Raw genomic sequence first — 115343 nt, 5'->3', positions numbered from 1 at the left:
GAGTCTAGGCTTAGTTAAAGGTGAAAAGGGCATTACACCGTTAATGCTTGATATGATTGTTAATCATCATGAACGATTAGACGGAAGTGGTTACCCTAGGGGCATTACAGCCGAAAAGCTAAGTCGTCCTGCCAGAATAATGGCAATTGTCGATGTTTATGATGCAATAACTGCTGACAGACCTCACCAAATGGGAGAGGAGCCAATTTCGGCACTGCGTTATTTATTAGCGAATAAACAGTTATTTGACTCAGAACTCGTACAGCGATTTATAAAGTGTTTGGGTGTGCATCCTGTCGGATCAATTGTGAAGTTAAACAATGAACGCTTAGCGTTAGTCATGGAAGGCAATCAGGACAACCCGATAAAGCCAAAAGTGAAAATCTTTTATAATGCGAAGCACAAACACCACATTACAGCGAAAGATGTTCACTTAAGTGAAGAGCATGAGCTAAAAATAATATCGAGTATTAAGCCCCTTGATTATCAACTTAATTTGGCTCGTTTGTTAAAAGAGCATCTTCTTGTTTAGACTTTACACAGCGCTTTTTAGCGTTTCGTTTTGCAGAAATAAATGCACCACTAAAACAACTCGTCATTAATACTAGCCACAGTAATGTGCCTTTCTCTACGTGCAGTGCCACACAGCATAACACCAACGATAATACTGAGCTGAACATGGCACCTAACCAGTAGTGGTTAACAGGGTTATCACAGTCACCAGCCTTAGTGCATGCGCAATAATTTGCCTTACAGAAATAGTGCACGCTTAAACCACATAGAATTAATGCTGCGATTATCAATGCAATAACCATCACTTTTGCCCAAATAATTTCAATTGCGTTTAGTTTAAGGGGCATAAAATAACATGTCAATCTAAATGATAATTACTATCGTTTGGTGTTTTTGTAACTAGACATCGGACGAGTTTTAAAAAGTTGTTATCTTGTTGTTAAAATGTGGTTTTTTTACCTCTTTCTAACGAAAAGTTACAGTTTTTTGATCTTAATTAAGGTAATGTTCGAAAGTTTGTAATTATTAGAATAATACATCTAATACCAACGCACAGCATTGACCTTTATGCTTAAATTATAGGTTGCCTCTGTGTTTGTTGGGTTAGCTAACATACAAGTTTGCAAGAGGACACAGATTATGAAATTCACTAGAACATTGATTGCAGCATCACTTGCTGTTGTTTCTGCTGACAGCTTTGCTGCAGCTTTCCAATTAGCAGAACAAAACGTATCAGGCTTAGGCCGTGCCTATGCTGGTGAAGCAGCGGTTGCTGATGATGCGTCAGTAGTAGCGCGTAACCCTGCACTTATGTCTTTATTTAAAACTAAGCAAATCTCAGTTGCGGGTATTGCTGTTATTCCTGATGTAAGTTTAGAAGGTGAATCTGCTGCATATGGTTTAGATGAGAATGTACTTGATGATAGTAGCATTGCTCCTTCTGCATTTATCCCAGCAGGTTACTTCACAATGCCATTAAACGACAAAGTATCGTTAGGTTTTGGTGCATTTTCTAACTTCGGTCTTTCAACTGAATTTAATGATAACTACGCGGCAGGCTCAATTGCTGGTGAAACTGAAATCGTTACAGTTAACATGAATGCAAGTGCATCATATAAGTTTAACGAACAGTTCAGCTTAGGTCTTGGCTTAAACTATGTATATGCTGATGCGAAAGTAGTGCGTAATGCAGGTGTTAATCCACTTGGTGTACCAGTAGAGACTGAAATTGTTCACCTTGAAGGCGATGATTACGGCTTTGGTTGGAACATTGGTGCCATGTATCAGTTAGACGAAAACAACCGTTTTGGTTTTAACTACCGTAGCGAAACAGACATCGACTTTGAAGGTGAGTACGCAAATGGCTTACCTGCTGCATTTGGTGGCACTGCGGGCGTTAAAGTACCAGGCGCACTTGAGTTAACGCTTCCAGCTATTGCTGAGTTTTCTGGTTCACACCAGTTAGATAAAAAACTAGGCGTACACTACAGCATTCAATGGACGGGTTGGGATAGCTTCCAAAAATTAGAAGCCTATGTACCAGGTAACGAAGCACCAGTATTTAGAAAAGAAGAGAATTTCTCTGATGCAATGCGTTACTCTATCGGTACTGACTATCAGTACAGCGATGCATTACTTCTTCGTGCCGGTATTGCTTACGATGAGTCACCAGTTGATCAATCTCACTTATCAATCTCTATTCCTGATACAGATCGTTTCTGGTTCTCATTTGGTGGTAACTACGCATTTAGTGAAAACTCAAACGTTGACTTAGGTGTGAGTATCCTTCGCGGTAAAACACAGAACTTTACAGAAGAAGATAGCTTTGCAAAAGCATTAGGCCAAGAAGTATCATGGGACTTTGAATCGAAAGGTCACGCAGTGCTCATTGGTGCTCAGTATAACTACACGTTTTAATAGTGACGCGACGTAAAGTCGCTGCTACAGAGCATTAAAAAGCCGCGCTATAACATTGTTATAGCTCGGCTTTTTTGTAAGCGCGAATAAATCGCGCTTTATATATACTTTTATAGACTTTCGATTTTCGCTTTTTGCGCTAATAGTTTGTCTTTTGCATCTGTAAACTCAGCCAGTTTAGCATGCTCTTTAGCAAGCACAGCTTCTGGTGCGTTGTTTACAAACTTCTCGTTAGCCAACTTGTTTTGAACCTGTGCTAAGCCTTTTTCTGCTTTTTCAAGCTGTTTCGCGATACGAGCTAATTCAGCTTCAACATCGATTAAGCCTGCCATTGGGATCATGATCTCAAGGTTACCAACATACGATGTTGCACACGCTGGCGCATCGTCTTTGTTATCAAGTAAGGTAAACTCTTCAAGCTTAGCAAGCGACGCTAAGAAGGCTTCGTTTTCAGTTAAACGTCGCTTGTCTTCATCAGACGCATTAGCAAGTAACACAGATAGTGGCTTACTTGGGCTGATATCCATTTCACCACGGATGTTACGGATCGCAAGAATGAATTGTTTAACCCATTCAAGGTCGTCCATCGCTTGACTATCAACATTTGCTTCATCGTATACAGGGAAGCCTTGTACCATGATGCTGGTGTTGGCTGTTTCGATGCCCGCAAGCGGTGCAACACGTTGCCAAATCGTTTCTGTGATATAAGGCATCATTGGGTGCATTAAGCGTAGTAAGCTTTCTAGTACTGTGATCAAGGTATGACGCGTACCACGTTGCTGTGCTTCGTTACCTTTAAACAATACTGGTTTAGTAAGTTCTAAGTACCAGTCACAAAATTGGTTCCAAGTGAACTCATAAATGGTGTTTGCTGCTAGGTCAAAACGGTAGTTTTCTAGATGCTCAGTATAGGTTTTAACGGTTGCTTCAAATTGGCCTAAAATCCAACGATCAGCGAGTGAGTACTGTTTTTCAGCATCTGTATTGAAGCCACAATCTTGTTCTTCTGTGTTCATTAATACGTAACGGCTGGCGTTCCATAGTTTGTTACAGAAGTTACGGTAACCTTCAAGGCGGTTCATATCCCAATTGATATCACGACCCGTTGACGCCATTGCCGCAAGGGTGAAACGCAGTGCATCTGTACCGTGTGCTTCGATGCCGTTTTCGAATGTTTTACGCGTGTTCTTCTCAATCTTCTTCGCTAGTTGTGGCTGCATCATGTTACCAGTGCGCTTTTCAACTAGGCTCTCAAGGTCGATACCGTCAATCATGTCGATAGGATCAAGTACGTTACCTTTCGATTTAGACATCTTATCGCCATTTTCATCGCGGATAAGACCGGTTACATAAACAGTTTTGAATGGTACCTGTGGCTTGCCGTTATCATCTTTGATGAAGTGCATGGTCATCATGATCATACGTGCAACCCAGAAGAAGATGATGTCGAAACCTGTTACCAATACATCAGACGGGTGGAAAGTTTTTAAATCATCAGTGTTTGCAGGCCAGCCTTGCGTTGAGAAAGTCCAAAGCGCAGATGAGAACCAGGTATCTAAAACGTCTTCGTCTTGCTTAAGTGCAACATCATCAGCAAGGTTATTATTGCGGCGTACTTCAGCTTCGTCACGACCAACGTATACGTTACCTTCGTTGTCGTACCAAGCAGGGATGCGGTGACCCCACCAAAGCTGACGTGAAATACACCAATCTTGTACGTCGTTCATCCACGAGAAGTACATGTTCTCGTATTGTTGAGGTACAAATTTAATGTCGCCATTTTTAACCGCTTCTTTCGCAGGTTCTGCTAGAGGTGCTACGCGCACGTACCACTGATCAGTAAGAAGAGGCTCAATCACTACGCCAGAACGGTCACCGTAAGGTACAGTTAGGCTGTGATCTTCGATTTTTTCTAGTAGGCCAAGTTCTTCAAATTCGCTCACAATCGCTTTACGTGCATCAAAGCGGTCAAGGCCGTGTAGACGCTCAGGAATTGGCGCATCTAATTTAAGCTCTTTACCGTCGAATGTGTAGCTTTCACCTTCGCTTAATACCGCAGCATCTTTGTTGAAGATGTTGATCATTGGTAGTTGGTGACGTTTACCTACTTCGTTATCGTTAAAGTCGTGGGCAGGCGTGATTTTCACACAACCTGTGCCTTTTTCCATGTCTGCATGTTCATCAGCAACAATTGGAATGCGACGGTTAACGATAGGCAGTAAAATGTCTTTACCGATCAGGTCTTGGTAACGTTCATCATCAGGGTTAACTGCAACACCTGTATCACCGAGCATTGTTTCAGGACGTGTTGTGGCAACAATGATGTAGTCTTTGCCCTCTTTGGTTTTTACGCCATCAGCAAGTGGGTAACGTAAGTTCCACATGTGACCTTGTTTGTCTTTGTTTTCAACTTCAAGATCAGAAATCGCCGTGTGAAGTTTAGGGTCCCAGTTAACTAGGCGCTTACCACGGTAGATTAAGTCTTCTTTGTGAAGACGTACGAATACTTCTTTAACCGCTTCAGAAAGACCTTCGTCCATGGTGAAACGCTCACGGTCCCAATCTACTGACGCACCTAAGCGACGTAATTGTTTGGTGATAGTGCCACCAGAGTGGTTTTTCCACTCCCAGATTTTATCGATAAATGCATCGCGGCCTAAGTCGTGACGTGTTTTACCTTCTTCGGCAGCAAGCTTACGTTCAACCAGCATTTGCGTTGCGATACCCGCGTGATCAGTACCTACTTGCCATAAAGTGTTATTGCCTTGCATACGCTTTAAGCGTGTTAGCGTATCCATAATGGTATCTTGGAACGCATGGCCCATGTGTAAGCTACCTGTGACGTTTGGTGGCGGAATCATGATTGAGTAAGCGTCACCTTGGCCAGACGGTTTAAAGTAGCCTTTTTCTTCCCAGTCTTGATATAAAGACTGTTCAATATCTTGCGGATTGTAGGTTTTATCCATTACACAGAACCTTAAATAAATGCTTAAATGTCAATTTCTTGCGTTGCAATATGGGCGCCCAGTTGGCGTAGCTTTTTAAACCGCTCACGGGCAGCTTGTTTAGCGTTAGGCTCAACGGGGACAAAATCAAAAACCTGCTGAAAACGGCGAATAAAATCCGGTAGGTGTTCAGCTAAGTTGATTAATATTTTTCTGTTGCCGACAGGTGGAGTCATACCAATTTCAACCGGAGCGCCCCCTTTGGGGCCTTCACCTTGTAGGTTGTGTGGTATAAAGCTATCTGGCTCAAATGACCAGATGATGTCGTCGATTGTGTGGGCCGTGTCAGTGTTATCGGCGTAAATAAATACGCGATGACCAAGACGATACTGATCTGCTGCTATTTTTGCGGCAAGATCAAAACATGCTTTATCAGCTTGCTGGCTGTTACCATCTTGTTTTAGAACGTAAAATTGTGCGTTCATGCTCATTGTGACTTTCGTCCCCACAGATACACAGATCAAAGCAGAGATTTTGACATAGAACGCGTGTTGCTTCAATTAATAAGGCGCCATTTGGCGCCTTATTTAGGGTTACTGCGTACCTTATTTGTAAGCTTAGTCGTGACTCGCTTCGCTCACACCTGCGCGGTTTAATAAATACTGGGTTAACATAGGGACAGGACGACCCGTAGCACCTTTGTTTTTACCACCACTGCGCCATGCTGTACCAGCGATATCTAAATGCGCCCAATTGTATTTTTTGGTGAATTTAGATAAGAAGCATGCTGCCGTAATTGTTCCTGCTGCGCGGCCACCTAAGTTGGTGAAATCAGCAAATGGGCTTTCAAGTTGCTCTTGATAGTCATCCCAAAGCGGTAGCTGCCATGCACGATCGCCACTTTGCTCAGACGCTTTAAGTAGATCATGAGCAAGTGGGTTATGGTTTGAGAGTAAACCCGTTGCATGTGAACCCAGCGCAATAATACACGCGCCAGTTAGTGTTGCTACGTCAACTACGGTATCTGGTTCAAAGCGCTCAACATAAGTGAGCGCATCACACAGTACTAAACGACCTTCGGCATCGGTATTTAACACTTCAACAGTTTGACCCGACATGGTTGTTAAAATATCACCTGGGCGATAAGCGTTTGAGCCTGGCATATTTTCACACCCCGCTAAAACACCGACAACGTTAATAGGTAACTGCATTTGCACTAATGCGCGCATCGTACCAATAACACCCGCTGCACCACCCATGTCGTATTTCATTTCATCCATGGCTTCGCCTGGCTTGATTGAAATACCGCCTGAGTCAAAGGTTAAGCCCTTACCCACTAACACGATTGGCGCTTGATCTTTGTCGCCACCTTGATAGTTGATCACCGACATAACCGATTCATTCGCGCTGCCACGGCCAACTGCTAGGTATGAATTCATGCCCAGCTCTGCCATTTTTTCTTCGCCGATAATATCAACCGTTACATTATCGAAGTTATCAGCAATTTCTTGTGCTTGTTCACCTAAATACGCTGGATTACAGATATTTGGTGGCATATTGGCAACGTCTTTACATAATTTGCTACCCGCAGCGATGGCTAGGCCATGCTCAATGGCACTTTCGCCAATCGTTAACTCGCGACGTGTTGGTACGTTAAAAACGATTTTACGTAGTGGGCGACGAGGGTCGCTTTTTTTACTTTTCAGTTGATTGAAGGTGTATAAGCAGTCTTGTGTTGTCTCAACTGCTTGGCGCACTTTCCAATAGGTGTCACGACTTTTAACATGTTGCTCTGTTAAAAAGCATACCGCTTCCATCGAACCGGTTTCGTTTAGTGTATTAATTGTTTTAGAGATGATCTGTTTATATTGCTTGTCATCTAACTCACGTTCTTTACCACAGCCAACCAGCAATACACGCTCGCTCAGTACATTAGGTACATGATGTAGTAATAATACTTGCCCTGGCTTTCCTTCAAGATCACCGCGGCGAAGTAAGTTAGAGATATAACCATCGCTAATTTTATCTAGCTGCTCACCAATGGGGGATAAACGACGTGGCTCATAAACGCCAACTACAATACATGCGCTACGTTGCTTTTCTGGACTACCACTTTTTACGCTAAATTCCATTGTCACTCCTAGTGTTGAGTCATTTAACCTTAAAAAATAAGGGCAAGAAATTCATTTTTTAGTCCTTTCTTACATTTTTTAGTTTATTAATACTAATATTAGCTCATAAACTATGACTCTATTTACGTGTTTTTGAACTTTATCTTATTGTGAATATCAATATCACATAATTGAGGCCATCTGTACCATTTATGCAAGATTATATGTTCTTGCTAGGTATGATATTTCACTATGATGGCATATAATAAAGTGAGTAAAATAACTAGTTTACTCAAAATTTCTTACTATTCCAGTGAAACACGATGTTTAACAGGGGCGAGCATTGCTAATTTTTCGTTATTTGACCACTGAAGTCTTAAAGTCGCAGGTCGCCGTATTTCTAACTTTGATGACCATTTTTGTGTCACAAAAGTTTGTTGTTATTTTAGGGGATGCCTCCGAAGGGGGACTTCCTGCAAAACTTGTACTATCCATGATCGCGCTAAAGCTCCCTCAGCTTGCCTCGCTTATTCTACCTCTTAGTATTTTCTTGGGGATTATATTAGCCTATAGCCGCATTTATGCTGACAGTGAAATGACCGTGCTTAAGGCGTGTGGAGTGAGTGAGTGGTATGTGGTACGTGTAACACTTATTTCAAGCGTGGTTCTTGCCATATTAGCGGGTGTACTAACCTTATATGTCGCTCCGTGGGCAAGCGAACAAGAATACCAGTTAAAAGAGCAGGCAAAAGCGGATGCCGGTTTATCAGCTCTAAGGGCTGGACGTTTTCAACAAACGGGTAACGAAAAAGCAGTCGTGTTTATTCATAATATTGAAAACAGCGGGAAAGAGTTACATAAAGTGTTTGTTGCCCAGCTGCCTGAGCGTGAAAAAGGTGATTTAGCACGTTTAGTTTATGCAGAGCGTGGTGTTGTTATTGAGCAAGAAAATGGTGAACAACAGCTGGTACTTAATGATGGTAAGCGCTATGAAACAGATGGCGAGTCAGCTGCTTTAAACCTAACAGAGTTTGATGGTTACAGTGTGCAAATTCAAGATCAAGAAATTGAGCACCAACGCCGTAAGCTAGAAGCGGTTCCTACTTTTGATTTATTTAAAATGAAAACCTCCGAGGCAATAGCGCAATGGCAATGGCGCCTAGCGATCCCTCTTTCGATCCCATTGTTAACCCTATTGGCAGTGCCTTTAAGTGTTGTTAATCCGCGCCAAGGTAAATTTGCTAAACTAGTGCCTGCGATCAGCTTATATTTGGGTTACTTCATTTTATTAAATGCGGCTAAGTTTGCAGTTGAAGATGGCAAAATCCCTCCTTCAATAGGTCTTTGGTGGATTCATTTATCAGCATTATTCATAGGTGGATTATTGATTATTAAAGGTCGCCCGCTAGGCGCTTGGTTAAAGGCTGTTGTGACTAAGCGGGAGTTAAGCGCATGATGAAAACACTCGATTGGTACTTGGGCCGCAGCATTATTCAAACAACAGGTTTTGCATTAATGGTGCTGGTTGGTATCAGTACGTTAATAAAGTTTATTGAGCAGCTTAAATCGGTTGGTCGTGGTAGTTACGATATTGCGACTGCACTTATCTACACCTTGTATAGCATGCCGGGTGATTTAGTTATATTTTTTCCAATGGCTGCGCTCATTGGTGGTTTAACAGGACTGGGTGCACTGGCATCAAATAGTGAGTTAGTTGTTATGCAGGCCGCAGGAATGTCGCGCTTGCAAATTATTGCTTCTGTAATGAAAACCGCAATGTTCATGGCTATTTGTATGATGGCCCTAGGTGAGTGGGGTGCGCCAGAAGCGCAGTTAAAAGCCAAAGAGATACGTAACCATGCTATTTACGGTGGTGATGTGTTTAGTGCCCAGCAAGGTGTATGGGCAAAAGATGGTAGCAATTTTATTAATATAGAAGACGTTGATCAGCAAGGTATTTTACGTGGTGTTCATATGTATCACTTCGATAAATCTTTGCAATTAACGCAAATCACTAAAGCTGAAGAAGCCGTTAACCGTCAAGATGGTTGGCTACTTCGCGATGTAAATAAAGTGAAGATCACGCCAGAAAAAATCACCACAGAACAGCAAGATGAAGAGTTTTACGACTCACAGCTGACGGCCGAAAAGTTGGGGGTAGTATCTGTAAAACCAGAGTCACTTTCATTTACAGGGCTTTGGTCTTATTTAAGTTATTTACAACAAAATGAGCAAGACACAAGTACATATGAGCTTGCATTGTGGCGCAAGTTTATGCAGCCGATATCTATCGCAGTAATGTTATTAGTGGCTTTATCGTTTATTTTTGGCCCGCTACGCACAGTAACTATGGGCGCACGCATCATCATGGGTGTTATAACGGGGATTACTTTTCACCTAACAAACGAAATTTTTGGCCCTGTTGTCATGGTTTATCAAATACCTGCCGTAATAGGCGCCGTGTTGCCAAGTATCTTGTTTATTGGTTTTGCAACCTATTTATTGAACAAACGAGTGTAACACTCAGCACAAAAAAGCGTGGTTTTGAAGCCACGCTTTTTTGTGCTTGTATGTAGCTTAATCTAATGAGCGATAAATGCGCTTGTTTTCTTCTTTTGTAAGCGTGATCACTTCTGTTTTAGCTACATAATCTTGCAGTGCCCGCTTATTTTTAAAATCAATTAATACCACTAAATTACCCAACCCCAGTAGTGCGCTAATTGCTCTAAGAGCGCCTTGTGGCCAGCGTATTAGATTACCATCGAGTGTTTGTACTTTTAAACGCCATGCGCGCATACCAATCGTTTGACCACTTTTAGCCCAAAAATAGCTAAAGAAAGCGACGCTCACTAATACCAATAAAGCGCTGCGAATCCCATAAAGAAGCGGTGAGTTTTGAATATAAGCTGAGACATCTTCTGCATCTCCAATAGTTAATATGTCTAGCGAAATTAAAGCTTGAATAGCAAGTAGATAAAGCACAGTTGTCAGCATCGCAAAAGCAATGACAACTAATGTATCGTAGATTAAAGAAGCAAAACGGCGCCAAAAACCGGCACGTGGAAACTCAGCTGACATAGACAATCTCATCCAATTAAATTGCGCAGTAGTTTAGCAAAGTACTCACAAAACAAGAAATACTTAGCGATTGTTTAGTAATTCGACAAGCAGGTCTGACCTGCTATAGTTGAGAAAATAATAAAAAGAGCACACACAATGTCTATTTCAAAAAGTGAAACTCATCATGTTTTTAATCAGCCTCAACCATTAGAAAACTATAATATTTATCAAGCCGATGATGTTTTGAAATATTGGCAAAAGCAATTTTCAGGTCAGTGGGGCACTGCGCATTTAACGGCATTTGGGGAGCAAGTGGGTGGTGCACTATTGCAAGCTGGATTCTTAGCAAACAAGCACTTACCTGAATTAACGACTCACAGTCGGTTTGGCGAACGCATAGATCAAGTTGATTATCACCCGAGTTACCACCAATTAATGCAGCATGCTATTGAGCAAGGGCATTGCGCTTTACCTTGGCAGCAAAAAAAGCCTGGCAGTCATGTAGTCAGAGCTGTAATGGCGGTGCTGCATAATCATGCAGATCCAGGCTCAGGTTGCCCCCTAACCATGACATTTGCCAGTGTGCCAGCGATTGCTAGCCAAGCCAATGTGGCACAAAAGTGGCTGCCAAAAATACTTTCAAAGCATTACGATGGCAGCAATAAACCTTGGTTTGAAAAACAAGGTGTTACCATTGGTATGGCAATGACCGAAAAACAAGGTGGTTCTGATGTGCGTGCAAATACTACAAAAGCTGCGCCATTAACGACTGCAGGAGCAGGTGAGCTTTATAGCTTAGAGGGACATAAGTGGTTTTGCTCAGCGCCTATGAGTGACGCATTCTTAGTGCTTGCAAATACGGATGAAAAACAACTCTCATGCTTTTTAGTACCTAGGTGGCTCGAAAATGGTGAAAAAAATGCCCTGTATATTCAGCGCTTAAAAAATAAGTTAGGTAATCAATCGAACGCCAGTTCAGAAATAGAGTTCAGGGGGGCGCATGGTTGGCTTTTAGGTGAACCGGGGCGAGGTATTGCTACTATTATTCAAATGGTAGCACTTACTCGTTACGATTGTATGTTAGGCTCGAGCTCGTTAATGCTTCAAGCTGTAAAAGAAGCGATATGGCATACTGCAGGGCGAAGTGTATTTGGTAAAAATTTACACCAACAACCTCTCATGTTAAATGTACTGGCTGATTTAGCAATCGAGGCTGAAGCTGCTTTGGCAATCTCTATGCGTATAGCTCATGCCCTTGATAATCAAAATGATAACAGCGAAGTATTATTGGTTCGAAGTGCCACCGCGATTGGCAAATACTGGATTTGTAAGCGTGCTATTCAACATACCTATGAGGCGATGGAGTGTATTGGTGGCGTGGGTTATGTGCAAGACAATGTCACTAGTCGCCTTTATAAAGAAGCACCGGTTAACTCTATTTGGGAAGGTTCCGGTAATGTACAGTGCTTAGACTTATTACGTGTTTTTAAACGTGAACCTGAGTCGTTAAAAGCACTTATAAATGAGCTTGAGAAAGCGCGAACACTTAACCAAGAGTTTGCGATTAAACTTGATGAATTAAAGCTTATGCTCAATGAAGCTAAACATCTGGAAATGCATGCTCGGCGTATAATGGAGCACTTAGCGCAGCTTTGGCAAGCCGCAACCCTGCTACAGTTCGGCGAGCCAATTATCGCTGATGCGTTTGTTAAAAGCCGCTTAAAAGAAACAGGGTTTTCGCAGTATGGTTGTTTGAGCCATGAGATTGATTGTGAGGCTATCGTCCTGCGAATGATGCCAAAACATCAAAGTTAATCATTTGTATATTAATTGTTCGGTTGAAAGGGCGAGACGAATAAAACGCTTGCTGCCATACCCATTCTTTGTATAATGCTTGGCATAGAGACAAAGGCAGTAAATAAGTTTTTGCTCTAAAGTGGTTTTTCTTTATCTTCTCGTGTTTAGAAGGTGAAAGAAAAATGAAGCCAGTATGATGGAATTGGTAGACATGACGGATTCAAAATCCGTTGCCTTCGGGCGTGGCGGTTCAAGTCCGCCTACTGGTACCACTTTTTAACCCGTTGATTTTCAACGGGTTTTTTCTTTTCTGCAATGTGATTTTTCTTAGTCACATCCTTTTTTTATAAAATTAACCCAAACTGTGACGATTTTTTGCCACAGTTTTGTTTCTGCTTTTTACTTGTCACAATGGTCATGAGTTGTTTTTGTCACGGCTCACTTCTATTAGCTTAGATTCTTGTAAGCTGGATTTTGGTCCATCAATATTTTTCGCTTGCTCAGCAAGGTACTCTTGCGAAGGGTGAGCATAACGTTGCACCATTTCTAAAGTTTTCCAGCCACCCAGTTCTTTTAAGGCCAACAGGTCTGTACCAGCCTCAATATGCCTAGTTGCCCAGTTGTGTCTTAAGTCATGAAACCTTAAACCATCCAATTGTGCCTGCTTGGTAATTCGTTTCCACAGTGCATCTTTAATATCTTTAACAGGGTTATTGTTAGTATTTACAAATACATAAGTAGAGCTTCTCTGCTCTTTTAGCTGTGAAAGCATCGTTATTGCTTTGTGAGATAATGGTACTATGACGTGATCTTTCGATTTGTGATCTTTCGCATCAATATAGATACACTGTTTGCAGAAGTCGATTTGTGACCATCGTAGTGAAAAAATATTGCTTCGCCTCATTCCTGTGAGTAAAGCGAAAATGAGGACACTTCTTAGGTAGTAGGGCGCGCATTCTAAGAGCTTTATAACATCAGCGTTATCTAGTTTAAAAAAGGCACGTCTAGGCTCTTTCTGTATCTTAATTACGGGTACTCTATCTATCCAGCCAAGCTCTTGGTGACAGAAGTTTAAAAACGCCTTAAGCTCTGCCAAGTATCTGTTGCGAGTAGCAATTGATATTTCTTGCTTTTTTGCAATAGTCGAGAGCACTAAGTGAGTGTCTATTTTCTGAACATTAGGATCGGCTAATTTGACCTTCCACCACTCTAGCTTTGATGCTTTTTCTTTAACTGTGCGATTTGATTGTCTCGATTCAAGATAAATCTCAACAGCTTCAGAAAAGCAGTGTGCTTCAGGCGTCGGATCAGTGATTTGCCTCCACAGTTCTTGCTTTAAGCCTGCTTCAAAGGCTTCTGCCTTAGCTTTTGATGTTTGTCTGGTGCTTATGTTTATACGCTTGCGCTTATCTCCATAACTTAGCTCAAACTTTGTGTACCAATACTTACTCTCTTTTTTCTTATAGATCATAGGTTATGCTCCAGTGAATACCTATGCTATTAACTTAATGATAAAAAGAGGAAAATACAGAAGGGTTTATTATTTATATTCGACTATTTACAGCTTGAAGTTCTGTTACAGTAACACCGATATGACAATAGCGCTTAACACTTTCTGTTGATGTCCAACCTCCTGCCTTCGCGATGGTTTCTAAAGTTGCCCCATTTCGTCTTAGATCGGTCGCAAAGTAGTGTCTCACATGATGAGGAACAAAACTGTCAGGTAAATTAGCTGCTTTAATTGCTGCTCGCCAGCGAAGATAATTGAGCCTTGGCAAAGTGTCATTTTTATCTGCAAACAGCTTGCTGGACGAAATGCTATTTTCTTTTCGATATTTAAGAAGGGATGTAATACATTGAATAGCCTCATCACTGAGAGGGACTTCCACCATCACTCTTGCTTTATTTTTTAGGGCAGGTAGGTGCATGATTTTTTTGTTTAAGTCGAATTGTGAGACATCAGCTTCCAGCAGTGAGGTGTATCTTATCCCCATATGCCATAACAGCATTAGAAACATTTTTTCTTGCATTGTTTTAGCGTAGTGATTTACGAATCTTTGCCAGGTGGAATATGGTAAATCAATAAACTCTCGCTCCCCTGATTTAAAAGATGGGATTGTTGGTTGGTGTGATATCCACTTTAATTCATACGCAATTTTACTGGCAGCTCTTAATTCGACACCGTATTGATGTTTCGTACTATCAGACCATTCATTTTCATGCATTTCCTGTATAACCATATTTACGAAGCTTACATCAAAATATTCTAGTGGTAAGTCACCAGCAATGTAGTGCCAAACCCCAAGCTTTTGGATTTTTTCGTCAGCTGTACTTGCCGTGGAAGAAGATGTTTTAGTGTGTGCTTGTGCCAACGCGTTTCCTAAATAACGCCCCTTTGTTTCTTTTAGCGGTTTTGGACTTTTTAAAGAGGCTTCATGTATTTTCTGATTTGCTTTTTCCTTGGCTTCTTCTAAGCATTCTGTTTCAAGGCTTAATCTCGTACCTTCAGAGTCAAAAATGGAAGCTATAGCTTTGTGTTCATCACTCTTATTTCTAAAAGAAAGATAATATTTATTGCCTCTATTTTTTACCCCTAGCTTATATATTTCGACATAATCAGGAATTGAACCTTTTGGTAAACCTGATTTTAAATCTTCCAGGTACTTTTGAGTAAGCTTGCCTTTTTCTTGTGTATTCAACATAGAAAATTCATCAATCCGCTCTTTGGCTTTTAGCACATAATAGAGCCTTTGCGATTCAGCCTTTTTGGCTATTGCAGCCTGAGCAATTGCTATTTCTGAAGAGTCGAAATTTGATATATGGCTTTTTTCTTGATCGACAGCTGTGTGTTTAGGTTTTGTTGTAATATCTTGGAAAATAGATGATTTCTCTGAGGGTACAGGTTTTGTACTTTGAGATACTTCAACAGCTACCTCTCTGGATACGGGCGTCGTACTTTGAGATACTTCAGCAACTTTCTCTGTGTGTAAGGACTTAGCACTTTCAGGTACTTCAGTAACCTTCTGCTTTGATGAGGTGGATTCTCTTTGATTCTGCTGTTTTTTCTGAGATAAAGCCTCTCGCATTCGCTTGTTGTACTCTTCCGCTTCTTCTGGCAAAAACCACCAAGTGTCTTCATCTTCATCTTCATCGTAATCACCTTGCAGTTCACCTTTTTTGGCTAACTTTATTATTCTTTCTTTAGGAAACCCTAGCCTTGTCTCAAGCTCGTCAGTTGTTAGCCATCTTGTTGATGCATATGTACAAGCACAGTTAACCAATGGCGCATTTGTATGCGCCATTGAATTAACATTACTTGAGTGTGAAGTATGCATCTTTAACTTACTAAAAATTAACGTAAGTCAATTTTGCCAGATAAAGAAAAAAAATGGTTTTTTAAGATTTTTGAAAATGGGATACAAAAATTATTTATAAATTTGACTGGTAAAGTCTTATGAAAAAGCCAGCATAGCTGGCTTTAGGTTATAACGAGTCAAAAAACGCGTTAACTGATTTATCAAACAAATGATAAAAATATAAAAATTGTCCAGTGTGTTGAATATGCGACTGCACATCTCGCTTGAACTGTTTCAATAAGTAGAAATTACAACTGAAAAACACGTTCGTAGCAGGGCGCATCTCTTCAGGCAACGCTTGCATAAAAGAGTCGCTAACGACTATAAACTCTTGCTGAGCTACATAATTTCTTACGTAATATATGTAGCCATCATTTTGTTCATATAAAGCAATATATTCTTCATCATTAGCAACTGCAGGTCGCTTCTTAAATAGTTCCACAACGTTTGAGTTAGTCATATTCATCTCCAAAAAGTTTGTCTTCGAAAATAAATACGAGCTACTTATGCAAAATTTACATTGTCTGCTGATTTATTATCTATTGATCGATCTGCTAAGAAGGAAACAAACTTGAAGGAAATTAAAAAGCTTAACGCTGCTGATGATTTAGCCGCAAAAGGAGGAGCTGAGAGGGTTATCAATTAAATGAACGATTTCTTTAAGACTCCACCGTAAGTAAGAGATTGTATGAATAATATGGCTTGTGCATATGCTTATCGAAATGATGCTTGCGGAAATAGGCGAGAACCTTAAAATTACTCTCTCTAATTGGTTCAATGCAGTTGAGTCAACTTAAGCTTTAAAATGGTAATCAATATTGAATTTCAAATTTAAAAAAAACTGGCTTACACCAATGTTTGTTATAACACTTCTTTTCTCATTGGTATCTTTGGTATCTACATATTACTTTCATGATACGGAATCCATAAAGATAAAAGCCGCACTGTTTGTATCTCCAGTATTTTACTTATGTGCAGTCTACTATTTCTCTTATCTAGCTATTACACCCAATGAAATTGTAATTGAGGGTAATAAAATAAATATTGATGGGAAAACTCATTCATTAGGTGGTAATTCGAAATGTTACGTTTACTTTGATAAGCCAGTACGCGCTTCTGAAGTACTACAGGCCGAATTTGAAATTTTACTCGAGAATGAAAAACCAATAACTACATCTTGCTTTTATGATTTTGATTTTGATGAAAGTGACTTTATAACTCGCTACGCAGATAGTGAGGTCGTTTTTGCACATTCAAAGGTATTTGATTAAAGTATTAGAACTCTCGATGTGCTACATGATTTCTTGCGTAATATATGTAGCCATCATTAGCTATTGCAGGTCGCTTCTGAAATAGTTCCACAACGTTTGAGTTAGTCATATTCATCTCCAAAAAGTTTGTCTTCGAAAATAAATGCGAGCTACTTATGCAAAATTTGCATTGTCTGCCGCTTTTTATTTGTAATTCAAATCACACGGAGCAAACACAATGGAAAATGAGAAGTTCAATGCAGCTGTAGCGGCCGATTTTTTAGAGAATGTTAGTCAGTGCCTTTATCAAGAGTATGACGCTATTTATGATTTAAACTTTACAAAAGATAATTTTGATATAGAGAAACTGTTATTTCACTGCTTTTCGAGTAGCTACAAAATTAGTTTTAGCTATGAACAGTTATCTCTTCTAAAGTCACTATTATTACTGCTTTGTAGCAACACAAACTTATTAATGAGTAATGATGTTGGTGATAGTGAAGGGTTTGTTGATGAACGTCAGTTAGAGTTTGACTTCGATAACTCGTATTAATTCGCTTGCAGTGAACATGTTTATCTTTAAGTACATATAGGAGATAAACATGAGCCAAACAAAACTTCAAATTGTCAGAAAGTACACAAGAGAATCTAAGTCACCTTTTCAAGACGCATCGACGAGCCTTTGGCTTGCAAGTGTCACTAACGAAGACAGGCTTGAGTTAGACTTTTCACAATACATATACGTCCATCGTGATGATGTTGGAAAAGTCGTCGGGGTCAGTGTTAGTAAATCAATTGCTCGAGAGCATAGCCTTGAAAGTCAGTATCTTGAAGGAAGTGGTATGTATCGCATACTTATCACTTACATCGACCAAATAAAAGATTTCTGCGAGCTCTGGGCTGATGAATTTGAACAGTTCTTTTTACTGCCGCCTGATTTGTTCTTCGAATTAGCGCAGTGGCATTGGAACACAATCATTGAAAATGATGGTTAATTGAAGCGACTCGAAAGAGTCGCTTTTTCTTGAACATATTACTACCAGATAGCGTCATGCACTTACTTGCGATGACGCTATTCGTTGGTATTCGCTTTTTTATTATCTAGATATACCCAAATAGCGCCGCCAATCATAATTGATAGGGGGACCAGAAAAGATAAGTATTCAATCTGAAAGTTCATAGTACTTCTCCTATTCAAAGCGAGAAAAAAATATATCTCGCTACTTTTGCTAGTAATTAACTATAACACATCGCAATCACAGCATGATTTCACTATACGGCCATTGAGCAATATCAATGTCATTTCTACTATTCATGGCATGCTTTCTCAATTAAAAAATAGCGGCGCTAGTAAGATAGTAAACCAAAATTCACTTTACTAAACTGGTAATAAACACACTTATTTTGCTTGTTTATTTCTTACTTAATAGTGTGAGACATACAGAAAAAAGCAGGACGCTCAATCATCACTTAGCAAATGTCGTTACCACCGCACCCTGGCGGAGGACCTAGATTTGGCTTCTTTAGGAAGTCAGCTCGCATATATAAGCGGTTTGCGATAAGAGTTAACTGTAGGGAGAGTTAGCTGTGTGAGTTGCACGAATGCGTTGCAGCAAACTCAGATGAATGGCAGAGCAATAAAACAGAGAAGCAGGCACAGTGTGTCTGCTTTTCTCTTTAGATTTCTCATCGATCAAACTTATGTATTTGCACAGTACATAAAACAGGAGAAACTGTGTGAAGACATTATGCTTAAAGTTCGTTCTAGATTTAGTTCGAGTTATTGTGAATGTAATTTATATATCTGTAGTTATTGCGGTTGGATTTTGGGTCGTGGACTATTTTTCCATCTACAAAGCTGCATCAAGTTACTTATTCTCGGGTATCGATGGATATGCACGACTTATTATCGCATTCATATTTGCAGAAATTTTAGGTTATGTAGAATTGAGCTTAAGAGAAAAGTACTTGTAATACTCAGCGCCCAGTGGGCGCTTTATTAATATTCAAGATTAGTTTTAATGCCCTTTTATCAACAGAAAGGATTCCCCTTAACAACTCATTGTTGTACAGAAACATATTTATTAAAAGGGCAGCTTTATGTAATGTGTGGTGGTTACAATGCTATTAGATAAATAAAACACACTACCGTAAACACTGATCAATAAATGAAAATCTAAAGCGTTAGAATCAACCTTATATGCTTTATTAAGTGCGGTTTAAATTACGGTATTTAAAGCTAGTTTATATTAAACTCCGAGCAGTAAATTCTATAAGGAGAGAATTATGGGAAAGTTTTCACAGCGATTACAAAAAAAAGTTATGACTCGGGGCAAAACACATGGCTACTGTACAATTTGTCGTGAATACGGAAAACTGACCAGAGAACATGTAGTACCTCAAGGCTGCGGTAACATTGAAGATAAAGTAATAGTTAGAGTTACTGAGTACTTAGATGCACCGGATAAACCCAAAGGAAACCGTTCGCAAGGCGGAATACATTTTAGAACTGTTTGCGCCAAATGTAATAGCCTTCTTGGAAGCAAATATGACAGAGAGCTAATTAATTTCAGCAACGATATTGCTAAGCATCTTAATCACCTAACTTTTGGGCACGTATTTAATAAAATTACCTACCGACCATATAGAACCTTAAAGCTAGCTAAAGCCGTCGTTGGTCATTTGTTGGCGGCTAATAGCGTAGAAGAAACAAATTCTGATAAGCCACTTAGTAACCGTTACTCTATGTTATCCGAGTTTGTACTTAATGAAGCCGCGCCACTACCTGAGGGTTTCGATATTTATTATTGGCTTTATCCATACAAACCTATAAAAATGCTTCGCTCTATTGGATCTATGAATATTATCAACCCTAGCTTTAGAGTTGCAGGAGATATTCTAAAATACTATCCGATAGCTTTCTTAGTATCTTACAACTCTAAGCCAGCACCTGAATATGGTTTAACAAAACTTAATCTGCCATCTACTCAGAAGATCAATGATACTGCTGGTGTTGAAGTATCATACATGAGGGCGCTTAGATCTGATTTCCCTGAAAGACCTGAGGACTATGAAGTGCTGCTGATGAATGATGAAGTTTGCACCGTGGCCGTTTAACTACAAGTAAATAATATTCTATATAGCATGCACAATAAACCTTGAGTGTTTATGAAAACAATATGGAAATATCGATCAAAGCACTCGTTTGGAGTAATGCCTAATTTAATTTACATTACCAACTAGCAAATATATTTTATGAGAACAAATCAAAAAGGAGCACAATTACACTCTAATGTTGAATTTAAGTTGTATTTGTAACCCATCTCTATACACAAACGTTTTAGAACATCGGCTATATTGGGGGATTTCGCATAAAAATTTCTACGGCCTAACATCTAAATCAATTGAGCCGTAGTCTCCACCTTGATTTACATGTTAGGTTCGTAGTTGAAGGCTGTGAATGTAATCTTCAATCCATTTATTGTTAAGCTCTAACTTCACGCTCCTTCGTATTCCACCAATAATTCCGGAAAGCTGAATAAAGGAAAAATGTTGTTTCTTTATGTTTGCAACTGCTTCTCGACTATCCCACTGCCTTGCAACAAGGGAAGCTATTTGCTCAGGGAGATCAAACTCTAACTCGAACCAACCAGGCTCACCTGGTTGAAAATACAGTGGTGTAAACTTCCAGTTTCCAGTTTGATATCCAACTACTTTGCATTGCACTACGTCTGTTTCAAATGCATGTGGCGGGAGCTGTTGGTGGGTCAGAAAATGTAAAGGCCAGCGTCCCTGAAGCATACCGAAGTAAGAGCCTTGAATCTGCTGTAGAGTTTCAACTAAAGAACCATTTATTAATTCAACACCTGCTTCGGTTAGATAGCTGCTTATGTCCATTTCATAGTAGCTATCTCTAATTGCATTTCTATATCTTCTTCTGACTTCTTTGACAGACCGTTTTCCTAAGCTTGTTAAGCACTCAGGGCCAAACTGCATTATAGCTCTGATAAGGGGGCGTATTACCGAAATATTATTGTATTGGATCAAAAATATTTGATGAGCTAAAGCATATTCAACAGCTCCCGCTGTATAACCAGATGTAGAAAATATTGCAGAGTGATAATTAAAACTTGGTACTTGAAGATGCTGCCCAGCTCTTCGTTGAACAGTGAAGTAATTCTCCGAAATATCTTTGAGTACACCGACAGAATTACGTGCTACGTCAATACCAACAGGTCTGTTTTCTCGATAGCATTTTGCTTCTACCATCAATCTAAGTGGGTACATAAAAGCTGGAGATGCAGGAAATAACGCTAAAGCGTCAATTTGATGCCAAGAGCCTCTTCCTCTAACTTCCAAGCCGGAATGTCCACCACGTAACTCTTGGCTATTATATGCTCTAGAGTCAGTTAGAATTTCATATCCAACTTTCTCTAATAAGTAAAGAATTGCCTCTTCTAATAAGGCTCCTCTTACTTGGGAAATATTTGACACGAATTACTCCTTGGTTACATGTAAGTATAAGAACTTAAAGTCCTGTAAAGGTATGAGAGACGCAATAACGAAGCTACCACGTGTTTAGAATTATTTCTCAACAGGTTGTTATAACTACGATAGTGACTTTTCTAACTCTCTAAATTCCGGTCTACTCTTATAGCCTGTTTCAAGGCGAACTAACGCATAATCTAAACCATTCAAGTTTTGTTCTTTAGCAACCTTATCGACCCATGCATGTAAATTCCTATAAGGGGAACCAAAATGCGGGGTTAGTTTGTTGTCCGACTCTGTATCATCTAGGTATCTCATTTCACGTTCACGAATTAGTATCATACTTGCCCACCAAGTACTAAATACTGACTCACCAAGAAACTGATTAATCATTTTTTTATCATATATACCAGTATCCATGCCTAAGCATAAACGATCAATGTAATTTAAACAGTCGATGATTCGTTGATAATCAGTTTCATTATTTTCGCGAAACTCCTCTACAAACCTACTGGCTGCTGGGCGCAAGCGAGCAAGAGCTTTGAAACTACTTTCACTCTGAATTTTCTTATTGAGTATTGAGCAAGCTTTTTCAAGATCAGTACGGTTTTGACCTTTGAGTAAATCACTATTCAAAGCATCTAAGGTGTTTTTCAATACTTCACTGCGCCTATTATTTTTAATGGTTCTATTTGCCATAACAGCTGCGAGTATAGCTGCGGATAATCCCACAGAGGGTGTCAAAAAATCCTTAGCTGATAATTGCAATACATCTAAGCCGCCAATATGAAGACCTATAAAAAACATACATAAGCATAATATCAACATGAATAATATATTGGTTAATCGAGTTTCTTTTATCACCTGAACTCCTTTAGTATTTATAACGTCGCGCTCTGCGGAAATTTAGGAGTATCAGCGAGTAAGTTTTCCGTAGCAGCGCCTTATTAGGCCTTCTCGTCACTCTAATTCTCAGTATCTTCTGATTCACGTAGAACGAATTGATGCAACCATACAAATTGCTTCAAGAATAGAAGACCTTTTTCTGAATCATCGTATAATCTGGGGAAGTCATCAGAGACTCTCATTGCTTGGGGGAAGTTTGTTTCGATTGCACTTAAAACTTTTGAGGCGTCTAGCCCACCAACTAAGCTGTTATATTGCTCCCTTTCAAAATTCGACTTGTGAGAAACACCGGACTCCATTCCCCAAGCTGTTGGTACATACGAATCGATTATTCTAATTAGAGATTCTGGGTCCTTTAAAATCAATTCATCCACGTAATCATTAACGTAACCTTTCTCAACAAACTTATTCAATGTATAAAATATTGTTGGTACCGATGTAGGCGCTAATAGTGTAATGTCTTCTTGGTCTTTAAGCTTATCAGCTATTACTTTTCCCAAATGTTTCCCAATTTCATTTATGCTTACTTCAGAAAACGCTTCTTTTTCAGGTTTGTTTTCATCCTCTCGCTTTAACCATCTAAATATTTCAAGCTTGAACTCAAGTTCAGGTGCAACATCGATGCATTTTTTTGCCAAGTAATCTCGATTTGGTTTTGGAACATTTTGGATCAGCTCGCTAACCAGCATAGCTGCTTGGGAAAAAGGAGTCGTCCAACTATACAAAACCTCTGGGTTTGAAATCTCATCACTCTTTTGTGTTATCGCTACAGCAAGTGCAATTGAGGCAGCAGCGCTAATTTCACCTGATTTTTGTCTCAATTTTTTAATTAATGTTTCCGATGAAGTTGGTGTTAGAATTTCATTCAGAGGGTTGCTTTCTCTATCTAGTTCCAAACCCCAGTTCTCACTTTCGTAAGACAAGGCTTGGATTGTTTGATCTGATATATCACCTCTTGGAATAGCATAAGTAAAATATCTTGAGTAATAATTTTCAGAGCAAATTCTTTGACCATTATTCCATTTCTCATACCAATCTGATCCATAATTCATGTTTCCGTAGACGGATTGAAGTTTAGGAAACATGTTTTTTAGCAACTCAATAAAACCTGCTTTATTGATGTTATTGCCGACATCAAGGGCATCATTTACAAGGTTTTTTATATGATCTTTTGCATTATCATTATTCGAGTAATAGTTATCTCGTAAAGCACCTGTAAATAGAGATTTATTTACCCTTAGCACCTCATACAGTGAAGGGCAAAAGACCCTAATACCTTCTAAAAGCATCAAATCAACAGGGTTTACTTCTCCTTGCAAGATAGGCAAAGAGAACATTAATGTATTCCCATATAGCTTGGCTTTTCTTGGTGTGGTTAAGCAATCATCGAATGCAGAGCTAAAGTCACGAACAAACTCTTGAACTTGCTGCTTTGAGAGTGTGACCCCCGCAATATTTATTGCTTCATCTACTCCTTGAAAACAAAATTCTCGAAGGACATGCTTTTCAACGGCAGGCAAATGCAAAGGAACCTGGATAATTTTTTCTAGAAATGCCTCTCCAGCATTCTCAGCAGTACTAGAGTAGCGATCCTGCAAGGATGCAGCGACAACATCTTTATCAAATGCTAAGATATATGATGTATATTTAAAATCAGCAGTTAGCTTAACAAGTCTAAACAGTGCATGAATTTCTGTTTTTTCTAGCCTATCTACATCGTCGATTAATATAAGAACTCGCCTCTGAGCTGTTTCTAACTCATTTTCTATTCTTTTCTTAAGCTCATTTATATCAGGCCCTGAGATGAAAGCACCAAAAGCATCTCCAGCCCCCTTCGCCCCCATAAGTGCACCAGCACCAGGAGCCGCTTTTTTAACAAAATCCTTAAGTTTATCTCCAGTTTTTATTAATTGTGCATCTAGAGCTTCAGCTATATCAAAAAAGAACCCTGTTAGCAGTTCTTCCTCTGCACCAAAGCGCCAAGGGTTAAACTTAATACATATTACGTTTTCATCAGAATCCAGTGATTTTTCAATAAAATTGAGCACGGATGTTTTACCGTCACCCCATATCCCATAGAGTCCAATAACTATACTGCTTGGGTCACTTCGCTTTGATATAACTTGAGCAACCCTCTCGGAAAAGCTCCAACGAGAAAATCTATCCTGTTCTTTCTCGTGTATGGGTGAATCAGAGGAGTAGTTTTTATCTTCCATATCTTTCCTAAGGCTTTACAGCTTATCGAACACCATTTTAGTGGTTTTTAGCACATCAAAGCGGCGTATATCACAAACGCCTATAATTTCATCGATAATTACTTTTGTAAATAAATAATTAAGTTTGCTAGTAGTTAAGTTGTTATTTTGCACCAAAATAACAATTGATAATATTATCGTACTAAGTTGAGTTATTACTCGATAAGGCTATAATTAGTTTAACTTTTTCACTGTCCGTTTATCTTCTCAAAACAAATCTTTAAAGCAGTTTCGTTAACTCACTCTCAGACTGAGACGAGTTAGATAAAATATCATTTGTTGCACTACATCAAGGTAAGTGTGTAAAAGCTGATTGCTTTATGTTTTATTTGAAAATTTAATCACTTAAAATAAGCGCATCCATATGATTCAAAATAACGTCTTATTGAGTTTCAATAAAACTTTTCATCAATCAAGTTAATAAACTTTGTTCTAATTATTATTTGTTCTTTAAGTATCTCAGCTTCTGCCTCCGTCAGCAGTGGCAACTTTGTTTTCTTGTCATACCGTGTTGGCATTTCATTGAGTAGTTGCTTATAGAAGCGTTGGGTGTCTTGCTGAATTTTTGTTGATGCTACGATGAGAAAGACTTTGTCATATAATTTCTGCTCACCAAAGAGTGCGCTTTTAAATTTTAAAATACTTTGTTCATGCTGTTGTTTTCGCTTGAATGAGTGCTCTATTTCAATTGCAGCGACTTCGTTATTGTTTAGCAATACTAGCGCATCAACGTTTTTTACATCATTTGATGGGAACAGACGTTTAAACTCCAACTCAGTCAAATAGGCTTTCCATAGCGGATTAGGTGTACCGTCTGTATTACTATTTTGAATACCAAGCGCAAGAACTAAGCTTAAAATGCTGTCATGCATAATTGAGTTTTGATTCAATTGGTGTATTGGCTCTGATGTTGAGCGAAAAGGGAAATCGATTTGTGATAACTCACGTGCATATTGTGCGCCTGCGTATGATAATACATAGATGCGCCCATCTGCCGCACGAATTGTTTTAGCTGCTTGAAGTAATCCCATACCGACGAGTTTGTTTAAAAACTCTAACGTCTTTGCTCTACTTGTTTGCCATACTTCTGCACACACAATCGCTGATACAAATCCAAACCGCATTGCATGTTTTATTGTCCACTCTAGTTTTGCCTGGCCTTGTTGTCGTCGGTTTTTATATTTTTTGTAATGCATATCGATGTCAAAGTAGGGCAGGTATACATTACTGTTGGTAATACCAGAAGTATCTTTATCTATCGTCATTTTTATCTCCATCGTGATTTGTTTACTTGGAGATATGAAGGTTTGAGTGATACGAATTTTGCTAACTTAGCGATGAATTATCGGTTTTTCATTAGGAGAAGCATTCACTTCACTAAACCTAATTAAACTACTTATTGATAAACTAAATATGAAGTTTCACTTCATTAATCACAAAGTTTTACTTTGCGATTAAACGCTTACAACCCACGCCAGCTCTCATGTTGACATTCGTCAACGAGCTGGCTCTACGAAGCGTTCGCTTCTAGGGTTGACGCTTAGCGCATGTCCGGCTTGCGCCGCACTAACCCCCCTTTTGCCATGCCAGGCTGCGCATTGATAAATCTTGTTGCTTGTAAAGCTGGCAGTCGTTCGTGTCCTCACTTTTAGGTTTACCGTTTCATTGCTTCGCTATTTCACAGTAAATTTTTGCTCCACAAAAACAAAAGCGGGGTTAGTCCGCCACAGTCGGACATGCGCTGCTGCGCTCGAAAATTGGCTTCGCAATTATTCTTACTACGCGATTTATTGAGTTGTTTCACAACTGCTTTTTGTTGCAGTCAAAGCGGTTGCTTTGATGCGAGATGACGCTTCGCTTTGTAATTAACAGCAGAACACTTTCTGCATAATCTACTTTTATTAATCTTTGGTAATGCGTGTACGATTATCTCGTTGACAAAAAACAGATACAGAATCTCGAATTGTAGCGGGACGAGTATCTTTGCTTTTATTGATAAACAAGCTCTACAAAGAGCCAAGGATAACGAATTATGAGATAGATAAGATGGTTTGCCTGCACAGCATTAGCTGTGATTAAACCGTAAACAGGCTGGTGTTTAGCGCTGCACGAGAAGCAAAGCCATAGATAAAAGCAGTCAACACTTTTTATCTTTGAAAACTTTTTAGTCCATAAAAGTTTTTATAAAAATATGTTTGCAAATGAGTTTTAAATTCTTAAAGTCAAATAGCGCCAAAACGAAATTTAAGGTGCAATTATGACAGAGTTACTAAGTTTAAAACTATTCGGCCATTGTTCTGTAGAGCCATTTATAGAAGAAGATATAGACACACAAATAACCCAAACAGATGTATGTGATGACATACTGACCAATCCTTTGACCCTCTCAGCGCAGATAGATATGGCTGCAGCAACTGCTTGCGTGCTTTCAGATGAAAGTGATATTTCAGAGCCCCTCATAGAGCCTGTATCGTTAATAGATATTAATGACAACTTAGCTTTGTCAGATTCAATATCGAGTACCGATGAGTGTCATGTAGTCCACTCAGACCATAGCTTCATGTTATCGGATGAAGGCGGGATCATAACGTTTGATGACGACCATGGTGCGACGGACTGGGGATTTGATGATGCAGGTATCAGTGATAATACAGATTTTTAGGTTAGTGAAGGAGTGTGGTGGATACCATTTTGGGTAGGTGTTGCAACAATCATCTTATTCGCTGCGGTTTATTATCTGAACAAAGAAATTTTGAAAAGAAAATACACTTCAAATAAGAAACACTTCAAATAAGAAATAGTTTGCACTAGATCTGACAGTTACCCATTTTTCAGTCGGTGACTGTCAGTTTAGATTTGAGCAAAACTCTTCTCAGCAATTACAAAAAGTTGGTAATCAAATTCTCGTTAGTTAGTGTCCTTACCAAAGCCCACATCAGTGGGCTTTTTTTGTGTTCAAATCAGGTTACTGTTCCAGTAAGTTCTGTTTTATATGCAGCTATTATTTAGTCATGTTTTAATCATAAAAAGCTTACCCTTGATAAAGTTTATTTATATTTTAGCTGAGGAATAATGTTTTTAAGGATTTTTTATTTAAAGCGCTAGGTACATAGAAAACTAAATAATATAGTTTTAATAAGCATTGTTATATCTAATTCCTAATATTGCGACAATTAGATATCTTAGTGTGTTTAAGCCGCATTTTTGTGATTTAAGACCAAGCTTTAAGTTTTTTAATTATATTTTTATATTTCACCTCTTGAAATTGATGAAATTATCTCCACATCTTTTGTGTGGGTAATTGTGCTTGCATAGTTTTACTTGAGGGAGAGTTTTAATGGCAGTTTATTGCGTTTCTTATGATTTAAATAGAGCGGGTCAAAATTACAATGCGCTTTACGAAGAGATAAAAGCGTCGTCAGGTTGGTGTCACCCTCTAGACTCTACATGGCTTATTTCGAGTTCAGAGACTGCAGATCAGCTATCGGATAGGCTTCGAAAGCATCTTGATAATAATGACGATTTGCTAGTTATTAAAGTCACTAGAGGCTACGCGGGTTGGCTTCCTAAGAACATTTGGGAATGGATTGATAAACACGTTTAAAACAATTTAATTAAGACTAATAAGTTACTATGGTGTCGACGGGCTGTTTTTGATTTAGAGCAATGCTATATCTCTAACTCAAAATTGCCCCGAGATACGTTAATGCAATTACTCTGATGCTCTGCTATTAGCAATGAAAGGTTACTTGTTACCTTGTTTTTGGGGCGTTAGTTTATGTTGCTTTCATGTTTATTAAAAAGGTCTATTCACTCTTTTCAAGCTACCGTTTAATTTAATTTCATTACAATTAGCAACTAGTTAGGGATTCTAGTAGTTATAAAAATTAGAATAAAGAGCTACTGTGTGCTAAGAAAGCTTTAAACAGGCTAGCTTCAGTCTTGTTAAACGATTTTATCTAGTTCAGTTTTAAAGGATCATAAATGAGTCAAAGTGTAATTTCTGATAATTGGTCATTGCAAAATGTTGGTGAATTATTAAGCTATGGCATTGACGAAAGTAAATCGCATTATGTAGTAATTAATAAAGATAATGACAGTTATTCTTATGAGGATAGCTTGAGTGCCATTATTAATACGGAAGCACTTTTTGATTTGGTTACTGATATAATTTTGCGTGATCAGATTTTAGTTGAAGAAAAATTTATTCATGCTTGGAATCATGAAGGTAATCCATTTAAAGAAGCTGTAACTCAAGGCGTCATCCGACCTTATCCTTTTCTGGTAGATTATAAAAAATTACAAGGACCACGGGAAGAATTTATTGAACGTTTGAGTCTGACATCAGATTTAAGAAAAGATCATGAAGAAAATCGTTTAGGTTTTCTTCAAAATAGATATGCTCCACATGGTTACTTATCCCAAACTTTATGGGGTGGTGCTGGGATGCTGGCTAGAGGTTTTGTCTATGAAAAAGGATATACCCCGCATCCAGTGAGGAAGCGCCTTTTTACTGATGCTGGCATAATGGTTTCAAATGAAGATGCAGTGCTAAGATTAAACCGACTAGTCTCAGAGAAAAGAGCATCTATAGCTTTATTACATAATGCAAGTAGTGAGATGTATGCATTAAATGTAAATATGCTTCCATTACCTATCAGAGTCATACAAGAGTCGAATTCTGCGAGTGATATGATTAAGGTAGCTCTTCAATTAAGAGGTGAATACCAAGAGCTAAGAGATTGGTTAAATTGCTATCAGCAAGCATTAAGCGATGGTAGCTACAAAGACATGAATAAGTTTTCCAAAATCCTTCAATCTATTTCATTATACGTTGATTCGACAATTGGTTCTTTAGACTCGAACGCTCCAACATTCACAGCAGGTATTGGTGTACTTAAGGTTGCTGTAAAAGGACAGCCACTAAACACACTGGTAAACCAGTTTGGCATTCGCTCTATGGTTAATAAACTAATACTTAGTAGGAGTGGTACATCAGACCTTAAGAAATATCTAGGGTTCTTTGACCACAAAAATACAGTTGTAGGAATGAAGGTTGTTGAACACTTTTCACGAAAACATGTTTAACATACGCTTTAAGATAGATTCGCAACGCGTGGTATTTACACTGTGCATTGTTTTTTTAATGTTTAAGGTGGCATGCGGCGGATTTTGTATTACGTTGCATCATCTAACAGGACGTTAGGTGTCTTCGGCTGATCATAGCAGAGAACTTATCGTTGTTATGTTGAAATAAAATTATATTAGAGACTAAGGTGACATAAATGACTAAAGTTGTATCTATGATTAACATGAAAGGTGGGGTAGGCAAGACTACCTTAACTTTTAATCTAGCATGGCATTGTGCTTGGATGAAAAACCTGAAAGTTCTTGCTATCGACCTAGACCCTCAGTCTAATTTGAGCCAATACTTTATGGGGGCTGAGGGATATATCGAATATTTAGAAAATGAAAATCGTACTGTGGTAGATATCTTCGAGCAATTTTCCGCTCCTTCACGTCTTGTCGGCGCTCCACGTGAATTAGAACCTGAGGAAGTTATCTACAACTTAAAGCGTTGGAATGATGGGAGTTTAATCGATCTTATACCATCGAGGCTCGAGTTAGCATGGACACTTAAAAACCCAACAGATAAGTCTCACTTGCTTCCTCGCTTCTTGTCAAAAGTAGCGCATAAATATGATTTAATTCTGATCGATTGTGCACCCACGGAATCTATTCTGACAGCAGCAGCATACCGTTCCAGCCGTTATGTGTTTGTTCCCGTGAAACCTGAATATTTAGCAACTATTGGTTTACCTTTGCTAGCTCGGTCTATTGAAGAGTTTAAATTGTTACATCATGATCAAAAACTTGATATGGGGGGGATTATTTTTAACGGTTTACGAAGATCAGGTACACCTCCAGAGCAACAACAATCTATGCGGAATGTTAGAGAGTTGGCGAGAAATTTTGGCTGGGAAGTTTTTGAGAGTGCCGCACACCACTCTGACTCTTATCCTGCAGGCTCTCGAGATGGTAAGCCTATTTTCCAAACAAACTATGCTCGTGACTATGTTGTATCCGAGTTTTCTGATGTTGCAAATGAGTTTTTAGAGGCAATTGGTTATGAATAAGAAAGAACGTCAAGCAGTATTAAAAATGTTACTTATACGAGAGGATTTAACTGATAAGGAATTTTTTAATGCTATAGACTTTATAAGGGGCGAACTAATCGAAGGTAATAGTTTAGAGACTATTCTTCAGAAAGATTTTTCAGTTAAAAAGAAAAGCCGAGAAACAACTCCTGAACTTTTAAATGAGCTAAAAAATAAACAGCCTGAAAAGTATAAGCTTTTGACAGAGCTTTATAAATATGTACAGGATGCGACTGTATTTAAATCAGTTTCGGGTGCGCGTCAATTTGGAAGAATTATTGGGTTAAAAGATACGGATGCCCAACCTAAGCAAAAAGTCATTTCGAATATTTTTAAAGTTCTGTCTGAAATGAACAATGAGTTAATAGTTGAGCAAATGGAAAAAGTGGAACAGTTTACAGAAAAGTCTGATGAGTCTTATCAAAAGTTGTCAAAGTTCCTCATGAACTCAAAGCAAAGTTAGTGTGGTGCTGTTCACTTAAAAAACATTTTCAATATAATTTTGAGCGCATGGTTTTTTCGTTCCATTGTTGGGTTTTGTAATTAAGTGATGTTGTTGCCCATTAACTTTTAAAAGGGTGCTACTGATTAAATTTTACTGACTTGTTCAGAATGCTTCAAAGACTCTAAGAACTAAAATTTAGGGGACTTTATGGTAGTTAAGGACGAGTAAAAAGAGCTATCAATACCTATTGAATGACTACAAATTTTAAGTGAGTTATAGTAAAAACTGTGACGATTTTTTGCCATTGTGACAACATTTTGTCACAGTTACAAAAAGGTAAATATATAAATATCAATGATTTAAATTTTTATCTATGCTGTTACACAAATTCAAAATCCGTTGCCTTCGGGCGTGGCGGTTCAAGTCCGCCTACTGGTACCACTTTTATGACCTCAGCAGTTTTGCTGGGGTTTTTTTATGCCTTTACAAAAGTATTACGGACTTGAGCGCCACGCGGGGCGAGGCACTAAAGCAAGTAAAAGTCCGCCTACTGGTACCACTTTTGAACCCTAGCCAATTGGTTAGGGTTTTTTATGCCTGAAAGAGTAGTTTGCGGACTTGAGCGCCACGCGGGGCGAGGCACTAAAGCAAGTAAAAGTCCGCCTACTGGTACCACTTTTGAACCCTAGCCAACTGGTTAGGGTTTTTTTATGCTAGTAAGAAACTACAGTGCAAGCCTATTTGTGCCTTTCGATAGCTTCAGAGCCTACCAGCTAATTATTTGAGCTCCTTTTGTTCTATTTATAAACGAATAAATGTAAACGGTGCTTGGTATTTAAATAACCTTAAAATAAGTGTGCTTATTTGTATGCAAAGTAATCGTTTTAGACTAGGGTAGCATGGTGTTTATACTCATCTTATATTACAATTTGCAGCCTGAAGTTTAAGTGAAGTCAATCACTTAGTGCACAAAGTCGATAGGGTGGCAAAGCGTGGGAGCATACGATTTAAAACGTATCGTAGAAAGTATATCTAACCTTAAAAGTGAGAACTTTTATAATGCAATATGCCTGTCACTGTCGGAAGTACTTGGTGCATCTCATGTTTTTTTAGCCCAAGTTGATGAATCAACAATGCATGCATCAACAATTGCACTGGCTGCGTATGACGAAATAGTGGATAACATTAGCTATGATATTCGCTGTACTCCATGTAATGATGTTATGTGTGGCGGCATTTCAAGCTACAGCTCAGGTGTGCAAGCATTGTTTCCAGATGATCGCCTACTCGTAGACATGGGAATTGAAGCCTATGTTGGTGTGCCATTACAAAGTCTATCAGGTAAAACCGACACGATTTTAGTGGCTCTTTTTCAGCATGAGATAGGTGATGCGCTTCAGGTTGAGTCCTTTTTCTCTTTATTCACAGGTTTAATTCAACGTGAAATAGATAAAGATCGCTTTATTGCTAAGTTAGATTTTGCAAATCAACTTATAGAACAAAGCCATGAAGCAATCTTTATTTGCAATAAAAATGTCGAGATCACTTACGTAAATACTGCCTTTACAAAAATGACAGGGTATCCCCCTGACGAAGTACTAGGGCAAAACCCGAAAATATTAAGCTCTAACCAACATGATCAGCATTTTTATCGCGCTATGTGGCATCAAATAGATAAAAAAGGTAAGTGGTCAGGGGAGATAACAAACAAAACGAAGCAGGGCACTCTTTACACTCAGTTTTTATCAATCACTCAAATGCAAACGAATGGTGAAATTTGTTATGTCGCATTTATTCTCGACATTACCGAGAAGAAAGAAGCAGAACAAAAAATCTATTTTCATGCTAACCATGATCAATTAACCGGCCTAACAAATCGCTTCTATTTCAAAGAGCGTATATCCGAGTTAGTTTTTTCGCTGTCTTATCAAGATGAAGAGAGTACTAATTTAGCGGTTATTTATTTTGATGTAGATAAGTTTCAAGATATTAATACGGTTTATGGCTTGAGCTTTGGTGATAAGGTGTTGTGCCAGCTAGCCGAGCGATTGGAAAGCAGCTTTAAAGAATGTGCTTTTTCACGTATTGATGGTGATAGTTTTGCCGTACTGCAAACTTATCAGCAAGTAAGTGAGTTAGAGCTTGTATGCAAGCAGGTTTCAGCCTTGTTAGTGGAGCCTTTTTTAATCGGTGGGATTAGCCAACAAGTTTCGGTGACGCTGGGAGTGAGTACGTATCAGCAAGCAAAATCAATATCATCACAAGACAGAGTTGAAAAAATCGCTCGCCGGTTAGTGAGGCAGGCAGAGTTGGCCACGTTAAACGCCAAGCAAGTTGGTGCGCCGTTCTTGCACTTTTGCAAGGAAATGGATGATAAAGTAAAAAAGCACAACTTACTGGTGGAGCAATTAACTCAAGCTGTTAAGAATGATGAGTTAGAAGTCCACTTTCAACCTATTATCGATGTTCAAAGCAACACGGTTGCAAAGTTTGAAAGTCTAGTTCGCTGGAGCAATCATGGGCAGTGGGTATCACCCGCCGTGTTTATCCCATTAGCTGAAGAGTCTCGTGTGATCATTGAGTTAGGTGAGCTTGTTCTTCGAAAAACGTGCCAACAAATAAAATACCTAGAAGCACAAGGCTATAATCAATTTGTATTCAACGTAAATCGCTCGTTGTTTGAGTTTACTGAGTTTAATCCGCACCGTAACGCATGGCTTGAGATCATTACTGAACAGAACGTCAATCCGTCACAAATTTCTTTTGAATTAACTGAAAGCGTGCTTGCTCCAGAAAACACAAACCACCTTGAAGTATTAACTCAGCTTAAATCTGCTGGCTGTTTAATCTCTTTGGATGACTTTGGGACTGGTTACTCGTCGTTGAGTTATTTACGTCGTTTTCCTGTTGATGTGTTAAAGCTTGATAAATCATTCATTGACGAAATACATACTAACTCAGGTGATGAAGCATTGGTTAAGTCGATAATACAAATGAGCCAAGTACTTGGTATTAAAGTGGTTGCTGAAGGTGTTGAATTGCAACAACAGTTGGCAGTTTTGAAAGAGGCAGGGTGTGACTTTATTCAAGGTTATTATTTTTCAAAGCCTCTTCCAGGCGATGAAATACAAGCATTTTTAACACAATTAGCTAGAGAGCATTGATGATTCGCGGTATGATTTTGCCATTACGAAAAGAGCACATTGATGTATGTCAAAATTAACCGCAAAGCAAAATATTCAAGCGATTGTTGCTGCTATAAAAGTTGAAGAGCAGCAACTTAGAGCACGGTATCCAGTGTTGCAAAAGCAAAATGGCATTGCGCTAGGTATTTTATTTTTATCATTATCTGCTCTAGTTGGTGTTGCGCTACTTTATTATTACGCATTCATCCCCGCTTGGTTATGCATTATTTTAGCCGCTTTTATCACCTCAATATCCCATGAACTTGAGCACGATCTCATTCACAAGCAATACTTTAGCAAACAGCCGCTTATACATAATTTTATGATGTTAACAGTGTGGCTAATGCGCCCAAATACAGTAAATCCTTGGTATCGGCGTAAAATTCACTTACACCATCACAAAGTTTCAGGAACCGAGCAAGATTTAGAAGAGCGTCTTGTTGGCAATGGTATCAAAAACCCCTTTTTAAGAGCGGTTGTGATCAGTGACGGGCTACTTGGTTTGCTAATTAATAGTCAACGCTTTAGTAAAGAAATTAGAGGCTTTAAGTTTTTTCGAGTATTTAATGCTGGGTTTCCGATCGCGACAGCATACTTTGCTATTTTATATGGTTTGGTTGGTTATTATGGTGTGCAGTTTTTTAGCCCTTTTGCCTTACCAACATGGGGCGCTCACTTGCTTGCTGGTGCTGAATTTCTCATGGTTGTTCTTATATTGCCAAATATCATTCGCTCAATATCACTTAACCTTGTTACCTCTTCTATGCATTACTATGGTGGAGTTAATAATGTACTTGAGCAAACACATGTTATAAGTAGCCGTTGGTTTTTACCATTTCAATTGTTTTGCTTTGACTTTGGGCGCACTCACACTATTCATCATTTTGTGCCCAATCAACCCTTTTATATTCGCCAGTTAATTAGTAAAAAAATACGTCCTGTTATGAAACAGTACGGAGTGCGTTTTAATGATTTAAATAGCATCAAGCTGGCTAATCGATATCCAGTAAATAAAGAGGGAGTTTAATATGCACATAACCGGTCGTTGTCATTGCGGTGAAGTTACATACCGTGCTGAAGTTGATGAAAATAAAGTGATAAACTGTCACTGCACTGACTGTCAAATTATCTCGGGTGCGCCTTTTCGTACTGTGGTTGTCTCTAAACCTGATGCGGTGACTTTCACCGCAGCTGCACCAAAAGAATATATAAAAATTGCTGAAAGTGGCAATCAGCGAGCACAAGGGTTTTGTGCTAACTGTGGTACGGCCTTGTACGCTACTTCAGTGGGCGAAGGCGAACGTGTTTATGGCTTACGACTCGGTGCAGTAGAGCAAGCTGATGAGCTTATTCCAAAAGCCCATATTTGGTATCGCTCACACAAGCCTTGGCTAGATAACCTTAGTAATATAAGCGCCTTTAAAACCACACCTAAATAGCTGCGGTTTCATTTTTACTGTTGGCCGATAGTGATATTTCGGCCACTTAAGTAACCAAACAAAGCACACAGCAGGCTTGATGCAATACACAGCCAAAGTGCGCCGGCCCAACTATTAAAGTAGCTATGTAATGCGCCTGCAACAATAGGCCCTGTTGCTGCTAATAAATAACCGATACATTGTGCCATCCCAGAGAGTGCCGCTGCTTGTAGTGCATTATGTGTACGCAAGCTGACAAACGATAAACCCAAAATAAAACAGGCACCTGAACAAAAGCCTAAAGTAATAGACCAAAGCAAGGCAAAGCTAGGTGCAGTGAGTAACCCGAATGAGCAAAGTGCGCCTAATAGGGCAAGGCTTAGCGTAAGGACGCGTTGATCTTTTAACTTTGCAAGTAACGGAATAAGTACAACACCTGGCAGCGCAGAAGCGGCTTGGAAAGCCCCTTGTAGTGCGCCTGCATGTTGCGCACTATGGCCACCTTCAACCAAAATACTCGGTAACCAGCCAAGCATGATATAAGTGAAAAACGAGTTAAAGCCGAGTAAAAGCGTTATTTGCCATGCCAATGACGAATGCCAGACTCTATTTTGTGTCGCGTTCGATATTGATGTTTCTTTGGGCATGGTGTGCTGTCTAAGTTGCGGTAACCAAGCTAGCACAGCAAGTAAAACTAACAGCGCGTAACTTGCCAGTGCTATCTGCCAGCCTAGTTCTTTATACTCTGCAAGTGGAATGATAAGTGTTGAGTAGCTGCCCCCAAATATGCCCATTGCCAACACGTAGCTTGATGTCATCACTGCAACTTTATGCGGAAAGTCACGTTTAATCAGGCTTGGCAACAAAACATTACCAATTGCAATACCGACCCCAATGACTGCAGTGCCTATAAACAAAATATTGGCAGAATCTACGATGCGTGACATCACGCCTGCGCCTATCAAGAGCAGGGCAATAAACAACGACAGCTCAAGGCCACATTTTTTTGCAAGCCCAGCAGCCATCGGAGAAGCAACCGCAAAGGCGATGAGTGGTAATGTAGTCAGCATACCCGCTTGAGAAGCCGTTAAGTGAAACTGCTCAATAATTTGTTCGAGTACGGGAGCAATGCCAGTAATCGGCGCGCGTAGGCAAGCCGCAATCAGAAAAATGCCTAGCACTAATAGCGCTTTGTTAATGAGGTTTTGAGAGGATGACACGCTGTTTAGTTGATTAGGTAAAAGTTATTACTATCATACCTAATTACTAAACAGCGTGTGTCAACTATGAGACAGCTAACAAAATAATGCGGTTACTTAAAACTGGTAACTTGCTGATAACATTGCATTGCGTGGCCGACCTGGAAAGTAACGGTCGCCGCTAAAGGTTGTGTAGTCAGCGCGCTCTGCATAATGCTCATCAGTAAGGTTATTAATTCGCGCAGTCACCGTAAGCTTAGGAGTGAGTTGCCATGCGGCTCTTAAATTAACAAGAGAGTGGCCTTCATAGCTGTGCTGATTTTCGGGGTCTGTAAAGTAGCTGCTAGTGGTATGCAGCTCAAGCCCAATACGTGTCATGTCGTTTGCTTGCCAAAGTAGCTGCAAGTTTGCGATGTTACGTGGTGCGGTATCAATAAGATTGCCATTGATATTAACCCCACCGAGCACTTGATTGTAACTGTAAGTATGCTTGGCATGGCTCGCGGCAAACTGCATCGATAGGCTTGATGTGATGGCATAGGCAAGCTCAAGCTCAATTCCACGATGTTGAGTTTGACCATCATTGACATAATAAAAATCACTGTCGCGGAAAATTGTGTTCTTTTTGTTCATAGCGTAAATGCTAAATACATAATGCAGCTTTGCTTGTTGGCCTTTTAAACCAAGCTCTAAGTTTTTAGCTATTTCAGACTTAAGATCTGCCACATTTTGTTCGCGTTGCAACTGATAAAGCTCTGCCGCTTGCGGGGCTCGGTAACCTTCAGAAGCATTGGCGTAGAAAAACTGGTTATCAGCATATTGATAGCTTAAGCCAAGCTTCGGCGAAAAGTTAGTAAAGCGATTAACACCACTTGCAGGGCGAGAGTAGCGACACCCGCCCATTGTGCACTGTGTTCCGTCTTCTTTAGTGCGTCCAGCGAGCATGTGATTTTGATAATCATAGCGCATACGTTCGTATCTACCGCCAAGGCTAATGAGTAAGTCATTCAATTGCCAGTCAAGGTTAATGAAGGGCGCCAATAAGGTACTTGTTACTTGATAATCGTAATGTTTTCCTTGAGGGACTGTAGCAACTAAGAATGCTGAGCCTTCAGTTGGGCTATCTTGATATTGTAAAAAATCAGCATCAGTAAGCTCACCATCAAAACCCATAGTTAAATGACTTGAATCACTTAACTTATGTTGCCAACTTGATTGCAAACCAACACCTTGCTGGGCATTTTCTTCAAGCGGTGTACCTGGTAAAAAGTGTTTAAAAAAGGTCATGCTTTGGTCACGAATATAAGGTGTAAACGTAAAGGTATTATTCTCATCCCTAGACCAATTTATTTTTGACCATATACGTAAAGAACGTGCTTTACGAAACGCATCAGGGTTTGGGTTTGATTGCGCAATATCCTCATCCTTATAGCTTTCAAAGCCCTCAATATAACCTGCTGTGTGTTGATCTAAGTGGGTGTACGTCAAGCCACTATTAACTGTTAAGTTTGCACCATCGAAACGGTGGCGTAATGATATTTTTTCTTGGTCAACCCCTTCGTCATCTCGATAGCCGGTATCGCGAGTAATACTGGCATTGATGCCAACACCTTGTTGACCAAAATCATGGCCAGAACCTAGTTTATAACGAGTGTAGCCAAACGAGCCGTAATCAAAACCAAATCGGTTATGATCGTAGGTCGAATCATGAGTGATCACGTTGATCACCCCATGCACTGCATTTGAGCCATAAAGTGCAGAACCTGGGCCTTTTAATACCTCAATACGCTCGGCCATTTCTGTGTGTGCTTCAAATAACTCGTTAATGTTACAAAAGCCTGCAGCACGCAGCGGTATGCCATCTTCAGCTGTAAGTAAGCCACCGCATGCACCGGCACCAGAAAAAACAGGCGAACGTAAAGCGGGTAAATACTCTTGGCCATTGCCGTGTTGAAGATTTGCACCAGCAACTTGCTTAAGGGCTTGTTCAATATGGGTTGGCGCAATGAGTGCTAATTGCTGTTTTGAAATATTACTCACAACAACGGGCAGAGGATCGGCAAGCACTTCTGTGCGAGAGGCAGTTGTCGTAATATGCTCAAGTTCAGTTGTCGCTGCATATGACTGTAAACTTAAAAGTTGTAAGCCAGTGAGTGCTGGGAGGAATAATAATTTCATGAACGCCTTTAGGTTAATTACAACAAAAAATAGAGGGTAACTGCTTTTTGAAGTAGGTAAAAGTATTCGAGGTCAATGGCTTTACTTAAGTAATCTTCCTGCGATTGCCATGAAAGAGGTATTTGATTCAAAAAGAGCAATAATAAGTATCAGAGCGCACTTTAAGTTTAAAGAAGTGTAAATGTTGGTTTCCTAACTTGTTGATATGTAGGTAATAAGGTTTTTTAATTGTAATCCTTCATCTATGATTCAGTCGCAAACGTTAGGCTTTTGTAACAAGAGCAAACGTAGAGGGTCTCTATTATGAACAAAATAATTACTATCTCTTTAGCTGTGTTAGGTTTGAGTTTAATACCTGCAGAAGCAAGTGCTAGGCATGATCGTGATCATGATAGATATGAGCACAAACACGAACGTAAAAAGCATCATAAACATAAAAAACACTATAAATATAAAAAACATCATAAGCATCATGAACATTACGATAAATATGATCGCTATAGTTATCGTGACTTACCGCCAGGTCTTTATAAGAAAGTAGGGCATGGTGGTCGTTTACCGCCGGGTTGGTATAAACGCTACCATCATGGTGATATTTTAGACCGTGATATTTATCGTCATGGCCGAGTAATCAAACGCCGTAATAGAAATGGCATCATTGCGATAGAAATTGACGATCGCCTTATTCATCTTGTTCACGATACGCGTGAAATTCTATCCATTGTTTCGCGCTACCGTTAATCATGTTTAAAGCCGCTCACTTCACTCATGCGGCTTTATTTATGAAATTTCACTGCGTGTTCAGCATTCATTGCTAGGCTTAAAAAGGTTTACTAAAAGGAGCATTCATATGAGAACGCTATTAATGGTTTTTGCTGTGGGCTTAGCTGTTATCGCCACTGGTGTGCAGGCTAAAGACAAGAATAAAGAGAAAAATAAGGGAAAGAGCTTACCACCAGGCTTGGAAAAGAAAGTTGCTAGCGGTGGAGAACTCCCACCAGGCTGGCAGAAAAAATACCGTAAAGGAGATATCCTAGATCGTGATATTTATCGCCATGGTAAGGTCATTAAGTCTCGCGACAGAGATGGTCTTATTTCTATCCAAGTGGATGGGACAGTGGTACGCTTAGTTGAAGATACGCGAGAAATCATTTCTATTTTGAGCAGATAACTAAACGTGGGAGCAATATGATTTATGTTTTAACCGGTGTATTGACGCTATTACTTATCATCACCTTATTACCTATGTCATATTGCCAGCATTATTTGGTGCGAAGCTGTGACTTTGTTAGGTTACAAGTGTTTTACTTGGCAGGATTTTGTTGTGCGGTTTCAAGCTACCTTGCTGTATCCCAATGGTCGTTTCTAACACTTAGCTGTGTCATTTTAAGTATTATTATTTTATTACTGCAAGGAAAGTGGATTTACCCTTATACACCACTTGCTAAGCAAGAGGTGTTAGCCAGTTCCAAGGATGCTGAACACAGCATTCGTATTATGTCGGCTAATGTACTGATGTCGAATGATCGCTATGAAAAGCTCATTTCATTAGTTAATAAGCACCAACCTGATCTATTTATCACGCTCGAATCTGACATCACTTGGCAGCAGCAGTTAAAAGGACTTGAGGGCGATTACCCACACCGAATATATTGTCCTAAAGATAATCGCTACGGAATGCATCTATACAGTAAGTATAAAATAAAACGCTATCAAATTTGTGAGTTGATTGAAGATGATATTCCTTCAATTCATATTTTATTTGAAGACGCTGATGGCGTTGAAATGCAGGGGCACTTTATTCATCCTGCACCACCTAGTCCAACTGAAGAAGACAGCTCTCGCACGCGCGATACGGAACTTATTATTCTTGCTAAAGCACTGAAAAAGTTACGCCGTCCTTGCATTGTCGCCGGTGATTTAAATGATGTGGCATGGTCTCGTACAACACGATTATTTATGAAGATTTCTGGCTTTTTAGACCCACGTAAAGGGCGCGGTTTCTTTAATACTTTTCATGCTGAATATTTCTTTATGCGCTGGCCGCTCGACCATTTATTTCACAGTAATGACTTTACGGTAAAACGCATTGAGCGGTTGGCTAAGTATGGCTCAGATCACTTTGCTTTACTTACTGAGCTGGTTTATAAACCCAATGCGTGTAATCAAAAACAAACCGAGCAAATAGATGAAGATGTGGCAGTTGAGGAATTAAAAATGCCCAGTGCATCGAAGCACCAAGTTCCCATGTTCGATGATTAAAGCAATACTAATAGTAAGTAAAAGAAAAGGGCTCAATTGAGCCCTTGTTGTTATTCATTGACCATAACGGTTTTTATATTCACAAATTCGCGTAATCCAAAACCGCCATGCTCACGGCCATAACCGCTATCTTTTACGCCTCCGAAAGGCAGATTTGGTTGCGCCAAGCCATAGCCATTGATATTGACCATGCCTGTATCAAAGTGGTGTTTGGCAAGCTCAATAGCCTGCTTTTCATTTTTCGAGAAAATACCACCGCCTAGACCGTAGCGGGAGTCGTTTGCAATGCGCATAGCATCGTCGTTATCTTTGGCTTTGATAAGAGATGCAACAGGGCCAAACAGTTCGTCATCATACGCTGGCATGCCAGGTTTAATATTTTCAAGTAAGGTTGCAGGGTAATAAAAACCTTGGCGTTCGGGGATTTCGCCTCCCACCACAGCCTCTGCACCTGCTTCAATAGACTCTTTGACTTGCTGATGTAGCTTGTCGCGTAAGTCTTCACGAGCCATTGGACCTAAATCGCTATCTTTTTCATTAGGGTCGCCCATTTTTGTATTTTCAAATTGCTTTTTGATCATTGCTTTAAAATCACTATAAAGCGCATCGACAACCACAAAGCGTTTTGCAGACACACAGGTTTGCCCATTATTTATCAAACGACCTTGCGTACATGCACTAATGGCAGTTTCAAGGTCAGCATCATCCAGTACAACGTAGGCATCGTTACTACCAAGTTCGAGGACGGTTTTCTTCACATATTTTCCTGCACGTTCAGCAACCTTTTTACCAGTGCCATCACTGCCTGTGAACGTAACGCCACGAATCGCTTTATGCTCGATTAATTCGCTGGCCGTTTTGCCATCTATTAAAAGGTTTTTAAAGCAATAGTCAGGGAAGTCAGCTTGTGCAAAGAGCTGCTCTATCTTTTCAGCCATGCCAAATACATTGCCAGCATGCTTTAATACAGTCGTATTACCCGCCATAATATTTGCACAGGCATAACGAATAACTTGGTAAAGCGGGAAATTCCATGGCTGAATACCCAAAATAACGCCAATTGGCTGATAGGTGACGATTGCATGGCCGCCTTGCATGTCACGTTTTTCATCCGCTAGTACTTTTGGGCCCTGTTCAGCAGTATAGCGACAGATAGCAGCGCATAGCTCAACTTCTTGTAAACCTTGCTGATAAAGCTTGCCCATTTCATCTGTCATAAGCTGTGCAATATCTTGCTTATTTGATTCGATAACACTTGCGAGCTTATTGAGATGCTCAGCCCGTTTGGTTAATGATGTTTTGCGCCAGCTCTCAAAGGCTTCATGGCATTTGTCTACTTCTGCTTGCGCCTTCTCTAAAGACAAGAGAGTATATGTTTCGAGCGCTTGCTCTGTAGTCGGATTGATTGTGGTTACAGTGTCAGTCATCATTATCTCCTTACAAAAAATGTAAAGGGTAACGTGCAAGGTGAACACCACTTTTATATTTATTTATCTGTTTGTTTTTTATAGCTAATTTTTATCTTTATTTGAATGCTCATGAGCAGGTTCTGTAAAAACTGCAAACAGATGCAAAACTTACAAGGAGAGGCAATGAAAAAATCATATTTCGATACAGAGTTGGCGATTATTCAAGCCCCTATGGCTGGAGTGCAAAATGCAAAGTTAGCAGAGGCAGTGTGTCGAGCAGGTGGGCTAGGGTCTTTACCTTGTGCAATGCTATCAAAAGAGCAATTAATAAGTGAGCTTGAGTATTTAAGTCATGCCACTGACAAGCCTTATAATTTAAACTTTTTTTGCCACCATACACCAGCTTATACGAAACAGCAGCAAGCTGCTTGGCATACCTTACTTTCTCCTTACCTAGAGGAGTTTGATGTTGATGTATCAGCACTTTCGACGGTGGCCTCACGTCAGCCAATTAATCAAGAGGTTATTGATGTAATAGCACCTTATAAGCCGCCTGTGATCAGCTTTCATTTTGGCTTACCTGAAGCGGCAATCATTTCGCAAATTAAAGAATGGGGTGGCACGGTGCTTTCATCAGCAACTACACTCGCAGAAGCCAAGTGGTTGGTTGCAAACGGTGCCGATGCTGTAATAGCTCAAGGACTACAAGCTGGTGGCCATCGAGGTCACTTTTTATCGATGGATTTATCATTACAGCTGACTACTCAAGAGTTGGTTGGTGCGTGTGTCGAACTTGATATCCCAACAATTGCAGCGGGGGGCATTGCAACACCAGAGGATGTGAGTTTGTATCAAAAGTTAGGCGTGATTGCAGTGCAAGTGGGGAGTGCTTATTTATTGACTGAAGAGGCAACAACAAGCTCGTTACACCGCCAAGCATTAATCTCTCAGCAAGCAGGCAGTACTGCACTTACGACCTTATTCTCAGGCCGTGCAGCACGAGGGATAACGAATAGAGTGATGAAAGAGTTAGGCGCAACTCCTCAACATGTGCCTCCTTTTCCTTATGCATCTATCGCAATTACGGCATTACGAACTCATGCAGAAGCAAACAATGATAGTGGTTTTTCACCCCTTTGGTGCGGAGAAAAATTTATTAACCGTGATGGGGTGAGCGCAGCAAAGATCACTCAGTTGCTAATGCAAGGATGGCAAGATTGACGGATACGCAGTTACTTGAACTGGGAGATAGCTACCAGCAACTTGCAAAGCAATTAAAGCACCAGTTAGCGGGGAGCTATCCAACAAAACGTTATGCGCGTGATGACGTGCTTTTAAGGCAAGGAGCGCTGCAAACTCATGGCTATCTTATTTTATCGGGTGTACTCGGGGCACTCCATGCAAGTAAAAATGGTGGGCAAAAGTGCAAAGAGTTTTACTTTCAAGATGAATTTGCATTGCTCTATGGTAATTGGTTAACACACTCGCCAGCTCTTTATCAGCTTAAAGTCATTCGTGACGCTAAAGTAATAAAAGTACCGTTAGCATTACTTGAGCAGCCTTTGAATCAAATGATGAAGCAGCAACTTGTTACCCAGCAGTTGCTATTCAAAGAAGCAAAAGAAGCCTTTTTATTACTTAACTCTCCACAGCAACGTTATGAATATTTACTTGCTAAAAAGCCCCATTGGTTGGCTCAGTTGAGCTTAACAGAAGTGGCAATGTATATTGGTATTTCCGCTATTTCATTATCACGAATTCGCAAGCGTCTTAACTTAAGTTAAGGCGCGATAGAGAGCGGCGCATTACACTGCTGTTTTTTCAGGAGTTGTCATGTTTATTTTGTCGCAATGTTTGGTTGCTGTTGCTACGTTACTCGATTTAGCCTCGTTCCAGTTTAAATCTCGGCAAATTATTTTAATGTGTTTGTTTAGCTCGGTTTTGCTAACGTCGATACATTTTTTGTTACTCAATAATTTAAGTGCATCGGCACTGATGCTGATAGCTGCTCTACGCTACGGCTACTGCATTTTTGCTCGAAAGCAGTGGGTAATGTACGGCTTTATGGCTTTAAGTGTTTTTGCAGTGCTTATTACATGGCAAAGTTGGTTCAGTTTTATTGCACTGACTGCGACTCTGGTTCAAACATATGCCTCATTTCAGAGCAAAGATCTATTACTTCGTTGCTTGATGGTGTTGGGTACTCTTTGTTGGATCACGCACAACTTACTTATTTTTTCGCCTGTTGCGGTGGTCATGGAAACCGTTTTCCTGTTAAGTAATCTTCTGGGTTTATGGCGTTTTTATGTTAATCCAAGAACAGTAACGCCATAATTTAATGGGATTATTTTTATATAGTTTTAGCGATGAGTTTGAGTAGAAAAGTTTCTCGCTGAATCGACAAACCTTGCTTCTCGCTCATTGCCATTGTGGTTTCGTTGTGAGCGATTGCACTATGGATATTTACCCATTTGGGTTGCATGCCATTTTGTATTTCGTAGTGCTCCATTTTTGACAGAGCCAACTGCTCATCGATGTCGCAATAGTAGCAGTAGGATTTAATGTGTATACACTCAAAGTCATCTTTATACCAAGGCCTTAATTCTTCATAGAGACCAAGTGGCTTTTTTATCTTAATATTTTGTGCTCCCGTTTCTTCTTGTAGTTCGCGTATTAATCCTTCTTCAATACTTTCACCTGTGTTAATTCCGCCACCAGGTAAGCTATAGTCATCATAGCGAGCTGTGTAAAGCAGGAGGATTTTTTCACCTTTTAAAACGACCGCACGGGCGGTTTCACGGGTGAACTGACTTTTGTTTTCGTCATTAATACTAGGGTGGGTAACTTTTCTTAATAGTTTCATAGTATACAGCTTGGCTTAATCTATAGAACTGCATCATACAGGGTTATAAAAGTTTAATTAAACTTACCCTAAAGTGGTACTTGTAGGGTAATATAGTTTAAAAGTATTGGTTTGTAGTTCGACGCAGGTAGTTTTCATTTTCAAATAATTGCGTAGAATGGTTGAAAAAGCTTAGGGAATTAATATGTTAAACGTACTTTTAGTTGATGATGATAGCGAGTTTAGTGAAGTTGTATGTCACATAGTAGAGTTCCTAGGTCATAATATAAACACAGCCGCAAATCTTGCAGAAGCAGAGCAGTGGTTTGAGAACAATACATTTGATCATGTCTTTTTAGACTTTATGCTACCAGATGGCAGCGGCTTACACTTGCTTGAGCACCTGAAACTAATTGGTCAATCGCCTCGTGTTACTTTAATTTCGGGTCATCCGTCAGTAAAAGGTAAGCTCGCAGAAATGTGTGAGCCCAATGTAGGGCACCTTGTAAAACCACTGCAACGTGAAGATATAGAACGGGTTTTAAATCCTAAAAAAGCCAGTGGTAAGAAAAAAGCAACACCAAGTATTAAGCGTCATTTTGGCACCCTAATTGGTGAGTCAGAGGTTATGCAAAAGCTTTATACGATGATTGAGCGGGTTGCGGCAACATCGGCTAACGTTATGCTAATGGGTGAAAGTGGGGCTGGTAAGGAAGTGGTTGCACAAGCAATTCACAACGCCACGCAGTGCGATGGTCCTTTGGTTGCGACTAACTGTGGTGCATTCTCGAAAGAACTGATTGGTAGTGAATTATTCGGTCACGAAAAAGGCGCATTTACGGGAGCTGTAGCTCGTAAAGAAGGGGTGTTTGAGCAAGCGGCAGGGGGCACGTTATTTTTAGATGAAGTAACAGAAATGCCTATTGATATGCAGCCAAACTTATTACGTGTACTTGAAAGCAAAAGAGTCACACGTGTTGGTGGTACCAAAGAGCAGGCTGTAAATTGTCGTGTTATTTCAGCAACCAATAGAACGTTAACCGACCTTGCACAAAATAACGTGATCCGCGAAGATATTTATTTTCGTTTGGCGGTTTTTCCAATTGATATTCCCCCACTGCGCGAGCGAAAAGAAGATATTCCATTGCTCGCAGAGGCATTTTTAGATCAACTAAATGACGAAAATGGAACCAGCTTTAAATGGCAAGCAAGTCAGATAAAGGTACTTGAAGGGCATGACTGGCCTGGTAATGTACGCGAATTGCGCCATGCTATCCACCGTGCATTTATTATGAGTGATCCAAAAGGAAGCACTATTACCTTGCCTGACTCACTAGAGTCACCATTTTCACGGGTAAATAAAAAAGCCGAAGCAAACAATCAAGTGCTGGCAGGGCAAACGATTGAAGAAGTTGAAAAAGAGTTGATCCATGCGACTTTAGATAAAGTACAAGGTAACAAGACAATTGCGGCCCAAATGTTAGGGATCAGCACAAAAACACTGTATAACCGTTTGAATGCTTATGGAGGCATTGGCGAATATAAATAACAAAGGAATACTATGAATAATAACGAGTCTTTACGTCAGTTGGTGCACGATGCGCGTGCTCCCTTAAACCGTATTTCGATGAATGCAGAGTTAGTTAAGCTCGTATTAGAAAATGATATGCCGAAAGATAAAGCACTTGCAGCCCTTGATAAAATAATTATTAATTGCCAGCAATGTAGCGAGCAACTACAAAAAATAAGTGACACTCATTCCGGCGAGTAAGCAGCATAGAAACTAGGAAAAAAATGCATAAGCAAAAGGGTAAAATAACAGTTAGCTGGGCAGGGTTTATCAGTGTTGTTTTGTGTATCGTTGTGGCGAATGCATTCTTAGCAATTAATAGCATACGCTCTTTGAGCGACACACAGAGTAGCCTTGATAACACAAATTCATTAAACACAGCTATTGAGCAATTACACTTGTCAGTTGTACAGGCTGAGTCTGGGCAGCGGGGCTATTTGCTGACAGACCGTGAGGACTATTTAGTACCATACACGGATGCAATGGCTACGATGCAAGCGCAAATTATGCTTGTTAAGAGCTTACACTCAGAAATACCTGGGCAGGCTGATCGTATTGCACGCCTTATCCATTTAGTAAACGACAAAGTGGCAGTTATGGCTAAAACAACCGATTTTGCCCTCGAAAATAAAGACGTGAAAGCGCGTCGGTTATTACTTACAGATAAAGGCCGTGATCTGTATAAAGCCATTCGTGCCGCGGTTAATGAAATTCAAATGCGCGAACTTAATTTTAAAATAGAAAAGTTTGCTATCCTTTCTGAGATTAAAAATGAAGCTAAGATCACTTTTGCTATCACGGCAGTGACCAGCTCTTTACTGTTAATCGGTATGTTTATTTTAGCGCGAACGAACCTACAAAATGCTGCTAAATACCGCTTAGAATTAGAAAAACAAAATGAAAGCTTAGCCGCTAAAGTTGATGAACGTACTCAAGAACTGACGATTTATGCTGATGAGCTTAGCCGCTCTAACAGAGAGCTTGAAGAGTTTGCTTTTGTAGCCAGCCATGATTTGCAAGAGCCGCTTCGAAAAATTCAAGCATTTAGCGATCGCCTTGAGAGTATGTTTAAGAATGAACTTGGTGAAAAAGGCATTGATTATATCAGCCGAATGAAAAATGCCGCTCAGCGTATGTCTAACCTTATAAATGATTTACTTGAGTTCTCACGCGTGACTACGCGGGGTAAAGATTTCACAGACACAGACTTAAATAGCATTGTCGATGAAGTGCTGGATGATTTAGAAATCGCTATTAAAGAAGCTGGCGCTGAAGTCAATGTAATGACTCTGCCGCATATTCAGGCTGACCCAAGTCAAATGATACAGCTATTCTTAAATATTTTGTCCAATGCAGTGAAGTTTAGACGTGAAAATGTCGCCCCGCTTATTAGCATTGATTATGAGCGTATTGAAGAGTTTAGTCCGAACCACAATAGTAATGTTGAATGGGAAGTCATCACCATATCAGATAACGGTATTGGCTTTTCGGAAGAATATCTCGAAAAAATATTTGTACCATTTCAGCGATTACATGGCCGCTCGCAATACAAAGGCACAGGTATCGGCTTGTCTGTGTGTCGCCGTATTGTTGAGCGTCATGGTGGAGAAATTATAGCGAGTAGTCGCGTTGGTGAAGGGGCAACCTTCATTCTTAAATTACCCGTGGAAGCTTCGCTTTTCACATTACAAGGAGAGGCTTAGATGCCACTTAACAAAGTTAAACCTATTACCATTTTAATGGCTGATGACGATGAAGACGATCGTTTATTAACTCAAGATGCGCTTGCAGAAAGCCGCGTTCTTAATGAGTTATTTTTTGTCGAAGATGGTGTTGAATTACTTGAATACTTAGAGCGAAAGGGGAAGTTTAGTGATAAGCAGAACTCTCCTCGGCCTGGGCTTATTCTGCTTGATTTAAATATGCCGCGGATGGATGGGCGAGAGGCATTAGAAGCGATTAAATCAAACCCTAACTTAAAAGGTATTCCAGTTGTTATTTTAACTACGTCAAAGCAAGAAGAAGATATGGTTAAAGGTTACGACTTAGGCGCCGCTTCTTACATCACAAAGCCTGTGACCTTCGATGGTTTGGTCGATTTGATGAAAACACTCGGTAAGTATTGGGTTGAGTTTGTTGAATTACCCACCCCTCTAAACGACTAAAAAGGACAACAAATGTTAGATAAGGTAACCCGACTACTCTTAGTTGAAGATGATGAAGATGATTATATTCTAACTTGTGATTACTTAGAGCAATTGGGTTCCCATACATTCGATGTTGAATGGCTTAGCTGCCCTGAAGAAGCCGTTAACGTGTTGAGTGAAAATAAACACGATATTTGTTTATTGGATTATAGACTTGGTGCTTCTGATGGACTTGAAGTATTAAAAAGTGCGGTTGCTAATGGGTTCCGTGGCCCTATCATTATGCTCACGGGTCAATCGGATGACACCTTAGACTCTGCTGCACTTGATGCAGGCGCTGTTGACTACTTAGTTAAGAACGAAATGAGTTCAAGTCGGTTTGCCCGTGCAATTCGTTATGCATTAGCCAGACGGGATGTAGAAGATGAGCGTGTTGAACGTTTGAAAGCTGAAGCTGAAAATCGCTCGAAAGATCGCTTCTTAGCGCATTTAAGTCATGAGTTACGCACGCCTTTATCGTCAATATTAGGTTATACCGAACTGTTGATGCAAAGCGAAAAAAACCAGCACGCGCATAATGAACTTGGGGTCATTTACCGAAATGGTAAGCACCTATTGAGCTTACTTAATGATGTACTCGATTTATCGAAAATTGCGGCAGATAAGTTAGAGCTCAACTGCTGTGATGTAAACCTCGATAGCTTAATGGCTGACGTATATACTTTAATGCGAGTGTCAGCTGTAGATAAGGGCTTATCGCTTAGGTTTGAGTCACAACAGGCACTGCCTTTAATTATTAATTCTGATGCTACTCGTCTTCGCCAAATCCTCATTAATATTATTAATAATGCAATTAAGTTCACTAACCAAGGTGAGATCGTTGTGCGTGCATGGACTGCATGGGTTAATGAGCGCGAAATGCTGTTCTTCAGTATCAAAGATACAGGGCTTGGCATTGCACCCGAAAAGCAGGCTCTGATTTTTAAGCCATTCGAACAAATTGCTGATGTTGAATCACGTGATGTTGGTGGTGCAGGACTAGGCCTTGCTATTTGCTCTGAATTACTCACACGTATGCAAGGTTCAATAGAGCTTGAGTCCACTCAAGGGGTCGGCTCTGAATTTACTTTATCTATTTATCCTGGCAACATTCGTGATGTTGAGCGTCAATTGCTGACGTTTGACTCTAACCCCGACTGCCATCAAAAGTTAACAACACTTTCAACCAGTGGGCGTGTACTTGTCGTCGATGACCTTAAAGATTTGCGTATTTTGGTAGGGCATATGATCGCAAGTACTGGGGCTGATGTTGAATACGCTGAAAATGGCAAACATGCGATTGAAAAGGTTGCTGCAGCAGAACAAGCAGGCAAAGCTTTCGATATTATATTTATCGACCTTCACATGCCTGTTATGGGCGGCAAAGAGGCGACAATTGAGCTTCGTAAAATGGGGTATAAAGAGCCGATTATCGCACTGACAGCTGCAACCATGAAAGGGGTTAAAAGTGAGCTATCGGCGCTTGGTTTTAATGACATGATCGCCAAGCCAGTGGATTCAGGGCTGCTTTATCAGGTGTTGAATCATTATATTTGCCAAGGTAAAACAGAGCCTGTCATTGAGCATGATGACAGTCCGGCGATGACTCAAAAAAGTACCCGTTATTTATTAGTTGAAGATGACACAGATGCAGCGCAAATCACTCAGCTTTTATTAGAAAGCCTTGGGGTTGAAACGGTAATCGCTGCCAGCTGTGAAGCGTGTTTAAATACGCTAAGTGAAGACGCTGAGTTTGATAAAGTGCTGCTTGATATGCATTTACCTGACGGCAGCGGTTTGGATTTAGCAAAACAGCTCAAACAACTATACCCCAACTTAACCTTAGTTATTGTCAGTGGGGCAGAACCTGAGCCAGAGAAAATAGAACCGCTAGATATTGAACAAGTTCTGTTAAAGCCAATTAACCTAGGTCTACTGACAGATCTTATTGAGGGCAGTGCCTAATTGATTGTCGAGCAACAAGGCTTGGCTCAAACATAGTTTGCAGAGGCTCAGTTTGCTTTTGATAAACGTGCTTAAGAATCCAGTTTGCAGCCATTTGCCCCATCTCATTGATTGGATAGTTAATTGTACTTAGGGGCGGATAAATGTGGCGAGTAAAAAATACATTATCATAGCCCATCACTGATAGCTGCTCTGGAAGCGCTAAGCCAAGTTCTCTGGCGCTGGCGATGGCGCCAGTCGCCATTTCATCATTGGCACAAATAACTGCACTAAATGACAACCCTTGTTGATAGATTGTTTTTAATCCCTCAAAGCCACTGGTTTCCATAAAGTCACCTTGATAAAGCAGTTGTTCATTAAATGATAAATTAAATTCAGCAAGTGCTTGTTTGTGACCAGCTAGACGATCTTGAGCATCTTTTTTCCAAAGTGGGCCACTGATATAGGCTATATTCTTGTGGCCTTGTTCTAAAACATGTTTGGCTGCAAGGTAGCCACCTTTGATGTTATTTAAAATAATACAACGGTCGCTTAATTCTGGAATAAAACGGTTAATGAGTACAAATGGTACACGGCCCTTACTCAGCTTGATTAAGTAATCGTCGCTGACAGCTTCAACATGCAAAATAAGGCCATCACAGTTACGGCTTATTAGGAACTCAATGCCTTGCTTTTCTCGCTCTTCGTCGCTGTGGCCGGCAGCAATGATTACATGTTTACCTTGGTTTCTAAAAATATTCTCAATACCACTCATCATAGGGCCATAAAACGGGCCTTGTAATTCAGACACAAGTAGACCAACACTGTTCGAGCAATTCGACGCTAATGACTGCGCAATAGAGTTTGGTCTGTAGCCAAGCTCACTCATTGCCGCAGTGACTTTTTTACGAGTAGCATCACTGACATTCGCATTGTTATTCATTACTCGCGAAACAGTTGCCAAAGACACTCCAGCTAGTTTCGACACCTCGTAAATGGTGGCCATATTATTCCTTTTTAAAACCCAATTATGGATGACGTTTTAATGATAAGTCGGCACTGATTTGCTCAACGGTTTGATTATCAAGAATATACCTCTTCATGATTAAAGCGACAAGCACGCTGCCAATTGCTGGATAAAGCGTAAATGAAATTAAAATGCCTGACAGCGTATGCTCACTGAGCTCAGTATTCGCTTCGTAACCGTAAAATGCGAGTAACCAACCAGCGATAGCACCACCAAGGGCAAGGCCGAGCTTAATAAAAAATACTACGCTCGCGTAGACAAGCCCTGTTAGTCGTTCGCCGGTTTTCCACTGACCATAATCAATCGTGTCGGCCATTTTAGCCCACAGTAGTGGGGTCGCCATTTGTGTGAAAAAACACCATAAAAAGTACACAATAAAAGCAAGAATCAGTTGTTCGCTTGGTAACCAAAATGCCACACAGCTAATTGCCGCAGAGATATATTGCAAAAAAATATAAGCAGTTTTCTTATCAACACGTTTACTTAACGGGTTTGCACACGCACAGCCTAGAATATTACCTATCATACCGAGAGTGACAAAGTAAGTGACTAGCTCTGCTTCACCAAGTACGTATTTTACATAGTAAATTGCAAGCGTTGTGCGCAATACCATACTAGTTAACAGCATAAGTGCAGCTAAGCACAGCACCTTAAATGGGCCATTTTGCCAAAGCGTGTCGATGCGGTTTTTCCAACTCAATGATGAGCTGTTATGGGTTGTAACGCGCTCTTTAGTGAAGCGAAAACAAATCAAGAATAAGATGACGCCTAAGCCACTCATCAAGGCCATAGTGAGTTGATAGCCTGTGGCGTTATCACCTTTTCCTAACCAGTTTACTAACGGTAAGGTACAGGCACTAACTATTAGGCCGCCCAGCATGCCGAACACAAAACGATAAGATTGAATCGATACGCGCTCTTTAGGATCGCCACTTAACACTCCCCCCAATGCTGAATAAGGAATATTAATGGCGGTGTAAACCAGCATTAGCAAAGTATAAGTGATAAAGGCGTAAATTACTTTACCAGATTCAGGTAACTCTGGCGTGGTGAAGGTGATCATACTGATCACCCCAAATGGTAGGGCTAGCCAGAGTAAATATGGGCGATAACTTCCCCATTTAGTCCGTGTTGCATCGGTTAATGCGCCCATTAATGGGTCGGTAATTGCATCAACCATCCTCACCACCAAAAACAAGGTGCCGACAATAGCAGGTGAAATGCCAAAGATATCCGTATAGAAAAAAGTTAAAAATAACATCACTGTTTGAAAGATAATGTTACTTGCGGTATCACCTAATCCGTAGGCTACTTTCTCTTTTGTTGTCAGCATGTGTGTTCTCGTTTATTGTTATTTTTTTCGCTGTTTTAGCAGCGCACGGTATTGTTTTGCGCTTTCTTTTAAAATGCGCTGCTGGCTTTGGTAATCAATGTAAACTAATCCAAAGCGTTTTTCATAGCCATATGCCCATTCAAAGTTGTCCATTAAACTCCACGCAAAGTAGCCTTGAATGTCGACGCCTTGTCGAATGGCATCACAGACCGCATTTAAGTGGGTGTGATAATAATCAACGCGTTCAATGTCTTTCACTTCACCGTTTTCTAGGGTATCGGCCATGGCTGCGCCGTTTTCAGTGATATACATCTTTGGCAAATCATATTGCTGATCTAGTGATACAAGCAATTCAGTTAAACCTTGTGGGTAAACTTCCCAGCCCATATCGGTAACACGAATATTGGTAAGGCTTGCTTCTTCAAACCAGCCATCAACGGTATTTTTGTAGTGTATGCGGGTATAGTAGTTAACGCCAATAAAGTCGACGGCTTGACTAATAATGGTCATATCGTCAGCAAGGATAGTCGGTTTAACCTTTGCAGCCAACTCATCAAATAAAGAAGGATATGTGCCTTCTAAAACCGCTTTGATATACCATTGGTTATGGTATTGATCGGCAAGTTCTGCGGCTTTTTTATCATCCGCTGTTAAAGGGTAAGCAGGGCTGAAGTTTAACACGATACCTGCTTCTGTTTCTGGGCAGTTTTTACGTAATACTTGCATGGCAAGGCCATGGGCAAGTAGTAAATGGTGAGCCGCCTGTCGGCCTGCTTGTTGCGATTTTATCCCCGGTGCATGCACACCCACCTCATAACCTAAGTAGGCACTACAGAAGGGCTCATTCAAGGTTGCAAAGGAGTCGACTAAGTGGCCAAGGTGTTGAGTAACAAGTTCGGCATATTCTTTGAATTTATAGGCTGTATCGCGATTTAACCAACCTCCGTTATCTTCAAGGTATTGTGGTAAATCCCAGTGGTATAGGGTGACGTAGGTTTTAATATTACGCGCTTTTAACGCCGTTAATAACTGAACATAAAACGCCATACCTTGTTTGTTTATCGTGCCATCACGATTCATGACCCGTGGCCAAGAAATTGATAAACGGTAAGCATCTACGGCTAAGTCAGCAATCATGTCTACATCTTGTTGCCAACGTGCAACATGGTCACATGCGACATCGCCATGACTTTGATCGGCAATTGCATCAGGCTTTTCACAAAACGTATCCCAGATACAATCGAGACGCTGTTCACGTGCGCCTTCAATTTGAAACGACGCAGTCGCAACACCAAAAGTAAATTCAGGTTTGAGTAAAAATGAGTCTGGCAAAAGAGAAATTGATTTATACACAGTTATGAGTCGTCCTTCGCATTGTTTTTGTAAGACAAACCAAAATGCAGAGTTACAATTTGTGAAAGCGCTTACAATTTTATTGCAAATAAATTGCTATATATGATTAATATGTTATAAATGTAAGCGCTTACATTTTATGTTGCAATAGTTTTTTGCTTTTTTATTCTTCATTACTTAGCACTATAACTAATGTAACAAACTGAAAAATATAAATAACTAGAGAATAAAATTATGGCCCATGTTTCAACGCCTGTTTCAGGTAACGCGAGTCAAGGGGCAATGCCAAAGCAACACTTTGCACTGGCATCCTTGACCACATTATTTTTTATGTGGGGGTTTATCACTTGTTTGAATGACATTTTGATCCCTTACCTAAAAGGAATGTTTTCGCTTAATTATACGCAAGCCATGCTTATACAGTTTTGCTTTTTTGGTGCGTATTTTGTGATGTCGATCCCTGCTGGCAAGTTGGTAAGTCGTATTGGTTATCAGTTTGGTATTGTCGTTGGGTTAGTGGTAGCAGCAATTGGTTGTGCGCTGTTTTATCCCGCCGCTGTTGCCCATGTGTACGAATTATTTTTACTGGCTTTGTTTGTACTAGCCTCTGGTATCACTATTTTACAAGTATCAGCAAATCCCTATGTGAGTGTACTTGGCCCGCAAAAAACAGCCTCGTCACGTTTGACTATGACACAAGCATTTAACTCATTAGGCACCACAGTCGCGCCGATTTTTGGCGGTTGGTTAATTTTAACTGAAGTAAGTCAAGCCACTGCGGAGCAAGTAAAATTTCCCTATTTAATGTTATCTGCCAGCTTATTGGTACTTGCTGTAATTTTTGCATTTCTAAAGCTGCCTAAATTAGGTAAAGAAAGCGATAGTGAAGCAGCACAACAAGATTTAGAAGACTTTGTTGATTTAGGTAGCGTTTGGCGTTATCGCCACCTGATTTTAGGTGCCATCGGTATCTTTGTATATGTGGGCGCAGAAGTGGCGATTGGTAGCTTTTTGGTGGGCTTTCTGACCTTAGATAACATTGCTGGCCTCGCAGAAAAAGAAGCCGCTCATTACATTAGTTATTATTTCGCAGGTGCCATGGTGGGTCGCTTTATTGGAGCTGCTGTGATGCAAAAATTTAATGCAGGTAAGGTGTTGGCATGTCATGGCTTACTTGCCGTACTACTTGTTGCAATTGCTATGACAGGTGAGGGGAGCCTTGCTATGTGGGCTATTTTACTGGTTGGCTTATGTAACTCGATTATGTTCCCAACAATTTTCAGCCTAGCATTACATGGCCTTGGCAAATACACCTCAAAAGGCTCAGGTATTTTATGCTTAGCAATTGTAGGAGGCGCAATTATTCCATTACTGCAAGGCGTATTAGCCGATTCTGTTGGCGTGCAAATGGCGTTGTTCTTACCTATCGCCTGTTACTTATATATAACTTACTTTGCGTTAGTTGGCTCAAAAGTATCAACTCAGACTTCATAGGTGCAAAAATGAAATTGAAAGAAACAGTCACTCTTTGTTCGTTAGTGATGGCAAGCGTCAGCATGCTAGGTTGTACTGGGCAAGACAAGGTGGCAAACGTGAGCACTGAGCAAGAAATTTGGCCAAATATCGAAACAGGCATTGCTGCAAACCCAGAGATGGAAGCAAAAATAGCAAAAATGCTGGCAAATATGACCCTTGAGCAAAAAATTGCGCAAATGATCCAGCCAGAAATTCGTGATATTAGCGTTGAAGATATGCGTAAATACGGTTTTGGCTCTTACCTCAATGGCGGTGGTGCATTCCCAAATAATGATAAACACGCCAGTGCCGCAGATTGGATTGAGCTTGCTGAAAAAATGTACCAAGCCTCAATTGATGACTCCCTTGATGGCAGCTCAATCCCGACTATGTGGGGCACCGATGCCGTGCATGGCCACAACAACGTGATTGGTGCGACGTTATTCCCGCATAACATTGGTTTGGGTGCAACAAACAACCCTGAGTTAATTGAAAAAATTGCAGCCGCTACCGCGCAAGAAGTAATGGTAACAGGTATTGACTGGGTGTTCGCACCAACAGTCGCAGTTGTTCGTGACGACCGTTGGGGTCGTACTTATGAAGGCTATTCTGAAGACCCTGAAATTGTGAAAGCATACTCGGCAGCTATTGTTAAAGGCTTGCAAGGTGCGGTTGATGATGACTTCTTATCAGATAAGCGTGTGATCAGTACGGTTAAACACTTTTTAGGTGATGGCGGTACCGAAGGCGGTGATGACCAAGGCAATAACACGGCATCTGAGCAAGAATTATTTGATATTCATGCGCAAGGTTATGTTGGCGGTTTAGGTGCGGGTGCACAAACCGTAATGGCGTCATTCAACAGCTGGAATGGTGAAAAAATTCACGGTAGTAAATACCTACTTACCGACGTACTAAAAGGCAAAATGGGTTTTGATGGTTTTGTTGTTGGTGACTGGAACGGCCACGGTCAAATTCCGAGTTGTACTAATGGCAACTGTGCGCAAGCAGCAAATGCCGGTCTTGATGTGTACATGGTACCGACAGATGCATGGAAACCACTTTACGAAAACCTTATCAAGCAAGTTAAAAGTGGCGAAATTGCACAAAGCCGCATCGATGATGCAGTAACGCGTATCTTACGTGTAAAAATGCGCGCAGGTTTGTTTGATAAGCCAAGCCCTGCTAAGCGTCCGCTTTCTGGTAAAACAGAGATCATTGGCAGTGCAGAACATCGTGCAGTTGCAAAACAAGCGGTCCGTGAATCACTGGTTCTTCTGAAAAATAAACAGCAGTTGCTACCGCTATCAGCAAATGCAAATGTATTAGTTGCCGGTCAGGGTGCAGATAACATCGGTATGCAGTCAGGTGGTTGGACAATCACATGGCAGGGTACTGGTAATGAGAATAGTGACTTCCCAGGCGGGACTTCTATTTTGGATGGGATCAAACAAACGGTTGAGCATGCGGGCGGGCAAGTTAGTTATGACTTAAACGGTGAGTTTGATTCCCGTCCAGATGTTGCCATTGTGGTGTTTGGCGAGCAACCGTATGCAGAAGGCAATGGTGATTTAGATAACCTTGAATACCAACGCGGTAATAAAACAGATTTAGCCCTGCTTAAAAAGCTAAAAGATGCCGGTATTCCTGTGGTGTCGTTATTTATTAGTGGTCGTCCAATGTGGGTGAATGCTGAGCTTAATGCCAGCGATGCATTTGTCGCAACTTGGTTACCAGGGAGTGAAGGTGATGCAATCAGCGATGTTATTTTTAAAAAACAAGATGGCACTATTAATCATGACTTTAAAGGTAAGTTATCGTTCTCATGGCCAAATAACCCGGTAGGTAACGAAAACCGTGGCGATAAAGATTACGCGCCACTATTGCCTTATGGCTTTGGCTTAACGTATCAAGATAAAAATACATTAGCGGATGACTTAAGCGAAAAATCACACGTCGCTGCTAAATTAGAAGACTTAGTCTTATTTGAACGTGCCGTAAAAGCACCGTGGTCACTGCAACTACAAAGTGGTTCTGAGCGACAAGCCATGACCAGTAGCCGTGCAGCACTTAATGCTGTTAGCGTAAAAACCTTTGATAAAGACGTACAAGAAGATGCGCGCGCAATCAGCTTTAATGGTAAAGAAGTGGCTGCGGTTCGTTTAATGGCGGCGTTCCCATCGGATTTACGTTCATACGTTGAAAAAGCGGGTCAACTGCAAATGCAAATTAAGGTAGACCAAGCTGCTGATGCGCCGCTAATGCTAGGTATGCAATGTGGTGAAAACTGTAGCGGTCAATTTGATATTAGCAAACACCTTAAAGCAGCACATGATTGGCAAACGCTAACTGTAGACTTGAGCTGCTTTGCTGAGCAAGGTGTGCAGCTTGGGCAAGTATTCTCGCCTTGGCAATTAGCCACTGAAGGTGCATGGCAAGTCTCAATTGCTAAACTATCAGTAACGAGCGCACACACTGAGGATGCAACGCTCTCATGTCAGTAAAATCGTATGCTGTTATTTTGCTAACAGGTGCGCTTAGTGCCTGTCAGCAAACCCCAGCGCCTGTTAAAGCCAGCCTAGGAGAAGGCTGGCAGTTAGTTTGGCAAGATGAATTTTCGCAAAATGATCTCGACCTAACTAAGTGGCAACACGAAGTAAATTGTCGAGGTGGCGGTAATGATGAGCAGCAATGTTATACCGCGCGTAGCGAAAACAGTTTTGTTAAAGATGGCATATTGCATATTGTTGCTCGCCAAGAGCAATACACTGGGCCTTTACATAATAGCGATGAAGTGAGCAGCGATGCTGAGCGAGAAAAACAAGCAACTCAGCCGTTTACTTCTGCACGCTTACGCACAAAAAACTTAGCAGATTGGCGATACGGCCGGTTTGAAATTCGCGCTAAATTGCCAGCAGGGCAAGGTGCGTGGCCAGCAATTTGGATGTTACCGACAGACTGGCATTATGGTCGCTGGGCATCATCAGGCGAAATAGACATCATGGAAGCAGTTAATTTAAAGACGCTTACTGATGACAAAACAGCGCCAGCAGGCAGCCTTGAGACACGCGTACACGGCACCTTGCATTACGGTGGTCCTGCACCCAAAAATGTTTACAGTGGTACGCCGTACCGCTTCAGTGAAGCAGATAACCCAGCTGATAACTTTCATGTTTATGCCCTTGAATGGCAGCAAGATGAAATTCGTTGGTATGTTGATGATGTTCACTATGCAACGTTTCGTCACGACCAGTGGTATTCAACATCACAACAACAAGACGGCTCGTTTATAGAAAATACCGGCTTTGCTCCGTTTGATCAGCGTTTTCATTTACTTCTTAACTTTGCAGTAGGCGGAAACTGGCCAGCCAATGTGAATGACAAAGGCGTTGATTCTACAGGTTACCCTAAGCAAATGCTGGTGGATTACGTACGTGTTTTTCAATGTAGTAAAAATAGTGAAACAGGTATTGGCTGCGCAACAACACAGCCATCAGCAGTACAAATAAAGGGTAATACCATTGCGCAATAACAGAGCACTTAATTAAGCGGATTGGTATAAGTGAATTATGAACCAAGAGCCTGCAGATGCTTCGCCGAACTCGTTGCATCCGCTGGCTTTTGGTTCATTCTATCGGTTGAGCTTTTGTAGTAATAGCTGTCTTATTCTTCTGGCCGTTAGTTCGTCGATATCCGCTAATATCCCTTGCGCAGGCTCAGCAACGTGGCTTGCTAAATCCACACCATCAGCAAACACATAATGATTAAATAGTTGCTGCCATTTCTGCTTATGCTTGTTTGGTAAGTCTTTAATTGCCAGCATACTGTGCAGCATGGCATCAAATGGATTTGCTAAATACTCTGGGGCTTGTCGCCACCAATAGTTTACTAATACATTAAACGGACTGGTTGCGCTCACCTGATGCCACCAAAGTGCTGGAATATAAATAGCATCGCCAGGGCCAAGGGTGGCTGATTGCGCCTTTGCTACAGCCTCTTTAAAGCGCGGAAAGCGGCTGAAATCAGGATTATTAAAATCAACCAAGCTAATCGCTTGCCCAGCGGGTGTAAATTCGAGTGGGCCAACGTAAAGGTTATTGACCTGATCAGTTGGCAATAGAGTAAAAGTGCGCTCACCCGCAGCAACACAGGCTAGGTTATCAGCATTGTCATAGTGAGCCGCAATCTGGCTATGATTTCCCACCCAGAGACTTGTTAGGCAGTTATAATCGGTCACTGTTAATGGGTTCTTAAGGCTAAAGCTAGGAGCACAATACTCCACAGCAGTAGAGCCCATATATAGAGAATCACAGTCGGTTTGCGACAGTTTTAGTGCTAATTTTTGTAGCACAGAAAGTAGATTATCGGCCTGCTGTGAAAAATTAAGCCCCGAGAAATCAGTGTTATAAAAATAACGACCTTGATGAATAGCGTCGCTGCTAAAACTACGTACTGGGGCGTGATTGGCAAGGCCTAAAAGGTAGTCCAAGGCGCTTTTAGAGCCTTGTTTAGCCGCGATGACTTGTGGCCAATCAGCACAGAGATCTCTTATTACCAGTGGCTCAGTTTGCTCAGCTAAAAACAGTTTAAGATCAGCAATGCTGGAAGCATGGCATTCTTTTATTGGCGCAGCCACAAACATTACTGCTTAGCCCACTTTTTATCAAGCAAATGAGGAATTTGTTCCATTGATGCCAGCACCATATAAATAGCCTGCAAGTCACCTTGTTGTTGTAACTGCTTGAGTTGTTCTGCAGTTAAGTTATTTAGTGCCTGCTGGTTAATGGTATAGAAACCAGTTACAGTGACCTTTTCACCATTTTTTTGAGCATATTCAATGCTAAACGCTTCGAGTAAATCAACGCTTAGTAAACGTTCAAAAAACTGATTAATTGTTTGGTGTTCTTGATGTAACGCGTTAAGTACTTGAGCAATATGATTTAAGTAATCGCTATTCCCACCATGTTCAAGGAAAATGGCTTCACCATCGCGTGTGCTTATACGTGGGCTGTCTAAATCAATATGTACCACCAGTGATTGCTCAGGAATGCCATTGTTATACTGGGTTTGTTGACCAATTAAAAATGGCTGGCGCTGCATACTCAGTGGTAAGTAACTCAGTTGTAATTCGGCTTGTTCGTTAAGCAACAAGTTCTCGCCATTTTCAAAACCAAATAAAGCGAGGGCTTCAAATTGGCCTGTTTGAGGGTGCTTACGAAATACGATGGGTTGATTTGCTTGAACTTTAGCAAACTCACTTGGGAATACGGTAGCGCAGCTAATATTATCGCCCCAGTTAGCACCGCGTGTGGTGATCACTTTTAGGTCTTTATGGCTGATGTTATCAAGTAATACATGATTGGCCATTGGGCCTCCTAATGCTGAGATTAAATAGGTTGTATGCCAAATTGCTGAATATGATTTAACAGCTCGCGGTTCGTTGGTAGTTGTTGTAATCCGCGTTTGGCTTGTTGTTGGTTAGCACTAAAGTGTTCAACAATCGCTGAAGGCATTGTTAGAGCTGGAAATTGCGGTAGTTGTTTCATGCCATAAAGTACATACTGGTAACTAGCCGCAGAGAAAACTTCTTGAGCGCGGTCAAAGTCGTTTAGCCATGGACTTTGATATTGCCACAGTGCTAAATTTTCTTGTAACTGCTCTGGGATTGAGTTTGCTTCTTTATGGGCTTGCCAATAGGGGCTAGTGCGTTTTGACAACACGTAATGCAGCTTTAAAAATTCAATAATACGCTGCCAGCGATAATGGCACTGCTCATCAAAACGCTTGGCTAGTGTCGGCATTGCGGCACGATGTGTTGGGAAATTAGCAAGTAAGTTATTCAGGCCAAGCTCCACCATGACTAACGCTGAGGCTTCAAGTGGCTCAATAAAGCCTGCAGACATACCAATAGCTAAACAGTTTTTATACCAAAAACGGCGTCTAAAGCCCGGGGTAAAGCTGATTTCACGAAAGGTTAGTTCACTTTGGTTTGTATCGGGTTGGGATTTTGCAATGTATTGGCTAAGCGCTTGTTTAGCATCTTCACTGCTGGCAAAGCGGCTTGAGTATACCATACCCAGACCACGGCGGCTTTGTAAGCCGATATCCCAAATCCAACCAGCATCTTGCGCAGTGGCTTTGGTATAAGACAGGATCTCTTGCTGCGGGTTTAAATAAGGCACCTGTACGGCCACAGCACGATCGTTAAATAGTACATCTTGTTGCTCGATTAGTTCGATACCGTAATGTTGATGTAACAGCTTTGCGTGGGTGCCTGAGCAATCAATAAATAAATCACCCGTAATAGCGCCATGATCGCGGGTTTGCAATGAACTAATATAGCCATCTTCATCACTATTAATGCGTTCAACATGACTGACAATATGCTCAACGTTTAGTTTTGTTGTGCAGTGCTGTTGTAGCAGCATGGCAAACTTACCGGCATCTAAATGATAGCCATAGTTTGCTTCACCTTGATAGGCGCTATGTAAGTGGTTTTTCGGTGCTTTATGGTGATCGCACAAGTAGGTTTGGCTTGCCACTGCGTGGCTGAAACTCACCGCATCTTTGTTAGCAAACCAGTAAGGTGCAATATTTAATTGCTGATACGCAACAGGTAAGCTGAACGGGTGGTAATAATGTGTGTTACCTTCATCTTCGCACCAGCCATCAAAGCGTGAACCTTGTTTAAAAGACGCATCACAGCGTTGAATAAATTCACTTTCGCTAATGCCGATGGTTTTTAAGGTTTGTCGCATAGTCGGCCAAGTACCTTCACCGACACCAATGGTGGCAATATCTGGCGACTCAATCAGGGTGATCTGTGCGTTGTGAGTTAAATGGGGTTGGGCAGCAATTAACCCTGCAGATAACCAACCTGCAGTACCACCACCTAAAATGACGACTTTTTTTACTTCTTTGTGTTGCATATTCCAGGCTACCTCAAATGCTATATAGACAAACTAGCATAATTGTGAAAAAAAAAGCCGCTGTTGAGCGGCTTTTTTGACAACAAAATGCTAGAACGAGTAGCGGAAGCCGATGTTGTAGCGCGCACCGTATTGGTTTGCACGTAACAGCTGCTCAGAGTAACGAACGTAGGTACGCTGCGTTTCATCTGTTAGGTTTAGACCTTCAACAAACACCGTTAGGTTCTCGTTTACTGCATAGTTCACGTTGATATCCCACTGGCCGTAAGACTCAGTGAAGATTGGTGAAGCATGTTGGTCAAAGCCTGTTAAGAATTCATCACGCCAGTTATAAGAAACACGAGCTGATAAACCGTCTAAATCATAAATAGCAGAGAAGTTAGCTGAATCACTTAAGCCAGGCAGAGCAAATTGATAGCCGATCGCATCTCGGTCTGCTTCAACATCACCGAATACGAAAGTCGCGTTGGCGGCAATACCAAAGCCCGAATCACCAAACATATGTTGTGCTGCCAGCTCCCAACCCCAAAGGTTACCTGTTTCCACATTGGTGTCGCGAGACACATCAAAGATTGTTAGTGGATCAGTGCCAATGCCTGTAATACCTGTTCCTTGCTCAGTTCCTTGATTTTCATTGATTTTATCGTGAATAGCTTGGTCAGAAGGTGTTACTCCTTCTGCAGCTAAGTCTTCACGCGCTTGATCAGCACGCTCGCCAAGGAATGGGTCACGAATATCTCCCATGGTCTCTTGGGTTGTAATGTTAACAATGAAATTCTCAACTTGTTTACGATAGTAACCTGCAGATAGGTAACTGCCTTCGCCATAATAATATTCAAGTGATAAATCTATGTTGTCAGCGACGAATGGTTTCAAGTCAGGGTTACCCACAGCCACTTTACGTTGACCTACTTTTGGGTTACCTAAGAATGAGGTTGTTGAACGCAGTGAATCAACCGGAGGGCGAGCGAGTGTTCGGCTATACGAAAAGCGAGCCATTACATCTTCTGTCACTTCAACATTAATATCTAAGTTTGGTAAAAATTCACTGGTGCTACCTTCACCACTTGCGAAAGCCTGCTCACCAAAGTTATATGACCACTCATTACCATTAACCCAGGTAATACCTGTTGCAGGTTTTTCTAGGCTTTGCGAACTAACATCTGTTTTTTCATAGCGTAAACCGACTGCCATGGTGACATACATATTGTTAAACTCAGTTTCAAAGTTTGCTTGAGTGTAGAATGATAGGGTCTTTTCGCTTACTCGATGATCATTATCAATCGGCCCAGCTTGCACCATACCATTTAATTCAGCAGGCCAGCTACATGCGCCAATGCCGCCATCTGGGTGGTCACAGTCAATGCTTTGGGCAATCGCGACTATCTCATCAAAGTCAGCATCGTAGTAGTAGTTTAATAGCTTATCGTTACCGCCGCCTGAGAAGCCGTCTAATAAACCTGAACTATCAACACGAGTAAACAGGTCATCATTGTACCAATCAGCTGAGTTTAACCACCAACCAGCAGCAAGTTGCTCTGAATAAGCTTGTGTGGTTCTAAAGTCAATTTTGGTATGTGAAACACCAAAATTGATACTTGTAAGGGCGCTATTATTTTCGTTTAACCAAGTCCCTTTTAACTGGTACTGATCAAGATCATTTGTGTTCGTATCTTTATTAACCCCAGCAAATAGCGTTCCCATATCACTTGGCAGAAGCTCTGCTTGGCCATTGGTTAATGTCATATCAATTAGCGGTATTTCGCCTTGGCTAAAATCAGCCATTTTTTCATCGATATTAACAGTCGGGTTTTCACACCATGAACATGAGGTATTACCAATGATCATAAAGGCATCATGACCTAAGCCAACCCCCGCGGTTTCTGCTGATGAGTTATGAGCATCAAACTCAATATTTAAAGTATCGGTTACTTGCCAATCAATATTTAAACCAAGTGATTTATTTTCGTTGGTTGTTGCACCCCGGTTGAGGTTCGTTGAGTAATCTCCACCGAACTCGCTAACCTTAGTATACGTCCCATTTTCGTTAATCGTTGCAGAACTAACATTACCCCCGTTGTTAAACCATACACCAAAACTACGGCCGTCTTTTTCAAATTCTAGTTTTGAATAAGTGTAATCAAGGGTTGTCGTTACGCGATCACTCGGTGCGTATTGCAGTACAAGTTGGCCATTGGTACGTTTACGCGAGTTATCGGAGAAAGCGTAGCCCGCATTTTGCGGGTACCAAGTTGTACCGTCTGCACGTTGATTGTTGTCTGTTACACTTAAGTTTGGTGAAGTAGAGAGATCGACATTTGGGATCCAGTTATCAACCGCCATTGATTGCTCGCGGTTATCGCGTTCTTGTACTGAACCTGAGATTAAAATACCAAATTTGTCATCATTAAACGTATTACTGTAAATGCCTGATAATTCTGGTGTTATATCATCACCAGTTTCATTTGATGTATCGTGAACGGCTTTTGCACCGATAGAAGCATGTAAACCAGGATTTGAAAGTGGCTTTGCAGTCGTGATATTAACCGTTGCGCCAATGCCGCCGCTTGGGATGTCGGCACGCGCTGTTTTATACACTTCAACACCGCTTACACTTTCTGTTGCGATGTCACCAAAATCGAATGAACGTCCGCCGGTTGTTGGCATTTGGCGATTGTTTAAGGTCACTAGATTAAACTCAGGACCAAAACCACGCACGGTAATTTTGCTACCTTCACCGTTACTTCGGTCGATAGAGACACCGGTGATACGTTGCAGTGACTCGGCTAGGTTCGTGTCTGGGAACTTACCAATGTCTTCTGAAGTGATTGCATCAACAACACCCGTAGATTGGCGTTTGATGTCCATTGATTTTACAAGGCTACCGCGAATCCCCGATACTTGTATAACTTCAATATCACTTGCTTTGTCGGATTGTTCTTCGGCGACAGCTGAGTGAGGAACTAGCGCGCTTAAACCCATTGCCATAGATAGGCTAATGGCAAGCTGCTTTCTCTTGAATTGTGTGTGGTTCATGCAAATCTCCAGATTTGGTTTTATTTTTGTGTTTGTTGTCTAATGTAAGCGCTTACATTTTATTGCAAAAAAAATCGCCGAACCCGATTTTTATAAATGTAACCGCTTACAATAAGTTATTAGAAAGTAAAACAATCGTCAATAAAAATAACTTTTATACTCGCAATTAATATGTATGTTCATGTTATTATGGATATTATTTTAGCCATATTTTTTCATCCTAGTATCAAATGTATCTATTTTTAGCAATAATTGAAAAATTACTCACATAGAAGCAAATCAAGGAGACCAGCATGCAGGCAGTTAAATTTGTAAATGAGTTAGTCACACCAAGTAAAGTGGTTTGTGTTGGCCGAAATTATGCCGCTCATATCGCAGAGCTTAATAATGAAACGCCAACGAGTATGGTGTTATTTATTAAACCCAATAGTGCTTTGTCAGATACGCTTCATGCTACTCATTGTGCTGAACAGTTACATTATGAAACGGAGTTGTGCTTTTTAGTTAAAGATAAACAGCTTGCAGGTGTAGGACTTGGGCTTGACCTAACAAAGCGCCGTTTACAATCCACTTTAAAAGGAAAGGGGCTACCTTGGGAGCGCGCCAAGGCATTTAATGGTGCCGCTCTTTTTAGTGACTTCGTACCATGTAATGATACCAAGCATTATCAGTTTAGTTTACTGATAGATGGTGAGCCTGCTCAGTATGGTGACACACAATTAATGCTCCATAATGCCGAGAAAATCTTATCTGAAATCAGTGAATTTCTGGATCTCGAAGACGGCGATATCATTATGACCGGCACCCCTGAAGGAGTTGGGGAGGTTGAATCTGGTTCAACTTTCCAAGTGGTGCTTATGGACGAACAGAGTGAGGTGTTGTCTCACCAGTGGCTGGCTGTTTGATTGGGTTTAATATCAAGCGCTCATATTGTGACGAAAAATCTGCAAAGTTTTGCTCTAACCATACTCGTTGACTCTGTTGGTAGCGCTCACTGGGTAATACTTTCGTTTTTAATGCATGATTGATTTCAGCGAGTACTTTTTCGGCGTAATTATTTGGAGCACTTGTTGAGCAACCAATCGCGCCAAGCATAATACTTTGCTTTGGATTACTAATGGTTAGCTTTTCTATATATTGTTGATTTTTTTGATTGTAGTAATCAGCAACAAACGGATAATCAATTGTGTAATCAATATAACCATGCTGAAGTTGCGAAAGAATAGCGTAACTCGGATGACTACCTGTGCTACTAAGCGCTGCACTTTCATATAGCTTGGTATTTTTAGCTATTTTTTCAAATTTGCTCCCGAATTTACGAGCATCGTTTTGCCCAAACATAAATCTTGAGTCAGTCAGTAATGAAATTAAAGATACGGGATTACCATGAATTTGAGTTATCTTTTTTGCTTGCTCATGAGTACTCAGTATTGTGAAAGGAGGGTAAACCGTGGTGGGGATTGAGTAAGTCGCACGCTTAGTTTTTTGTTCCCGATGAATCATGCAAGAGTAACACGCCATATGACCTTCATCGAGGTACTTCCCAGCTCTTTTTTGCGGTAGTAATACTTTACTGTGATTAATGTTAGGCAGTGCTTCGATGAGCATATCTGTAATTTCATTACACAGACCACCGTATTGGTTTTTGTCGTTTTTTTCTAGATAAAACGGCTTGCTGTCATTTTCCAGCCAAGTAATTGATAAGGTTTCAGAGGCGTGAGTCAACGGAGCTAAAAATAAGCTTAAAACAGTATAAATTTTTAACTTCATATGCTTACTCATTGAGTACCCGTTTTCAAAATTACTTATGTTAACTATACACTAAAGTATTGAAAATATAACGGGTTGTTAAGTAAATTACTGAATAAGTATTAATTTTTAGGTGTTAATACTTATTCAGTCAGAAGCTTTAAATATCAGAAAGGTTGCGGGTATTGTTTAAACACATTATTGATATCAGTGATAGCTTGTTCTGATAACTCAATTGAAAAAGCAGCTATATTGTCTTGTAGTTGACTCATCGAGGTTGCCCCAATAATCGTTGAACAGACCCCATCAACTTGATTACACCACGCAAGGGCAAGCTGTGCGGGTGTTACACTGTAGGTTTTTGCAATATCCACATAATTTGCAATCGCTTGCTGTGATTGCACTGTGTCTCTGAATAGTCCATTACGTTGTACCAAGGTCCAACGACTTCCTTCTGGGCGATTACCATTTAAGTATTTACCGCTTAGCATACCGCCACCTAGTGGTGACCAAGGCAGGTAAGCAACATCTTCGTGAATACATTGCTCTATTAAATAAGGCCAATCTTTGGCATGCAGTAGGCTAAACTCATTTTGAATAGAAACCATGCGCGGTAGATTATGCTGCTCACTTAAACGCAGGTATTGGCTGATGCCCCAAGGCGTGTCGTCTGATAAACCACAGTGTTTAATTTTACCGGCTTTTACACAGTCATTCAGACCTTCAAGAATATCGAGCATACCCGCTATATTTTGCTCGGTGTCGGCATCTGAAAAACGGACTATACCAGGCCATTGCTTGCCAAAATGTGGCGAAGTACGATTTGGCCAGTGAAGTTGGTATAAATCGATAACATCAGTTTGTAAGCGTTTCAATGACGCATCAACAGCGTCAATCACAGCTTGACGAGTAATGTCGCCGCCATCACGCACCCAAGATAATCCATTGCCTGCAATCTTAGTTGCGATAACAAGGTTATCACGCTTGTTTTTGTTACGAGCTAGCCAATTACCAATAATTTCTTCTGTTTTTCCGTATGTGTCGGGTGAGGGGGGGACGGCATACATTTCTGCTGTATCGATAAAGTTAACCCCTTTATCTAGCGCGTAAGCAATTTGTTCGTTGGCATCAGCTTGGTTATTTTGCATGCCCCATGTCATGCTACCTAGGCAGACACGAGAAACATCAATACCACTTCGGCCAAGTGGACTATAAAGCATATTAGTTCCTTGTTAATCGTGAGAATGGGCTTTGAGTGCAGTTAATAGCTCATCGCTTAACTGGGCTTTTTTACCCGTTTTAAAATTAAACATAACGACTTGTGATGAGCCAATGGTGGTGACAGCGTCTTGGCTTTCACTAAATACAGTGTAATGCATCATAAAACGATCGTGTTCAATGTCACTAATCTTTACGCCAACATGAACTGTGTCAGGGAATGTCACTGGGCGTTTATAGCGGGCGTTGTTTTCGCTGATCACAGGGCCTACACCTGTTACTTGTAAATCTTTAAGAAAACCTAGTTGGGTAAAAAAGTCGATCCGAGCTGTTTCGAAATAACGAAAATAGACCACATTATTGACATGTTGCAGGGCATCCATTTCACCCCAAGCGACATTAATTTTTGTTCTGATAGGATGTTGTTCTATAAACGATTGCATAGTAAATCTTCATTAATTGGAGAAAACTTAGGTTAGCAATATGCTGCTTTTAGCTCAAGGAAATTAGAAATTTCAGCAAATTGTGCTACTTTTAATAGTTCACGCTTACGTAAAGTGTGGCTCATATAGAAGACACAATAAAGGATTTTATTATGCAGCAAACAACAGTGAGGATAATGAAGTGGATAGCCTTGTTCATCGTACTAGCACTTGCTTTACTCTGCTACAGTATGGGCACAATGTCAGGTTTTATCGCTATAATTGTGGTCGGTTTTTTACTTGAAGGCGCATTTTGGTTATTTGGCTATCGATTATTTAACCGTAAAAAAGCGTCTGAGCACTCAAGTCAAACCTCATAACTTGCACAATTAGGCAGATTACATAATAATGACTGTATAAATAAACAGTTGTTATATGCCTGATGAAAAAATTCATTCACATTGATATGGATTGCTTTTATGCAGCCGTTGAGATGCGTGATAACCCCGCTTTGGCAAGTGTGCCGTTAGCAATTGGCGGTAATAGTCGTCGTGGGGTGCTTTCTACAGCTAACTATATTGCTCGCCAGTATGGTGTGCGTTCGGCAATGTCTAACTACCATGCCAAACAATTGTGCCCTGATCTGGTCATTGTGCCTGGGCGAATGCATGTTTACAAAGAAATCTCCACACAGATACGCGCTATTTTTGCTAAATATACCGACCTAATTGAGCCCTTATCACTTGATGAAGCTTATCTTGATGTAACTGACAGCACCGCTTGTAAAGGCAGTGCTACGCTTATGGCACAGCAAATCCGTCAAGAAATCTATGATACGACAGGCCTGACTGCATCAGCTGGCGTTGCGCCAATTAAGTTTATTGCCAAAATCGCCAGCGATGAAAACAAGCCTAATGGCCAGTTTGTCGTGTTACCTGAGCAAGTCGATGACTTTTTGGCACAATTGCCGCTGGGTAAAATCCCAGGTGTGGGCAAGGTGACTTTAGAAAAGCTGCAACTTAAGGGGCTCTATACTGGGGCTGATGTGTGTGCTAAGGGTGTTAACTGGATGCAGCAGCATGTTGGAAATTTTGGCGTTTCTCTATATCAAAAATGTGCGGGTGAATACATTGGTAAGGTATCCACAGAGCGAGTGCGTAAATCACTGAGTGTTGAGCATACCTATGAGTACAATAAAACTAATTTGGATGAATGTTTAAGCCAATTACCCTCCTTAATGGATGAATTAACGCGCCGCCTTGATAAACAACAATTAAATAACCGTATCAACAAATTATCGGTGAAGGTGAAGTTTGCGAACTTTGTAGTAACCAGTGCTGATCAAAGTCATCACCAATTAGATAAAAGCATATTTTCAGAACTTTTAAGTAAAGCGTATGAGCGAGGCAAAGACCAACCAGTGCGTTTATTGGGAATAGGGGTTGGAATAAAGAGTCAATCTCATGAGCATTTTCAGCTTAGTATATTAGACTAAAGGTTAACACCTTGGTGGTTGAAATTTTGATAGTGTTTGGTGGGGTGCTGAATCTTTCTATACACCTCCTTAAGACAACATTATAACTAAATAAGAGAGATGACTATGCAATCGGTCGTGATCGTGCTGCTCGGAATAATCGGTATGTTGTTCGGATGGTTTTTCTATTCGAAATTCATCGCCGAGAAGATTTTCAAAATGGATGATAATTTTGTCACACCCGCTCATGAACTTGAAGATGGTGTTGACTATGTGCCTACAAACAAGGTTGTGTTGTGGGGCCATCATTTTACTTCAGTGGCAGGTGCTGCGCCGATAGTCGGCCCAGCGATTGCTGTATACTGGGGCTGGGTACCTGCTGTACTTTGGGTTGTATTTGGTACTATTTTCTTCGCTGGTGTGCATGACATGGGCGCTTTGTGGGCCAGTGCCCGCAATAAAGGCAAGTCGATGGGGGCACTGTCTGAGACGGTAATAGGCAAACGCACCCGTGCGTTATTTATGATTGTGGTATTTTTAGTACTGCTAATGGTCAACGCTGTATTTGGCGTTGTTATTGCCAAGTCATTTGTATCACAACCAAATGCTGTTTTTCCTGCTTGGGCTGCCATTGTTGTTGCTTTAGTTATTGGTCAGTTATTAAGACGTAAAGTGTCTTTAATCCCACTTTGCTTTGTTGGTGTGGGGATACTTTATTACACCATTTATCTAGGAAGCGGAATGCCAATTGCTTTACCTGACGAAATGTTTGGTTTAAGCGCAAATGCGAACTGGATTATTATTTTATTCATTTATGCTGCTATCGCTTCACTTCTACCTGTATGGATGCTGCTGCAACCACGCGACTTTATTAATGGTATGCAATTACTGGTTGGTTTAGTCCTGCTATATGGTGCGGTATTTATTTCTATGCCAGATATCACAGCACCTGCTTTTAATACCCAAACTGCGGTGGATACGCCAAGTATTATTCCGTTGCTATTTGTTACTATTGCCTGTGGTGCGGTGTCTGGTTTCCACGGTATCGTGTCATCGGGTACCAGCTCTAAACAGCTAAATAAAGAGACCGATGGCCGTTTTGTTGGTTATTTAGGTGCCGTGGGCGAAGGCATGCTAGCGTTGATTACCCTAGTTGCGGTAAGTGGTGTTGCGCTTGCTGTTTCGCCTGAAGAGTGGCATGAAATTTACAGTCATTTAGGGGCTGGTAGTGTCAGTGCATTTATTAATGGCGGTGCTAACTTAATTGAAAGCGGCTGGGGCTTGTCAAACGAGATAGCTTCAACATTACTTGCCGTGATGGTTGTGTTATTCGCTGGTACAACGATGGATTCGGGTGTGCGTCTGCAGCGTTATATTATCCAAGAATGGGGTGATATTTATAACATCAGTATTATTCGCAATGGTGTGATTGCAACCTTAATTGCTGTGCTGTGTTGCTTACTGCTAGCTTTTGGTGCTGGTGGTGCTGATGGCAGTGGCGGTATGATTATTTGGCCTCTATTTGGTTCTACTAACCAGATCCTTGCAAGCTTAACGTTACTGGTTATTTCTGTGATGTTAATTAAAGCGAACCGTCCTGCAAAATATACATTGATCCCGATGAGCTTTGTGCTAGTGATGGCGTTTTTTGCTGGCGTAATCAAACTGGGTGAATACTATCAGCAAGGTAACTGGCTGTTAGTTACTCTTGATGTTTTAGTGCTTGTAATTAGCGTTTTGGTGATGTTAGAAGCGTGGTCTGTGATCGTTAAGCATCGTAACGATAATAAGCAAGTTACAGAGCAGTAAACTTAGCTTGCCAGCCATAAAGCAGCTTAATTTGCTTGGCTGGCAATAGCTGACCAAATCAATGATAATACGGTCCTATGTTTCTAACAGCAGGACCTTTTTTATGGCATACCCTCATGCAATTTCAGCACCTCAGATTGCTGATGCAGATCACGATGCATTAATTATTATCAGTGATGACTTTTCTTCTTTAGCTGATCAAAATTTAAGTCAAGCAATTACTACACATCAAGCTGTTGATGCACGTATTGGTAAGCAAGTTACGTTACTTGTGATTGATTCTAAACGTGTAATTTTAGCACCGACAGGTCCACTTAATCGCGACTATGACGATGTACGTCGTTATTTTGATGCTGCAAAGCAAGGTATATTAGAAGCCAAAGCATCAGGTAGCACTAAACCAGCTTTGTACTTACCACAAGCAAGCCAAGATGGGCGTTATCAACATGCACTTGAAGTGGCTTTTTTAGGTGCATGTCAGGCATTGTGGCAACCGCTTGAAGCGCGAGAATTTCATGGGCAATCCATTGAGCCTATTAGTCAAATTAGTCTTATTGGCGCAAATGAGCAAACAACGAAAGCTGTGAATGCGATTGCAGCGGGTCAATACGCTGCGCGTGATTTATGTGGTACGGAGCCTGAGCGCATGGCACCACCACGTTTTGCAGATTACTGTGTTGAGTTATTTGCAGGCAGCAAGGTATCTGTTGAGGTGATTTCAGATATCAACACTATCGATAAAGATTACCCAATGATGAGCACGGTAGCACGTGCTTCTTACGCTGTTGAGCGCCATCACCCACGCGTTGTGAAACTAGAATATGTACCTGAAGGCGACGTTGAGCGTACCTTGATGTTTGTTGGTAAAGGTTTAGTTTACGATACCGGTGGTGCAGACCTTAAAGTTGGTGGCTTTATGGCAGGTATGAGCCGCGATAAAGGCGGTGCTGCTTCGGTAGCTGGCTTTATGAAGTCAGTGGCAGACTATGCTCCAAAAGGGGTAAAAGTGATTGCTTATTTAGCCGTGGTTCGTAATTCGATTGGTTCTGATTGCTTTGTTCCAGATGAAATCATTACAAGTCGTGAAGGTGTGCGTGTGCGTATTGGCAATACGGATGCAGAGGGGCGTTTAGCAATGGGTGACTTACTAAGTGAAATGAAAGACCGCGCATTAAACGAAGTAAACCCTGAGCTATTCACTGTGGCAACTCTAACTGGTCACGCAGCACGAGCCATGGGTCCTTACAGCGCTTATGTTGAAAATGGCCCCGCACGTCAGGCTAATATTTCACGTAAACTTGCTGATTTAGGCGACTTATGGGCCGATGCTGCAGAGGTTTCTCGTAGCCGCCGTGAAGATTATGACTTTATTAAGCCGCGCACGTTAGCTGATGATGTATTATCAAGTAATAATGCAGCTTCTGCAGTGACTGCACGTGGTCACCAATTTCCAATGGCGTTCTTGGCGATTGTTGGTGGCTTAGATAAGCATGGCACTGAATCAGCGCAACCATTACCGTATGTGCACATGGATATTGCGGGCAGTGGTGTAGAAGGCGGTGACTGGCAACACGGCAAGCCAACCGCTGCAACAGTTAGCAGCTTATTTGCACGTTATTGTTTGTAAGTTATTAGATTAAGAAAAAACCCGCATCATGCGGGTTTTTTTGTCGTTAGTCGAGCTTGAAGCGGTTTACAACATCACTTAATGCTTGGGAGCTTTGCTTTAAGTTTTCACTGTCACTTGATAATCCTTGAGTATTTGATAAGGATTGCTCGGTGGACTGTGAAAGTTCATTGATTCGTAAATTTACCTCATCTGCTGCGCTTGTTTGTTGCTCTGTGGCGCGTGCTATCTGGCTATTCATGTCTTTAATTACACTCACTAAGCGCTCAATTTCTGTCAACGATGCGTTCGCTTCACTCGCTTGTAGTACGGTATCGCTTGAAAGCTGTTGACTTGCTGATACTGCATCAACAGCGGCTTGAGCACCGATTTGTAATTTACTGATCATAGCTTGAATTTCATCAGTGCTCTTGCCGGTGCGGCTAGCAAGGGTGCGCACTTCATCAGCGACAACCGCAAAGCCGCGGCCTTGTTCACCAGCTCGAGCTGCTTCTATAGCTGCGTTCAACGCCAGTAGATTAGTTTGCTCGGCGATACTGCGTATCACATCAAGTACAGAGCCTATATTGTTACTTTCGGCTGCAAGGTCTGCGGTCGCTTGACTGACTTGCTCAATATTATGCGACAGTGTTTCTATAGCTGTGATGGTTTTATTTAACACTTGCTTGCCATTTTCAGCGTTATGGGATGCTTCATTGGCTGCATGTTCAGCTTGTTCGGCATTTTGACTGACATCGTGGATTTGGTGTGTCATTTGCTCCATTGCTGTAGCCACTTGAGTTGAACTGTCATTTTGAAGTTCTATAAATGACAGGTTGGTTTTACTGGCATCATCGACATTGTGAGCGAATTGGTTCACCTGTTGTGCATTATGTGCAACATGCTTGAGCGATTCACGCATTTTAGCGGTGTAAAGATTGAAGTAGCGCGATAACCGTGACACTTCATCATTGCCATTTTCATCAAGTTGCTGAGTTAAGTCGCCTTCTCCTTGGGAAATATCTTTCATCATGTTAGCGGCAAGCTGCGTTGGTCGTAAAATGCTATTTGCAATGAGATAACTGAGCGCAGTTAACAGGGCGATAATGATCACGGCAGTGATAATGACGTGGTTTCGCAGTGAAGCAAATGCCTCTTCAATGGTATCGATATAGACACCTGAGCCAACAATCCACTGCCACTTAGCAAAGCCTTTAACATAGGCAATTTTATCGACGGGCTGATCTTTCCCAGGCTTTGGCCACTTGTAAGGGATAAATCCTTCACCTTGCTTTTTGACAATATTGACCATATCGACAAATAACAGTACGCCATCAGGATCTTTACTGCCCGCAAGTGATTTACCATTTAGTTCTGGTTTAAATGGATGCATCACCATGACGGGTTGGTAGTCATTTATCCAAAAATAATTGTTATTGTCGTACCGTAGTGCAGAAATAGTTTGTAAGGCAGCTTGTTTTGCTTGCTCTTCGCTGAGCTTTCCTTCTTTAAAAAGTGCATAGTTATGTTCAATAATACTATGAGCTGATTCAACTAAGTTTTGGGTTTTGATGTATTGTTCTTGTTCTAAAGATTCATATTGTTGCGTTAAGCTTGATATGCTTAAAAAGATAAGACCAATCACTACTACGCTCACCAACATGGCAAGACGTTGTAAAATAGTAAAGCGGCGTAAATAATTCATGTATATTCCTTCGTCATGCTCATAGGAGCAATGTATTAAGCGTAGCTAAAATAGGTCGAAAATCTAGTTAACTAGTAGAATATATTGAGACAAAAAAAAGGCTGATTTTACAATCAGCCTTTAGTCTAAGTTATCGAAATTAAACTAGATTACTCAACGTTAAAGTGTCGGTTGAAGAAACTTGTGATAGTTTGGTGTAAGTGAGTTTGTACGCTCTTGCCACGTAAACTGTGTTTTGAGCCAGGGTAAGTCATCATTTCGAACTGCTTTTCTTGATCTTGCAGTTGTTTGAACAACTTAGTGGCGTGAGTGAATAACACGTTGTCATCAGCCATACCGTGGTAAATCATCAACGGGCCTTTTAAGCCTTCAGCATAGGGGAATACGGCACTTGCTTCGTAGCCTTTTGCGTTGCTAGCAGGGTGACCGACATAACGCTCAGTGTAGTGCGTATCGTACAGTGCCCAATCAGTTACTGGCGCACCAGAAACACCGGCTTTGAAGTAGTCGCCCGCTTTAAACATCGTCATAAGCGCCATGTAACCACCGTAGCTGTGGCCATAAATACCAATACGCTCAGGGTCAACGTAATCAAGAGTACGTAAGAACTCGACACCTTTGATTTGGTCTGCAACTTCAGCAACACCTAAGTGCTTATAAATCACGTCTTCAAACTTTTTACCACGGTTGTATGAACCACGGTTGTCAAGTTGGAAAATAACATAGCCTTGTTGCGCCATATACTGGAAGTACAAGTTTTTGCTGCGCCAGCTATTAGTGACACGTTGCGCGTGAGGACCCCCATATACATTTACAATGACAGGGTGTTTTTTACCATCTTGATAATTTGTTGGCTTGAACAAACGATAATGCATAGTCTGTCCATCTTCAGCCGTTAATGTACCGTATTCTGGGGTGATTAAATCAGCGAGATAAGGCGTTAATGGGTGTGACTTATCTAACTTGTTTTCTTCAAGCCAGGTGATGAAATCACCATTGATTTTACGTAACGCAGCAGAGCCTGGTTTGTTAACTGATGAGCTGTTATCGATAAAAGTTTTGTTATCTTTTGCAATGACCACATTGTGGTATGCACCAAGTTCAGTTACGCGCTTAATTTCGCCTTTTTTGAATAGCGGTACGCTGTAAAGGTGGCTTTCAAGTGCTGTGTCTTTACGGCCAGCAAAATAAACGATGCCTTTTTTCTCATCAATCCCTTTTAAGCTATCAACAACCCAATCACCTTGTGTGATTTGGCGGATCATTTCACCGTTTGTGCGATATAAATATAGGTGTTTAAAGCCATCACGTTCAGATGCCCATACAAAGTGCTTTTTATCATTTAAGAACTCAAGATCAAAGTGTAGGTTTATCCACGTTTTGCTTGTTTCTGTTAATGCGACTTTTTGTTTTTTACTATCGCTATTATAAAAACGCAGCTCTAAATTGTGTTGTGAACGGTCTTGCCACTGATATGACAAAGTTTTGTTGTCTTTTAACCACTTAGCTCGCGCGATGTAGATGTCTTTATCTTCACCTAAATCAATCCAGTCAGTTTTTTGATTGTTGATATTTACTACGCCAAGTTTTATTTCAACATTATCAGTGCCAGTGAACGGATAGCGTTGATTAAAAAGCTTTACTTCATCTGCGTAAATTTCGTTACGAATGGCTTCTTTTACAGGGCTTTCATCAACACGGGTATAGGCAATTTTTGCTTCATCACCTGACCACCAGTAGCCCGTCATACGGCCCATTTCTTCTTGCGCAACAAATTCAGCCATGCCGTTTTTAATTACGCCACCGCCATCGTTACTTAATTGGATTTCTTTACCTGTTTTTAAATTAAGTGCGTAAAGATTTTGCTCACGGATAAAAGATACATAATGCCCTTTTGGTGAGAAACGTGCATCAGTTTCAAATGCGTCAGTGTCCGTTAACTTGCGGCTTTTAGCTGAGGCAAGTTCGTAGTAGTAAAGATCACCATTAAGTGGAAAAAGGAGTGCCTTTCCATCTTTTGACCATTTGTATTCTAAAATGCCTTTACCAAAAATACGCTGACGCTCACGACGTGCTTTTTCTTCATCAGATAAATTTTCTGGGCCTGAAAATAATGCTGCGGAGTCAACCAGTAGACGATTTTTGTTATCTTTTAGATTGTATTCCCATAAATCGTAGCGGTTATAGTCATCTGTTTTACCTTGTAGGTAAGTAACTCGACTTCCATCAGGTGAAAACTTTAACTGTACCGGCGCTTTACCTGCTAGGCTTGGATCATCAAAAATACGTTCTAGGGTGAGTTGTTCTGCGTTTACACTAAATACCGTTGCAACCATTGGCAGGGCAAGTGAGAGATGTTTAATTTTTTTTAGCACAAGGGTACCTTTGCTCGAATAAAAACTGCCACGATGTTAATGGTAAGCTTAGGCAACTGCAACTAAATGCTATAAAGTAGCAGGGGTACAACTTAGATTTAAGGATTTTTGATGGAAAATACCTACTCGCCGTTTTCGCTGGCCAAAGAACTACAACGCGACTGTATCGAACTTGCTGATTGGCCACTGTGTAAAGTATTGCTGATGAATGACAGCCAATATCCATGGTTTATTTTAGTGCCTAGAGAGGCGGGTGTTAAAGAGATCATTGACCTGTCTGAACAGCAACAAATTATGTTACTTCAAGAATCTGCTAAGTTAAGCAAGCTGCTTCAACAGGTATTTAGTCCTGATAAGCTGAATGTTGCTGCACTGGGTAACATGGTACCGCAATTACATATTCATCATATTGCGCGTTTTAAAAGCGATGCCGCATGGCCCGCACCTGTATGGGGAAAGTTACCTGCTATACCTTATAGCGATGAGCAAATTTCAGCACTTAAAGCGCATTTTTAATATTCGTGCTAGAGTAAAATTTATTTTTCAGAATGCCAAAAGGAGGGAGTAAGAAGTGAAGAGATTAATGCTTTCAGTACTTTTTATTTTTAGCTCCTTTTCGTGTTTTGCTAAAAGTTATTACTTTGTAGGGAGCCATTTTCCCGCAATTTTGGAGCCCAATCCCCAAGGAGATGCTACCGGACTGGGTGCTGATATTGTTCATGAAATATGTCGGCGTTTAGGGCATACCGTAATTATCGATGTGATGCCATTGAAGCGAGCGTTGAAAATGGTTGAGCAAGGGAAGGCTGATGCGATTATTGGACCCTACAAGTCGCTGCTTCGCGAGCAATATATTCTGTACAGTGAACTGCCTTTCTATGAGGATCCTATTGTATTTTATACTAAACCGAGTAACTCAGTTACCTGGCTTGGCAACTTCGCTAGTTTAAAAAAAGACGTAATAGGTGTAATTCGAGGTTGGGATTACGGTCAAGAGTTTAAGCGTTATGAATCGAGTTTGTCACTCTCTGAGGTGGCGAGTGTGCAAGCAAGCTTTTTACAGTTAATGTACGATAGAGTTGATCTGCTTCTGGCTCATCCACGTGCGGCAAAGCCTGTAATAGAAAGATTAGGGATTGCTGAGGACGTTATTATGCTTTCGCCCTTGCTAACTGTTAATCAAGGCTATTTTGGTTTTTCTAAACAACGAGAGTTAGGTCGTTTTATTGATGAGTTTAACCGAGAGTTTCATAACATGTTGATAAGTGGCGATATCGTAAAGTTAAACAACAAGTATGGACTCAGTTTTGTTGCTCATTAATAAGCTTCAAATAATAAAAAACGCTGCCACTGGCAGCGTTTTTAACTTCAAAAATAACTGGTTTAGTTTAAACCTAATACGTCTTTACCTTGCTTGAAGGTTACATCAACAGGGATGTTTGCTTGGCTTAGCTTTTCTAAATCTTTAGCAAGCTCAGCTTTAATCTCACCATGGGTTGCGATTAACTGATCAACTTTTTGGTAATCACCGTCACCTTGAATCGTTAAGATTAAGCGCGAAAGTTTTTCCATTGCTTGACTCATTTTCTCCATGTTAACGCTGTATAAGCCGTCCGCATTTTTAGAAAACGCACCTTCTTCAGCAAAGAAGTTAAAGCGGATCATATTTGCTTTACCATGGGCACTTGATGCACCAAAACGCACCGAGCGGAAGATACCAGCCATAAAGGTGATGTAATAATCTTCTAATGTTCCGTCAGTGATTTCGCCTTTTTTAAGTAGCTGTTCAACCATGTAAAGCCCTAGGATATCTGCTTTACCTTCTTCAAGGGCACTGGCATGCTCTTGTAGTGATTGGCGAACTGTCCCTTTACCTGTAAGGGTGTTTTTAATGCCTAAACCATGGGCTACTTCGTGGAACATGGTGTTAGCAAAAAATGCATCAAAGGTGATGTGCTTACGTTGCTCAGGAACGATTAACTGCTCTGAAATTGGCACTAAGATTTTATCGAACTTAGCGCGCATTGCATTTTTCAGCTGTAAGCGACGTGTGCCTTTTTCTAATTGAACTTGCTCGTCATTTGGCAGGTTGATGGCAATTGTTTTACTACCCGCATTTGAGTGGCCAGCATAGTACACAACATCATAAGCATTTAGGTCTGCATCTGAGCCGGGTACTTCTTGCTTGTACTTGTCTGCAACAGGTAAGCCTTTTTGCAACTCAGGTAGGAAAGCAGCAAACTTAGCTAAGCGTTCGCTCCAAGCAAGGTCTTTAATAAGTACATAAGATTCATAGGCGGCGCGATAACCAAATAGCTGATCTTCGTAAGTTTCGATAGGACCTATAACAACATCAATTGGGTTATTTTTCATATCCATCCACGCAAAGTCAGATGGTTGGAAATCATCACTTACTAGCGCATCAGCACGCATACTTAAGTAGTTTGCAAATTCTTTGTCATCAGCAAGTTTACTTGCTTCACGTAATAAGTTCGCTGCTTTTTCAAGCTCTTGTGCATATTCTACAGAGTATGCAACGCTATAAAGTTTGCCATTTTCATCACGCTTAATTACAGAATAAAGGCCTGTTTTGTCTTCAACATTTGCGCTATTTAATTCTTCTTTAGTGATGTCGCTTGGATAAAAACCTGCGCCAAGTGGCTTTTCTTCGTAGCCAGATAAAAATACTTTATCGCCATTTAAACGATCCCAAGGGCCGTAGTTGATATCTGCAAATTTCTGAACTTTTTCATCATTTATTTTTGCTAAAAATGCGTCTTTGTTTTCACCAAATGCTTGATGCCAAAATAGTTGATCCATGATTTTTGATGCATCAATTAGCTTACCAACCATTTGTTTTTGATTGTCACTTAAGTGGCTTAAGTCTGATGTAAGTGTAAAGTCTGTATAAATATCTAAACGACTCTTGTCAGCATTGATAAGTTGAGGATTATTTTCTTCAGTAATTTGCTTTGTTTGTTGTGCTGTAGGCTTAGTTTGAGAAGTGGTTGCTTGCTCATTAGAGCATGCGCCAAGAAAAACAGCACCTGATAAGATAAGTGCTTGGCTAATTTTATTTAATGTCATTTTTTTGCCCGTTAGAAAGAGAGAATCATTACGTTTAAAACAGAACGTCTTCGCATTAAAGCAAATCTGACATATATATGGCAAGTTTACTGCGCTAGAAGCAATATTTATTTATCAGGTAGTGACTTAAAAATAAAAAAATATAATTTCTGTGTTTTTCTTAACTTTAGCGCTAACTTAGATAATACTAAAACTATAATTAATCTAAGAATGTCAGTCATTAGTTTGCGTTATTTGCAAGTGGCTAATTCAAGAGGATGGCACGTATATGTCAACAGAGAATGCTTTACTGACCATTTTGGTCGACAGAATAAATAATGACACGTTAGTGTTACCTACCTTACCGGAAGTTGCTGTCAAAGTGAGACAAGCGGCGGACGATCCGAATGTAAATTTAATGCAGATGGCGGATGTCATTGCACATGATCCTGCTTTATCGGCAAGAATGATTAAAGTGGCCAACAGTGCATTTATGGGACGCTCAGTGAAGGTCACAAATTTACATCAAGCGGTAACTCGTATTGGTTTAAGGCAAATTAAGAATATTGCTACGGCAATGGCCATGGAGCAGCTTTTTGTTTCACATAATGAGTTAATTAAGGGTTATATGGATAAAGCATGGCAAAAGACGCTTAAAGTTGCCTGCCATTCAATTACCTTAATGGATTTCTTTTTACATATGAATAAGCACACTTCATTGAACCGAGATACCATTACACTCGCTTCATTGGTTTATAACATTGGCGTGCTACCCATTCTTACTGAAGCTGAAAAACACCCCGAAGTATTTGCCAATCCTAGTTTTCTTGCCCATGCCATTCAAAAGCTAGGGGGGAAGGTTGGCGGTGCTATCATGCGAGCATGGGGTTTCACTGATGAATTTGTTGAAGTTGCTGAAAGCTGGGCAAATCCTAATTACCGCCCTGAGCATATTTGTTATGTGGATTTTATCCGTATAGGTGCCATTCTGGAGGGAATTTTACAAGTTTCAGATAAGTCGGCCGCGTTGCAAATGTATGTTGATAAAGGGGTCATTGAGTCTCTTGATATGTTCAATACTGATGAGTACCACAATATGCTCAATGAGGTTAAGGCCGTTTTTACTGACTAATACCATAGAGGGTATAATCTTTATCTACGCAGTATGAAATAACAAAAAAGTGCGATGTTTATCGCACTTTTTTGTGTCACGCACTGTTATAAATCGTCAGCGTCACCAAGCCCTTGTGTTAGCTCTTCTAACATTTGTTTGATCTCTTCTGATGCGAGGATAAAGTCTGCATCGAGCTTGACTGCCATATCTTCTTTAGGAATGTCAGCGTTTTCTTCTTTTAATGTTTCTGAGTAGTTCATGCGTTTGATTGAACCATCATTTTGCAGCATAAACTTAACGCGCTCTTGCCAATCTAGCGCCAGCTTAGTTACACGCTTGCCATTTTCTAGATGCGATTTTACTTCATCACATGAAAGGTCATGACCTTTTAGTTTTACCTGAGCTCCGCTGTCATCAGCTTCTTCAAGCTCGGCATCATTGCCGATAGCAAACCCGTCAGGTGCACTGAACTTAGTGAGCCAATCTGTTAAAAATACATCAAGGTCATAATTCGCAAATGCAGGAACAACAGGCAGTGTGCCAAGTGATTTACGAAGTAGGGCTAGTAGCTCTTCTGCTTTATTAAAGCTTGCGCTGTTTACGATTACCCAGCCATTTTTTTGATCGATAAAGGCAAACTGTAGGCTCGATTTTTTAAATGCTTGAGGAAGTAGCGTATGTAGAATATTTTCTTTTAATTCGTCTTTTTCTTTTTTCTTAACAGGGCGATTTTCTTCGGCTTCAATTTGTTCTACTTTTTCAATTACAAGTTCGTTGATTACGGCCGCTGGTAGTACTTTTTCTTCACGCTTAGCGCACACTAAAATACTGTCTTGAGAGAAATGAGACAGTGTTTGGCCATGTTTGCCAAATGCTTTTGTCCAACCAAACGTTGATAGCTCTTGGCCTGTACATGAACGAAATAGGTCTTGCTCTAGGGCTTTGTCGAAATCTTCTTGGTTATATGAGACGTCTTGTTTAAAGCGGTAACAGATAAGGTTACTAAACCACATAATTAGGCTAATCCTTTCAATAAATTTGCCCAATCATAACAATAAAAAAGTGATGCCGAAATGAATGATTTCGGCATCATGGCGTTTTGCTTACGAGTTGAACATTGAAAGCGGTTTGGGCATGTTTTTTGGAAAGCTTATGTGGTAGTGCAAGCCTTTACCAGGTTCACTATTGACTTCAATATCACCACTAAGCGTTTGTTTCACTAGATTAAAGGTGATATGTGTGCCTAAGCCGCTGCCGCCTTGGTCGCGTTTGGTGGTAAAAAATGGGTCAAAAAGTTTTTCTAACTGCTCTTTGGTAACGCCATTACCGTTATCTTTAAAGTCGATGATCACTTCATCTTCTTCGTCTTTAATAATGATATCAATAAGGCCATTTTCGATGCCCTCGAAGCCGTGGATCAGCGAGTTCATGATAAGGTTGGTGAAAATTTGACTAATAGCGCCAGCCGGTAAGTTAAGGGTTAAATCTTCAGGACAATCAAGGTTAATATGATGCGATGTTTTCTTTAACTTAGGGTGTAACGAGCGAATAACTTCCCCTAAATATTCTTTAAAGTTAATGGTTCGCACCGCTTCGCTTGCTTGGTCTACTGCAATTTGTTTAAAACTTGCAACTAACTCTGAAGCGCGGTCAAGGTTACTGGTGAGTAAGCTTGTGCTTTGTTTGGCATCATTAATAAATTCTTCAAGCGCTTTTGGCGACAGGGTTTTGTCTTTGTAAGCGGCTTCTATTTGGTCCAACCGCTCCTGTAAAAATGAGGTTGCAGTTACACCAATACCAATCGGTGTGTTTACATCATGCGTAATACCCGCGACTAAGCCACCTAATGCAGCCATTTTCTCTGAGCCGACAAGGCGCTCTTGTGCCATGTTTAGCTCATCAAGGTAACGTTGTAATTCTGTTTGCTTGGTAATTAATTCTTGTTCGGTTTGTTTACGTAAATCGATTTCTTCTGTAAGGGTTAGTTTTTGTTTTTCTAACTCATATTTTTGCTGTTGCAAGTCCATCATAGCTTGGCTGAGGTTAGATGTTTTACGTGCGACTTCTTGCTCTAATTGCAGATTTTGTTGGTCGAGTTTTTCGTTGCTTATGAGCAGTTCTTTTTGTGTATGTTCGAGCTCTTCTCTGTACAACACCACTTTATCTATTAAGCGATTGAATGACTCTTCCATCACTTTTAACTCGTTATGCTCACTCGTTTCGATTTCGATGTGACGACCTTCTAAGTCATTGAGCTCAAGGTCTTCAATTTGTTCGGTGAGTTGTGCAAGTGGCTCGGTAAGTTGTTTTCTAAAGGCTATTAAAAATAAAATGATCAAAAACGTGGTTTTGATCATCGCATTACCAATCAAGAAATAAATTGAAATCATAATACGGCTAAAGACAACTTCGCGGCTTGAAAATAAGGTGACATCACCGACTTGGGTTGCTCTGCCTGAAAACTCAAAAATAAGCGGGAAAGTATAACCAAATAAGCCCGAAGGGGTGTCCTCAATAATGGCTTCTTCTTGCACTAGTTGTTGGCTGTATAATTCGTGTATATCTAGAGAGCGCCCAAGTTGGGATAATATTTCACCGCTATCATCACGGACAATAATACCTTCAATCATTGGAATGGCGAGTAATCCCTCGGCCGTGGTAATTGTTTGTTTGGTGTTTAACTCCCAAATGGCGCGGGTTAAGCTTCGGCTAAATGTTTTTTGTAAGGTGGTTAATTCGTCACGTATATAGTCTTTAGTATTAACGTATTCAGCAATGACCTGCCCACACGTAACTACAAACGTTAATAAAAAGTAGACCGAGAGTACGCTGGTTAATAATTTTTTTGACAGGCTTTTTTGTAGCATGGAATATCCATAGCTCCTTGGTGACAATTGTAATACATTCAGCTAGTTCTAAAGTTAGCTAATAAATGATTAAAAATAAATAAATATATCCTTTTTTGAAGAAACATTTATAAATTGTTACTAAATATTGAAAAAACTTAGCCTTACTGCACTTTAAAAAGTGTGTTATAAATTTACTTCATCTTTTACTTTAGCCTTTTTTAATGTTGTATTTGCTACAGCAAAGATTTTTATCTCATGAATAGTTCTAATTTCACAGTACTTGTCTGCGATGACTCAAACGTTGCTAGGAAACAAGTTGTTAGGTGCTTAGGTGATTGCATCAGTGCTGATATTCATCAAGCCAAGAATGGCAAAGAAGCACTTACTTTTTTACGAGAGCAGAGCTTTGATTTGCTGTGCTTGGATTTAACTATGCCAGAAGTCGATGGCGTAACTGTACTCGAAACCATCAAAGCTGAAAAAATAGAGTGTTTTGTATTAGTTATTTCGGCTGATATTCAAGTTGAAATGAAACAACGAGTTGCAAAACTAGGTGCTATCGACTTTATCGACAAGCCGATAGATATTGCCCGCTTAAAAGCGACCTTGCATAAATTTGGTATTCATTAGTGTTTCTTATAACCTAAATGCATAATTTATCTTCAAGTAAAGGGTTGACAGCCTAGCTAGTAATAGGGCAGTCTAAAAGCTATGAAAACATTTAATCACGCAACGACCATTATTATTACAACCATCATCCTTACGGGATAGTGGCATAGGTCGGTGCAACAAATATAAAGGCCTGTGTTCACTAGAACACAGGCCTTTTTTCGTTTATGGGATGAGGAAACATAAATAATGCGAGTATTAAAATTTGGCGGGTCGTCCTTGGCTGACTTCGCGTGTTTGCAACAGGTAGCTCAGTTAGTCAAAGAAGAATTACGTGATGAAATGTTGTTAGTTCTATCAGCACCAGGTGGTATGACAGATTCTCTGGTAGCGTTAGCAAGTGCAGCAGAACATGGGCAAGATTTTAGTGAGTTATGGCAAGCACTGGTTGAACGCTGTGAACAATTAAAAGCTGCTGTTGAAGCTGATTTTGGTCAGGTAGCAAATTGGCCAGACTTGAACGAGCTTAAGAATAAACTAGATGGTGTTGCACTTTTAAAATGCTGCCCAGACCAAGTACGTGCTTATGTAATCAGTTTTGGTGAGCGCGTTAGTGTTGCCTTGATGGAATGTATGCTTAAAGAGAGCAATGCTCGCTACCTCGAAGCAACGGCGTGTATAGCTTCTGTAGGTGGTTACATTGATGCTGAAGCTGACTTAGCAGCAAGTAAACTACGTTTTCAAGAAGCATTGAAAGCGGCGCCAAGTACTATTTATATCATGCCAGGTTTCACAGCATCTAATGAGCAAGGTGAGCTTACAACACTTGGCCGTAATGGTTCAGATTACTCAGCTGCGATTGCAGCAGCGTGTTTAGAAGCTGATGTGTGTCAAATCTGGACTGATGTAGACGGTGTGTACAATGCTGACCCGCGCTATATCAAAAAAGCCTCTAAGGTTGATTCGCTTTCATATAAAGAAGCGATGGAACTATCGTATTTTGGTGCGAAAGTGTTGCACCCAAAAACGATTTTACCTTGTGCTAAAGCAGGTGTGCCGTGCGAGATCAAAAATACTCATAACCCACGTGCAGAAGGTTCTGTGATCAGTAACGACAGTGTGTCGAGCGATCCTGTTAAAGCGCTATCAAGTTTACAAAACCTCGCTATGTTAACGGTGTCAGGCCCAGGTATGAAAGGCAAAGTGGGCATGGCGTCAAAAGTATTTAATGCACTGGCTCATGACAATGTTTCAATTGTGTTAATCACTCAATCTTCATGTGAATTTAGCATCAGTTTCTGTGTGCATGAGAGTGACCTATCACTTGCCCTTGAAGCATTACAAACAGCTTTCGAATTAGAATCACAAGCTGGTTTAATTGAGCCAGTACAAGTACAGCGTAATCTTGCTATTGTCACTTTAGTGGGTGACAACATGCGTGCTCATAAAGGTTTAGCTGCTAAGTTTTTTGCTTCATTGGCACAAGCGCAGGTTAACATTGTTGCTATTGCACAAGACTCAACAGAAAGCGCCATTTCAGCCGTTATCGATGGTGAGCTATGCAACGACGCAGTAAAAGTGTGCCATGAGAACTTCTTTACGCATATTCCTTCAATCGATGTGTTTCTACTTGGCTGTGGCTTAGTTGGTCAAGAGCTTATTCAGCAGCTAGAGCGCCAACAAGCATGGCTTGAAAAACGCAACATTAAGCTGAACCTATACGGTGTTGCTAACTCAAGACAGCTATATCTAGATAGCGAAGGCATTGCTTTTGATGGCTGGCAAGAAAAACTAGCGAGCTCAGAGCAAGCATTTGATTTAAATCTGGTTGAGCAATTTGTTAAACAAAATCACTTAATCAACCCTGTGATCGTAGATTGTAGCTCAGCCGATAAACTTGCTGCGCAATATGTTGATTTCTTAAATGCAGGCTTCCATGTCGTTGCGGCGAATAAAAAAGCCAATACTAGCTCGTATGCTTACTACCAAGATTTAGTGGCAGCAACACAAAAGAATAATCGTAAGTTTTTATATGAAACAAACGTAGGTGCAGGCCTACCGGTTCTTGATAACCTGAAATCGCTATTTGGTGCGGGTGATGAGCTTATTAAGTTCAGCGGTATCTTATCGGGTTCATTATCGTATATGTTTGGTGCGCTACAAGATGGTTTATCACTTAGCGAAGCAACGTTAAAAGCAAAAGAAAGTGGATTTACAGAGCCAGATCCGCGTGATGATTTATCAGGCACTGATGTTGCCCGAAAACTACTGATCATTGCTCGTGAATCAGGTCTTGAGTTAGAACTAAGCGATATTGAAGTAGAATCTGTTTTACCAAAAGGGTTTGCAGAAGATGATTCTGTAGCCGATTTTATGGCAAAACTACCATCACTTGATGCGCAGTTTAACGACCGCATTCAAAGTGCAGCAAGTGAAGGTAAAGTACTTCGTTATGTGGGCACTATTGAAAACGGTCAATGTAAAGTAGGCATTGAAGCCGTAGATAGTAGCCATGCTTTATACGATATCCGTGACGGTGAAAATGCACTGGCAATCTTAAGTCAATATTATCAACCACGCCCGTTTGTGATTCGTGGTTATGGCGCAGGTGCTGAAGTAACGGCCGCAGGCGTATTTGCTGATATCTTAAAAACGTTAACGCGCTAGGAGCAGGTTATGATCCGTGTATATGCACCCGCTTCAATCGGGAATTTTGCTGTTGGCTTTGATGCGCTAGGTGCTGCGCTGGCACCTATCGATGGCACCTTATTAGGTGATGTTGTCGAGGTTAGTGCCGCTGAGCAAGATACCTTTGTCTGCTCTGGCGACTATGCTCATAAATTGCCTGCTAATGCTGAAGAAAACTTGGCTTATCAATGTTTAATTCACTTTAAAGAACACGTTGCGCCGGCTATGCCAGCGGTAAAACTGGAGCTTAAAAAGAACTTACCAATTGGCTCAGGTTTAGGTTCAAGTGCGTGTTCTGTGGTGGCTGCGTTTGCAGCCCTTGATAAGTTTGCCGAAACAAATTTATCTCAAGAGCAACTTATCGAGTTGATGGCTGATTTTGAAGCCATTGTTAGTGGCGGCCGTCATTACGATAACATCACGCCATGTTATTTAGGTGGTTTGCAATTAACTGGTGAACTTATTCCGAACAAGTCAATTTCGTTACCTGTTGATAATCAATGGTATTACGTAGCGGCTTTTCCAGGTTTTTCACTTAATACCGCAAAAGCGCGATCAGTACTGCCAAAGCAATTATCAATGCACGACAGTGTTGAGTTTGCACAGCGACTTTCTGCGTTTAGTAGCTTATTGCTAACTGGTCGCTTTGATGCAGCGCTATCCATTATGAGTGATGAAATAGCTGAGCCACATCGTGCACCGCTCATTCAAGGCTTTGCAGAAGCTAAAAGTGCCTTACCAGAGCTTGGCGCAGAGATTGTCAGTATTTCGGGGGCGGGTCCAACATTATTTACCGTGTGTAAGAGCCTTGCAGCTGCACAAAAGTGTGCAGCGTGGCTGAATGATAATTACATCAATGAGCAGGGCTTTTGCCACATCTGTCAACTTGATCAGCTTGGCACACGACAGCTTTAAAGAATTTAAGGAATAAACATGCAATTACATAATTTAAAAGATGAAACACAACAGGTGTCGTTTGTTGAAGCGGTAAAAACGGGTTTAGGGCGTAACCAAGGGGTGTTCTTCCCAGAAAGCCTAACGCCAATTCAAGACATTGATGCGTTATTAGATTTGGACTTTGTTAGTCGTAGCAGCAAGATTTTATCGCATCTGATTGGTGATGAACTACCTGCCGATACCGTTGCACAGATGGTACAAAATGCCTTTAACTTTGATGTGAAATTGGTTGAAGTAGAAAAAGATATTTATTGCTTAGAGCTATTTCATGGCCCAACGCTTGCTTTTAAAGACTTTGGTGGTCGTTTTATGGCTGAGTGTCTTGCACAATTTAACCAAGGCGAAAAAGTCACGATTTTAACGGCTACATCAGGCGACACTGGGGCTGCGGTTGCTCATGCATTTTATAATAAGCCTAATATTGATGTCGTGATCTTATACCCGAAAGGGAAAATATCACTGGCGCAGCAAAAGCTATTCACAACGTTAGGTAATAACATTCACTGCTATGCTGTTGATGGTAGCTTTGATGATTGTCAAAGCATGGTAAAACAAGCGTTTTTAGACGATGAAGTTAAACAAAAGCTAGGTCTAAACTCTGCTAACTCAATCAACATCAGTCGTTTAGTTGCACAGGTATGCTATTACTTTGAAGCCATTGCTCAATTACCTAAAGAGCAGCGTAGTAAAGCGCATATCTCAGTACCAAGTGGTAACTTTGGTAATGTGTGCGCTGCAATGATTGGAGCAGTGCTTGGTATGCCGGTTGCTAAATTAAGTGCCACAACGAATCAAAACGACACGGTGCCACGTTTCTTACGAAATAAAGAATGGGCACCGAATGACACACTTGAGTCGTTATCGAACGCAATGGATGTGAGTAAACCGAATAACTGGCCACGTGTTCAGTTTATGTTGGATAACAAATGGTTTAGCTATGATGATTTTTACTCAAGCTGTGTAGGTGAAGAAGAAACAAAAGAGGTGATGAAAAAAATTCATCAAACGGGTTACATTGCAGAGCCTCATACTGCAATTGCTTATCAAGGCTTGAAAGAAAATCTAGCAGACGGCAGCGCAGGCATCTTTTTAGCGACTGCACACCCAGCTAAATTTAAAGAAAGTGTTGAAGAAATTTTAGACATCGAACTGTCTATGCCGAAACCACTTGCTGATGCATTAGCAAAGCAATGTTTAGCTGAAGATATCAAGTTTGATTATCAATTGCTTCGCACTGAGCTACTAAGTAAACTCGCGTAATATCCATAAAAAAGAGCGGCTTAGCCGCTCTTTTTTATATTGCTTATTTTAATGAAGTAGTGAATGGCTATGACGGTTTAAAACTCGCATAATGAGAATTACCAAAGAGGCGATACACAGTAACACACTGATAATTGAGATTATTTCGTTTTGTGTCCACTGAATTAAAGTGAACGCTGAAATGAATAAAATAAATGGTTTAAATTCATAGTAATAGTGAGATTTCGTTTGTTTTATTCTTTGGCTTGAGTGATCAGTTCTTCTGGCCTCAGAGCGCATACGCCACACATTAGCGCCCATTAAAAACAGTATTATACCGATTAAAGTTGGCACACTATCTTTGGCTAACGTAATACAACTCACCCCGAGAAAGAAGTACACATAAGGGACAACTTCGTAAATTGGTTTGGCTAACATGTCTCGCTATCATCCTTGATACTAACTAATACTATAAGATTAGTTGGTGTAAGCGGAAATACAAGTGTCAGCGGCCGCTTTTTTAATTTAGTGACATTTTAAAAATATATGTAATATTTTAAATTTATAAATTTTTGTTATGTATCAATAAAAAAATATCATTATTAAAACACTGTGAAATAAATTCAATCCCTGTTTAAATATGTTCATCTTTACACGATAGGCAAAAGTGCGTTTTAAGCGTACAATATAGCCTTCAAAAAAACACCATACACGTTGCCTTAGGAGACCCCATGTTAGAACGTAGCATGAATATTTCGGATTTCGATCCAGAGTTATTTGCAGCCATCAATAAAGAGACGGCTCGTCAAGAAGAGCACATCGAACTGATCGCGTCTGAAAACTACTGTAGCCCACGCGTGCTTGAAGCACAGGGTTCTCAGCTAACGAACAAATATGCTGAAGGCTATCCAGGCAAACGTTACTATGGCGGTTGTGAGCACGTTGACGTTGTTGAGCAACTGGCTATTGACCGTGCAAACGAATTATTCGGTACTGACTACGCTAACGTTCAACCTCACGCAGGTTCACAAGCAAACGCAGCTGTTTTCCAAGCGCTTCTTCAGCCGCACGATACAGTACTAGGTATGAGCTTAGCTCATGGTGGCCACTTAACTCACGGCTCACACGTTAACTTTTCTGGTAAAACGTACAATGCAATTCAATACGGCCTAAATGAAGAGACAGGCGAAATTGATTATGCTCAAGTTGAAGCACTTGCATTAGAGCACAAGCCAAAAATGATCATCGCTGGTTTCTCTGCATACTCTGGCGTTGTTGATTGGGCTAAATTCCGTGAAATCGCTGACAAAGTAGGTGCATACTTATTCGTAGATATGGCTCACGTTGCTGGTCTTATCGCGGCAGGTGTATACCCAAGCCCAATCCCTCACGCACACGTTGTTACTACAACAACTCACAAAACATTAGCGGGTCCTCGTGGCGGTCTAATCGTTTCTGCATGTGGTGATGAAGAGATTTACAAAAAGCTAAACAGCGCTGTATTCCCTGGTGGTCAAGGTGGTCCTTTATGTCACATCATCGCTGCTAAAGCGGTTGCTTTCAAAGAAGCATTACAACCAGAGTTTAAAACGTACCAAGCACAAGTTGTTAAGAACGCTCAAGCTATGGTTGAAGTTCTTCAAGAGCGTGGCTACAAAGTTGTTTCTGGTAAAACAGACAACCACTTATTCCTTCTTGACCTAATCGATAAAGATATCACAGGTAAAGATGCTGACGCTGCACTAGGTAATGCAAACATCACAGTTAACAAAAACTCAGTACCAAACGACCCACGTTCACCGTTCGTAACGTCTGGTCTTCGTATTGGTTCTCCGGCTATTACTCGCCGTGGCTTCAAAGAAGCTGAGTCAAAAGAGCTTGCGGGCTGGATCTGTGACGTACTAGACAACATCAACGATGAGTCTGTACAAGCAGAAGTAAAAGAGAAAGTGAAAGCTATCTGTAAAAAATTACCAGTTTACGCTTAATTACTGGTTAAACCGTAATTAAGATAACAATAGCGTTGTTTTTTGCTATTATAAAGGCCGCTTACTAAGCGGCCTTTTTTTGTTTTTTATAAACGGAAGTTGAACCCTATGCATTGCCCTTTTTGCACCGCAAAAGATACCAAAGTAATTGATTCTCGACTTGTTGGCGGTGGTCACCAAGTGAGACGTCGACGTGAATGTAACGAATGCCATGAGCGCTTTACCACCTTTGAAGGCGCTGAGCTTGTGATGCCAAGAGTCATCAAGCAAGACGGTAGCCGCGAACCATTCAATGAAGACAAGTTACTCAATGGCTTGCATCGCGCTTTAGAGAAACGCCCTGTTAGCACTGAGCAGGTCGATGAAGTCGTTAACATCATTAAATCTCAACTTCGTGCCACGGGTGAACGTGAGATCTCTAGCCATTTAATTGGCGAGTGCATCATGGAGTCACTAAAGAAACTCGACAAAGTAGCCTATGTGCGCTTTGCATCGGTTTATCGTTCATTTGAAGATATTCGCGAGTTTGGTGAAGAAATCGCTCGTTTAGGTGATTAATCATGTCGTTTACAGAGCTTGATACAGCTTATATGGCGCGTGCCATTGAGCTTGCTAAACAAGGTCGTTTTACTACGACGCCAAACCCGAATGTTGGCTGTGTTTTGGTTAAAGATGGCGAAATAGTCGGTGAAGGGTTTCATCAATTAGCAGGGCAGGGCCATGCTGAAGTGAATGCCTTGGCTGTAGCTGGCGACAACGCGAAAGGCGCCACTGCCTATGTGACTTTAGAGCCTTGTAGTCATTATGGACGCACTCCACCTTGTGCCGAAGGTTTAAAAGCAGCGGGTGTTAGCAAGGTGATTGCCGCTATGGTCGACCCAAACCCTGCGGTGAGTGGTCGCGGCCTACAAATTTTAGCCGACGCCGGTATTAGCGTTGCATCTGGTTTACTTGAACAGCAAGCGCGCGATTTAAACAAAGGTTTTTTAAAGCGTATGGATTCAGGATTGCCATATGTGACTTGTAAAATGGCATGTAGTTTAGATGGTAAAACTGCGCTAAATAACGGCCAAAGTAAATGGATAACAGGCTCTAAAGCACGCCAAGACGTGCAAGCGTTTCGTGCCCAAAGTTGCGCGATACTCACTGGCGCAGATACGGTTTTGACCGATAATGCAAAACTGAATGTTCGTATTGAAGAGCTTCCATTTACCATGCCAACCTCGCTGCCTTTACGCCAGCCGACCCGAGTCATTATTGATTCACAAAATAGGTTAACGACTGAGCTTGCGTTATTCAGCATCGAGAGCCCGGTGATTATTTTTACCACGTCGCTTGATAATCAGCATCAATGGCCTCATTTCGTTAAGCACGAAGTGGTGCCAGCAGTTAACAATAAAGTTGATTTATCGGCCCTTTTGAAGCGCCTTGCTGAACTACAAGTTAATCATATTTGGCTCGAAGCGGGGGCGACCCTTGCTGGGGTGTTCGCAGAGCAAGATTTAATTGACGAATACATTGTTTATATTGCTCCTAAGTTAATAGGTGATATGGGCAAAAGCTTACTAAACTTTGCAGAAGTCACCATGATGAGTGATATCACTGAACTGACCTTTACTGATACAGTGATGATTGGTGACGACATCCGCTTAACAGCGACAAAAGCAAAGCAAGCCACAGACATTGAAAATAAAGAGTAGCACTATGTTTACTGGAATAATTGAAGCAACAGGTAAAATTGTTGAACTAACACAAAAACAAGGTGATCTAGCTATTCGTATCCAAAGCAATAATTTGGATATGAAAGACGTCAAGCTCGGTGACAGTATTGCCACCAACGGTGTGTGTTTAACGGTTGTCGCTAAACATAGCGATGGTTTTAGTGCTGACTTATCAAACGAAACAATCAACTTAACTGGATTTGCGCATTATAAAAAAGGTCAAACAGTTAACCTCGAAAAAGCCATGCAACCACTTTCTCGTTTAGGCGGGCACTTGGTATCAGGGCATGTTGATGGTATTGCGACGGTAGAAAGTATTAGCCCTAATGCTCGTGCAACAGAGTATTGGCTAAGTACCAACAGCGATTTAATGAAATACATTCCCTACAAAGGTTCGGTATGTATTGATGGTATTAGTTTAACGGTCAACGAAGTCGAGCAAAATCGCTTTAAGTTGATGATTGTTCCACATACCGCTGAGCAAACAACGATTGCAGAATTTCAGGTGGGTACTCAGGTGAACTTAGAAGTTGACCAGATTGCTCGCTATTTAGAGCGCCTAATAAAAGGGGCTGAACAACCTTCCCGTTCAGACATATCAATGAGCTTGCTAGCACAAGCTGGCTTTATTAAATAAGCACGGATAGGTCAAATTAATCATACTCTCATGGGCACATTATGAATTTACACAGCGCGCAAGAAATTATCGATGACATTAAAGCCGGTAAAATGGTTATTTTAATGGACGATGAAGACAGAGAAAATGAAGGCGATTTAATCATCGCAGCAGAACATATTAGTGCTGATGCCATCAACTTTATGGCAACACACGGCCGTGGTTTAATTTGTCTAACCATGACACAAGAGCGTTGTCAGCAGTTAGAATTACCACTTATGGTCAAAAACAACGGTGCTGCCTTTTCAACTAATTTCACTATGTCGATTGAAGCGGCTAAAGGCGTAACAACGGGTATTTCTGCGGCCGACCGCGCACGCACAGTGCAAGCGGCTATTGCTAAAGGTGCCGTGCCGAGCGATATTGTACAACCAGGGCATATTTTTCCAATTATGGCGCAGCCAGGTGGCGTGTTAACACGTGCCGGTCATACTGAAGCGGGTTGTGATTTAGCGCGTTTAGCGGGTCTTGAGCCTTCATCAGTGATTGTTGAAATTTTAAATGCAGATGGCACCATGGCACGTCGCCCAGATCTTGAAGTATTTGCGAAAGAGCATGACTTAAAAATTGGCACCATTGCGGATTTAATCGAGTACAGAAACCTAAACGAAACCACCATTGAGCGCGTTGCTAAATGTAAACTGCCAACCGAGCATGGTGACTTTGATTTAGTGACCTACAAAGACACTATTGATGGTCAGCTTCATTATGTTTTACAAAAAGGTGACGTATCAAAAGATGAGCCAACGTTAGTACGTGTTCACTTACAAAGTACGTTTAATGATATTTTGCTCTCAGATCGCAATGCAGACCGTAGTTGGGGGTTATCTGATGCAATGGCTTATATTGCTAAACATGATGGTGTGTTAGTAATTTTAGGTAAACAAGAGTCAACCGAAGAGCTTGAAGCAACGGTAAAAGCATTTGCCGCTGAAGATGCGGGTGAAAATGTTAGTCATCGTAAATTCCAAGGTACATCGCGTACCGTGGGGGTCGGCTCTCAGATCCTAGCTGATTTAGGTATTGAAAAGATGCGTTTAATGAGCCGTCCGAAAAAGTACCATGCGTTATCTGGTTTCCACTTAGAGGTGGTTGATTACGTTGAGCCGCAGTCTTAATTAACTAGGCTACTTTTATATTTTTGTGGTATTATGCGCCGTAATTTTTGCGCAATCGCAACCGCTTAAACTTATTTTTTAGGGTTATTAAATGAAAATTATTGAAGGTAACAAATACGCACCAGGCAAAAAATTTGCCATTGTCATTTCTCGCTTTAATGACTTTATTGGTAGCAGCCTATTAGCAGGTGCTGTTGATGAGCTTAAGCGCACAGGTGGCGTATCTGACGACGACATTACCGTTGTTTACGTACCAGGTGCCGTTGAATTACCTTTAGCAGCGAAACGCGTTGCAGCAAAGAAAGAACACGATGCAATCATCGCTTTAGGCGTAGTGATCAGAGGTGGTACGCCACACTTTGATTTAGTCGCTGGCGAATCAAACAAAGGTCTTGCACAAGTATCTCTTGAGTATGATATCCCGGTTGCATTTGGCGTATTAACCACTGAAAGCATTGAGCAAGCAATTGAGCGCGCAGGTACCAAAATGGGTAATAAAGGCGGCGAAGCTGCTTTAGGTGCGCTTGAAATGGTTAATGTGTTAGACAAAATTTAAGTTTAAGGAATCTCTGTGAAACCAGCAGCAAGACGTAAAGCACGTATCTTAGCACTTCAAGCCGTATACTCTTGGCAGTTAAGCGGTAACCCAATTGCTGACATTGAACAGCAAATGTTAATTGAAAATGATGTGACTAAAATCGACGTCGAATATTTCAAAGACCTAGCACGCGGTGTTGTTGTTAACTGTAAGCAATTAGATGAAATCGTTGCACCACATTTAGCACGCCCAGCTGATGAGTTAGACATGGTCGAAAAAGCAATTTTACGTCTGTCTGGCTACGAGCTGAAATTCCGTGAAGACGTACCTTATAAAGTAGCAATCAATGAAGGCATTGAGCTTGCGAAGATGTTTGGTGCTGAAGATAGTCATAAATTTGTTAACGGTGTACTTGATAAAGCAGTGAAAGAGCTGCGCAAGTAATCAACCCCGTAAAGGAGAGCCGGCTTGGGCCGGCTTTTTTGTGTATGAAGGAATTTGAATTAATCAATCGTTACTTTAAAGGTCGCGGCATTATTCGTCGTGATGTAAACCTTGGAATTGGTGACGATTGTGCGTTAGTAACCGTGCCTGAAAACTGCCAACTGGCAGTAACAACAGATACCTTAGTCGCGGGTGTACACTTTTTTGATGATATATCACCGCGTGCCCTAGGACATCGTGCTTTAGCCGTTAATTTAAGTGACTTGGCTGCAATGGGCGCTGAACCTACGTGGGTTTCGGTTGGTTTAACATTGCCAGATGCTAATATAGAGTGGCTTGAACAGTTCACCGAAGGCATGCATGAGATTGCAGAGTACTTCAATGTGCAGATCATTGGCGGTGACACAACACAAGGGCCTTTAACGATTACCATTTGTGCTAAAGGCATCGTACCTCAAGGTAAAGCGTTGCGTCGTAGTGGTGCCAAAGTGGGCGATTGGATTTATGTAACTGGTCCACTGGGGGATGCTGGTGTAGCAATAGAAGCACGTAAGCAAGGCCTTGATATTGCCCCAGAACATTTAAGCTATTTAAATAATCGCTTCGATTACCCGACGCCTCGAGTGGCTGCAGGGCAAGTTTTACGCGGTGCAGCCTCATCAGCCATTGATATTTCTGATGGTTTACTGGCAGATTTAGGCCATATTTTAGCGCTATCGCAAGTTAGTGCTGTGATTAATGTTGATAAAGTGCCTGTGTCAGATGCCTTAAATTCTTCAATTCCACGTAAAGAGCAGTTTGATTACATTCTAAATTACGGTGACGACTACGAGTTGTTGTTTACTGTGCCTGAAAGTAATAAAAGCATGGTAGATATGAAACTACGCCAGTACGGTGTTGAAGCGAGTTGTGTTGGGCAAATTCAAAGTGGCGAAGGCGAGATTGAGCTATTACTTGATGGTGAAAAATTTAACTATCAAGGTAAGGGCTTTCAGCATTTTACGAAGGAGCCGGTTTGAGCAGTAACCGTTTATTCAATTTAAAACGCCCACACCAGTTTTTTGGTTTGGGTTTTGGTTTAGGTCTTGCGCCTAAAGCACCAGGTACCTTCGGTACATTTGCTGCCTTACCATTTATTTTTATAACTATGTACTTTCCATTGTGGTTACAGGTGGTGTTCGCCATTGTGATCAGTGTGTTTGGTATTTGGGCCTGTGGTAAAACAGCCGATGACTTAGGAGTACATGATCATCCAGCCATTGTTTGGGATGAAGTTGCTGGTTATTATATCACCATGATAGGTGCCGTATTAAGTTGGCAGTCATTATTGGTTGGTTTTTTATTGTTCCGCTTTTTTGATATTGCTAAACCAGGTCCTATCCGAATTTTAGATAGACGTTTACACGGTGGCTTGGGCATCATGGCTGATGATATTTTAGCAGGTATATTTTCATTAATTTGTGTTCAAGCCTTGTCTAAAGCAGGCTATTTACCTTTTTAAACGATGAGTTAGGTGTTACTTGGTGGCAAGTATATGATGCGATTTATAATTCTCTGTTTGTTGATGCTTTGCAGCACGTCTGCATTTGCGTCTATTACCGACTACGTCGTTAAACAGTGGAATATCCAAAATGGCTTGCCCTCACAATCTTTAAAAAGTATTGCCCAAGATGAGCAAGGCTATATGTGGCTAGGCACACAGTTTGGCCTAAGTCGCTTTGATGGAAATACCTTTACTAACTTCAATACACAAAATAGCGATTTTCTACCTAGTAATGGTATTAATAAGCTATTGGTAGATAGCACTGGGTTACTTTGGGTTGGTACCAAAAATGGTTTGGTAACACTTGATCCTAAAACTATGATGTCGCAAACCTTTAACGTAAAAGGGCCTGTTCGCGATATTCTAGAAGACTCAAAAGGCAGTATTTGGATTGCAGCCAATGGCCTTTATTTCGTAGCACGTAATCAGGTTACATTAAAACAAAATTCAGCCTTGGTCGTGCCTGTATCCAATGCCACACCAATTACGCAAATTGTCGGTTCAGTCAGCCAAATGGCGCTATCACCAGAAGGTATATGGTTGGTCAATGAGCGTCACCTGTTGCGTTTAACAAATACCTCATCTGACTTTGCAAAGCTACGTTTAGAACTTACCGCAAAAGTGTCATTGCCTGAGCGCCTAGCGCAGACCATTATTCATGATATGGCTTGGCTTGAGGGTAACTTATATTTAGCATCGGAGCTGGGTGCATACTTTCTTGATTTAGATGATGAGCTGCGTCCATTCCCACTCCCCAACGCGAGCAACTCAGCTGTTTATAAGTTTATGAGCGATTCAGATGGTGCGTTGTGGATATCAACCTATGGTCGTTTATTATTTAGAGATAACTCAGGTGACTGGCAGTGGGTTGAGCCTAGTCAGTTAGATCAGAGCATTTGGTTTGCTGACATCTTTCGTGATAATCAAAATAATATTTGGCTGGCAAGCTTTAGTGAAGGTTTATGGCTTGCCCACGAAGGGCGAATAGAGCGCCATTCTGCTATTTCAAATATGACCGAAGCGGTGATGGCGATTAGCCAAGCGCCTGATGGTAAGTTATGGGTTGCTAACCGTAGTGGTGTTGGTTACTTCGATTACAATAAAAACTTTGTAAATCAAATACCCAGCAATCAATTTGGTCGCGCTGCGGTGCATGACTTACAATTTGATGGCGACCGCCTCTATATTGCCACTGGTCGAGGCGTTTTTTATTATGAAAACCAGCGTTTGTATACGGTACCTGGTAGAGCGCTTCGTGATAACCCCGTATTTGCAATTAGCAGTTCAAACAAAGGCGGTTTCTGGCTTGGCACGGGTCGGGGCATGTATCGGTTAAGTTATGGGGGATTAACGCCATTTGCTTACAACGCCTTTTTGAGCAGTAAATTTATAACCTACGTACTGGATGAGCAAAACTTTGGCTTAATTGGCACGAGTAAAGGTGCTTACTACTTTACCGACCGCGGTATTGAGAAAATTGGCGATCAGACCAGTTTAGAGAGTGCGTATGTGACCAGTATTTTAAATATCGACGGTGTGGGTATTTTAATTGGCTCTTTGAATGATGGCTTATTTTATCGAAGCACACAAGGGCAGTGGCGTCAGCTAGATGCTACAGACGGTTTACCTTATGGATCTATTTTCAGTCTTGTTTACGACAAACAACTAAAACGTATTTGGGTCAGTACCATGAAAGGCGTATACCGTATGCCGGTTGAGCAGTTTAGTACCGACATTGAGAGCTTGAAAGTTGAGCAGGTTATTTCGTCATTTGACCGCCAGCTTGATGGTAAGGCTAGCCAATGTTGTGCGGGTCTTGGTCATGATGCGGTGGCGGACACTGGTAATTCAATTTGGTACCCAAGTTTACAAGGGGTCGTTGAAATACCTAAAAGTGTTGAACTATTTGGTGTTAAAGCACTTAAGCCACGTATTGAAAACATTACCACACCACTTCGCCAAATGAGTACGGCTTCGCTTGGTGCTAAACCAGAATTACAAATTGATGAGCGAGATGTCACCATTAAGTACACCGCTATTGATTATTATGCTCCTTCAAGTATTGAGTTCCGTTACCGATTAAGTGGGTTAGATAGTCACTGGCGCTACGCAAACACACGTCGCGAAGCAATCTACACTAACTTACCACCGGGCTCTTTTTTATTTCATCTAGAAGCTAAACGCCGTGGTGAAGATTGGCAGAAAGCGCGCAGAACAGACTATGCGTTTGTTGTCCCACAACGATTTGATGAAACTATTTATTTTAGATTGCTCATTACAAGCAGCTTTATTTTATTATTTTATCTGGTCTTTTGGGTGTTTAGAGCGCAAGAAAAACGCAAGCAGTTAGCCCTTGAAAGCTTAGTAACAGAACGCACCGTAGAGCTACGTGAAGCGAACGATAAGCTCAACCAAGTAAACTCACAGCTTAAGCTAGTTAGTCACTCAGATGAGCTGACGGGGCTTCGTAGTCGTCGCTTCTTATTTGATCAACTCCCTAAGGATATTGAACATTTCCAGCGTAACTCGCAATCACTGCAAGCGCAGGGTAAATGCTTAGTATTGATGATTATTAATTTTGATAATTTTAGCCGTATCAATGACGCCTATGGACCGCTGGCTGGTGATAGTTGCTTACAGCAAATGGCTACACTGTTGAATAGTCGTACCCAAGGCTCTGATTATGTTGCACGTTGGAGCGGTGATGAGTTCTTACTTTTACTACGTGATTTTAAACGTTCTGGTATAGATAGTTATGCAGCTGAACTGTGTGAGGCTATTGCGGGTAATGCATTTAGACTTCCAAATGGAGAGTCAACAACCATTACTGCTTCTCTTGGATGGTCTTTTTATCCGCTTCCTTTGCTAGGTGGGCAAGTTATTGGTTGGGAAACATCAGTGAACCTTGCAGATATCGCGCTACATCAAGTTAAAAAGCGTGGTGGCGACGGGGTTGCTAATATAACGTTTGATGAGCAACTAGACGCATTTGAGTTTGAACAAACTCAAAATGTTGATCAGCAACTCAGTGCTCTTCAGGCTAATGGTCTAGCAGATATTAAAATCTGGATGCGCTAAATAAAAATGCCTTATCTAGGGCTAGATAAGGCATTGGAGGCCAACCAAGGCGCTTGTTACCTAAACGCCTATTGATGGTTTAGTGGTTAAGCCAAGCAGGTAAAATAGCCACCGACTCAGGCGCTGTAAATGAATAGCTAACATCTGCAGCGATATCGCCTCCAGGGCTATTTAAAATATTGTCGAAACGCATTACTAGACCGTTTGATTTCTCAGCCACATAGAGATGGCTGCCTGTGTACATAATATCTACAGGGTTACCAAGCTGACTAGCGGGACCTGCGATGTTAACGCTAACATTGGTTAAACCACTTGCCATTGATGCATTATTTATCACGTAAATTTTACCGTCTGTTGCATCCGCAGCACTGCCTACATCAGAGATAATTAACGAGTCACTGGTTGGGTCGTAGTCTATGCCATGAATGTTGGTTGGCGCCGCAAATGCAGTACCACCCGATGCAGGAGTAATTAAGCGATCTTCACCTGAAATAGTTGTCATGCCAGCTAGCCATTTGCTTTTAACTTCATCGAATACTGCAACCGTGCCATTGGTCAGTGCAACAAACGCTTTATCTGTTACAGGGTCATAGTCAACATCCCAAGGGCGCGCACTAGCACTAGGAGTCAGTGTCATGAGTGGGCTTACATCACCTGTTGCGCAGCTTGAAAATATCAAAACCCCAGGTGTAGTTGGATTGAATTCTGCAACAAATAGCATGCCAGCATCAGATGCTACATCAAGCCCCTTCGGTGAAATAATACCGGTATTTGCGCCAGTAATTAATCTGTCTTGGGCCATTGAAAAGCTTTCGCCATCACGAGAAGTCGCCACTTTAGTTGAAATTGCAACGCCGCCAATTGACGTGCTTGCATTATCAAATGTGGCATAGCTAGTGCCTGATTTGTCGAATGCAACACTCTCAATGGTTTGGCTTGCATTATAAGTCGCAAGCTCAGCTGTTAAAGGAGCATTTAAACGACTAATTTGCCCCGTAGTAGGGCCTACGGCTCCTGGGTTACTGCTGACTGCAACACCAAGTAGCGGCATATTCACCATGATACTATCAGAACTATCTTGCATATCGTTATGCATGATGGTTTCTGTAATTGATTCTGGTTTTGTAGTCGCAGTGACTAAGTCTGGCGAAATATCACCGCTTGGGCCTGCAAATATGTTACTAAATACCAGAACTGCGTCATTTGATTTTTCAGCGACTCTTAAGTCACTCCCTGTGAGGCTTATATCAACTGGGTTACCTAGCATAGACATAGGCCCTGCAATATGACGATCTACCGTGACCATGCCACTGGCTTGTGATGCATCAGAAATAACAAAAATTGCACCATCTGTTGCATCTGATGCACTGCCTACATCAGAGAGTACTAAGGTGTTAGTTTGCATATCAAGCGCGATGCCATGAATGTTGACTGAAACTTTAGCACCGCTGTCATCGCTAGGTGTAATTGTTCGGGCTGGTGTCGCTACAAAGCCACCACTGACGTAATTGTCATAAACTGCTACATCACCATTGGTTAGCGCAACGTATAAACGATCGTTGTCATCATCGTAGGTTAAGTCCCATGGTTTTGCAGCTGTGGTGGTTGTTGCAAGTGGGGCCACATCACCTGCGGCTTCTTTACCGAATACAGTGACTTGCATCGCATTAAAATCAGCAATCAGCACCAAGCCATGCTTATGAGATACATGAATACCTTTGGGATTGACAAGGGTTGTGTTAGTACCGCTTATCATACGATCGATACTGCTGTTATAGCTGCCATCGCCACGACTAAGCACCTGACATACGGTACTTAACGAGCCATTAGCAGAATCTGCTGCTTGCACTAAGTTACCTAAGCTATCGAATGCAACACCTTCGTTGGCACCACTATTAAATGTACTTAACTTAGCCGCATTTTGGTCAATCAAGTTGACTGTGCCTGCGTTATCAGCGCCATTGTTAGCTAGAATAAAGGTGGCTGCCGCAAAGCCTGGCGCCCCATTTTGCCCATCCATTCCATCCGAACCATCTTGTCCTGCAACACCTTGTTGACCTGCTGCACCGTCTTTACCATCATCGCCACTACAGCCTGCAATACCAATCGTAACAGCGAGCGCTAAGGCCGAAAATGTTAACTTCATAAGTTTAGACTGAGTGTCAATTTGCTCTACTGCTAGGTTGTTTTTAAACGCTTTCATTTGTTCATACCTTCTTTAATATTCCATCAAATGTGAACAGACATCGGTTTTGCTTAGCACAGCTTAAAAGCATTACTTGCTCACAGGTTAACCTCAGTGAATAAACGAAGAAGGGATAATGTTGGATGCAGAAAAATTAATTATTTTTCAATTTTTTTAGATGTGATTGTTCTATAAATAAAAAAGGAGCTCTATGCTCCTTTTTGTAAATTAATGTCAGGCTATGAATGCGTTGATACTGGTTACTATTCCTTGGGTATCTAATCCCATTTCTGCATGCATCTCTTGCTGAGTGCCATGCTTAATGAATTCATCAGGAATACCTAAGTTCAATATTTTTACACTTGCCTTAGCGGCTGCTAAATACTCATTAACTGCCGAGCCAGCACCACCAGCTATGGCGTTGTCTTCTAATGTCACAAGTACATCGTGCTCTGCGAGTAAGTCATCAATAGCTTGTGTATCAAGCGGCTTAATAAAACGCATATCAAGTAAGCTGGCGTTGAGCTCCTTTGCCGCCAGTTCAGCGTTTTCTAGTAATGTACCAAACGATAAAATCGCCACTTTACTGCCTTTGCGTATAGTGCGTGCACGGCCTATTTCAATTGCGCTCATTTGCGTTTCAACGTCACAATTGCCTGCACTACCACGTGGGTAGCGAACTGCTACTGGTTGATTACATTGGTAACCAGTGTAAAGCATTTGTCGGCACTCATTGGTGTCGCTTGGTGCCATGATGATCATGTTTGGTATGCAGCGCATAAAGCTTAAGTCGTAGGCACCTTGGTGAGTTTCACCGTCTGCGCCAACAATACCTGCACGGTCAATGGCAAATAAAACAGGAAGGTTTTGCAGTGCCACATCATGAATGAGCTGATCATATGCACGTTGTAAAAAGCTTGAGTAAATGGCAACAACTGGTTTTAAGCCTTCGCATGCTAAACCTGCTGCCAGTGTTACTGCATGTTGTTCCGCAATAGCAACGTCAAAGTATTGCTCGGGGTATTCTTTCGAAAAGCGTACCATGCCTGAGCCTTCACGCATTGCTGGGGTAATTGCCATCAGCTTGTCGTCTTGTGCTGCCATATCACAAAGCCAGTCACCAAACACATTAGAGAATGTAGCGGCTCCTGGTTTTGATTTGGGTAGTTTTGACATGCTTGGATCAAATTTTGGTACACCGTGGTAGCCAATAGGGTCCGCTTCAGCAGGTTTATAACCTTTCCCTTTTTGCGTTTTTATGTGCAGTAATTGTGGGCCTTTAAGATTACGCATATTGCGTAAGGTATCAACCAACATGTTTACATCGTGCCCATCAATCGGGCCGATATAATTTAAACCTAGCTCTTCAAAGAAAGTGCCGGGGATGACCATACCTTTTAAGTGCTCTTCCATGCGACTTGCCAGCTCTTTTACTGGAGGCAAACCTGATAGCAGCTTTTTGCTGCCTTCACGGATGTTGGTATAAAAACTACCTGATAAGATTCGTGCAAAATGGTTGTTTAGTGCACCCACGTTTTCAGAAATCGACATTTCATTATCATTTAAGATAATTAATACGTTAGGGTTTACATCACCCATGTGGTTCATCGCTTCGAATGCCATACCTGCAGTAATCGCACCATCACCAATAACAGCCACTGTTTTTCGATCTTTACCTTCTTTTTCAGCGGCAATGGCCATTCCTAGTGCGGCTGAAATTGATGTACTTGAGTGACCTACACTAAATGTGTCGTACTGGCTTTCTTCGCGAAATGGGAAAGGGTGTAAACCGTCTTTTTGGCGAATAGTATGCATTTGGTCACGGCGACCCGTTAAAATTTTATGTGGGTAGGCTTGATGGCCTACATCCCAAACGAGTCGATCAGAGGGCGTGTTATAGACATAATGCAGAGCGACAGTTAATTCAACTGTGCCTAACCCTGAGGCTAAATGACCACTACTTTGCGAGACTGAGTTAAGCAGGTACTCGCGTAACTCTTTACTAAACGCAGGTAATTTATCTTGCGCTAAATCACGCAGCTGTGCTGGCTCGTCAACCAAACTTAATAATGGATACTTGCTACTATCAAGTGTCATGATTTTATATACATCCTTCGCTAACCAGAGTGCATTATAGCTTATTGTGACTCTGATTTTTTAGTTATTTTGTCGTTGTTTTACGCATCAATATTTGCGTTCAACAATATAGTTGGCAAGCCTTGCCAGTTCACTCGTATTGAAATTAATCGCCTCTAAAGCTTGATGTGCCTGTGCGAGTAAATCTTGCGCTTTTTGCTTTGCGCCATCCAGTCCTAAAAGAGCGGGGTAGGTTGCTTTATTCGCTGCAATATCTGACCCTTGTGGTTTGCCAAGTGTTTCTGTATCTGCTTCGACATCTAGGATATCGTCTTGTACCTGAAAAGCCAGACCTATCGCTTGTCCAAACAAATTAAGCTGTTTTAATGTGTACTCGTCACATTGATTGGCACACAATGCACCTAGGGTTATTGCACAATTAAGCAGTGCCCCTGTCTTCAGTTGATGAATACGCTCTAATTGTTCGACACTGATTTCATTATTCGTCGCACTAATGTCAAGCGCTTGACCACCTACCATACCTTCAATACCTGAGGCTTTGCTTAATGAGGCGATCATTTTTATTTGCTGCGCTGGCGGTACAGAAAAAGGATGATTGGCAATTAAGTCAAAGGCAAGTGTTTGTAGTGCATCACCTGCAAGAATAGCGTTTGCTTCACCATACACTATATGGCAAGTAGGGCGGCCACGTCGCAGATCGTCATCATCCATTGCTGGTAAGTCATCATGAACTAGTGAATAGCTATGGATACACTCAATGGCTGCTGCAAGAATATCGAGGTCTTTTTTCTGTGCCCCCATCATCCTACCTGTTGCATAAACAAGGTATGGACGTAATCGTTTGCCGCCATTTAACACGCCATAATGAGTGGCTTCTTTTATTGTTTGTTCGGTATCTAAAGGCTGATCAAAATAGTGATTAAGTGTTGCTTCAACATCATTGCGCGCATCTTGCAGTTGGTCTATTAATTGCACTGAAATTAGTCCAAATTTGAATCGAAATTGCTCAGTGGAGCTTGGCTATCGTTACCCATAAGTATGGCAACTTTTTGTTCTGCTTGTTGTAGTTTACCTGATGAGGCATTAGCTAATGCAATACCACGTTCAAACTGCTTAAGAGATTGCTCTAATGACAAGTCACCCTGTTCCATTTGTACAACAATATTAGATAATTCATCCAAGGCTTCTTCAAAGCTCAAGTTTTCTGGTTTCTTCGCTGCCATAGTGGCCTCACTAGCTGATAGAAAGTGAGGCCAATTTTAGGGGGAATGCTAAACTAGGTCAAAGAATGATGTGTTTTTTTACGCATAAAGCAACGCCAATATGTTATTTTTACGCTTTTAGACACAAGATAAACTTGTAGCTTGAGAAACTTACATTAAAATAAAATTAATTCATTTAATGATTTAAGTATTTCAATTGCTTGCCGATAAGCAGTTAATAATAAAAATTTGATGCCTTAGGGTATCGTGCAATTGTTCCTCTGGAGGGGTATGTGGATTTAGCAACCATAATAGGTATTCTTGGTGCCATAGGCTTAATTGCTATGTCGATGGTGTTAAGTAGTGATGGCCAAGTTGCAATGTTTTATAACACCCCTTCGGTGGTCATTGTATTTGGCGGCTCTATTTTCATCGTGTTGTCAAACTTTACTATGGGTCAGTTTTTGGGCATAGGTAAAGTTGCCGCGAAAGCTTTCATGTTCAAGATAGAATCTCCAGAAGAGCTAATAGAGAAAGCTGTAGAGTTAGCAGACTCAGCCCGTAAAGGTGGTTTTTTAGCACTCGAAGAAGCTGAAATTCCTAATGGCTTTATGCGCAAGGGCGTTGATATGCTCGTCGATGGTCATGACGCCGATGTGGTTCGTGCTACCTTGCAAAAAGATATCGCACTTACTGCCACTCGTCACGAGCATGGCGCGGGACTATTTAAATCGTTAGCCGACATAGCTCCTGCAATGGGTATGATAGGCACGCTAATTGGTCTTGTTGCCATGTTATCAAATATGGACGATCCTAAAGCTATCGGTCCTGCGATGGCCGTTGCACTATTAACGACATTATATGGCGCGTTCTTAGCGAATGTGGTTGCTATTCCAATTCAGGTAAAACTAGAGCTACGCAAAGACGAAGAGGCTCTTAACCAACGCTTAATTCTCGACGCGGTACTGGGTATTCAAGATGGTCAAAACCCGAAAGTAATAGAAGGTATCTTGAAAAACTACTTAGCAGAGTCTAAACGAAAAGTGGATACTGAGGAGTAAGCATGTCTGATCAAGAGTGCAAATGTCCACCTCCGGGTTTACCAGCTTGGATGGGAACCTTCGCAGATTTAATGTCACTGTTAATGTGCTTCTTTGTACTCTTGCTTGCCTTTTCTGAAATGGATGTCCTTAAATTTAAGCAAATTGCCGGCTCAATGAAGTTTGCTTTTGGTGTACAAAACAAAATTGAAGTAAAAGACATCCCAAAAGGAACTTCAGTAATAGCCATGGAGTTTACGCCGGGTAAACCCGAGCCTACGCCTATCGAAACAATTCAACAACAAACGGTTGAAATGACCCAGCAGATGTTGGAATTCCAAGCCGGTGATGAAAGCTCAGCAGGTGGACGTCAAGAGCAGCGTGGTAATAAGCGTGGCGGTGAGTCTCAAAGTACAGCGCAAGAACAAGCGATGGATCAATCTATTTCCGCTGCGAATCAAGAACAAACCAACGAGCTTGTGAAGAAAATTGCGCAACAACTTGAACAACAGATTATTGATGGGGCGATTGAACTAGAGTCTTTAGGCCAGCAAATTATTATTCGTATTCGGGAAAATGGCTCATTTCCTTCAGGGAGTGCGTTCTTACAGCCTAAATTTAAACCAATTATTCGAGATATTGCAACCTTGCTAAAAGACGTGCCTGGCGAAATAACGGTATCTGGTCACACTGATGATTTTCAGGTTTCCAATGAGTTATATACCAATAATTGGGATTTATCTTCAAAGCGTGCAGTTGCAGTTGCAAGTGAAATGGAAAAAGCCCCAGGTTTCGATAAATCGAGAATGGTCGTAGTGGGCCATGCTGAAACGAGGCCACTTGTTCCCAATGTTACCGATGAAGATAGAAGGCGTAACCGTCGCGTCGAAATCTCAATTATGCAAGGCAAGGCGCAAGAGTCGGATCCTATTGATGTAAGACCCTAAATCAGTTACAGTTACAATTAGTTAAAGAATGTAATGGGTATAAGAATGAAAAAGCTCGATAAATATTGCTACCTGCCAGGTAACGGTGATGGTAACGATGGTAAAACAGAAAACTGATTAAGGTCGTTACTCGTGCCTGATTGGTTCAACTCTTTTATTGTTATATTAAGTAATAGCTGGGTGTTCATTCTGAGCCCAGCTATTTTTGTTTTTTATATCAGAAATGATTGGCTCGCCTTCAGGTTTTCTGTAATAACCGCTAGTTTTTTTCTATATGGCACTCTTATCCATTCAAGCCTGAGTGAGTTTGATGACATCTTTGTTTGGCGTTACGTTGTATGGGCATTTAATGACATAGCATGGATGGCCATCATTGCTTATCTTGGTATAAAAGATAAGGTTTATCTTTGGCAGAGCGTACTAGGGCAGTTAGTTGTTGTAATGGCACCCATATTACAACTATTTCGCGTAATTGATATTCACTTATGGGATTTATCGTATAGCACATATATGTATAAAACCTTACTCCCTGTTATTAATATAGGCACCGTAGTTGTATGTTATTTGCCTATGATTTATTTATTTACCCGTCGCAATAGGCTCGCCGAGACCATTCCTAAGTAAAAAATGCTGTGTTAGACTACTGTTTATAAAAACAGTATTTAGTGTTGCGTTATGAAACTTTACATTGCCGAAAAGCCGTCCCTTGCACGAGCCATTGCTGATGCACTACCAAAACCACAAAAAAAGCAGGAAGGTTATATTGAGCTTGCTAATGGTGATTGTGTTTCTTGGTGTATTGGTCATTTGCTTGAACAAGCTGAGCCTGACGATTACGATGCAAGTTTTAAAAAGTGGCGATTTGAGCACTTACCTATCGTGCCTGAACAATGGCAGTTAAAACCTAAAGCAAAAACACGCAAACAACTCACCGTATTAAAAAAGCTGATTAAGCAAGCGAGTATAATCATCCATGCTGGTGACCCTGACCGTGAAGGCCAGTTATTGGTAGATGAAGTAATTGAACAGGTAAAACTAAGCCAAGCTAAAAAACAGCAAATCCAGCGGCTCTTAATAAGCGACTTAAACTTAAGTGCAGTTAAAAAAGCGCTGAATAATTTAAAGTCGAATCGCGATTTTATTCCTTTGAGCGTATCAGCCTTAGCTCGCTCACGTGCCGATTGGTTATTTGGCATGAATTTAACGCGAGCTTATACGCTTGCTGGGCAAAAAGCAGGGTTTGGTAATGTGTTGTCTGTAGGTCGTGTTCAAACACCTATTTTAGGGCTAGTTGTAAATCGCGATAATGAAATAGCTAACTTTGTAGCAAAACCTTTCTACGAAGTTTTGGCTCATCTCGAAACAGAGCAGCAGCAAACATTTTCTGCTAAGTGGCAACCAAGTAAAGCATGCGAGCCCTATCAAGATGAAGAAGGTAGAGTATTACATAGAGGACTTGCTGAAAATGTTGTGTCACGAATTACTAATCAACCAGCTAAGGTGGTTGAGCTTGAGCAAAAACAAAAAAAACAACAAGCGCCGTTACCTTATAACTTGTCGGCTTTACAAATTGATGCGGCAAAAGCGTTTTCTATGCCAGCACAAAAGGTGCTAGATACCTGTCAAAGCTTGTATGAGCGTCATAAGTTAATTACGTATCCTCGTTCAGATAATCGCTATTTACCAAAAGAGCATCATAAAGATGCAGCGAGTATTATTGCCGCTATCGCCAATAATGAAGGTCAAGCAAGTGAAGCTTGCAAGCAAGCTGATACCAGTAAGCGGAGTAAATGTTTTAATGACAACAAGGTTGCAGCTCACCACGCTATTGTTCCTACCGAAAAACAGCTACGCTCAGCATCATTAAATAGCGAAGAACAAAAAATCTATCGATTGATCTGTCGTCATTATTTAATTCAGTTTTATCCAGACTATGTGTTTAACGAAACCAAAATAACGGTTGAAATTGCGGGTGGGCTTTTTAAAGCTACTGCTAAGCAAGATATTAGCTTAGGCTTTAAAACATTAATGGGCAAAACAGAGTTAAAGGATGAGCAAACCTTACCGCCACTTGAAAAAGGTCAGCCGCTGCATTGCAATCAAGGTGAAGTGGTAGACAAAATGACCACACCGCCAGCGCACTTTACTGATGCGACCTTATTAAGTGCTATGACAGGCATCAGTCGCTATGTGAAAGACCCTGAAATTAAAAAGATCCTCAAAGATACGGATGGTCTAGGTACTGAGGCTACACGGGCAGGCATTCTTGAGCTTTTATTCAAGCGCCGCTTTTTAGAGCGTCAAGGTAAAAACATTTTAGCTACAGTAACAGGTAAAGCTCTCATAAGTACATTACCAGAGCAGCTTGCTAGCCCTGACTTAACAGCTAAGTGGGAAGCGTCGTTAGGGAATATAGCTGAACAGAATATGAGTTATCAGCAGTTTTTAACGCCATTACTGACTGAGTTACATGCTTTAGTTGATCAAGCCAAACAGTGCGATAGTCAAGTCTTTGCTCAATTACCAAAAACGCCGCAAAAGCGACGTTTTAAAAGAAAAGCTAAGCCCAGAGTTAAGTCAGCCTAAACTACTGTTTGTTGAATAGTGCAACCGCGGCATTACTCATAGCTGTAATACCCGTAGGGAGTGCCTTTTTGTAATCAGGTGCAAACTTACTTGAGTGTAAAGAAGGTAATGTTGCACCAGATTGCATTGCGGCATCATATTGACTAGGTTCAACACCGCCTAACCAAAACAAAGTAATTGGTACATTTTGTTCTGTACGACCATAAAGGCCAAAGTCTTCGCCGGCCATCACAGCGTCAGTTTCCAGTACATTGCTCTTGCCTATTGCGTTAGAAATAGCATTACGGACTAGATTGGTTTGCTCAGGATTATTATAAGTAGATGGAATAGACTCATCTTCATGCACATACACTTCGGGCGCTAAGCTTTCATCAAGTCCTGCACTTAATGCAATCCCTTTAGAGATACGTTTAATTGCTGCGATTTGTTGTAATCGCACTTCAGGGTTATAACTACGAAGCGTTAATTGCAGTTTAACTTCATCTGAAATGACATTGTGTTTAGAGCCACCGTGAATTGAGCCTACGGTGATCACTGATGGCTCTAATGGTGACAATTCACGGCTCGTAATTGTTTGCAGTGCCAACACAATACGTGAAGCAATTACAACAGGGTCAATGGTTGTATGAGGATAAGCACCATGACCACCTTTACCTTTTACAGTAATATCAACAGAGTCAACACTTGCCATCGTATACTCAGTTTTCATGCTAACTTTACCAGCAGGAACACTCGCACTGACATGTAAACCAATAACATGGTCTGGAGTAGGGTACTTAGTAAAAAGCCCTTCTTTAAGCATTGCTTTTGCACCACCGCCTACTTCCTCTGCAGGTTGTGCGACCATCATTAATGTACCTTGCCACTGATCTTTGTGTGTCATTAACTGTTGGGCTGTGCCAATAAACGAACTCATGTGAATATCATGACCACAGCCATGCATTACACCGACAGTTGAGCCTTCGTCGTTTGTAACCGTTACTTTTGAAGCGTACGGTTTACCAGTTTGCTCAACAATGGGTAAGCCATCTGTATCGGTACGGATCATCACAGTTGGTCCAGTACCATTTTTGTAAATACCCACTACGCCATAGCCACCTACATTATCAGTAACCTCAAAGCCAAGTTTAGTAAGTCGTTTTGCTAATTTCTTACCTGTTTGTTTTTCATGATAAGAAAGCTCTGGAGATTGATGTAAATCTAAGTAAAGCTTTTCAATCTCTGGCATGGTTTTTTGAAGATTTAAATCTAAGCTTGTTGCTTGTGTTATGGGAGTAAGAAATAATAACGCAGCAGATATAACTGATAATTTCATAATGACCTCGACTGAATGGGCTTGTAATTGTTATGTTTGTCACCATATAAAAACCTAAATACTTATATAGTGCAATTGATCAAATGAATAATATGGTAAATGTTACTCCACAGAATTTACAGCAAGTACTGGGTGAGACCTCAGCCGAAAAATTAGTTTTACTAACTTTCTACTCTGCGCAAAACCCAGAGTGTCATCAGCAAGCTGTTATTTTAGAAAAAATCGCACATGAATACGGTGAGCATTTATTAGTAGCGACATTAGACTGTGACGTTGAGCAAGCTCTTGCAGCGCAACTTGCACAGCAAATTGGTTTGCAAGCATTACCAACGCTTGTGATGTTAAAAGATTCTGCGCCTGTAGATATGTTACCGGGTGCTCAAACAGAACAGCAAATTCGTGATGCGCTAGCAAAGCATTTACCAGCCCAGCACGAGTTATTACTTGAACAAGCTAAGCAAGCGTTAATTAATCAAGATTTAAATAATGCGTTTAATTATGCAAAGCAGGCTTATGAGCTTGATCCGAGCCATACGCGTGTAAAATTAGTATTAGCTGATATTTGTATTCAAATTCATAAATTAGAAGATGCACAAGCATTACTAGATTCAGTGGCAGAGAATGAACGTGATGCGTATTTCACAAATATTCAAGCAAAGTGTGAACAAGCATTAGCTGCAACAGACTCTCCAGAAATAAAAGCACTGCAAGCTAAAGTTGAAAAATACCCAAATGATTTAGAGATAAAAGTAGAGTTAAGCAATGCGCTTAATAATGCGGGTCGCAAAGAAGAAGCGTTAGAGGTGTTATTTAATGTGCTTAAAAAAGATCTTAACTACGCAGATGCAAAACCAAGCTATCTAGAAATCATTGCCTCTTTACCTGATGGCGATGCATTGGCGTCTAAGTATCGCCGTAAACTATATAGTATCTTGTACTAATCCATCATTGATTGATAAAAGCGCCATTAAAAATAGTGGCGCTTTTTTATTTAAAAACTTGCGTATTACCTAATATCGATAATACTTAAGATCCTCTCGAGAAAAGTTGGCTATATTTTGTACAGTAAACTGTGTTTTTTACTGCCTTTAGCTTGTTTTTTGCGCGAAAGGTAAGTTTTTAGTAGTTTTCTACAAAAAGTGCTTGCGTTAATTCTTCGCATCCCTATAATGCGCATCCACTGACACGGCGGGCAGCAACGAAAGACGCTGAACAAAGTGACAGAGAGTTAAGTAAAACTTCGGTTTAAAACGGTCTAAAAAGAAAGTTTAAAATTAAGTGTTGACTCGAAAAATTAAGGATGTATTATACGCATCCCTAGCGACAACGTCGCAACGTTCTTTAACAATATAAAGCAATCATCTGTGTGGGCACTCGTACAGATTGAGTTCTAACAGC

95 protein-coding genes and 1 tRNA gene (1 of these 96 running past the window's edge) are annotated in these 115343 nt (G+C 40.9%); 59 read left to right on the top strand and 37 right to left on the bottom strand.

Annotated features, from left to right (window positions below):
* On the top strand, window positions 1-532 hold the end of the coding sequence (locus L3V41_RS16930; RefSeq protein ID WP_062570139.1) for an HD-GYP domain-containing protein. 677 nt of this gene lie to the left of the window's left edge; only the last 532 of its 1209 coding nucleotides appear in the window; the start codon falls outside the window, past its left edge; its stop codon occupies window positions 530-532.
* On the opposite strand, the gene L3V41_RS16925 is transcribed toward L3V41_RS16930, so the two are convergent.
* The gene (locus tag L3V41_RS16925; protein WP_062570221.1) at window positions 492-815 is read right to left on the bottom strand and encodes a hypothetical protein; all 324 of its coding nucleotides are present in this window, start codon (window positions 813-815) and stop codon (window positions 492-494) included. The two genes, L3V41_RS16930 and L3V41_RS16925, sit on opposite strands and share 41 nt — an antisense overlap.
* A gap of 337 nt (window positions 816-1152) precedes the next feature.
* Here L3V41_RS16925 and L3V41_RS16920 point away from each other — a divergent pair, with 337 nt between their 5' ends.
* Window positions 1153-2430, top strand: coding sequence for an outer membrane protein transport protein (locus tag L3V41_RS16920; RefSeq protein WP_062570140.1), 1278 nt, complete (start codon window positions 1153-1155; stop codon window positions 2428-2430).
* A 110-nt stretch (window positions 2431-2540) separates the two neighbouring features.
* Here L3V41_RS16920 and L3V41_RS16915 read toward each other — a convergent pair whose 3' ends face one another.
* The 3 genes from L3V41_RS16915 to pepA all read right to left on the bottom strand — a co-directional run bounded on the left by L3V41_RS16915 (window position 2541) and on the right by pepA (window position 7507).
* Window positions 2541-5396 (bottom strand): valine--tRNA ligase, encoded by a 2856-nt coding sequence (locus tag L3V41_RS16915; RefSeq protein WP_237128150.1) that lies wholly within the window; start codon window positions 5394-5396, stop codon window positions 2541-2543.
* 23 nt (window positions 5397-5419) lie between these two features.
* A complete protein-coding gene (locus L3V41_RS16910) occupies window positions 5420-5866 on the bottom strand; it encodes a DNA polymerase III subunit chi (RefSeq protein WP_062570142.1) in 447 nt (148 codons plus the stop codon).
* A gap of 126 nt (window positions 5867-5992) precedes the next feature.
* The gene (gene pepA, locus L3V41_RS16905) at window positions 5993-7507 is read right to left on the bottom strand and encodes a leucyl aminopeptidase (RefSeq protein ID WP_062570143.1); all 1515 of its coding nucleotides are present in this window, start codon (window positions 7505-7507) and stop codon (window positions 5993-5995) included.
* Between the two features lie 322 nt (window positions 7508-7829).
* On the opposite strand from pepA, the gene lptF reads away from it, so the two are divergent.
* A complete protein-coding gene (lptF, locus tag L3V41_RS16900) occupies window positions 7830-8942 on the top strand; it encodes an LPS export ABC transporter permease LptF (RefSeq protein WP_062570144.1) in 1113 nt (370 codons plus the stop codon).
* Entirely contained in the window at window positions 8939-10006 is a 1068-nt protein-coding gene (lptG, locus tag L3V41_RS16895; RefSeq protein ID WP_062570145.1) for an LPS export ABC transporter permease LptG, read from the top strand. The genes lptF and lptG overlap by 4 nt, the downstream gene beginning before the upstream one ends.
* A 57-nt stretch (window positions 10007-10063) precedes the next feature.
* Here lptG and L3V41_RS16890 read toward each other — a convergent pair whose 3' ends face one another.
* Complete coding sequence (locus tag L3V41_RS16890) at window positions 10064-10564, bottom strand: RDD family protein (RefSeq protein WP_237128149.1); 501 nt, start codon at window positions 10562-10564, stop codon at window positions 10064-10066.
* Window positions 10565-10702: 138 nt separating this feature from the next.
* On the opposite strand from L3V41_RS16890, the gene L3V41_RS16885 reads away from it, so the two are divergent.
* Together L3V41_RS16885 and L3V41_RS16880 are read left to right on the top strand one after the other, a co-directional pair.
* On the top strand, window positions 10703-12361 hold the full coding sequence (locus tag L3V41_RS16885) for an acyl-CoA dehydrogenase family protein (RefSeq protein ID WP_237128148.1): 1659 nt from the start codon (window positions 10703-10705) through the stop codon (window positions 12359-12361).
* A 169-nt stretch (window positions 12362-12530) separates the two neighbouring features.
* A tRNA-Leu gene (locus L3V41_RS16880) sits at window positions 12531-12615 on the top strand.
* Window positions 12616-12758: 143 nt separating this feature from the next.
* Here the strand turns inward: L3V41_RS16880 and L3V41_RS16875 are convergent.
* The 3 genes from L3V41_RS16875 to L3V41_RS16865 all read right to left on the bottom strand — a co-directional run bounded on the left by L3V41_RS16875 (window position 12759) and on the right by L3V41_RS16865 (window position 16159).
* Window positions 12759-13814: a site-specific integrase gene (locus L3V41_RS16875; RefSeq protein WP_237128147.1), complete on the bottom strand. Its 1056-nt coding sequence runs from the start codon at window positions 13812-13814 to the stop codon at window positions 12759-12761.
* A 73-nt stretch (window positions 13815-13887) separates the two neighbouring features.
* Window positions 13888-15645 (bottom strand): tyrosine-type recombinase/integrase, encoded by a 1758-nt coding sequence (locus L3V41_RS16870; RefSeq protein ID WP_237128146.1) that lies wholly within the window; start codon window positions 15643-15645, stop codon window positions 13888-13890.
* A 181-nt stretch (window positions 15646-15826) separates the two neighbouring features.
* Complete coding sequence (locus L3V41_RS16865) at window positions 15827-16159, bottom strand: hypothetical protein (RefSeq protein ID WP_237128145.1); 333 nt, start codon at window positions 16157-16159, stop codon at window positions 15827-15829.
* Window positions 16160-16517: 358 nt separating this feature from the next.
* Here L3V41_RS16865 and L3V41_RS16860 point away from each other — a divergent pair, with 358 nt between their 5' ends.
* The 4 genes from L3V41_RS16860 (at window position 16518) to L3V41_RS16845 (ending at window position 20066) form a co-directional block, all read left to right on the top strand.
* A complete protein-coding gene (locus tag L3V41_RS16860; protein ID WP_237128144.1) occupies window positions 16518-16970 on the top strand; it encodes a hypothetical protein in 453 nt (150 codons plus the stop codon).
* A gap of 217 nt (window positions 16971-17187) precedes the next feature.
* Window positions 17188-17502, top strand: a complete 315-nt coding sequence (locus L3V41_RS16855; RefSeq protein ID WP_237128143.1) for a hypothetical protein — start codon at window positions 17188-17190, stop codon at window positions 17500-17502.
* Window positions 17503-17551: 49 nt separating this feature from the next.
* Window positions 17552-17944 carry a hypothetical protein gene (locus L3V41_RS16850; RefSeq protein ID WP_237128142.1) on the top strand — a complete coding sequence of 131 codons (393 nt, stop codon included), beginning with the start codon at window positions 17552-17554 and terminating at the stop codon, window positions 17942-17944.
* Between the two features lie 1291 nt (window positions 17945-19235).
* The gene (locus L3V41_RS16845) at window positions 19236-20066 is read left to right on the top strand and encodes an HNH endonuclease (RefSeq protein WP_237128141.1); all 831 of its coding nucleotides are present in this window, start codon (window positions 19236-19238) and stop codon (window positions 20064-20066) included.
* Between the two features lie 318 nt (window positions 20067-20384).
* On the opposite strand, the gene L3V41_RS16840 is transcribed toward L3V41_RS16845, so the two are convergent.
* From L3V41_RS16840 to L3V41_RS16825, 4 genes are all read right to left on the bottom strand, one after another.
* Window positions 20385-21443 carry a hypothetical protein gene (locus L3V41_RS16840; RefSeq protein WP_237128140.1) on the bottom strand — a complete coding sequence of 353 codons (1059 nt, stop codon included), beginning with the start codon at window positions 21441-21443 and terminating at the stop codon, window positions 20385-20387.
* Between the two features lie 114 nt (window positions 21444-21557).
* A complete protein-coding gene (locus tag L3V41_RS16835; protein WP_237128139.1) occupies window positions 21558-22301 on the bottom strand; it encodes a DUF4760 domain-containing protein in 744 nt (247 codons plus the stop codon).
* Between the two features lie 101 nt (window positions 22302-22402).
* The gene (locus L3V41_RS16830) at window positions 22403-24559 is read right to left on the bottom strand and encodes a P-loop NTPase fold protein (RefSeq protein WP_237128138.1); all 2157 of its coding nucleotides are present in this window, start codon (window positions 24557-24559) and stop codon (window positions 22403-22405) included.
* A 431-nt stretch (window positions 24560-24990) separates the two neighbouring features.
* Window positions 24991-25863: a hypothetical protein gene (locus L3V41_RS16825; protein ID WP_237128137.1), complete on the bottom strand. Its 873-nt coding sequence runs from the start codon at window positions 25861-25863 to the stop codon at window positions 24991-24993.
* Between the two features lie 992 nt (window positions 25864-26855).
* On the opposite strand from L3V41_RS16825, the gene L3V41_RS16820 reads away from it, so the two are divergent.
* From L3V41_RS16820 to L3V41_RS16785, 8 genes are all read left to right on the top strand, one after another.
* Window positions 26856-27260, top strand: coding sequence for a hypothetical protein (locus tag L3V41_RS16820; RefSeq protein WP_237128136.1), 405 nt, complete (start codon window positions 26856-26858; stop codon window positions 27258-27260).
* A 675-nt stretch (window positions 27261-27935) separates the two neighbouring features.
* Window positions 27936-28202 carry a hypothetical protein gene (locus L3V41_RS16815; RefSeq protein ID WP_237128135.1) on the top strand — a complete coding sequence of 89 codons (267 nt, stop codon included), beginning with the start codon at window positions 27936-27938 and terminating at the stop codon, window positions 28200-28202.
* Window positions 28203-28582: 380 nt separating this feature from the next.
* On the top strand, window positions 28583-29686 hold the full coding sequence (locus tag L3V41_RS16810; RefSeq protein ID WP_237128134.1) for a hypothetical protein: 1104 nt from the start codon (window positions 28583-28585) through the stop codon (window positions 29684-29686).
* Between the two features lie 197 nt (window positions 29687-29883).
* On the top strand, window positions 29884-30735 hold the full coding sequence (locus tag L3V41_RS16805) for a ParA family protein (RefSeq protein ID WP_237128133.1): 852 nt from the start codon (window positions 29884-29886) through the stop codon (window positions 30733-30735).
* A complete protein-coding gene (locus tag L3V41_RS16800; protein ID WP_237128132.1) occupies window positions 30728-31219 on the top strand; it encodes a hypothetical protein in 492 nt (163 codons plus the stop codon). Before L3V41_RS16805 ends, L3V41_RS16800 begins: the two co-directional genes overlap by 8 nt.
* Window positions 31220-32193: 974 nt before the next feature.
* Window positions 32194-34365 (top strand): GGDEF domain-containing phosphodiesterase, encoded by a 2172-nt coding sequence (locus tag L3V41_RS16795; RefSeq protein WP_237128131.1) that lies wholly within the window; start codon window positions 32194-32196, stop codon window positions 34363-34365.
* A 46-nt stretch (window positions 34366-34411) separates the two neighbouring features.
* Window positions 34412-35413, top strand: coding sequence for a fatty acid desaturase (locus L3V41_RS16790; RefSeq protein ID WP_237128130.1), 1002 nt, complete (start codon window positions 34412-34414; stop codon window positions 35411-35413).
* 1 nt (window position 35414) lies between these two features.
* Entirely contained in the window at window positions 35415-35825 is a 411-nt protein-coding gene (locus L3V41_RS16785) for a GFA family protein (RefSeq protein ID WP_062570150.1), read from the top strand.
* A 14-nt stretch (window positions 35826-35839) separates the two neighbouring features.
* Here L3V41_RS16785 and L3V41_RS16780 read toward each other — a convergent pair whose 3' ends face one another.
* Together L3V41_RS16780 and L3V41_RS16775 are read right to left on the bottom strand one after the other, a co-directional pair.
* Window positions 35840-36985: an MFS transporter gene (locus tag L3V41_RS16780; protein ID WP_237128129.1), complete on the bottom strand. Its 1146-nt coding sequence runs from the start codon at window positions 36983-36985 to the stop codon at window positions 35840-35842.
* A 135-nt stretch (window positions 36986-37120) separates the two neighbouring features.
* Window positions 37121-39181, bottom strand: coding sequence for a TonB-dependent receptor (locus L3V41_RS16775; protein ID WP_237128128.1), 2061 nt, complete (start codon window positions 39179-39181; stop codon window positions 37121-37123).
* Between the two features lie 303 nt (window positions 39182-39484).
* On the opposite strand from L3V41_RS16775, the gene L3V41_RS16770 reads away from it, so the two are divergent.
* From L3V41_RS16770 to L3V41_RS16760, 3 genes are all read left to right on the top strand, one after another.
* Window positions 39485-39922, top strand: a complete 438-nt coding sequence (locus tag L3V41_RS16770) for a hypothetical protein (RefSeq protein ID WP_062570153.1) — start codon at window positions 39485-39487, stop codon at window positions 39920-39922.
* 109 nt (window positions 39923-40031) lie between these two features.
* Entirely contained in the window at window positions 40032-40352 is a 321-nt protein-coding gene (locus tag L3V41_RS16765) for a hypothetical protein (RefSeq protein ID WP_062570154.1), read from the top strand.
* A 17-nt stretch (window positions 40353-40369) separates the two neighbouring features.
* Complete coding sequence (locus L3V41_RS16760) at window positions 40370-41443, top strand: endonuclease/exonuclease/phosphatase family protein (protein ID WP_062570155.1); 1074 nt, start codon at window positions 40370-40372, stop codon at window positions 41441-41443.
* A gap of 50 nt (window positions 41444-41493) precedes the next feature.
* Here the strand turns inward: L3V41_RS16760 and L3V41_RS16755 are convergent, their stop codons facing one another.
* Window positions 41494-42870 (bottom strand): NAD-dependent succinate-semialdehyde dehydrogenase, encoded by a 1377-nt coding sequence (locus tag L3V41_RS16755; RefSeq protein WP_237128127.1) that lies wholly within the window; start codon window positions 42868-42870, stop codon window positions 41494-41496.
* A 165-nt stretch (window positions 42871-43035) separates the two neighbouring features.
* On the opposite strand from L3V41_RS16755, the gene L3V41_RS16750 reads away from it, so the two are divergent.
* The 3 genes from L3V41_RS16750 to L3V41_RS16740 are packed head-to-tail and all read left to right on the top strand — an operon-like array spanning window position 43036 to window position 45186.
* Entirely contained in the window at window positions 43036-44073 is a 1038-nt protein-coding gene (locus tag L3V41_RS16750) for a nitronate monooxygenase (RefSeq protein WP_237128126.1), read from the top strand.
* Entirely contained in the window at window positions 44061-44636 is a 576-nt protein-coding gene (locus L3V41_RS16745) for a Crp/Fnr family transcriptional regulator (protein WP_237128125.1), read from the top strand. The genes L3V41_RS16750 and L3V41_RS16745 overlap by 13 nt, the downstream gene beginning before the upstream one ends.
* Before the next feature lie 49 nt (window positions 44637-44685).
* The gene (locus tag L3V41_RS16740) at window positions 44686-45186 is read left to right on the top strand and encodes a YgjV family protein (RefSeq protein WP_237114849.1); all 501 of its coding nucleotides are present in this window, start codon (window positions 44686-44688) and stop codon (window positions 45184-45186) included.
* Between the two features lie 16 nt (window positions 45187-45202).
* Here the strand turns inward: L3V41_RS16740 and L3V41_RS16735 are convergent, their stop codons facing one another.
* Window positions 45203-45715 carry an NUDIX domain-containing protein gene (locus tag L3V41_RS16735; protein WP_237128124.1) on the bottom strand — a complete coding sequence of 171 codons (513 nt, stop codon included), beginning with the start codon at window positions 45713-45715 and terminating at the stop codon, window positions 45203-45205.
* Window positions 45716-45899: 184 nt separating this feature from the next.
* Here L3V41_RS16735 and L3V41_RS16730 point away from each other — a divergent pair, with 184 nt between their 5' ends.
* From L3V41_RS16730 to L3V41_RS16710, 5 genes are read left to right on the top strand one after another with little or no spacing between them, the layout of a single operon-like run.
* Window positions 45900-47243, top strand: coding sequence for a sigma-54 dependent transcriptional regulator (locus L3V41_RS16730; RefSeq protein ID WP_062570161.1), 1344 nt, complete (start codon window positions 45900-45902; stop codon window positions 47241-47243).
* A 12-nt stretch (window positions 47244-47255) separates the two neighbouring features.
* Window positions 47256-47465 carry a hypothetical protein gene (locus tag L3V41_RS16725; RefSeq protein ID WP_062570162.1) on the top strand — a complete coding sequence of 70 codons (210 nt, stop codon included), beginning with the start codon at window positions 47256-47258 and terminating at the stop codon, window positions 47463-47465.
* 23 nt (window positions 47466-47488) lie between these two features.
* Complete coding sequence (locus L3V41_RS16720) at window positions 47489-48967, top strand: sensor histidine kinase (protein WP_062570163.1); 1479 nt, start codon at window positions 47489-47491, stop codon at window positions 48965-48967.
* Window positions 48968-49429 (top strand): response regulator, encoded by a 462-nt coding sequence (locus L3V41_RS16715; RefSeq protein WP_062570164.1) that lies wholly within the window; start codon window positions 48968-48970, stop codon window positions 49427-49429.
* Between the two features lie 12 nt (window positions 49430-49441).
* Complete coding sequence (locus L3V41_RS16710) at window positions 49442-51415, top strand: response regulator (protein ID WP_062570165.1); 1974 nt, start codon at window positions 49442-49444, stop codon at window positions 51413-51415.
* On the opposite strand, the gene L3V41_RS16705 is transcribed toward L3V41_RS16710, so the two are convergent.
* The 3 genes from L3V41_RS16705 to L3V41_RS16695 are packed head-to-tail and all read right to left on the bottom strand — an operon-like array spanning window position 51396 to window position 55107.
* Window positions 51396-52400 (bottom strand): LacI family DNA-binding transcriptional regulator, encoded by a 1005-nt coding sequence (locus L3V41_RS16705; RefSeq protein WP_237128123.1) that lies wholly within the window; start codon window positions 52398-52400, stop codon window positions 51396-51398. The genes L3V41_RS16710 and L3V41_RS16705 overlap by 20 nt on opposite strands.
* A gap of 22 nt (window positions 52401-52422) precedes the next feature.
* Complete coding sequence (locus tag L3V41_RS16700) at window positions 52423-53754, bottom strand: glycoside-pentoside-hexuronide (GPH):cation symporter (protein ID WP_193988372.1); 1332 nt, start codon at window positions 53752-53754, stop codon at window positions 52423-52425.
* A gap of 18 nt (window positions 53755-53772) precedes the next feature.
* A complete protein-coding gene (locus L3V41_RS16695; protein WP_237128122.1) occupies window positions 53773-55107 on the bottom strand; it encodes a GH1 family beta-glucosidase in 1335 nt (444 codons plus the stop codon).
* Window positions 55108-55341: 234 nt separating this feature from the next.
* Between L3V41_RS16695 and L3V41_RS16690 the strand changes: the two genes are divergently transcribed.
* The 3 genes from L3V41_RS16690 to L3V41_RS16680 are packed head-to-tail and all read left to right on the top strand — an operon-like array spanning window position 55342 to window position 60154.
* Window positions 55342-56601 carry a sugar MFS transporter gene (locus L3V41_RS16690; protein ID WP_062570169.1) on the top strand — a complete coding sequence of 420 codons (1260 nt, stop codon included), beginning with the start codon at window positions 55342-55344 and terminating at the stop codon, window positions 56599-56601.
* Between the two features lie 8 nt (window positions 56602-56609).
* Window positions 56610-59126 (top strand): exo 1,3/1,4-beta-D-glucan glucohydrolase, encoded by a 2517-nt coding sequence (locus L3V41_RS16685; protein ID WP_237128121.1) that lies wholly within the window; start codon window positions 56610-56612, stop codon window positions 59124-59126.
* Window positions 59117-60154 carry a glycoside hydrolase family 16 protein gene (locus tag L3V41_RS16680; protein WP_062570171.1) on the top strand — a complete coding sequence of 346 codons (1038 nt, stop codon included), beginning with the start codon at window positions 59117-59119 and terminating at the stop codon, window positions 60152-60154. Before L3V41_RS16685 ends, L3V41_RS16680 begins: the two co-directional genes overlap by 10 nt.
* 99 nt (window positions 60155-60253) lie before the next feature.
* On the opposite strand, the gene L3V41_RS16675 is transcribed toward L3V41_RS16680, so the two are convergent.
* From L3V41_RS16675 to L3V41_RS16660, 4 genes are all read right to left on the bottom strand, one after another.
* Window positions 60254-61258: a cupin-like domain-containing protein gene (locus L3V41_RS16675; RefSeq protein WP_237128120.1), complete on the bottom strand. Its 1005-nt coding sequence runs from the start codon at window positions 61256-61258 to the stop codon at window positions 60254-60256.
* A gap of 5 nt (window positions 61259-61263) precedes the next feature.
* Complete coding sequence (locus L3V41_RS16670; protein ID WP_062570173.1) at window positions 61264-61989, bottom strand: SapC family protein; 726 nt, start codon at window positions 61987-61989, stop codon at window positions 61264-61266.
* Window positions 61990-62009: 20 nt separating this feature from the next.
* On the bottom strand, window positions 62010-63551 hold the full coding sequence (locus tag L3V41_RS16665; RefSeq protein ID WP_237128119.1) for a tryptophan halogenase family protein: 1542 nt from the start codon (window positions 63549-63551) through the stop codon (window positions 62010-62012).
* A gap of 90 nt (window positions 63552-63641) precedes the next feature.
* Window positions 63642-66587: a TonB-dependent receptor gene (locus tag L3V41_RS16660; RefSeq protein WP_237128118.1), complete on the bottom strand. Its 2946-nt coding sequence runs from the start codon at window positions 66585-66587 to the stop codon at window positions 63642-63644.
* Window positions 66588-66880: 293 nt separating this feature from the next.
* On the opposite strand from L3V41_RS16660, the gene L3V41_RS16655 reads away from it, so the two are divergent.
* Window positions 66881-67492, top strand: a complete 612-nt coding sequence (locus tag L3V41_RS16655) for a fumarylacetoacetate hydrolase family protein (protein ID WP_237128117.1) — start codon at window positions 66881-66883, stop codon at window positions 67490-67492.
* On the opposite strand, the gene L3V41_RS16650 is transcribed toward L3V41_RS16655, so the two are convergent.
* The 3 genes from L3V41_RS16650 to L3V41_RS16640 all read right to left on the bottom strand — a co-directional run bounded on the left by L3V41_RS16650 (window position 67443) and on the right by L3V41_RS16640 (window position 69997).
* Window positions 67443-68357, bottom strand: a complete 915-nt coding sequence (locus L3V41_RS16650; protein WP_157066226.1) for an ABC transporter substrate-binding protein — start codon at window positions 68355-68357, stop codon at window positions 67443-67445. The two genes, L3V41_RS16655 and L3V41_RS16650, sit on opposite strands and share 50 nt — an antisense overlap.
* Window positions 68358-68503: 146 nt before the next feature.
* Window positions 68504-69556, bottom strand: a complete 1053-nt coding sequence (locus tag L3V41_RS16645) for an aldo/keto reductase (protein ID WP_237128116.1) — start codon at window positions 69554-69556, stop codon at window positions 68504-68506.
* A 12-nt stretch (window positions 69557-69568) separates the two neighbouring features.
* Complete coding sequence (locus tag L3V41_RS16640) at window positions 69569-69997, bottom strand: thioesterase family protein (RefSeq protein WP_062570179.1); 429 nt, start codon at window positions 69995-69997, stop codon at window positions 69569-69571.
* Window positions 69998-70149: 152 nt separating this feature from the next.
* Here L3V41_RS16640 and L3V41_RS16635 point away from each other — a divergent pair, with 152 nt between their 5' ends.
* The 4 genes from L3V41_RS16635 (at window position 70150) to L3V41_RS16620 (ending at window position 74886) form a co-directional block, all read left to right on the top strand.
* The gene (locus L3V41_RS16635; protein ID WP_228074411.1) at window positions 70150-70356 is read left to right on the top strand and encodes a hypothetical protein; all 207 of its coding nucleotides are present in this window, start codon (window positions 70150-70152) and stop codon (window positions 70354-70356) included.
* A gap of 62 nt (window positions 70357-70418) precedes the next feature.
* Complete coding sequence (gene dinB, locus L3V41_RS16630; protein WP_062570181.1) at window positions 70419-71471, top strand: DNA polymerase IV; 1053 nt, start codon at window positions 70419-70421, stop codon at window positions 71469-71471.
* A gap of 105 nt (window positions 71472-71576) precedes the next feature.
* Window positions 71577-73259 (top strand): carbon starvation protein A, encoded by a 1683-nt coding sequence (locus L3V41_RS16625; protein ID WP_062570182.1) that lies wholly within the window; start codon window positions 71577-71579, stop codon window positions 73257-73259.
* 103 nt (window positions 73260-73362) lie between these two features.
* Window positions 73363-74886: a leucyl aminopeptidase family protein gene (locus tag L3V41_RS16620; RefSeq protein WP_237114858.1), complete on the top strand. Its 1524-nt coding sequence runs from the start codon at window positions 73363-73365 to the stop codon at window positions 74884-74886.
* A 46-nt stretch (window positions 74887-74932) separates the two neighbouring features.
* Here L3V41_RS16620 and L3V41_RS16615 read toward each other — a convergent pair whose 3' ends face one another.
* Together L3V41_RS16615 and L3V41_RS16610 are read right to left on the bottom strand one after the other, a co-directional pair.
* Entirely contained in the window at window positions 74933-76570 is a 1638-nt protein-coding gene (locus L3V41_RS16615) for a methyl-accepting chemotaxis protein (RefSeq protein WP_193988381.1), read from the bottom strand.
* Between the two features lie 149 nt (window positions 76571-76719).
* Entirely contained in the window at window positions 76720-78945 is a 2226-nt protein-coding gene (locus tag L3V41_RS16610; RefSeq protein WP_237128115.1) for a S9 family peptidase, read from the bottom strand.
* 111 nt (window positions 78946-79056) lie between these two features.
* Here L3V41_RS16610 and L3V41_RS16605 point away from each other — a divergent pair, with 111 nt between their 5' ends.
* Together L3V41_RS16605 and L3V41_RS16600 are read left to right on the top strand one after the other, a co-directional pair.
* A complete protein-coding gene (locus L3V41_RS16605; protein WP_062570186.1) occupies window positions 79057-79461 on the top strand; it encodes an HIT domain-containing protein in 405 nt (134 codons plus the stop codon).
* Between the two features lie 55 nt (window positions 79462-79516).
* Complete coding sequence (locus L3V41_RS16600) at window positions 79517-80266, top strand: transporter substrate-binding domain-containing protein (RefSeq protein WP_157066227.1); 750 nt, start codon at window positions 79517-79519, stop codon at window positions 80264-80266.
* Window positions 80267-80328: 62 nt separating this feature from the next.
* Here L3V41_RS16600 and L3V41_RS16595 read toward each other — a convergent pair whose 3' ends face one another.
* Entirely contained in the window at window positions 80329-82032 is a 1704-nt protein-coding gene (locus L3V41_RS16595) for a Zn-dependent hydrolase (RefSeq protein WP_193988384.1), read from the bottom strand.
* Between the two features lie 268 nt (window positions 82033-82300).
* Here L3V41_RS16595 and L3V41_RS16590 point away from each other — a divergent pair, with 268 nt between their 5' ends.
* On the top strand, window positions 82301-83143 hold the full coding sequence (locus tag L3V41_RS16590) for an HDOD domain-containing protein (protein WP_062570189.1): 843 nt from the start codon (window positions 82301-82303) through the stop codon (window positions 83141-83143).
* An 86-nt stretch (window positions 83144-83229) separates the two neighbouring features.
* Here the strand turns inward: L3V41_RS16590 and rdgC are convergent, their stop codons facing one another.
* Together rdgC and L3V41_RS16580 are read right to left on the bottom strand one after the other, a co-directional pair.
* The gene (gene rdgC / locus L3V41_RS16585) at window positions 83230-84138 is read right to left on the bottom strand and encodes a recombination-associated protein RdgC (protein WP_062570190.1); all 909 of its coding nucleotides are present in this window, start codon (window positions 84136-84138) and stop codon (window positions 83230-83232) included.
* Between the two features lie 90 nt (window positions 84139-84228).
* Complete coding sequence (locus L3V41_RS16580; protein ID WP_062570191.1) at window positions 84229-85992, bottom strand: HAMP domain-containing sensor histidine kinase; 1764 nt, start codon at window positions 85990-85992, stop codon at window positions 84229-84231.
* Window positions 85993-86229: 237 nt separating this feature from the next.
* On the opposite strand from L3V41_RS16580, the gene L3V41_RS16575 reads away from it, so the two are divergent.
* The 4 genes from L3V41_RS16575 (at window position 86230) to thrC (ending at window position 91488) form a co-directional block, all read left to right on the top strand.
* Entirely contained in the window at window positions 86230-86604 is a 375-nt protein-coding gene (locus tag L3V41_RS16575) for a response regulator (RefSeq protein ID WP_062570192.1), read from the top strand.
* 228 nt (window positions 86605-86832) lie between these two features.
* On the top strand, window positions 86833-89250 hold the full coding sequence (thrA, locus tag L3V41_RS16570) for a bifunctional aspartate kinase/homoserine dehydrogenase I (protein WP_062570193.1): 2418 nt from the start codon (window positions 86833-86835) through the stop codon (window positions 89248-89250).
* Between the two features lie 9 nt (window positions 89251-89259).
* Window positions 89260-90186: a homoserine kinase gene (thrB, locus tag L3V41_RS16565; RefSeq protein WP_237114862.1), complete on the top strand. Its 927-nt coding sequence runs from the start codon at window positions 89260-89262 to the stop codon at window positions 90184-90186.
* An 18-nt stretch (window positions 90187-90204) separates the two neighbouring features.
* On the top strand, window positions 90205-91488 hold the full coding sequence (gene thrC / locus L3V41_RS16560) for a threonine synthase (RefSeq protein ID WP_193988387.1): 1284 nt from the start codon (window positions 90205-90207) through the stop codon (window positions 91486-91488).
* A gap of 48 nt (window positions 91489-91536) precedes the next feature.
* Here the strand turns inward: thrC and L3V41_RS16555 are convergent, their stop codons facing one another.
* On the bottom strand, window positions 91537-91905 hold the full coding sequence (locus L3V41_RS16555) for a hypothetical protein (RefSeq protein WP_062570196.1): 369 nt from the start codon (window positions 91903-91905) through the stop codon (window positions 91537-91539).
* A gap of 293 nt (window positions 91906-92198) precedes the next feature.
* Here L3V41_RS16555 and glyA point away from each other — a divergent pair, with 293 nt between their 5' ends.
* The 10 genes from glyA (at window position 92199) to L3V41_RS16505 (ending at window position 102573) form a co-directional block, all read left to right on the top strand.
* On the top strand, window positions 92199-93455 hold the full coding sequence (gene glyA, locus L3V41_RS16550; protein ID WP_062570197.1) for a serine hydroxymethyltransferase: 1257 nt from the start codon (window positions 92199-92201) through the stop codon (window positions 93453-93455).
* Window positions 93456-93563: 108 nt separating this feature from the next.
* A complete protein-coding gene (gene nrdR / locus L3V41_RS16545) occupies window positions 93564-94013 on the top strand; it encodes a transcriptional regulator NrdR (RefSeq protein WP_054552576.1) in 450 nt (149 codons plus the stop codon).
* Window positions 94014-94015: 2 nt separating this feature from the next.
* Window positions 94016-95155, top strand: coding sequence for a bifunctional diaminohydroxyphosphoribosylaminopyrimidine deaminase/5-amino-6-(5-phosphoribosylamino)uracil reductase RibD (ribD, locus tag L3V41_RS16540; RefSeq protein WP_237128114.1), 1140 nt, complete (start codon window positions 94016-94018; stop codon window positions 95153-95155).
* A 4-nt stretch (window positions 95156-95159) separates the two neighbouring features.
* The gene (locus L3V41_RS16535; protein WP_237128113.1) at window positions 95160-95813 is read left to right on the top strand and encodes a riboflavin synthase; all 654 of its coding nucleotides are present in this window, start codon (window positions 95160-95162) and stop codon (window positions 95811-95813) included.
* A 41-nt stretch (window positions 95814-95854) separates the two neighbouring features.
* The gene (ribBA, locus tag L3V41_RS16530; RefSeq protein WP_062570200.1) at window positions 95855-96970 is read left to right on the top strand and encodes a bifunctional 3,4-dihydroxy-2-butanone-4-phosphate synthase/GTP cyclohydrolase II; all 1116 of its coding nucleotides are present in this window, start codon (window positions 95855-95857) and stop codon (window positions 96968-96970) included.
* A 91-nt stretch (window positions 96971-97061) separates the two neighbouring features.
* Complete coding sequence (ribE, locus tag L3V41_RS16525; RefSeq protein ID WP_036966328.1) at window positions 97062-97526, top strand: 6,7-dimethyl-8-ribityllumazine synthase; 465 nt, start codon at window positions 97062-97064, stop codon at window positions 97524-97526.
* 15 nt (window positions 97527-97541) lie between these two features.
* Window positions 97542-97952, top strand: a complete 411-nt coding sequence (gene nusB, locus L3V41_RS16520) for a transcription antitermination factor NusB (RefSeq protein ID WP_054552571.1) — start codon at window positions 97542-97544, stop codon at window positions 97950-97952.
* Between the two features lie 44 nt (window positions 97953-97996).
* Window positions 97997-98971, top strand: a complete 975-nt coding sequence (gene thiL, locus L3V41_RS16515) for a thiamine-phosphate kinase (protein ID WP_062570201.1) — start codon at window positions 97997-97999, stop codon at window positions 98969-98971.
* Window positions 98968-99453 carry a phosphatidylglycerophosphatase A gene (locus tag L3V41_RS16510; protein ID WP_237128112.1) on the top strand — a complete coding sequence of 162 codons (486 nt, stop codon included), beginning with the start codon at window positions 98968-98970 and terminating at the stop codon, window positions 99451-99453. Before thiL ends, L3V41_RS16510 begins: the two co-directional genes overlap by 4 nt.
* Window positions 99454-99486: 33 nt before the next feature.
* Window positions 99487-102573, top strand: coding sequence for a ligand-binding sensor domain-containing diguanylate cyclase (locus L3V41_RS16505; protein WP_237128111.1), 3087 nt, complete (start codon window positions 99487-99489; stop codon window positions 102571-102573).
* A 79-nt stretch (window positions 102574-102652) separates the two neighbouring features.
* Here the strand turns inward: L3V41_RS16505 and L3V41_RS16500 are convergent, their stop codons facing one another.
* The 4 genes from L3V41_RS16500 to xseB form a co-directional block, all read right to left on the bottom strand.
* On the bottom strand, window positions 102653-104776 hold the full coding sequence (locus L3V41_RS16500) for a hypothetical protein (RefSeq protein WP_237128110.1): 2124 nt from the start codon (window positions 104774-104776) through the stop codon (window positions 102653-102655).
* 216 nt (window positions 104777-104992) lie between these two features.
* Window positions 104993-106855, bottom strand: a complete 1863-nt coding sequence (gene dxs, locus L3V41_RS16495) for a 1-deoxy-D-xylulose-5-phosphate synthase (RefSeq protein ID WP_193988392.1) — start codon at window positions 106853-106855, stop codon at window positions 104993-104995.
* 87 nt (window positions 106856-106942) lie between these two features.
* Window positions 106943-107830 carry a (2E,6E)-farnesyl diphosphate synthase gene (gene ispA / locus L3V41_RS16490; RefSeq protein WP_237128109.1) on the bottom strand — a complete coding sequence of 296 codons (888 nt, stop codon included), beginning with the start codon at window positions 107828-107830 and terminating at the stop codon, window positions 106943-106945.
* Between the two features lie 5 nt (window positions 107831-107835).
* Window positions 107836-108078, bottom strand: coding sequence for an exodeoxyribonuclease VII small subunit (xseB, locus tag L3V41_RS16485; RefSeq protein WP_062570206.1), 243 nt, complete (start codon window positions 108076-108078; stop codon window positions 107836-107838).
* Window positions 108079-108350: 272 nt separating this feature from the next.
* Between xseB and pomA the strand changes: the two genes are divergently transcribed.
* From pomA to L3V41_RS16465, 4 genes are all read left to right on the top strand, one after another.
* Window positions 108351-109118, top strand: a complete 768-nt coding sequence (gene pomA, locus L3V41_RS16480; RefSeq protein ID WP_062570207.1) for a flagellar motor protein PomA — start codon at window positions 108351-108353, stop codon at window positions 109116-109118.
* Between the two features lie 2 nt (window positions 109119-109120).
* A complete protein-coding gene (locus L3V41_RS16475; protein ID WP_062570208.1) occupies window positions 109121-110044 on the top strand; it encodes a flagellar motor protein MotB in 924 nt (307 codons plus the stop codon).
* 132 nt (window positions 110045-110176) lie between these two features.
* The gene (locus tag L3V41_RS16470; protein WP_062570209.1) at window positions 110177-110668 is read left to right on the top strand and encodes a hypothetical protein; all 492 of its coding nucleotides are present in this window, start codon (window positions 110177-110179) and stop codon (window positions 110666-110668) included.
* 51 nt (window positions 110669-110719) lie between these two features.
* Entirely contained in the window at window positions 110720-112630 is a 1911-nt protein-coding gene (locus tag L3V41_RS16465; protein ID WP_237128108.1) for a DNA topoisomerase III, read from the top strand.
* Window position 112631: 1 nt separating this feature from the next.
* Here the strand turns inward: L3V41_RS16465 and L3V41_RS16460 are convergent, their stop codons facing one another.
* Window positions 112632-113945, bottom strand: a complete 1314-nt coding sequence (locus tag L3V41_RS16460; protein ID WP_237128107.1) for an amidohydrolase — start codon at window positions 113943-113945, stop codon at window positions 112632-112634.
* A gap of 83 nt (window positions 113946-114028) precedes the next feature.
* Here L3V41_RS16460 and L3V41_RS16455 point away from each other — a divergent pair, with 83 nt between their 5' ends.
* A complete protein-coding gene (locus tag L3V41_RS16455) occupies window positions 114029-114886 on the top strand; it encodes a tetratricopeptide repeat protein (protein ID WP_062570212.1) in 858 nt (285 codons plus the stop codon).
* Window positions 114887-115343: the final 457 nt, after the last annotated feature.

Source organism: Pseudoalteromonas sp. L21, from assembly GCF_021728035.1.
Classification (GTDB): domain Bacteria; phylum Pseudomonadota; class Gammaproteobacteria; order Enterobacterales; family Alteromonadaceae; genus Pseudoalteromonas; species Pseudoalteromonas arabiensis.
The sequence above is the reverse complement of the archived record's forward strand: the minus strand, read 5'-3'. Positions and strand labels throughout refer to the sequence as shown.

Coding starts and splice junctions, on each gene's coding strand:
- pepA (WP_062570143.1), bottom strand. CDS start 7,507: ATGGAATTTAGCGTAAAAAGTGGTAGTCCAGAAAAGCAACGTAGCGCA.
- L3V41_RS16625 (WP_062570182.1), top strand. CDS start 71,577: ATGCAATCGGTCGTGATCGTGCTGCTCGGAATAATCGGTATGTTGTTC.
- L3V41_RS16735 (WP_237128124.1), bottom strand. CDS start 45,715: ATGAAACTATTAAGAAAAGTTACCCACCCTAGTATTAATGACGAAAAC.
- L3V41_RS16755 (WP_237128127.1), bottom strand. CDS start 42,870: ATGACTGACACTGTAACCACAATCAATCCGACTACAGAGCAAGCGCTC.
- ribE (WP_036966328.1), top strand. CDS start 97,062: ATGAAAATTATTGAAGGTAACAAATACGCACCAGGCAAAAAATTTGCC.
- L3V41_RS16770 (WP_062570153.1), top strand. CDS start 39,485: ATGAACAAAATAATTACTATCTCTTTAGCTGTGTTAGGTTTGAGTTTA.
- L3V41_RS16615 (WP_193988381.1), bottom strand. CDS start 76,570: ATGAATTATTTACGCCGCTTTACTATTTTACAACGTCTTGCCATGTTG.
- L3V41_RS16460 (WP_237128107.1), bottom strand. CDS start 113,945: ATGAAATTATCAGTTATATCTGCTGCGTTATTATTTCTTACTCCCATA.
- L3V41_RS16910 (WP_062570142.1), bottom strand. CDS start 5,866: ATGAGCATGAACGCACAATTTTACGTTCTAAAACAAGATGGTAACAGC.
- L3V41_RS16730 (WP_062570161.1), top strand. CDS start 45,900: ATGTTAAACGTACTTTTAGTTGATGATGATAGCGAGTTTAGTGAAGTT.
- lptG (WP_062570145.1), top strand. CDS start 8,939: ATGATGAAAACACTCGATTGGTACTTGGGCCGCAGCATTATTCAAACA.
- L3V41_RS16710 (WP_062570165.1), top strand. CDS start 49,442: ATGTTAGATAAGGTAACCCGACTACTCTTAGTTGAAGATGATGAAGAT.
- L3V41_RS16925 (WP_062570221.1), bottom strand. CDS start 815: ATGGTTATTGCATTGATAATCGCAGCATTAATTCTATGTGGTTTAAGC.
- L3V41_RS16870 (WP_237128146.1), bottom strand. CDS start 15,645: ATGGCGCATACAAATGCGCCATTGGTTAACTGTGCTTGTACATATGCA.
- L3V41_RS16820 (WP_237128136.1), top strand. CDS start 26,856: ATGACAGAGTTACTAAGTTTAAAACTATTCGGCCATTGTTCTGTAGAG.
- L3V41_RS16825 (WP_237128137.1), bottom strand. CDS start 25,863: ATGACGATAGATAAAGATACTTCTGGTATTACCAACAGTAATGTATAC.
- L3V41_RS16815 (WP_237128135.1), top strand. CDS start 27,936: ATGGCAGTTTATTGCGTTTCTTATGATTTAAATAGAGCGGGTCAAAAT.
- L3V41_RS16575 (WP_062570192.1), top strand. CDS start 86,230: ATGAATAGTTCTAATTTCACAGTACTTGTCTGCGATGACTCAAACGTT.
- L3V41_RS16890 (WP_237128149.1), bottom strand. CDS start 10,564: ATGTCAGCTGAGTTTCCACGTGCCGGTTTTTGGCGCCGTTTTGCTTCT.
- L3V41_RS16875 (WP_237128147.1), bottom strand. CDS start 13,814: ATGATCTATAAGAAAAAAGAGAGTAAGTATTGGTACACAAAGTTTGAG.
- L3V41_RS16740 (WP_237114849.1), top strand. CDS start 44,686: ATGTTTATTTTGTCGCAATGTTTGGTTGCTGTTGCTACGTTACTCGAT.
- L3V41_RS16830 (WP_237128138.1), bottom strand. CDS start 24,559: ATGGAAGATAAAAACTACTCCTCTGATTCACCCATACACGAGAAAGAA.
- L3V41_RS16805 (WP_237128133.1), top strand. CDS start 29,884: ATGACTAAAGTTGTATCTATGATTAACATGAAAGGTGGGGTAGGCAAG.
- xseB (WP_062570206.1), bottom strand. CDS start 108,078: ATGGCAGCGAAGAAACCAGAAAACTTGAGCTTTGAAGAAGCCTTGGAT.
- thrB (WP_237114862.1), top strand. CDS start 89,260: ATGATCCGTGTATATGCACCCGCTTCAATCGGGAATTTTGCTGTTGGC.
- L3V41_RS16745 (WP_237128125.1), top strand. CDS start 44,061: ATGGCAAGATTGACGGATACGCAGTTACTTGAACTGGGAGATAGCTAC.
- L3V41_RS16765 (WP_062570154.1), top strand. CDS start 40,032: ATGAGAACGCTATTAATGGTTTTTGCTGTGGGCTTAGCTGTTATCGCC.
- glyA (WP_062570197.1), top strand. CDS start 92,199: ATGTTAGAACGTAGCATGAATATTTCGGATTTCGATCCAGAGTTATTT.
- L3V41_RS16640 (WP_062570179.1), bottom strand. CDS start 69,997: ATGCAATCGTTTATAGAACAACATCCTATCAGAACAAAAATTAATGTC.
- L3V41_RS16750 (WP_237128126.1), top strand. CDS start 43,036: ATGAAAAAATCATATTTCGATACAGAGTTGGCGATTATTCAAGCCCCT.
- L3V41_RS16725 (WP_062570162.1), top strand. CDS start 47,256: ATGAATAATAACGAGTCTTTACGTCAGTTGGTGCACGATGCGCGTGCT.
- L3V41_RS16855 (WP_237128143.1), top strand. CDS start 17,188: ATGGAAAATGAGAAGTTCAATGCAGCTGTAGCGGCCGATTTTTTAGAG.
- L3V41_RS16760 (WP_062570155.1), top strand. CDS start 40,370: ATGATTTATGTTTTAACCGGTGTATTGACGCTATTACTTATCATCACC.
- rdgC (WP_062570190.1), bottom strand. CDS start 84,138: ATGTGGTTTAGTAACCTTATCTGTTACCGCTTTAAACAAGACGTCTCA.
- L3V41_RS16535 (WP_237128113.1), top strand. CDS start 95,160: ATGTTTACTGGAATAATTGAAGCAACAGGTAAAATTGTTGAACTAACA.
- L3V41_RS16885 (WP_237128148.1), top strand. CDS start 10,703: ATGTCTATTTCAAAAAGTGAAACTCATCATGTTTTTAATCAGCCTCAA.
- L3V41_RS16650 (WP_157066226.1), bottom strand. CDS start 68,357: ATGAAGTTAAAAATTTATACTGTTTTAAGCTTATTTTTAGCTCCGTTG.
- L3V41_RS16620 (WP_237114858.1), top strand. CDS start 73,363: ATGGCATACCCTCATGCAATTTCAGCACCTCAGATTGCTGATGCAGAT.
- L3V41_RS16670 (WP_062570173.1), bottom strand. CDS start 61,989: ATGGCCAATCATGTATTACTTGATAACATCAGCCATAAAGACCTAAAA.
- L3V41_RS16800 (WP_237128132.1), top strand. CDS start 30,728: ATGAATAAGAAAGAACGTCAAGCAGTATTAAAAATGTTACTTATACGA.
- L3V41_RS16920 (WP_062570140.1), top strand. CDS start 1,153: ATGAAATTCACTAGAACATTGATTGCAGCATCACTTGCTGTTGTTTCT.
- L3V41_RS16845 (WP_237128141.1), top strand. CDS start 19,236: ATGGGAAAGTTTTCACAGCGATTACAAAAAAAAGTTATGACTCGGGGC.
- L3V41_RS16660 (WP_237128118.1), bottom strand. CDS start 66,587: ATGAACCACACACAATTCAAGAGAAAGCAGCTTGCCATTAGCCTATCT.
- L3V41_RS16655 (WP_237128117.1), top strand. CDS start 66,881: ATGCAGGCAGTTAAATTTGTAAATGAGTTAGTCACACCAAGTAAAGTG.
- L3V41_RS16505 (WP_237128111.1), top strand. CDS start 99,487: ATGATGCGATTTATAATTCTCTGTTTGTTGATGCTTTGCAGCACGTCT.
- L3V41_RS16595 (WP_193988384.1), bottom strand. CDS start 82,032: ATGACATTAAATAAAATTAGCCAAGCACTTATCTTATCAGGTGCTGTT.
- L3V41_RS16775 (WP_237128128.1), bottom strand. CDS start 39,181: ATGAAATTATTATTCCTCCCAGCACTCACTGGCTTACAACTTTTAAGT.
- L3V41_RS16665 (WP_237128119.1), bottom strand. CDS start 63,551: ATGCAACACAAAGAAGTAAAAAAAGTCGTCATTTTAGGTGGTGGTACT.
- thiL (WP_062570201.1), top strand. CDS start 97,997: ATGAAGGAATTTGAATTAATCAATCGTTACTTTAAAGGTCGCGGCATT.
- L3V41_RS16455 (WP_062570212.1), top strand. CDS start 114,029: ATGAATAATATGGTAAATGTTACTCCACAGAATTTACAGCAAGTACTG.
- L3V41_RS16635 (WP_228074411.1), top strand. CDS start 70,150: ATGCAGCAAACAACAGTGAGGATAATGAAGTGGATAGCCTTGTTCATC.
- dxs (WP_193988392.1), bottom strand. CDS start 106,855: ATGACACTTGATAGTAGCAAGTATCCATTATTAAGTTTGGTTGACGAG.
- L3V41_RS16475 (WP_062570208.1), top strand. CDS start 109,121: ATGTCTGATCAAGAGTGCAAATGTCCACCTCCGGGTTTACCAGCTTGG.
- L3V41_RS16915 (WP_237128150.1), bottom strand. CDS start 5,396: ATGGATAAAACCTACAATCCGCAAGATATTGAACAGTCTTTATATCAA.
- thrA (WP_062570193.1), top strand. CDS start 86,833: ATGCGAGTATTAAAATTTGGCGGGTCGTCCTTGGCTGACTTCGCGTGT.
- L3V41_RS16685 (WP_237128121.1), top strand. CDS start 56,610: ATGAAATTGAAAGAAACAGTCACTCTTTGTTCGTTAGTGATGGCAAGC.
- L3V41_RS16810 (WP_237128134.1), top strand. CDS start 28,583: ATGAGTCAAAGTGTAATTTCTGATAATTGGTCATTGCAAAATGTTGGT.
- L3V41_RS16700 (WP_193988372.1), bottom strand. CDS start 53,754: ATGCTGACAACAAAAGAGAAAGTAGCCTACGGATTAGGTGATACCGCA.
- L3V41_RS16850 (WP_237128142.1), top strand. CDS start 17,552: ATGAGCCAAACAAAACTTCAAATTGTCAGAAAGTACACAAGAGAATCT.
- nrdR (WP_054552576.1), top strand. CDS start 93,564: ATGCATTGCCCTTTTTGCACCGCAAAAGATACCAAAGTAATTGATTCT.
- L3V41_RS16715 (WP_062570164.1), top strand. CDS start 48,968: ATGCCACTTAACAAAGTTAAACCTATTACCATTTTAATGGCTGATGAC.
- L3V41_RS16865 (WP_237128145.1), bottom strand. CDS start 16,159: ATGACTAACTCAAACGTTGTGGAACTATTTAAGAAGCGACCTGCAGTT.
- ribD (WP_237128114.1), top strand. CDS start 94,016: ATGTCGTTTACAGAGCTTGATACAGCTTATATGGCGCGTGCCATTGAG.
- thrC (WP_193988387.1), top strand. CDS start 90,205: ATGCAATTACATAATTTAAAAGATGAAACACAACAGGTGTCGTTTGTT.
- L3V41_RS16690 (WP_062570169.1), top strand. CDS start 55,342: ATGGCCCATGTTTCAACGCCTGTTTCAGGTAACGCGAGTCAAGGGGCA.
- L3V41_RS16720 (WP_062570163.1), top strand. CDS start 47,489: ATGCATAAGCAAAAGGGTAAAATAACAGTTAGCTGGGCAGGGTTTATC.
- L3V41_RS16705 (WP_237128123.1), bottom strand. CDS start 52,400: ATGGCCACCATTTACGAGGTGTCGAAACTAGCTGGAGTGTCTTTGGCA.
- L3V41_RS16785 (WP_062570150.1), top strand. CDS start 35,415: ATGCACATAACCGGTCGTTGTCATTGCGGTGAAGTTACATACCGTGCT.
- L3V41_RS16680 (WP_062570171.1), top strand. CDS start 59,117: ATGTCAGTAAAATCGTATGCTGTTATTTTGCTAACAGGTGCGCTTAGT.
- L3V41_RS16790 (WP_237128130.1), top strand. CDS start 34,412: ATGTCAAAATTAACCGCAAAGCAAAATATTCAAGCGATTGTTGCTGCT.
- L3V41_RS16465 (WP_237128108.1), top strand. CDS start 110,720: ATGAAACTTTACATTGCCGAAAAGCCGTCCCTTGCACGAGCCATTGCT.
- ribBA (WP_062570200.1), top strand. CDS start 95,855: ATGAATTTACACAGCGCGCAAGAAATTATCGATGACATTAAAGCCGGT.
- L3V41_RS16590 (WP_062570189.1), top strand. CDS start 82,301: ATGTCAACAGAGAATGCTTTACTGACCATTTTGGTCGACAGAATAAAT.
- L3V41_RS16500 (WP_237128110.1), bottom strand. CDS start 104,776: ATGAAAGCGTTTAAAAACAACCTAGCAGTAGAGCAAATTGACACTCAG.
- dinB (WP_062570181.1), top strand. CDS start 70,419: ATGAAAAAATTCATTCACATTGATATGGATTGCTTTTATGCAGCCGTT.
- L3V41_RS16555 (WP_062570196.1), bottom strand. CDS start 91,905: ATGTTAGCCAAACCAATTTACGAAGTTGTCCCTTATGTGTACTTCTTT.
- L3V41_RS16605 (WP_062570186.1), top strand. CDS start 79,057: ATGGAAAATACCTACTCGCCGTTTTCGCTGGCCAAAGAACTACAACGC.
- L3V41_RS16645 (WP_237128116.1), bottom strand. CDS start 69,556: ATGCTTTATAGTCCACTTGGCCGAAGTGGTATTGATGTTTCTCGTGTC.
- L3V41_RS16580 (WP_062570191.1), bottom strand. CDS start 85,992: ATGCTACAAAAAAGCCTGTCAAAAAAATTATTAACCAGCGTACTCTCG.